Source organism: Streptomyces orinoci (assembly GCF_003121295.1).
In the GTDB taxonomy this organism is placed as follows: domain Bacteria; phylum Actinomycetota; class Actinomycetes; order Streptomycetales; family Streptomycetaceae; genus Streptomyces; species Streptomyces orinoci.
Map to the genome: position 1 here is coordinate 173,015 of NZ_PHNC01000008.1, position 115,343 is coordinate 288,357.

Below are 115,343 nucleotides of genomic sequence, written 5' to 3' on the forward strand. Positions count from 1 at the left end.
AGGCCGGTGTTGTGCCGCATCACATCCACCATGCGCCCCAGCGTGGCCTCGTCGATGCCTGCCAGCGCGCTTCCGCTGCCGCGCAGCGCCGCCACGGCGGCGGCCCGGTCCACGGGGCCTTCCGCCGGTGCCACCCCGGCCCCGTCCAGCAGCAGACCGAGCAGAATGCCCTCCAGCTCGCCGGGGTCGGGCAGGGCCGCCAGGTCGTCCGTACGGAGCGGGAACGCGTCCAGTACGGCCAGCAGCCGGACCTCCTCGCCCGCCCTCTGCAGGCGCCCGGCCACCGCATGGGCGACAAAGCCGCCCAGCGACCAGCCCAGCAGGGCGTAGGGCCCGCCCGGGTGCAGGGTGCGCAGCCGGCGGGCGTAGTCGTCGGCCATCTCCTCGATGGTGGCGGGCATCCGCGCCGGGTCGGTGAGCCCGCGGGCCTGGATGCCATGGACCGGGATCCGCGGGTCCAGGTGGGCGAGCAGCGGGGCGAACGGCCAGGAGATGCCGCCGCCGGGGTGGAAGCAGAACAGTGGCGGGGCTTCGCCGCCGGTGCGCAGCGGCAGATGGGGGGCGAAGGGGTCCGCGGCCGGGCCGGAGCCGTCCAGATGGGCGGCGAGGGCGGCGACGGTGGGGTGCTCGAAGAGCGCGGCCACGCCGACCTCCCGGCCCAGAGCGGTGCGCATCCGGCTGACCAGCCGGGTGGCCAGCAGCGAACGCCCGCCCAGGTCGAAGAAGTTGTCCTGCCGGCCCACCCGGTCCACGTCCAGTACCTCGCACCACAGCCCGGCCAGCGCCCGTTCGGTGCCGGGGCGCGGGGGCTCGTCCCGCCGCCCGTCGGGGGCCGGGGCCCCGGCACTGCGGCGGAGCCGGTCCCGGTCGGGGGTGCCCTCCGGGGTGAGCGGCAGCTCCGTCACGGGGATCCGGTCGCACGGGACGGGGGTGCCGAAGGCGTCCGCCGGGCCGTCGCCCGTACCGCGCCCCGGCCCGGCCGGCACCAGATGGGCCGTCAGGCGCCGCAACGGGTGGGCGGCGCCGATGAGTTGGGAGCCCACCCAGGGCATGGTGCCGTCCAGGCCCACCAGCACATACGGTGCGCCGTGCCGCAGGGCGACGTCCAGCGAGCGCACCGCCTCCCGGGGACCGAGCGAGAGATAACCACGGGCCCGGGTCAGCGGTTTGAGGGCGTAGCCACGGCTCATGCCCCGCTCGTCCCACATGCTCCAGGCGATGCTGACGGCAGGCAGTCCGGCCGCCCTGCGGCCCGCGGTAAGGGCGTCCAGACGGGCGTTGGCGGCCGAGTAGGCGGCGGCGCCCGCGCCACCGAAGTGGCCGTTGACCGAGGAGTAGGCGACAAACAGGGTGCCGGGCCGGTCCGCCAGCTCCGCCAGCAGGTGCGCGGCGCCGGTGGTCTTGGCGGCCAGCACCCGCCCCCAGTGCCCGGAATCCGCCTCGGCCAGCGGGAGTTCCTCCAGGACCCCGGCCAGGTGCAGTACCCCGTCGAGCGCTCCGCCGTGTTCCTCGCCCGCCTGCCGCAGCACCCGCCGGACGGCCGCCCGGTCGGTGACATCGGCGGCCAAGTACCGTACGTCGCCCAGGGCTTGCAGCTCCCGCAGCGATGCCGCACGCTCCGGGTCGTCCTCCGGGCGGGTACGGCCGACCAGGGTGACGGCCGCCCCGTACCCGGTGAGCAGATGCCGGGCGGTGTCCACCGCCAGCCCGCCCAGGCCGCCGGTGAGCAGATAGTGACCCCCGGTGCGCAGCACCGACTCCCCTTCCGGGGAGGCGAGTTGCTCCAGGCGCAGCACCTGGCGTACGCCGTCCCGGTAGGCGATGTCCTGGTCGGTGACCGGCGCGCTGCACTCCGCCCACAGCAGCCGGGCGGTCCGCTCCGGGGCCTGCTCCGGGACGGCGTCGATCCACCGGCCGGTCAGCCAGGGCAGTTCCTGTACGGCGCTCTTGAGCACCGGCACGGCGGCGGCCCGTGCCGGGTCCGGGGCCGTGCCCAGTCCGGCCCGTCCGCCGGTGGCCACCACATCGAGCACCAGCGGGCGGCCGCCGTCCGCGCGGGCCGCGGACTGCGCCCGCAGCAGCGAGGTCAGTTCGGTGAGCGGCTCCGGCGGCTGCCCGGGGCTGCCCAAAAGCCGCATATCCACGATGCGGTCGGCGTTCTCCAGGGCCTCGTCCTCCAGCGCCTCGCCCCCGGCCGGGTGCCGGTCCAGCACCGTGCACCGGCCGCCCGCGGCGCGGACCAGCGCGGCGAAGGCGCCCGCCACGGCGCCGCCCCGGTCCGCCAGCACCACGGTATGGGCGCGGTCCGTCACGGCGGCCGGGGTGCGCGGAAGCTCCGCGGGCCGCCACACCGGGCGGTGGAACCAGTTGCCGAGGGTGCGCTCATTGCCCAGCAGCAGGTCCGTACGGCGCACCGCCTCGTCGAACCGGCCCTCGGCCAGGGCCTGTTGGAGGGCGGTGCGCTGGATCTTGCCGATCTCCGTCTTGGGGATGTCGGCGGGGTCCACCAGCAGCACCAGCGAGGGCGCGGTGCCCGTTCCCCGGGTGACCTGGCCGATGATGTCCAGGGCGAGCCGCCGCCGGTCGGCGCCGGGCTGCGGGCAGCAGAAGACGGCCAGCCGGTCGGTGGTGTCGCCGGGGAAGCGGGCCGCGACGGCGGCGGTGAAGGACCGCTCCACCGCCGTGTTGTCCTCCACCAGCGCCTCCACCTCATGGGCGGGCAGATTGGCGCCGTTGACGATGATGACGTCCTTGCCGCGCCCGGCCAGATAGAGCTCGCCGTCGCGCAGGAAGGCCAGGTCGCCGGTGTCGAACCAGCCGTCCTCGGTGAAGGACTCGGCGTTCTTCTCCGGGTTGTCGTGGTAGCCGTCGGTGACCGCGGCGCCGCGCACCTGGAGCCGGCCGGTGCCGCCCTCCGGCAGCGGCCGGCCGTCCTCGCCGGTCACCCGGATCGCGAAGCCGGGCAGCGGGCGGCCGCAGCTGACGAAGGTGTCCTCGTCGCTGCTGTCGGCAAGGGTCAGCGCCTTGCTGGCCTCGCAGGAGCAGGTCTCCGACATGCCCCAGGCCGCGTGTACGGCGGTGCCGGGCAGGCCATGGGGGGCCAGCGCGCTCAGGAAGCGGCGCACCACCCGGGGCACCACGGCCTCCCCGCCGTTGAGGGCCAGCCGCAGACAGGACAGGTCCCAGCCGCGGGCCGGTTCCTCCGCCAGCCGCTCGCCCACCAGGCCATAGGCGAAGTTGGGGGCCCAGGTGGTGGTGGCCCGGTAGCGGTCGATGGCGTCCAGCCAGCGCAGCGGGTCCTCCAGAACCCAGCCGGGGGGCGCGATGACCTGTGAGGCCCCGGCGACCAGGTCCCGCATATGCGTCATGATCACGCCGCCGACGTGGTCCAGCGGCATCCAGTTGAAGGACCGGTCGGCCGGGGTGATCCCATGCTGCTGATGCACCGCGGCGACCTGGGTGAGGATATTGCGGTGCCGCTGCTCCACGGCCTTGGGGCGGCCGGTGCTGCCGGAGGTGAGCAGCAGCAGGACGAGGTCGTCGGGGGACGGCTGGTGCCAGTTCAAGTCCGGATCCCCGGACAGCAGTTCGTCGATCGCGGCCACCCGGGGGGCGGGCCCCCCGCCCCGGGAGAGCAGGCCGGTGATGCCCGCCCCGGCGGCCGCCGGGGCCAGGACCCAGGGCTCGCCCAGCGTCCGCCAGGCGTCGGCGAGGCGGGTGGCCTGGGCGCTGTCCACCGCATAGCCGCCGGGCGGGGCGGCGAGCGGGACGGCGGCGAAACCGCCGATCACACAGGCCCAGAAGCCGGACACATAGTCCCGGGTGCCGGGCAGTTGCAGGATCACCTTGTCGCCGGGCCGGGCGCCCAGCCGGCGCAGCCCGCCCAGCACCCGGGAGGCGTCCTCGGCGAGCCGGGCATAGCTCTGCCGGTCCTCCGAACCATCGGCCCCCAGGTGGAGCAGGTCCCCGTCACCGGCGGCGGTACGGCGCAGCGCGGCCGCGAGATCGGGCACCTCCAGCGCGCGCAGCGCGGGCCCGGTGCTCAGCGAAAGCGGACGCGCCGGGTCGCCGGCCGGTTCCCCGGCCACTGCCGGGGCGGCGTCCGGCGCGGCGGTCCCGCCCGCCGCCACCCCCGTGCCGAGGTGCAGCCGCTCCGGCGCGGGCGGCGCGGCGGGGGAGACCACCACCGCGACCCGCCCGGCCGCCGCCTCGCCGCTCTCCACCAGGTGCCGCTCCCAGGCGGCGGCCAGCTCCTCGTCCAGCACCGGCAGCCGGCGCAGGGCGGCGAGATCCACCGCCCCGTCGCCGGTGCGCGGCAGCACGGAGACGGGCACCATGCGCACCGGCGGCGCCCCCACGGGCAGCGCCTCGCCCGCGGCCACCGCCGGCCGGGCCGGGTCCAGCTCGCCGGACGGAACCACATAGGCCATTGCCGCCAGTTCACCGGCCAGGGTGCGGCGGAACTCGACATGGCACTCGCGCACCGCCTCCAGCCCCAGCAACGCCCGTTCCACACAGGCGGGTTCCACCCACTGCCCGCCCAGCACCGCACCCTCGCCGCCGTCCCCGACGGTGAACCCCCCACCGGGAACGGCGGCTCCGCCACGGCCCACCGGGTGCAGCAACACCCCCGCCTCGAACGGATCCTTGCACTCCGGCAACCCGGCGACCCGGCCATGCCCCGGCGCCGCCCACAACTCCCCGGACACGCCCCAGGGGGCGGCCCCGCGGCTCTCGTTCAGCACACACAGCGGCACCAGCGGCGCGAACTCCGCCCGCCCCGCGGCGGCCAGCGCGTACGGACCGAGCCCGGGCGCCAGCGCGACCCGCTGGTGCGCGGCCGTTGCCACGGGGGAGGGCGGGGCAAGCACAACGGTCCGGCCAATGGCCGTTCCCGCGACGCCGGCGGGCAACGGCGCCGCGCCGTCCGCCGGCGTGTCCGCCGTGAGAGTGACGGGCGCCTGTCCACCCCCCAGCAGCAGCCCGGCGCCCGCCGTCAAAGCCGCCAGGGCGCCCCGGACGAAGGCCGGGGAACCGGGCGGTGCCATAAGGGCCGTTGGGGTGCCGGGTGCGAGATCCGCCGCCTCGGCCAGCAGGGTGGTCTGGGCGGCCAGGGCGGTGGCGTCCACCGTCAGGGGGCCGTGGTCGGACCACTCGATCAGGGTGCCCGCCCGGGACGGCGGCTCCTCGGTGGCCGCCGGCTCCGGGCCGGTGAGGGGGATGCGGGGCGCGCCCCATGCCCCGTCCGCGTCCGTCAGTACCGCGTGGGCGCCGGAGCGGCGGATCAGGTCGCGATTGCGGGCCGGGGGATCGGCCGGGTCCAGGGGGACGACGGCAGCGCCGGTGCGCAGGGACGCCAGCAGGGCGGTCACACCGGCCGCGTCCGGTCCGGCGGCGAGGGCCAGCCGGCTGCCGGGGCCCACACCGGCGGCGGCCAGCCGCGCGGCCAGAGCGGCGGAATGGTCGCTCAACTGCCGCCACGAAAGGGAGGTTTGCGGGTCGGTGACGGCGGCATCGGAGGGGCGTTCGGCGGCGAGGGCCGCCAGGCGGTCCGCCAGTGGCCGGGGTTCGGGGCGGGCGGCCAGCCGGAGGCGCTCGGTCAGCGCCGTGCGCTCCTCGCCGGTGAGCATCTCCAGGGCGTTGACGGGCAGTTGGGGTGCGGCCATGGCCGACTCCAGGAGCCGGATCCAGCGGCCCGTCAGCCGGCGTACCGTCGGCGCGTCGAACAGGTCGGTGCTGTAGACGACCAGCACGCCCAGCGACTCCCCGCCGTCCTGGACATGGAACTCCAGGTCATGCCGGGTGGAATCCGCCTCGACCAGCAGCGGGCGGGCGGTCAGGCCCGGCAGTTCGGGGGCCGGCATCGCGAAGTCCTGGAGGGCGAACACCGCCTCGGTGAGCGTGCCGCGCCCGCCCTCGCGCTCGGGCGCGATCTCGGCGACGATCTGTTCCAGCCGCACCCGGTCATGCGCCCGCGCCCCCAGCACCGTGTCATGGGCGCGGCGGACCAGGGTGAGGAAGTCCGGCTCGCCGTCCAGCGGGACGCGCAGCGGCAGCACCCCGGCGAAGTAGCCGACCAGGTCCTGGGTCTGCGGGTCCTCCCGGTTGGCGAAGGGCGTGCCGACGATCACGTCCCGGCCGCCGGAGTGCCGGGAGAGGAAGGCCGCGTACCCGGCGAGCAGCGCCGTGTAGAGCGTCACCCCCTGCTCCCGGCAGAAGGCGCGCAGCGCCGAGGTCAGCGCGGCGGGCAGGGTGACGGACAACTGGGCGCCCGTATAGGAGCGCCGGCCGGTGCGCGGCCGGTCGGTGGGCAGGGCGAGCACCGGCAGGTCACCGCCGAGCCGGTCCCGCCAGTAGGCCAGGGCCCGCTCCACGGCCCCGTCGGTGGCGTCCTGTTCGCGGCGCCACTCGGACCAGTCGGCGTACTGGATGGAAAGCTCCGGCAGTCGGGGCGCCCGGCCCGCGCACCGGGCGGCGTAGGCGAGGCCCAGTTCGCGGGAGAGGATGCCCATCGACCAGCCGTCCACCACGATGTGATGGATGCACAGCACCAGCACATGGTCCCGCTCGGCCAGCCGCAACAGCTCGGCGCGGACCGGGACTTCGGCCGACAGATCGAAGGGGCGCCGGGCCGGGCGCAGGAGCGCGGCGCGCAATGCGGCCTCGTCCGCCGCACCGCCCGGCACCTCGGTCACGGTCAGCGGCACCTCCGCCCGCTCCAGGACGATCTGCTCCAGCCCGTCCCCGGAATCGGCGAAGACGGTCCGCAGCGGCTCATGCCGGTCCACCAGGTCCGCGACGGCCTGCGCCAGCGCGTCCCGGTCGAGGTCACCGGTGAGGCGGAAGGAGAGCGGGACGTTGTAGTACGGGTTGTCCGGGGCGAGTTGCTGAAGGAACCACATCTGTTCCTGGGCCAGGGACGCGGGAAACGCCAGACGGCCTACGGGGGTTGGCATGCGAGGGACTCCTGGACGGGGCGGAGGACGGTGCGGGGGTGCGCCGCGGCGGCCGGGCCGCCGCGGCGCACCCCGGGCGGGGGATCAGCCGCGCCGGGCGCTGCGCCGGATCACGGCCGGACCGTCGGCCGGGCGGTCGGCGCCGGCCTCGATGTCCTGGGCCACGGCGGCCACGGTCAGCCGCTCCAGCAGGCGCTTGACCGACAGCTCGGCCTTCAGCTCGTCGCGCAGCCGGGTGACCAGCTGGAGGGCGAGCAGTGAATCGCCGCCGAGGTCGAAGAAGTTGTCCTCGACGCCCACCGGCTCCACGCCCAGCACCTCCTGCCAGCGCGCGGCCACCTGGCGCTCCAGTTCGGTGCGCGGCTCCAGGTACTCCTGGGCCAGCGAGGGGCGCCGGTTGAAGGTCTTCGGCCGGGCGGCGGCCGGCGCGGCCTCCGGCTCCCGCGCGGGGGCGTCCGCCGGGCGCTGGCCGACGATCAGCGCATGACCGGTGAGGGACTTCTCCTGCGGCACCTTGGGATAGGAGGTGACATTGGCGAACCCGGTCTCGGTGAGCAGGCCGCGCCAGACCTCGGGGGCGACCAGCGGGGTGTGCTCGCGCAGCCCGTCCTCGAAGAACCACCAGCCCTCGAACAGCCCGGCCGTGGCCACCGCGAACCTGGGCTCCCGGGACGCCTCCAGCAGGAACAGCGCACCGCCGGGGGCGAGCAGCCGATGGACATGGCGCAGGGTGGGGCGCAGGTCCGGGGTGGCGTGCAGCACGTTGTAGGCGACCACCACATCCCAGGCGCCGGTCTCCACACCCTGCTCGCCGGGGTCCCGGGAGATGTCCAGGGTGGAGAAGGTCATCAGCCGGTCCAGGCCTTCGGCCTCGGCGCGGCGCTGGGCGCCCAGGACGAAGGCCCGGCCCAGGTCGGTGAAGCGGTACTCCACCTCCGGCAGTTCGGCCAGGGCCGCGGCCAGCGGCCAGGTCACCCCGCCCTGTCCGCCGCCGACCTCCAGGATGCGTACCGGGCGGCCCTGGACCCGGCGGGCGAGGCGGGTGACCTGCTCGGCGATCAGCGTCCGGTAGACGCCGATGTCGCTGGCCGCCACCCACTTCTCCCCGGCGGCCCGGGTGATATCGGTCTTCCCGTCCGGCAGCAGGACCTCGGTGCCCGCCAGTTCACCGCTGACCACCTGGCCGTAGCGGGTGCGGCAGTGCTCGATGACCTCCAACTCCTCCACATAGGAAGGGTGGTTCTCCCGGATCGCCCGCTCGGTCTTGGCGATCTCCTCGTCATCACCGGCGTCCCCGGTGAAGCGCAGCCGGTCGCCCTCGGCCTCGACGATGCCGTCCACTTCCAGGATGTGCAGCAGGGCCTCCACGAACTTGCGGTAGGCGGGCACGGTACGCAAGGTCCGGTGCAGCTCGTCCCGCTGGTGGACCGCGCCGACGGTGGTGTCCACGCCCTGGGCGCGCAGATAGGCGGCCACATGAAGGGCGCACAGCCGGTCCAGGAGCTCGCACACCTCCTCGGGCACCTCATCGACGGGCAGCTCCGCCCGCAGCCGCTCCTCGGCGGCGCGCAGTGCGGCGTCCTCGGCGGCGAGGTCCACCGGGAAGGCGCGGCCGGCCACGGTCCGGGACGGCGCGGCGGCCGTGGGGCGGGCGGCGCGGTCGATCCAGTGCCGGGTACGGGCGAAGGGGTAGCCGGGCAGCGGCACCCGGCGGCCCCGACCGGCGTCCGCCGCCCGGTCCCTCACGCCATGGGCCCACAGCCCGCCGACCGCCGCCAACAGCACCTGCTGGTCGGGGAGTTCGGACTTGGCGTGCCGCATCGAGGTCAGCGCGTCGGCGGGGGTGCCGGCGCGGCCGGCGGCGTACCCGGCCAGGGTGCGGCCGGGGCCGCACTCCAGCAGGACCGGGTCGCCGCCGTCGAAGGCGGCCAGGGTGGCCAGGCCGTCGGCGAACCGGACCGTGCCCCGCATATGCCGCACCCAGTAGTCCGGGTCGGTGGCCTGCTCGGCGGTGATCCAGGTGCCGGTGAGGTTGGAGACATAGGGAATGCGCGGCGCGTTGAGGGTGACCTTGGCGACGGCTGCGGCGAACTCCGGGAGCACCGGGTCCAGCAGCGGGGAGTGCGGGGCGGCGGCCAGCCGGACCCGCGAGCACTCCACACCGTCCCCGGTCAGCCGCCGCTCCAGCTCGGCGATGCCCTCCTCGCTGCCGGTGACGGTGCAGGAACCGGGCGAGTTGACGGTGGCCAGGCCCACGGTGCGGCTCTCGGCGAGGTAGGGGCGCAGCGCCGCCTCGCCCAGGTGGACGCTCAGCGTGGCGCCCCCGGCCCGGAGCATCAGCTCCTCGCGCAGGGTGACCAGCGACAGGGCGTCCTCCAGGGACATCACCCCGGCCAGCACGGCGGCGGTGTACTCGCCGAGCGAGTGGCCCAGCAGGGCGTCGGGGCGCACCCCGTGCCCGGCCAGCAGCTCGGCCAGGGCGTGCTCCACCGCCACCAGCGAGGCGAAGTCGCAGATCACCCCGGGCCGGGGGCCGTTGCCGTAGAGCAGGTCGGTCAGGTCATGGCCCAGGCGGCCGCGCAGGGCGGCCGAGGCGCGGTCCATCGCGGCCCGGAACACCGGCTCGCCGCGGTAGAGCCCGGCGCCCATGCCCGGGTACTGGGCCCCGCCGCCGGGCAGCAGGAAGGCCACCGGGCGGCCGGTGTCCGCGACCGGTCCGGTGATGCGGCCACCGGCCCGCAGCGCCTCGGCGGCCTCCGCGAGGTCCCGGGCAACGACCGTGCGGCGGAAGGGGAGTTGGACGCGTCCGGTGCGCAGGGTGTGGGCGGCGTCGGCCAGCGGCAGCCCCGGCTCGGCCGCCAGATGCCGGGCCAGCTTCTCCGACAGGGCGTCCAGGTCGCCGGGGGTACGGGCGGACAGCCGCAGCAGCTGCCATTCCGCGGCGTCCGGCTCCGGCTCCGGCTGCCGGGGCGGTTCCTCCACCACGACATGGGCGTTGGTGCCGCCGACGCCGAAGGAGCTGACCCCGGCCCGCAGCGGGATCCCCGGGCCGGGCTCCCAGGGCTCGGTCACCCCGCTGACCCGGAAGGGGGTGGCGGGGAAGTCGATGGCCGGGTTGGGGGTGCTGAAGCCCACGGTGCCGGGCAGCTGCCGGTGCCGCATGGCCAGCAGCACCTTGATCAGGCCGGTGACCCCGGCGGCGGTGTCGGTGTGGCCGACATTGGACTTCACCGAGCCCAGGGTGCAGAACCCGGTGCGGTCGGTGCCCTCCCGGAAGGCCGAGGTCAGCGCGGCGACCTCGATGGGGTCACCGACGGGGGTGGCGGTGCCGTGGGCCTCCACATAGGTGATGGTCTCCACCGGCACCCCGGCGGCGGCATGCGCCTCCCTGATCACCTCGGTCTGGCCCTGTGGGCTGGGCGCGCTGAACGCCGGTTTGCGCATGCCGTCGTTGTTGATGGCGGTGCCCCGGATGACGCCCCAGATCCGGTCGCCGTCGGCGAGGGCGTCCTCCAGGCGGCGCAGCACCACGGCGGCGACCGCGTCACCCCGGATGGTGCCCTGGGCCTTGGCGTCGAAGGCGCGGGTGTGCCCGTCGGTGGAGAAGATGCCGTGCTCCACATAGCGGAAGCCGCGGTCGGCGACCGGGTTGATGGCCGCGCCGCCCGCCAGGGCGGTGTCACAGCGGAAGTTCAGCAGCTCCTGGCAGGCCATATGGACGGCCACCAGCGAGGTGGAGCAGGTGGTCTGGACGCAGACGCTCGGCCCGGTCAGGCCGAGCTTGTAGGAGACCCGCATGGTCAGCGCGTCGGGTACGTTGCCGGCCTTGGCGGCCAGCACCTCCAGCGAGCCGGGCAGGTCCCCGTACCGGGGGTGCACATGGCTGAGGTAGTACTCGCTCTGGCTGACGCCGCCATAGACGCCGATCTGGCCGCCGCCCCGGGCCGGGTCGTAGCCGGCGTGCTCCAGGGCGTGGTGGCAGACCTCCAGGAACAGGCGCTGCTGGGGGTCGATCAGCTCGGCCTCGCCCGGAAGATAGCCGAAGAAGTCCGCGTCGAACAGCTCGATGCCGTCGATGACGGAGGCCAGCCGGATCCGGTCCGGGTCGCTCAGCCCGGCCTCGTCGCCGCCCGCCGCCCGGTAGCGGTCCTCGGGTATGGGCTTGGAACTGTGGTGCCCGGCGGCCAGATTGCGCCAGAAGGTGTCCAGATCGGGGGCGTCGGGCCAGCGGCCGGCCATGCCGACGATCGCTATGCTGCCGAACTCGTCCGCCGAGTCGCCGCTCGGCCGGGGGTTCGCCTGGGCGGTGGGCTCAGCCATGGTGAGAGGTGTCCTTCCGGGAGGAGGCGGCCCTGCGGCGGGCCAGGTGCTCGCGCCGCTGCCGGGCGCGCTGGTCGGCGTCCGAGGGGGCGGCGGGGCCGCCGGGCCGCTCGGAGTCCTGGTGGGCGGGTTCCCCGGCCGGCGGCCGGCCCGTCAGATGGGCGGCCAGCGCGGCGGGGGTCGGGTAGGTGAACAGGTCGGCGATCTCCGGCTGGTGGCCCAGCCGGTTCTCGATCAGGGTGCGCAGGGCGACCAGGAGGATGGAGTGCCCGCCGCGTGCGAAGAAGTCATCGTGCGGGCCCAGGCCATCGGTCTCCAGGACCTCGCCCCACAGCGCGGTCAGGGCGGTCACCAGCTCCGTGTCGGCCCCCTGCGCCGGCTGTCCCCCGGTGGTCTCGCGGGGCAGCGCGCCCACCGGCAGCACGGTGCAGGGTACGGGCGTGCCGAACCGGTCGGGCAGGGTGTCCGGCCGTTCCCCGGCCGGGTGCGCCGCCTCCCGGCCCGGGGTGACATGGCCGGTCAGCCGCAGCAGCGGCCGGGCCGGTGCGGACAGCCGGGCCCGGATGAACGGGGCCGCCGGGTCCAGCCCGATGAGCACCCGCGCCACGTCTTGTCCCAGCGCCGCCTGTCCCAGCGCCACCGCAAGGGAGTTGAGGGCCTCATGCCGGCCGAGTGCCCGGTAGCCCCGGGCCTCGGTGAGGGCCTTCATGGCGAAGTCACGGCTCATGCCCCGCTCGTCCCACATGCTCCAGGCCAGGCTGAACGCCCGCAGCCCCAGGGCGCGTTGATGAACGGCGAGCGCGTCCAGATGGGCGTTGGCCGCCGCGTAGGCGCCGGCCCGCGCCCCGCCGAAGAGGCCGTTGACGGAGGAGAAGGAGACAAACAAGGTGCCGGGCCGGTCGCGCAGCGCCTCGGTGAGCACGGCGGCGCCGGTCACCTTGGCGGCCAGCTCCGGCTCCCACCGCTCCACCGGGGTTCCGGCCACCGGCAGATCCGAGACCTGCCCGGCGAGATGCCAGACGCCGTCCACCGGGCCCGCCGTGTCCAGTGCGGCCCGTACCGCCGCCGGGTCGGTGACATCGACGAGGAGGTAGCGCACCTCGCCGCGCGCCGCCAACTCGGCCAGTACGGACGCCCGTTGCGGATCGTCCGCCGGTGTGCGGCCCAGCAGGGTCAGCCGGGCGCCATAGCGGGTCAGCAGATGCCGGGCCAGCTCGGTGCCGACCCCGCCGAGGCCGCCGGTGATCAGATGGTGGCCGCCCCGGGTGAGCACCGGCGGCGAGCCGGCCGGGGCCGCCTCGGTCTCCGCCAGGCGCAGCACATGCCGGCCGTCGGCCCGCAGCGCCACATCCGTCTCCACCGGCTCCCCGGCCACCTCCCCGAACAGCGCCCCGGCCGTATCGCCGCCGGGCTCCACCTCGGTCCAGCGGACCGAGAGCCAGGGCAGTTCCTGGGCCGCGCTGCGCAGCATGGCGGCCGCCGCCGCATGGGCGGGCATGGCGCCGCCGGGCGCGGCGATCTCCAGTGCCACCGGTTCGGCGCGGGCCGCGAGCACCGACACCAGCCGGGCAACCGCCTTGACCTCGCCGACCGTTGACGCCGGGTCGAAGGGGTCGCCGGGGGCGGTGCCCAGCCGGGTGAGGTCCACCACCCGCCGTACCGGGGCCGCCGCGCCGAACAGCGCCGGGTCGTCCAGCACCGTGCACCGGCCGCCCGCTCCGGCCACCAGCTCCGCGAAGCGGGCCGCCACCGTGCCGCCCGGGTCGGCGAGCACCAGGGTGTGCCCCTCCGCATACCGGCCGGGGTCCGGCTGCGGGGCCTCGGCCCGCTGCCAGACGGGGCGGGTGAACCAGTGCGGCACCGTCCGCTCATTGCCCAGCAGCAGATCCGCCTCCCGGATCACCGCCGCATACTCTCCGGCCGCGAACCGGGCCCGCAGCGCGGCCCGCTGGATCTTGCCGATCTCGGTCTTGGGGATCTCCGAGGCGGCCAGCGGCACCAGATAGCCGGGCCGTACGCCCGTCTGCCCGGTCACCTTCCCGGCGATCTCCGCCAGCGCCGCCGCCCGGTCCACGCCCGGCCGCAGGGTGAGGAAGACCGCCAGCCGGTCGGTGGTGTCGGCCGGGGTGCGCACCGCCACCGCGGCGGTGAACGACCGCTCCACGGCGGGGTGTTCCTCGGCCACCGCCTCGATGTCATGCGGGTGCAGATTGGCCCCGTTGACAATGATGGTGTCCTTGGCCCGCCCGGTCAGGGTGAGCCGGCCGCCGCGGAGGAAGCCCAGGTCGCCGCTGTCGTACCAGCCGTCGGCGGTGAACGCCTCCGCGTTGTGCTCCGGCGCCCGGTGATAGCCGTCGGTCACGGCCGGGCCGCGCAGCTGGAAGTGGCCGATGACGCCCTCCGGCACCACCGCGCCGCTGTCGTCGGTGATCCGGATCGAGCAGCCGGGGTAGGGGTGGCCGAGGTCCACCAGGGTGTCCTCGTCCCGGGTGTTGTCCAGGGTCAGCACCGCATGGGTCTGCCCGGAGCAGGTCTCGGCCGCGCCCCACACCGGCTGCACCGCGTCATGCGGGAGACCGTAGGGGGCCAGCGCGGTCAGGAAGCGGCGCACCACCCGGGGCACCACGGCCTCACCGGCGTTGAGGGACATCCGCAGCGTGGACAGATCCCAGGTGCGGGCCCGGTCCGCGGTCGCCAGGTGCTCGACCACCAGACCGTAGGCGAAGTTGGGCGCCCAGGTGGTGGCCGCCCGGTAGCGGTCGATGGCGTCCAGCCAGCGCAGCGGGTCCTCCAGTACCCAGGAGGTCGGGGCGTGCACCTGGCGGGCCCCGGTGATCAGGTCCCGGATATGGACATGGACGACTCCGCCCACATGGTCCAGCGGCATCCAGTTGAACGACGGGTCGCCGGCGGTCAGTTGGTTGAGCGCGATGACGCCCGCGGTCCTGGCCAGGATGTTGCGGTGCCGCAGCTCGACCGCCTTGGGGCGGCCGGTGCTGCCCGAGGTGAGCATCAGCAGCACCAGCTCATCCGGGTCCGCCGGATGCCAGTCCCGGTCCTCCGGGCCCTGAAGCAGCGTCTCCAGCGCGGCCACCCGGGCCCCGTCCAGCAGTTCCGCCACACCCCGGTCGGTGCCGGCCGAGCCGAGCACCGGCGGGCGGCCCAGCATCTCCCAGGCGTCGGCCAGCTTGGCGGTCTGCGCGCCGCCCCGCTGGTATCCGCCGGCCGGTACGGCCAGCGGCACCGCGACCAGTCCGCCCAGCGCGCACGCCCAGAAGCCGGTGACAAAGTCCCGGGTGGAGGCGAGCTGGAGCAGCACCGCGTCACCCGGGCGCAGGCCCAGGGCGCGCAGCCCGTGCAGGGCCCGGGAGGCGTCCTCGGCCAGCCGGGCATAGCTCTGGCGGTCCTCCGAGCCATCGGCCCGCAGATGCACCAGGTCGCCCGGCCCCGCCGCGGCCCGGCGCAGCGCCGCCACCAGGTCGGGGACGTCCAGCGGGACCAGCTCGGGGCCGTGCACCAGGGAGGGCGGGCCGTCCGGCGTCCGCTCCCCGTCCGTCTCCGGCGCCCGGCCGGCACCGGAACCCGGCAGGGCGTCGGTGGGCAGCGCACCGGGCACATCGGACAGATGGGTGCGGCGCGGGGCGGGCGCGGGCGCCTCCTCGATCCGTACCACGGCCTCGCCGACCCGGGGGTCGGCGGCCAGCCGCTCCCGCCAGGCGGCGGCCGTCGCCTCGTCCAGGACCGGCAGTGCCGTCAACGCGTCCTGGTCCAGGGCGCCTTGGGCGGTACGGGGCAGGGTGGAGACCAGTACGGCCTGGGCCCGCGGCGCGGCCGTCCGGGCGGCCTCGAGCACCCGCTCGGCCGTCAACGGCCCCTCGGGCACGGTGTAGACGACCGGTACGCCGTCCCGCTCCAGGGCGGCGCAGTCATGGACGCCCGGCAGGGCCCTTACCGCCGCCTCGGCCCGGGCCAGGGCATTGCGCCCGCCGGTGGCGCCACCGAGCGCGGACAGCCGGGCGCCGGGTCGGGCGGCCGCGTCCTCGGCGACCCGGCACAGCAGGTCGATGAGGCCCTCGGCGGTGGCGGCGTCGAACAGGTCGGTGCTGTACTCCAGGGCCACCTCCAGCCCGTCCGGCGCGCCCTCGGCGGTATGCCGCTCGGAGAAGTTGACGATCAGGTCGAACTTGGCCACATCCAGATGGATGCGCTCGGGCAGCACCTCCTGCCCGGCCAGCCGGATCCGTTCGCCGGCCGCGTCCTGGAGGGCCATGGACACCTGGAACAGCGGGTGCCGGGCCAGATGGCGGGGCGGGTTGAGGTGTTCGACGATCCGGTCGAAGGGCAGGTCCTGGTGGGCCTGGGCGGCGATGTCCGCCTCCCGCACCCGGTCCAGCAGCTCGGCGAAGGCCGGGTCGCCGGAGGTGTCGGTGCGCAGCACCAGGGTGTTGACGAAGAAGCCCACCAGCGGGGCCAGCGCCTCCTCCTCCCGGCCCGCCCAGGGCGTGCCCAGCGGGAGGTCGGTACCGGCGCCCGCCCGGGTCAGGGCGGTGGCCCAGGCGGCCTGGAGCACCATGAACAGCGTCGCCCGGTGCCGCTGGGCCAGCTCGGTGAACGCGCCGTGCACCGCGGCGTCCAGCCGCCGGTGCAGCAACTTGCCCTGATGGCTGGGCTGCTGGGGGCGCGGCCGGTCGTAGGGGAGCGGCAGCTCGTCCGGGATGCCGTCCAGGGTCCGCTGCCAGTAGGCGAGTTGGCGGGCGGCGGTGGAGCCGGGGTCGTTCTCGTCGCCGAGCAGCTCGCGCTGCCAGAGGGTGTAATCGGGGTACTGGACGGGCAGCGGCGCCCAGTCGGGCGCCCGCCCGGTGGCACGGGCTTCGTAGGCGGTGGCCAGATCGCGGCCCAGCGGGCCCAGCGACCAGCCGTCCGCGGCGATGTGATGGACCACCAGCACCAGCACCGAGCCACCGCCGGAGACCTTCAACAGATGGGCGCGCAGCGGGAGTTCGGTGCCCAGGTCGAAGCCCAGCCGGGCCGCCGAGCGGATCTGGTCGTCCAGCCAGCGTGCCGGTATCTCCGACACCAGCAGGTCCGGGCGGGCCTGTTCGCCCGTCACCACCTCCTGGCGCGGCCGGCCGTCCCGGTCCGGGAAGAGGGTGCGCAGCGCCTCATGGCGTCCGGCCACATCGGCCAGCGCCTCCCGCAGCGCCTCGCTGTCCACCGGGCCGTCGAAGCGCAGCACCAGGGGGATGTTGTAGGTGGCGCCGGGCCCCTCGAGGCGGTTGAGGAACCACAGCCGGGACTGGGCCAGCGACAGCGGTACCGTCTCCGGCCGGACGGCGGGCACCAGCGGCGGGCGCTGCGGCCCGTCCTGGGTGCCCGGCGCCGGGGCCAGGGCGGCCAGCCCGGCCACCGTCGGGGCGGCGAACAGGTCGGCGACGGTCAGCTCCAGGCCCAGGACGGTACGCAGCCGGCCCACCAGCCGGGTGGCCAGCAGTGAGTGGCCGCCCAGGGCGAAGAAGTCATCGGTGCGGCTGATCCGTTCGGCGCCCAGCACCTCCCGCCAGACCGCCGCGATCTCCTCCTCGGTTCCCGGCAGCGGCTCATCGCCGTCCCCGCCGGCCGCCGTCCGCCCGGCCAGCAGCTCCCGGTCGATCCGGCCGTCGGCGGTCAGCGGCAGCGCGTCCACCGTCCGCACCGTGCAGGGCACCGGAGTGCCGAAGCGGTCGGTGGGAGTGTGCGCCGGGTCCGTACCGGCGGTGGTGAAACCGGCCAGCTCCCGCAAGGGCACTGCCGGGGCGGCCAGATGGCTGCGCACCCAGGGCGCCGTGGGGTCCAGGCCCACCAGGATGTGCGGCAGCCCGTGCCGCAGTGCCACCGCCAGCGAACGCACCCCCTGGCGGCGGCCCAGCAGCCGGAAACCACGGGCCCGGGTCAGCGCCTTCAGGGCGTAGCCCCGGGAGATGCCGGTCTCCTCCCACATGCTCCAGGCCACGCTGTGCGCCCGCAGGCCCAGGGCCCGCTGGTGCTCGGCGAGCGCGTCCAGATAGGCGTTGGCGGCCGAGTAGGCACCGGCCATGGCGCCGCCGAAGTAGCCATTGACGGAGGAGAAGGAGACAAACAGGGTGCCGGGACGGTCGCGCAGCGCCTCGGTGAGCACCGCCGCGCCCACCACCTTGGCGCCCAGCACCTCGGCCCACTGCTCCTCGGTGGTGCCGGTGAGCGGCTGTTCGGCGAAGTGCCCGGCCAGGTGCAGCACACCGGCCGGTTCACCGAACCCGGCGCGGCAGTCGTCCAGCATCGAGGCCACGGCCTGGGGGTCGGTGATGTCCGCGACCCGGTAGCTCACCTCGCCCAGACCCTGCAACTCCCGCAGTACGGCGGCCCGTTCGGGGTGGTCGGTCAGCGGGGTACGGCCGATCAGGGTCAGCCGGGTGCCATGGTCGCCCAGCAGATGCCGGGCCAGCTCGGTGCCGATGCCGCCCAGGCCGCCGGTCAGCAGATAGTGGGCGCCCTCCTCGAACACCGGCCGGGCCATGGCCTGTTCGTCCGGCGCGGGCAGCGCCACCAGCCGGGCGGTCCAGCGTCCGTCGGCCCGCAGCGCCACCTCGGCGTCGGCGGCCACGGTGGCGGTCTCGGCGTGGATCCGCCGGGCGGCCGAGGCCGTGTCCGCCTCCTCGGGGCCCAGGTCGGTCCAGCGGCCCTGGAGCCAGGGCAGTTCCTGCGCCGCGCTCTTGAGCAGGGCGACGGCCGCCGCGCGCTCGGGCCGCACCGGCTCGCCGGGGCGCACCGCGCGGCTGTGCCGGGCGGCCACCTCCACGGTGATCCGGCGCTCCTCGCCGCCCTGCGGGGCGAGCGAGGCCAGCAGGGCGGCCAGCCGGGCGGTGGCCTCGGTGGCTTCCTCCGGGCGCGGCCGCCCCTCGTCCCCGGGGACGTCCAGCAGGCCCAGGTCGATGACCCGGTCGGCGTCCAGGCCGGTCACCCCGGGGGCCACGGTGACCCGGCAGCCGTCGGCGGTGAGCAGTGCCTGGAGCTCCTTGGCCACCGCGCCCCCGGCGTCCGGCAGGATCACGGTGTGCCCGGGGTGCGGCACCGGCGGGTGCACGGCGTCCTCGCGCCGCCAGACGGGGCGGTGGAACCAGTCGGGAATGGTGCGCTCATTGCCCAGCAGCAAGTCGGCCCGGCGGACGGCGTCGTTGAACCGGCCCTCCTCCAACTGCTTGCGCAGCAGCGTCCGTTGCACCTTGCCGATCTCGGTCTTGGGAATGTCGGCGGGGGTGACCGGCACCAGATAGGCGGGGGCGGTGCCGAACTCCCGGGTCACCCGGGCGGTGATCTCGGTCAGCAGCGCCCGCTCCTCGGCGCCCTCGGCCGGGCAGAAGATCAGCGCGATCCCGTCGGTGCCGGCCGAGGCCGAGGTGCGCACCGCCACGGCCGCGGTGCAGGACCGCACCACGCCCTCGACCTCCTCCACCACGGCCTCTATCTCATGGCTGGGGTGGTTGACGCCATTGACGATGATGACGTCCTTGGCGCGGCCGGTCAGATACAGCTCCCCGTCGCGCAGGAAGGCCAGGTCGCCGGTGCGGAACCAGCCGTCCTCGGTGAAGGACTCGGCGTTCTTCTCCGGGTTGTCGTGATAGCCCGGTGTCACCGAGGGGCCGCGGACCTGGAAGTGGCCCACCCGGCCCTCGGGGAGCACCCGGTCCCTGCCGTCGGTCACCCGCATCGCGAAGCCCGGATAGGGCTTGCCGCAGCTGACATAGGCGTCGTCACCCGAGGCCCCGGAGACCGACCAGTCGGCGTCGGTGGTGCCGGAGGAGGTCTCGGACATGCCCCACACCGGGTGCATCATCGAGGGCACCACGCCGAAGGGCTCCAGCTGGAGCAGCCACTGGCGCACCACCCTCGGCACCACGGCCTCACCGGCGTTCATCACCAGCTTCAGCGAGGACAGGTCCCAGCGGCGGCCGGGCTCGGCCGCCACCCGCTGACTGACCAGCCCGAAGGCGAAGTTGGGCGCCCAGGTGACGGTGGCCCGGTGCCGGTCCAGGACGTCCAGCCAGCGCAGCGGCTCCTCGGTGACCCAGCCGGGACGGGCGTGGATCTGCCGGCAGCCCAGGAACACATCGCGCAGATGGAACATCACCACGCCGCCGACATGGTCCAGCGGCATCCAGTTGAAGCTGACCTCGTCGGCGGTGAGCCCGTTGTGCTGGGCGGTGGCGGCCGAGCGGCTGAGCACCATGCGGTGGGTGACGGTGACGGCCTTGGGGGCGCCGGTGCTGCCGGAGGTGAGCATCATCAGCGCCGGTTCCGACGGGTCCGGCTGGTGCCAGTCGGTGGCCGGCTCCGCCGTGCGCAGCCGGTCCACGTCCAGGACGTCCAGGCCGTCCCAGCCTTCCGTCCCGCCCAGGGCGCGCAGCCCGGCGGCCGGGCCCGCCCCGGCGGCGATCCGGGGGCGGCCCAGGGAGCGCCAGGTGCCGGCCACCTTGTCCAGCAGCGGCGAGGTGTCCCGGTAGGAGGCGGGCACGCTCATCGGCACCACGGTCACCCCACCGGCCACACACGCCCAGAGCATGGGCAGGAAGTCCCGGTTGTCATCGCACTGGAAGATCATTTTCTCGCCGGGGCGGACACCGTGGGCCCGCAGCCCGCCGAGGATCCGGGACGCCTCCGCCACCAGCTCCGCATACGTCTGCCGGGTCTCGGTACCGTCCTGGAGCAGGTGGACGATGCCGCCCTCGCCCCGGGCGGCGGCATGCAGCGCCTGCCCGAGGTGGCGGTACGGCGGTGGGATGAGCTCGGGGCCGCGGCTGAGCGCCGGGACCAGACCGTCCAGGTCCGGCGCCCCGGTGTCCTCCACGCCGTCCGGGGCCTCGCCCCCGGCCCCGGCGGCGCCGTCCGGCAGCCCGCCCAGATGCAGCGGGGCCACCGCCGGGGGCACCGTGTCGCGGACGACCACCGCGGCGGAGCCCAGCGCCCGCTCCCAGCCGGCGGCCGACTCCTCGTCCAGCACCGGGATCCGGGTCAGCGCGGCGGTGTCCAGCGCGCCGTCCTCGGTACGCGGCAGCGCCGACACCAGGACCGGACGCAGCGGGGCGGCAGCGGGCGGCAGCGCCGGGCGGGCAGCGGCGGCCAGCCGGGCCGGGTCCACCGGGGCGCCGGGCACCACATGGGCCACCGCCTCCAGGGCGCCGGCCGTGGAACGGCGCACCGTCACCAGGCACTCGCGCACCCCGTCGGCCGCCAGCAGCAGCCGCTCGCACTCGGCGGCCCGGCCCTCCCACTCGGCCTCCTCGGCCGTGGTGAGCAGCGGCAGCCGCGACAGCGGCCGTCCCGGCTCCTCGGCGGCCCCGGCCAGCAGCCGCAGCAGCCGTGCCACCAGCCGCTCCACGGTGCTGCGGTCGAACAGCTCGGTGCTGAACTCCGCGGTACCGGCCAGCCCGTCGGGTGCCCCGCCCGCCGTCCACTGCTCGCTGAGCGAGATCATCAGGTCGAAGCGGGCGGTGCCGATGCCGCCCGGGTCCAGCACCACCCGGGTCCCGGCCAGCTCCAGTTCGGCCTCGTCGGCGTTCTGCAGCGCCAGCATCACCTGGAACAGCGGGTGCCGCCCCACCGCCCGTGCCGGGTTCAGGTGTTCCACGACCCGGTCGAAGGGCACCTGGCTGTGGGCGTGGGCTGCCAGATAGGTCTCCCGGACCCGGCCCAGCAGTTCGGTGAACTCCGGGTCGCCCGAGGTGTCGGCCCGCAGCACCAGGGTGTTGACGAAGTAGCCCACCAGATCGGTGAGCGCCTGGTCGTCCCGGCCCGCGGTGGGGGTGCCCAGCGGGATGTCCGTGCCCGCCCCGCAGCGGGTGAGGGTGGCGGCCCAGGCCGCCTGGAGCACCATGGACAGGGTGGCGCCATGCGCCCGCGCCAGCTCCGACAGCCGCCCGTGCAGCGCCGCGTCGATATGGAAGCCGATGGTGTCACCGGCGTGGCCCGGCTGCTGGGGGCGCGGCCGGTCGTAGGGGAGCGGCAGCTCGTCCGGGATGCCGTCGAGGGCCCGCTGCCAGTAGGCGAGTTGGCGGGCGGCGGTGGAGCCGGGGTCGTTCTCGTCGCCGAGCAGCTCGCGCTGCCAGAGGGTGTAGTCGGGGTACTGGACGGGCAGCGGCGTCCAGTCGGGTGCCCGCCCGGCGGCACGGGCATCGTAGGCGGTGGCCAGATCGCGGCCCAGCGGGCCCAGCGACCAGCCGTCCGCGGCAATGTGATGCACCGCCAGGACCAGGACGGAGCCGCCGTCGGGGAGGCGCAACAGGCGGGCCCGCAGCGGCAGTTCGGCGCCCAGGTCGAAGGCGTGCCGGACGGTCTCCCGGCGCAGCGCGGCCAGTTGGCTCTCGTCGGCGGCCTCGGTCACCTCCAGCACGGGGCGGGTCGCCGGGTCGTCCACCGCCAGCACCCGCTGGCAGGGCTCGCCGTCCCGGTGCGGAAAGAGGGTGCGCAGCGCCTCGTGCCGGGCCACCACATCGGCGAGCGCGTCCGCGAGTGCGGCGGCGTCCACCGGGCCGTCGAAGCGCAGCGCCAGCGGGATGTTGTAGGTGGCGCCGGGCCCCTCCATCCGGTTGAGGAACCACAGACCCGCCTGCGAGGGGCTGAGCGGCACCGTCTCCGGGCGGTCCGCGGGGACCAGCGGCGGCCGGGCCGGGGCGGTGTGCCCGTCGGCGGGCAGCCGGGCGGCGATCCCGGCGGGGGTGGGCGTGTCGAAGACCACCGCCATGGGGATCTCGGCGCCGGTCGCCGCCCGCAGGGCGGTCAGCAGCCGGGCGGCCAGCAGGGAATGCCCGCCCAGGTCGAAGAAGTTGTCACCGGCGCCCACGCTGCCCCCGGGCAGCCGCAGCACCTCCTCGTACAGCCGGCACACCAGCGCCTCCGCCTCGGTGGCCGGGGCCCGGCCGCCGGTGGCCGAGGCGAAGTCCGGGGCGGGCAGCGCCCTGGCGTCCAGCTTGCCGTTGGCGGTCAGCGGCAGGGCGTCCAGCAGCACACAGGTGCTGGGCACCATGTGCTCGGGCAGGGTGCCCGCCAAGTGGGCGCGCAGCGCGCCCGGTTGGGGCGCACACCCGGCCTCCGGCACGGCATACGCCACCAGGATCCGGCCGCCGTCCGCCTCCCGGGCCACCACGGCGGCCTGTGCCACCTCGGGGTGGGCGGCCAGCGCCGCCTCGATCTCGCCGGGCTCGATACGGAAGCCGCGGATCTTCACCTGCTGGTCGGCGCGGCCCGCGTACTCCAGGGTGCCGTCGGCGGCGCGCCGCGCCAGGTCGCCGGTGCGGTACATCCGCCCGCCCGGCTCCCCGAAGGGGTCGGCGACAAACCGCTCCGCGGTCAGCGCGGCCCGGTTCAGATAGCCCCGGGCCAGGCCGGGTCCGGCCACATACATCTCGCCCACCCGGCCGGGCGGCACCGGCTGGAGGCAGTGGTCCAGGACATACACCCGCAGATCGGGCAGCGGGGTGCCGATGACGCTGCGCGCCCCGGGGTCCGCTATGGACTCGCGGGTGACCCGGTGGTGGGTGACATGCACGGTGGTCTCGGTGATGCCGTACATATTGACCAGCGCGGGCGCCCGGTCCCCGTACCGCTCCAGCCAGGGCCGCAGCTGCGCGGGCTCCAGGGCCTCGCCGCCGAACACCACATAGCGCAGGGCGAGTTGGCCCGCCGGGCCCGCCTGGTCGGCCTGGACCAGCTGGAGGAAGGCGGAGGGCGTCTGGTTGAGGACGGTGACCCGCTCCTCGCGCAGCAGCTTCAGGAAGTCCCCGGGCGAGCGGCTGACCGTATGCGGGACGACCACCAGCCGGCCGCCGTACAGCAGCGGGCCCCACACCTCCCAGACGGAGAAGTCGAAGGCATAGGAGTGGAAGAGCGTCCACACATCCCCGGGGCCGAAGCCGAAGTGCCCGGCGGAGGTGGTGAACAGGCGCAGCACATTGGAGTGCGGGACCACCACACCCTTGGGGCGGCCGGTGGAGCCGGAGGTGTGGATGATGTACGCGGCATCGGCCGGGGTGAGCGGGGCGGTGCGCTCCGCGTCGGTGAGGTCGGCGGCGTCCTGGGCGGCGAGCAGCTCCTCGGTGGCCGCCTCGCCCAGCACCAGCGCCTCGGCGCCGGTCTCCGGCAGGGCGGCCGCGGTGGCCGCGTCGGTCACCAGCAGGGCGGGCGCGGCGTCCTCGGCCACGGCGCGGATCCGGGCCGCCGGATAGGCGGGGTCCAGCGGCAGATAGGCGGCGCCGGACTTCAGCACGGCCAGCAGGCCGGTCACCAGTTCCATGGAGCGCGGCAGGGCCAGCGCCACCACCCGGCCCGGACCGGCGCCGCGCGCCGCGAGCAGCCGGGCCAGCCGGTTGGCGCGGGCGTTGAGCTCGGCATAGCTCAGATGCCGTCCGGCCTCGGTGACCGCCGGCGCCTGGGGGGTGCGGGCGGCCTGGGCCTCGAAGCGGGCGGGCAGGGTGTCCCCGCCGTCGGACGGGGCCGGTTCGGCGGCGGGGTGCACCGGGTGCTCGCCGGGCAGCAGCAGCGACAGCCCGGCCACCGGCAGCCCGGGGCCCGCCTCGGCGAACTGCTCCAGTATCAGCAGCAACCGCCGTTCATGGTCGGCGAGTTGCTCCTCGGTGTAGAGCGCCGGGTTGGCGGCCAGGGCGATGTCCAGCCCGCTGCCGCCGGGGCCCGGACGCACGGTGACCGACAGATCCTCCACCGGGCCGCCGGACAGATGGTGGTAGGTGGTGCGGTGCCCGGCGTACTCCGGGTCATTGACGAACGGCACCAGGTTGACCACCGGCCCGTGCAGCCGCCGGTCGCCGCCCAGCAGCTTCAGGTCCCGGCGCAGGTCCTCGCCCCGGTAGCGCTGGTGCTCACGGACCTCGCGCACCTCGGCGGCCACCTGGCCGACCAGGCCGGCGAGGGTGGTGTCCGGGCGGACGGCCAGCCGCAGCGGCAGGACATTGGAGACCATGCCGGGGGTGCGCAGGGCGACCGAGCCCAGCCGGTTCATACAGGGCAGGCCCAGGGTCACCTCCTCGGCGCCGGTGACCCGGTACAGATAGGCGGCGACGGCCGCCACCAGCAGATCGGGGCGGCTGCCGCCCATCCGGGCGGCGGCCTCCGCCAGCCGGTCGGCGGTGGCGGCGGACAGCGCGGTGGAGCGGCGCAGCGTCCCGGCGGACGGGGCGGCGGTGCCCTCGGTCAGCGAGACGGCGGCCGGGGCCCCGGCGCAGCGCCCGGTCCAGAACTCCCGGTCGCGCTCGCGGCGTTCGGAGGCGCGGTAGCGGGCCTCCTCCGCCAGCAGCCGGTCCAGCGGGGCGAACGGGCTCTCGCCGGGCTCCGCACCGGTGGCCAGGGCGCTGTAGACGGCGGCCAGCCGCTGGGCGACCAGGGTGTAGCCATAGCCGTCCAGAAGGATGTGGTGCGCCCGCTGGTACCAGACCCAGTGATCCGGGGCCAGCCGGAACAGGGCCTGGGTGAACAGCGGGCCCTCGGTGAGGTCCACCGCCTCGGCCATATCGGCGTCCATCCACCGCCGCGCCATGGCCGGCGGGTCCGGCTCGTCGGCGAAGTCCCGCGAGTGCAGCGGCCATTGGCCGTCGGCGCGGAGGGTGGCGCGGGGGCCGTCGCCGGAGTCGGCCGGGCGCAGGGCGAAGGTCTGCGCCTCGGCGACCGTGCGGCGCAGCGCGGTCTCGAAGATTCCGGGGTCCACCGGGCCGTGGATCTCCACATACTCACCGGTGTTGTAGGCGGCGTTCGCGGGGTCGAGCCGCTGGGCGAACCAGACGCCCTCTTGCGCGCCCGACAGCGGGCGGCCGGCGGCCTCGTGAACAGACATGGCACCAACCCTCATGAGAAAGTACGGATTTTGCTGCCGGGCGTGGAAACACGAAAAGGCACGATCAGGTATGGACGAAGGGGCGGCGATTTCAAGTGCGCCCCGGATTTCCATACGTTGCCTTGTCGGAGAATCAACTCCTTTGTATTTTCACGTTGAACAAGTGGTCCCTGCCGATGGCGGCACAGGTCGCCGCGGGACCGCCGCGGTCCACAGAATAGGACGATTCGCGGCCTCCGCACGGGGCCGGACAAGGCACGCCGGAAGCACGCAGGACCCTCCTTGAAAGGCGGCCCGGTTCCGGCTTCACTGAAACCGGGATGCCGCACAAGCAGGGGTTTTGGCCGGTCGGGCCGTCTTCGCCCGCGCCCTCGGGCCCGCGGCCCCGTCCCCGTGATCCGCCGTCAGACAGCCGTGTTTCCAGGCCGAGTTCGGGAGCGCCTGAAGTGAGTACGTCGAAGGACCCGCACGCCTTTCCCATAGCCGCGGTACTGCCGCGTGCGCAGGCCGGGGACCGGCAGGCCATGAACGATCTGCTGGGGCACATCGCCCCCTTTGTCGGCCGGCTGTGCCTGCCCATTGCCCGCGGGCACAGCTCCGACGCCGCCCAGGAGGCGATGCTCGCCATCTACCGGGGCATCAGGGGCCTCAGGGAGCCCACCGCCTTCTACGGCTGGGTCAAGGCGGTCACCGTGCGGGAGGCTGTCCGTACCTCCCGGCGCATGGACCGGGCGCCGGCCGACGGCCTGCCCGAAGTCGCCCAGGACGCCGGGTCGCTGGACCGGGTGCATATCACCGATGTGCTGGACCGGCTCTCCGACCAGCACCGGGAGGTGCTGACCCTGCGCGCCGTCTACGGCATGAACGAGCAGGAGATGGCGGCGACCCTGGCGCTGCCGGTGGGCACCGTCCGCTCCCGGCTGCACCGCGCCCGCCGCCACTTCCAGGACGCCTGGCATCCCCGGTCCGCGTAGCGGAGCGTCACCGGCTGGAAGGCGTGCTGGACGGACCAGCCGATATGATCATAAGGTGGGGTATGTCCGGTCCAGTGCCCCGCGGCTGACGCCCCACCAGGGCAGGCCGTGGGTGCCCACGTTCACGGAAGGCGTCCCCCGATGTCACGGCCCCGACACCCCCTGGCGCAATTACGTGCCCTGACCGGCGACACCCAGCTCTCCTACGCGGAGCTCGTCGCCGACACCCATGAGGCACTCGGCTTCGGAAAGCTTCACCGACGTCGTGAGAAGGTCTCCCGCTGGGAGACCCAGGGCATACCCCCCGACCTCAATACCCAGCTCTCCATAGCCCATATCCACCAGGTGCCCGAGGAGGAGGTGCAGCGCCTGGGCTGGCCGCACTGGCTGCGGCTGGGCACCGCCGCCGCCTCCCGCGCCGCCCGCTCCCGCACCCATGAGGAAACCGTGGAGGCGGTACGGGACAAGGAACGCCCCATTGTCCGGCTGGCCCACTACCGGCTCGCGGTCACCGGCCCCGCCCTGGCCTCCTTCCTCCGGGAGACCATCGCCACCGTCACCGGCCCCGGCCCCTCGCCCGCCGAGGGCAAACTGCCGCTGACCCCCGAGGCCGTCGGCGTGGTCGAGGACCGCTCCCGCCAGCTGTACGCCCTGGTCCCGGCCGTCAACCCGGTCACCCTCTACCGGGTCGCCCGCGCCGAATACGCCCTCACCAGCGCCCTGCTGGCGGACAGCGGATACGACGCCGGGACCGGCACCCGGCTGCTCCTGGTCACCGCCCGCATCGCCCACCTCTGCGGGCTGATCAGCAAATGCCTGGGGGAGGAGGTCCGGGCCGAGCGCTACTATCTGGCCGCCGCCCGCGCCGCCGCCCGGGCCGGCTGTGCCCCCACCGTCTCCGCCTGCCTGGCCGACCTGGCCTGGAGCCATATCGACGCCGGGGAACCACAGGAGGCGCTCACCATCATCGACGCGGCCCGTATCGTCACCCCCCAGCCGCCCCCCGCGCTGGCCGCCGTCCTGCACAGCCACGCCGCCCGCGGGCACGCCCGGCGCGGCGAGATCATCGCCGCCGCCCGCGCCCTGGACCGCGCCGCCGCGGCCCTGGACGCCGCCCCCGCCGACGCGAGCCACGGCCCGTCCCCGGTCTGCGACCCGGTGGACGAGCGCTGGCTGGCCGTCGCCGCCGGCCGCGCCTGGCTGGACGCGGGCCAGCCCAAACGGGCCCTGGAACACTTCACCCCGCTGCTGGGCGACCCACCGCGCCCCGCCGCCGGACCGTCCCGCCCCACCCTGCTGGCCGCCCGCGACCTGCTGGCCGTGGTCGATGCCCAACTCGCCCTGAACGACACCGAGTCGGCGGTGCGCACCGCCCGGCGGGCAATGGCCCTGTTCGACCGGGTGCCGGCCTGCCTGGTCGCCCAGTACCGGCGGCGCTTCGCGCCCTTCACAGAGGCGCAGGAGGTACGTGACCTGATGGCCTTCCTGGCCGGGATCCCGGCGATCTGAGCGCGGCCGTGCCGCTGGGCAATGTCTGACGGCTCATGGGCCGTGCCGTCGCTGGGTCGCGTATCACGTGCGGGCCGTCGGCGGCTGGTCGCGCCCACGCGGCGGAGCCGCACGATGCAGCCGCCCCGCGCCCCTGACGGGGCGCCCCAAGAGCCATCAGGCAGGCCCCTGGCCCTAGCGCCCGCGCAGGGCGGGGTGATCCGCGACCACGGTCATCGAACCCGGGTCGATCTCGGTGAAGCCCGCGTCCCGGACGACCGGCAGCCCGCTGCCGGTCAGCTCCGCCCACCGCTCGCGGGGCGCGGTGCGCACCGCCAGCGCGTAGCCCGCCGCCCGCCAGGCGGCCCGCCCGGCCTGGTCCAGCGCCCACCAGGCCAGCTGGGCACCGTGCCCGGCCTGGGCCATGGCCTTGCCGGCCGACATCTCCAGCGCCGGGTTGAGCCACAGCACCGGCCGCCCCTGCTCCGGAGCGGCGGGCGGCCCGGGATCATCCAGCTCGGTGCCCGAGACCTGGAGCTTGACCAGCTCCCTGGGCCAGCCGTCCAGGGGCACCGGCGGGAAGACCCGCACCTCGGCGGCGGCGCCGGTCACGGTGATCCCCGGCAGCGCGGCCGCCTTGCGCCACTCGGCGCCGCGCGCCCGCCGCACCACCTTGCGGATCCGGGCGTCCTGCCAGTCGCGCACCGCCCGCGCCCACTCGCCGTCCACCCCGTCCCGGCTCAGCGACCGCTCGTCCGACAGCAGGGCGAGCACCGCCCGCGCCGCGGTCTCCAGGGCGTCGGTACGCGCCGGGGGTGCGCTCTTCTCGATGCGCACCACCAGGGGCAGCACAAACTGGGGAGCGGCGTCCCGGGGGTCGGCGGTGAGCTGGGCGGCGGTGTCCGGACTGGTCATCCGTCCAGTCTGCCAGCAGCCCCGCGACCGCCCCGCGGCCCGGTCAGCGGCCGCCGATCAGGTCCGAGACCCGCACCAGCCGGTAGCCGCGGGCGCGCAGCCGGGGCACCACGGTACGCACCGCGGCCTCGGTGGCGGGCGCCGCGCTGTGGGTACAGTGCATCACCACCACCGAGCCCGGACGCGCCTTGGCCAGCACCTCCTCGGCCACCGGGCCGGGGCGTCCGGCGAAGGCGTCGCCGCTGATCACATCCCACTGCACGGCGGTCACCTGGACCGGGCCCAGGGCCTTGAGCACCGCGTCGTCATAACAGCCGCCCGGAAAGCGGAAGTAGGGCACGGTGTGCCGCACTCCGGCCCGCCGGAAGGCATCGAAGGCACGCTCCACATCGTCCCGGACGGCGCCGGTGGAGACCTTGGGCAGGCCATAGCAGGGGGTGGCGAAGGCATGGTGGCTGTAGGAGTGGTTGGCCACCTCGAACAGCGGGTCCGCGCCTATGGACTTGGCCTCGTCCGGATACTGGTCGGCCCATCTGCCGGTCATAAAGATGGTGGCCGGAACCTTCAACTGCCTCAGCGTGGCGATGAGTTCGGGATTGTCGAACCGCTCACCGCGGGCGGCGCGCCCGCCCTCGTCCGCGGTCATATCGGCGTCGAAGGTGAGCGCGATGAGCTTGGCCCCGCGCTTGCCGTGCGCAAAGACCGGGGTGGTGCCGTCCGCTTTCGGCGGGAGGGTGGGTATGGGGGTGGCGCTCGGCGAGGCGGGGGGTGCGGCCGCGCTGTGGGTGGGGGCGGACTTGGACGCGGCCCCGCCGCCACCGCAGCCCGTCGCCGCGAGCACACAGCCCACGACAAGCGCTGCCGCGCGTTTCAGGGGTGCCCCGTAAGGGGCGCGGGGCTGATACATATGCGGCTCCGCCGCGTGGGCGCGACCAGCCACCGACGGCCCCCACCCGAACCGCACCGCTACCCCTCCACCAACCGCCGCGAATCCCGCGCCAGCGCCGTAAGCCGCGAAATAGCCCGGAAGTACTTCTTCCGGTAACCCCCCCGCAGCATCTCCTCGCTGAACAGCGCGTCAAACGGCCGCCCCGAGGCCACCACCGGCACCTCACGGTCGTAGAGCCGGTCCGCCAGCACCACCAGCCGCAGCGCCGTGGACTGGTCCGGCACCGGCTCCACTCCGGTCAGGCACACCGCCCGTACCCCGTCGCACATGGCCCCGTACCGGCTGGGGTGCACCTTGGACAGATGCCCCAGCAGCCCGGGGAAGTCGTCCAGCGAGGCGCCCGCGACCGAGTGCGCCACCCGCTTGACCGTCTCGTCCTCGTACGGATCCGGGGCCTGCGGCAGCCCCCGGTGCCGGTAGTCCTCGCCGTCGATCCGCAGCGGGCGGAAGTGCGCGGACAGGCCCTGGATCTCGCGCAGGAAGTCCGCTGCCGCGAACCGGCCCTCGCCCAGCTTGCCCGGCAGTGTGTTGGAGGTGGCGGCCAGCGCCACCCCCGCCTCCACCAGCCTGGCCAGCAGGCTGGAGACCAGCACCGTGTCGCCCGGGTCGTCCAGCTCGAACTCGTCGATGCACAGCAGCCGGTGGCCGCTGAGCGTCTGCACCGTCTGCTGGAAGCCCAGCGCCCCCACCAGATTGGTCAGCTCCACAAAGGTGCCGAAGGCCTTGCGCTCCGGCGGCGCCTGGGTGGCGTGCCACAGCGAGGCCAGCAGATGCGTCTTGCCCACGCCATAGCCGCCGTCCAGGTAGACGCCGCGCGGCCCGGCGGCCGCGGCCGCCTTGGGCTCGCGCCGGAACCAGCGCCTGCGCCCGGCCCCGTCCGCCGCCGCGCCGCCGCCCAGGCCGGCCGCGAAGGCGTCCAGCACCCGCACCGCCTCGGTCTGGCTGGGCTGGTTGGGGTCGGGCAGATAGGTGTCGAACCGGACCGAGTCGAAGCGCGGCGGCGGCACCAGCTCGGCGACCAGGCGGTCGGCCGGTACCTGGGGGGCGCGCGAGGTCAGCGCTATCGGTCCCTGGTCGGAGGGACCGGCTCCTGAGAGTGATGCGGTGGAGGACACAACGCTCCAGGGTAGTGCGTAAAAGCTGACCCGCCGCCCGGAGCGGGGCGAGGCATGTCACACTGCGGCCATGCGACGCCTGTTCCCGTCCCCGGCCCCTGCCACCGCCGCCGATTTCGAGGACCGTGAATGGGGGCTGGACGAACTGGCGGACGCCTACGCCTACCCCGACACCACCGAGGACGGTCATGGCTGGCTGCGCGCCAACATGGTCTCCTCGCTGGACGGCGCGGCCCACCACGAGGGCCGCTCCCAGCCGCTGTCCTGCCCCGCCGATATGCGGATCTTCGGCACCCTGCGCGGCCTGGCCGACGCGGTGGTGGTGGGCGCGGAGACGGCGCGGCAGGAGGGCTACCGGCCGGCCAGGGCCCGGGAGGCGTTCGCCGCCGCCCGGGCGGCGCGCGGCCAGGGGCCCGCGCCGGTGATCGCGGTGGTGAGCGCCGGGCTCGACCTGGACTTCGGTCTTCCGCTGTTCACCGAACCGCTGGTGCCCACCATCGTGCTGACCGGCTCCGCCGCCCCCGCGGACCGGCTGGACCGGGCCCGTAAAAGCGGCGCCGAGGTGATCGTCTGCGGTGAGGGGCGGATGGTGGACGTCCGGCGGATACCGGCCGTGCTGGCCGGGCGCGGCCTGACCAGGCTGCTCACCGAGGGCGGGCCCAAGCTGCTGGGCCAGTTCGCGGGCGCCGGGGTGCTGGACGAGCTGTGCCTGTCGCTGGCCCCGATGATCGCCGCGGGCACCGCGCCCAGGATCGCCGGCGGCCCACCGCTGCTGGTGCCCGAGCGCTTCGCACTGCGCTCGGTGCTGGAGGAGGAGGGCTTCCTCTTCACCACCTACCGAAGGATCTGACAATCGGCGGAATCGCCTGTTCCGCTTGCTGCCCGCTGGGCAGACTTGACTCTGACGCTCCCCCGAGGGCAGTGGGCGCAAACAAGTCCGGATACCCGAGCCGGTTCACGGGGAGCACACGCAGGATGGTTTCTGTTGGGCCGGTGGCCCACGGAGAAGAAGGGCTCCCACCGTGTTCACGAGCGTATTGATGATCGAGCAGCCGCTGTCGGCGACCGATGTCGAGTTCGTCACCGGCCTGCACGACGACGACCTGTCGTTCGTGGTGCTGATGCAGCCCAGAGGCAGGGAGGACCGGCTGCTGCGGGCCATCGACGATGTGGCGCTCGGCGAACTGGAACAGGCCGTGCACGAGGCGGACGAGCCGGAGGGCGAGGAGGCGCTGCGGCCCGCCGCGCTCGCCCTGGAGCACTCGCTGCGCGCCCTGCGGGAGGCGGGCTGTGAGGCGGTGGGCCAGATCATCGACGACCATCCGCTGGACCTGCTGCGCTCGGTGGTGGAACAGACCCATGCCGACGAGGTGATCGTGCTCACCGCCCCGCACCTGGTGGAGGAGTTCTTCCACCGCGACTGGGCGTCCAGGGCCCGGCACAAGGTGGGCGTCCCGGTGCTCAAGCTCTACGCCCACAACGACGAGGAGCCCGCGCAGGCCGGCTGAGCGCCCGCTGCCGTCAGCTCAGCCGGCCGTCGGTCATGGTCAGCACCCGGGCGGCCCGGCCGGCCGCCCGGCGGTCATGGGTGACCAGTACGGTCGCGGTGCCGTGCCGCCGGGTCACCTCGGTCAGCAACTCCACTACCTGCTCCCCGCGTTGACGGTCCAGCGCCGAGGTCGGCTCGTCCACCAGCAGCACGGACGGTCCGCCGGTCAACGCCCGGGCGATATTGACGCGTTGCCGCTCGCCCCCCGACAACTGGTGTGGGCGGCGGTGCCACTTGCCGCTCTCCAGCCCCACCGACTCCAGCAGTTGACGCGCCCGGGGCCGGGCGGCGGCCAGACGCTCGCCACGCAGCCGGGCCACCGCCAGCAGTTGCTCCTCGGCCGTCAACGAGGGGAGCAGATTGGCCTGTTGGAACACAATCCCGATCCGCTCCCGGCGCAGCCGGGTGCGCTGCCGGGCGCTGAGCGTGCTGACGTCCACCCCGGCAACGGCCACCCGCCCGGAGTCCGCGCGCAGCAGGGTGGCCGCCACCGCCAGCAGACTGGACTTCCCGGACCCCGAGGGACCGACCACGGCGACCATCTCGCCCGCCTCGACCTCCAGGGAGACCTGGTCCAGCGCGGTCAGCGGACGCTCACCATCGGGATAGCGGAGGGTGACACCCTCCAGACTCAGCGGGTTCCTCACGGGGTTCTCCGGTGCGGGTTCTTTCACGGCGGTATCCGGGCGGTGGGTCATGGCGTTCTCCTGGACGTTCGGCAAGGCGTGCTCCGCGGCGTTCACCGGGCCGCTCCCAGGGCGGTCAGCGGATCGACGGAAGTGATGCGGCGGACGGCCAGTGCCGAACCCGCCAGGCCGAGCAGCACCATGGCCACCACCGGGAGGGCCACCCCGCCCGCGTCCAGTTCGAAGGGCACCGCCCGGGCGGCCAGCCGGCCGCCCAGTGCCCCGGCCGCCCCGCCCAGCACCGTGCCCGCCAGCAGTACCGCCAGCGCCTGGGCGAGGGCGTCGCGTACCAGGTAACCCCCGCTCGCGCCAACCGCCTTGAGCACCGCGATGTCCGGGCGCCGCTGCACCGTCCACACGGTGAAGAAGGCGCCCACCACCAGGGCGCTGACCGCCAGCAGAAAGCCCTGGATCATCCGCAGGGTGCCATGCTCGGCGGCATAGCCGTCGATGCCGTCCAGCGCCTGCCCCAGGCCGACCGCCCGGGTGCCGCGGGCGGCGGGCCCGGACGGACGGCCGTCACCGGTCACCGCCAGCGCGGTGGGCTGTGGCTGGTGGGTGATCCGCTGCCAGGCGGCCAGGGTGGTCCAGGCGGCGGGCGCATGGCCGTAGCTGCGGTCGGCGGTCAGAGCGGTCACCGTCAGCCGCTCCGCCCCCACGGTGACCGCGTCGCCGACGCGCAGGCCCTGCTTGCGGGCCAGCCCCTCGCCGACCGCCAGCCCCCCGTCCCCGGGCGCGGTGCCCGAGCGCAGCGGGGGCAGCAGCCGCTCCCCGCTGCCGAAGAGGCTCACCGAGGCCGCCGTGCCCCGCGCCGTCAGCCGGTTCATGGCCACCCCGAAGGGCTCCGCCGCCGTCACCCCCGCCGCGGCGCGCCAGGCCGCGGCCTGGCGCCGGTCCACCGTGCTGTTGGTGAAGGACACCTCCGGCGTGGCCCCCTGCGGGGCGCCGAAGACGATCCGGCCGGCGGGCAGCTCGGCCACCGCCGAGGTGGCCTCCCGGGCCAGCCCGGCGGTCAGTCCATGCAGAAAGACCACCAGCAATGTGATCAGCAACACCACCGTGCCCATCAGGGCAAACCGCCCCCGGGCGAACCGGATGTCACGGAGCGCGACAAACAACGCAAACCCTCCAGGGGTCTCGAACGACAACGCCCCCAGCCTGTCCGCTTGAACGCCGGCCGCCATCGGGACAAGGAGCGGTCCCGGACCCGTCCGTACGGTGCACCCCGAAATCAATCGAACGGTTGACCAGAACGGAGGAAGGCACCCGCCGCCGTGCCCGTACGCTCGATGAGGTGAACCACCCCGCCCCGCTCACCGCGCACCCACCCGCCGCCGCGTCCCCGCTGCGGCTGGTGCGCTACGCGCTGCACGGCGCGTTCTTCGTCCTGCTGGGCGTGGGCCTGGCCACCGCCGGACTGCCCGCCCTCCCGCCCGGCCTGCTGCTGGCGGCGGTCTACGCCCTGGGCGTGGCCCGCGAGCGGCGCCGGCCGGCCGGGGCCTGGGCCGGGGCCTGGCTGGCGGCCGTCACCGGCCTGTGGCTGCTGCTCCTGCTGCTGGACCGCGGCTTCAGCTATCTGGCCTTCCCGCTGTTCTTCCTCTTTCTGCACCTGCTGCCGGTGCGCTGGGCGCACCCCGCCATCGCCGCCGCCACCGGCGCGGTGATCGCCGTCCAGGCCACCGGGCCCGGCGGCCTGACCACCGCCAAGGTGATCGGCCCGGCGGCCGGGGCCGGGGTGGCCATCCTCACCGCCTACGGCTACGCCGCCCTCTACCGGGAGAGCCGGCAGCGCCAGCGCCTGATCGACGACCTGGTACGCACCCGCGACGAGCTGGCCGCCGCCCAGCGGGAGGCCGGACGGCTGGCCGAGCGGCAGCGGCTGGCCCGCGAGATCCACGACACCCTCGCCCAGGGCCTGTCCAGCATCGTCCTGCTGGCCAGGGCGGGGGAGGGCGCCCCGCCCGGCCCGGCGGCCGACCGGCTCCGCGAGATAGGGCGCACCGCCGCCGACAACCTCGCCGAGGCCCGCCGCTTTGTGGCCGGGCTCACCCCGCCCGCGCTGGAGGAGGCGCCGCTGCCGGAGGCGCTGCGCCGGGTCACCGAGCGGACCGTGCCGGGCGCCGTCTTCCGCCTGGACGGCGAGCCCCGCAAACTGCCGGTCCAGGCCGAGGTGGCGCTGCTGCGGCTGACCCAGGAGGCGCTGGCCAATGTCGCCCGGCACGCCCGGGCCGAGCACACCGCGGTCACCCTGGCCTTCCACCGGGACCAGGTCACCCTGGACGTCTTCGACGACGGGGCCGGCTTCACCCCGGGCACCGCCACCGGCCGCTTCGGCCTGCACGGCATGCGGGAGCGGATCGCCGAGCTGGGCGGCACCCTCAGCGTGGAGTCCGCGCCCGGGGAGGGCACCGCCGTGGCGGCCGTACTGCCGGTGGCCGCGTCATGATCCGCGTACTGCTGGTGGACGACCACCCGGTGGTCCGGCGCGGCCTGCGCGCCCTGGTGGACGAGCTGCCCGAGGTCACCGCGGTCGGCGAGGCCGCCGACGGCGCCGAGGCGCTGCGCCTGCTGGAAACCGGCCCGCGCCCGGATGTGGTCCTCATGGATCTCCAGATGGGCACCGGAATGCACGGCGTGGAGGCCACCCGCCGCATCACCGCCCTGCCCCGGCCGCCCGCTGTGCTGATCCTCACCACCTACTCCACCGACGCCGACATCCTGGCCGCGGTCGAAGCGGGCGCCACCGGCTATCTGCTCAAGGACGCCCCGCCCGAGGAACTGGCCGCCGCCGTGCACGCCGCCGCCCGCGGCGAGACCGTCCTCGCCCCGCCGGTCGCCGCCCGCCTGCTGGGCCGGGTACGCACCGGCGGCCGTCCCGCCCTGACCCCGCGCGAGACCGAGATCCTGGGCCTGCTGGCCGAGGGCCTGGCCAACCGGCAGATCTCCCGCCGGCTGTTCATCAGCGAGGCCACCGTCAAGACCCACCTGGTGCACATCTACGGCAAGCTCGGCGTGGACAGCCGCACCGCGGCCATCGCGGCGGGCCTGGCGGCCGGGCTGATCCGCCCGGTCTGAGACAATCTCTCCAGCCACACCCAGGCAGCAGTCCCACCCACCGACCCAGGGAGCACCGCACATGGCACCGGCCGTCCCCGCCACGATGGACCGACCGCACTTCATCGGCATCGGCGGCGCCGGCATGTCGGGGATCGCCAAGATCCTCGCCCAGCGCGGGGCCCGGGTCGCGGGCAGCGACGCCAGGGACTCCGCCACCGCCGAGGCGCTGCGCACCCTCGGTGCCACCGTGCACATCGGCCACTCCGCCGCGCACCTGGCCGCCGACGCCACCTGTGTGGTGGTCTCCAGCGCCATCCGCCCGGACAACCCCGAGCTGGCCGCCGCCGCCGAGCGCGGCATCCCGGTGGTCCACCGCTCCGACGCGCTGGCCCGGCTGATGGACGGCCTCCGGCCGATCGCCGTGGCCGGCACCCATGGCAAGACCACCACCACCTCCATGCTGGCCGTCTCCCTGGACGCCCTGGGCCTGGCCCCCTCCTACGCCATCGGCGGCGACCTCGACGGCCCCGGCTCCAACGCCCGGCACGGCGACGGCGAGATCTTTGTCGCCGAGGCGGACGAGAGCGACCGCAGCTTCCACAAGTACGCGCCCGAGGTCGCGATCATCCTCAATGTGGAGCTGGACCACCACGCCAACTACGCCTCGATGGACGAGATCCATGAGTCCTTCGAGACCTTTGTCGGCCGGCTGCGCCCCGGCGGCACCCTGGTCATCGCCGCCGACCAGGCCGGCGCCCGCGAGCTGACCGCCCGGGTGGCCGGCCGCCCGGACATCGAGATCGTCACCTATGGCGAGGCCGAGAACGCGGATGTACGCGTCCTCAGGGTCACCCCCCGCGGCCTGACCAGCGAGGTCACCATCGACCTCAAGGGCCGCGAGCTCACCTTCGTGGTCTCCGTCCCCGGCCGCCACTACGCCCACAACGCCGTCGCCGCCCTGGCCGCCGGTATCGCCCTGGGCATCCCGGCGGACGAACTGGCCACCGCCCTCGGCAAGTTCACCGGCGTCGGCCGCCGCCTCCAGCTCAAGGGCGAGGCGGCCGGCGTCCAGGTCATCGACTCCTACGCCCACCACCCCACCGAGATGACCGCCGACCTTGAGGCCATCCGCGGCGCCGCCGGCCCCGGCTCCCGCATCCTGGTGGTCTTCCAGCCCCACCTCTTCTCCCGCACCCAGGAACTCGGCACCGAGATGGGCCAGGCCCTCGCCCTCGCCGACTCCTCCGTGGTCCTGGACATCTACCCGGCCCGCGAGGACCCGGTCCCCGGCATCACCAGCGCCCTGATCATCGACGCCGCCCGGGCGGCCGGCGCCGAGGTCCGCGCCGAGCACACCATGGCCGCCGTCCCCGAGGTCATCGCGGGAATGGCCCGCCCCGGCGATCTCGTTCTCACCATGGGCGCGGGCGATGTCACGGACCTCGGCCCGAGGATCCTCGCCCGCCTGGAGAGCTGAGAAGGGACCCGACCCGATGGCGTACGAGGTCGAGAAGACGGACGAGCAGTGGCGCGCCGAGCTGACCCCGGCGGAGTACCAGGTGCTCCGCCAGGCCGGCACCGAGCCCGCCTTCCGCGGCGAGTACACCGACACCAAGACGGCGGGCGTCTACTCCTGCCGCGCCTGCGGCGCCGAACTCTTCCGCTCCACCGAGAAGTTCGAAAGCCACTGCGGCTGGCCCAGCTTCTACGACCCCGCCGACTCCTCGGCCGTCGAACTCCTGGAAGACCGCTCCCACGGCATGGTGCGCACCGAGGTCCGCTGCGCCCGCTGCGGCTCCCACCTGGGCCATGTCTTCTCCGGCGAGGGCTACCCGACGCCGACCGACCAGCGGTACTGCATCAACTCGATCTCGCTGCGGCTGGTGCCGGAAGAGCACTGATCCGGGCTCGCTGGCAGCGCGTATGACGCTTCATACACTGGGCCGGTGGCCAAGACCAGGATCAGCATCAGCCTGGAACAGGAGCAGGCGGAGCGCATAAGGCGTCATGCGGAGCGGGCCGGTATGGACGTGTCCGCGTATCTCGTCCACGCGGCAACGCGGCAGATGGCCGAAACGGAAGCCGTTGAGAAGCAGTTCGCCGGTGTGGACTCCCTGATCGCCGAGGCCGTCGGCCTCTCCTCCCCGTCCACGCCCGGCGCGGATGAACTTACGGAGCAGGAGCGGGTGGAGGTCGAGGCGGCACTTGACCTCGTTTACGGCCGGGAGCGCCCCGGAGCGCGGCCGGGCCGCGCCGCGTGAGCGCACGGGTCCCGGTATACGACACCGGCATGCTCATCGCTCTCGCCGACCGCAAGGCCAAGACGCGGGGTCTGCCTCTTAACCCCGTCCACACCACCCACCGCGAGGTCATCCACCGCTGCCGGCGGGCCAGTCAGCCGGACACCCCGGTGAGCCGGTGCGTGCTGTCCGAGTCCGGATCCCCCACGAAGTAGTAGATACTCGGCTTCCCTTGCGTGCCGCCGATCTCCCACTGTCCTGGGGGATTCGGGTCACAGCCACGGATGTCCAGGGACAGCTTCTGGCCCCGGGCGCCGTGGCCGGCCTCATACGACCAACGGCCCGAACCGGTGCAGTGCGAAAGCCGGTCGTCGTAGTCGCGGGTGCCTTCCGAGTACACCCGCAGGTCACGCGCGTAGGCCGCCCCGTCGGACGCCAGCCGCAGCGTTCCGCCGTGACCGTCGCTCCAAGTCCGCGCCATCGCATCGGAGTCGAGCCGTGGCGGCTGGTAGGCGCGGACCGTGCCCGTGGCGAAGAGCACCGCCCCCACCACCACGACCGCCAGCACGCCCACTCCGCCGAAGGCCATCACCCTTGGTGCCGTGGCCACTTGGGCCGCCCGGGCGGTGAGCGTCGCCGGTGCCAGCAGCACCATCAGCGCCAGCCACCACACCAGGTAGGTCAGGGGCGCGGCCGGACCCATGGCCAGTGCCAGCAGCCCGCCGATCACCGCCACCGCCGTCGTGACCAGCGCCGCGACTACGCCCAGACACCAGGCCCAGCCGTCCGCCCGGCCGGCCCGGCGGGCCGTCCAGCGGGCCAGCAGCGCGGACGGCACCACCACGGCCGTTGTCAGCAGGGCGCAGACCGCGCCGAGCAGAGCCAGCAGAATACCCAGCATAAAAATCCCGAGCACACCGCCATAGCCGCCCTCGGTGTTCTCCTGCGTCAGCCCGGCGAAGATGCCCACCGTCCCGGCCAGGACGGCTTCCGCCGCCAACATGGCCATCGCCGCCGGCCACATCGTGCCGAAGCCCATCGCCTTCGCCGGTTTGGGGGGCTCATACCAGCCGGGCCATATCTGTGCCATTTCGCTCCACCTTTCCCCTCCGATGATCCCCCCTTGGGGGAAGGTGGCGGCGACCGGGGTCAGCCGACGTGCTGGAGTACCAGGCCCGGGTCGGCCCCGCCGTCTCCGCGATCCCTCACAGCGGGCGGTGCCAAAGTCCTGGCTGTGGCGAGCCCGGTGAAGCTTCTGGCTCGTCACAGCCGGCCCCCATGCCAATGCCTTTGCTAGATGCCCGAGCAGATCCCGAACCTGGACGGCTTCACGGAGTAGAAGTGCACGCCCTTTGACTCGTTGGACCGGAACTTGCTGTCATCGCCGCGGCCATTGGGCTGGCTGTAGGCACACCAGCTGGCCTGAGTCCGGTTCCAGCCCCAGACTGCTCCGTTGTGCAATCCCTGGGCCCGGACGTCGTCCGCACCCGCACGGTAGTGCGCGTAGTGGCCCTGATCGTCTCGGGCGCAGAAGGTGTCGGGCGGGCAGTCATCGTCGGACGGGTTCTGAACGGCCGTAGCACGCACGGGGCTGTGTTCCGTCGCGGAGGCATAGCCGCCGGCTGATGCCAGGGCCGCGGCGAGCGCCACCGCTGCGAGCGTCCGGCCAACGGTGCGGGTAAGCATCGGCTTCATGAGGGTCTCCTCTGACATCGTGGCCGACTCGGTGTCGGCCGGTGCGCCCTATTTCCCTGGGGCCGAGGGGTGTTCGGCAACGGGGTTGTGTTCGGCCGAACGGCATTGATGCAGGTTGCAGCGTCGCTAGGATCCGTTCGGAGACCGTCCGTGATCAGTTCGTCACGAACGGCATGGGTTCCTTGGGGCGTGAAAGTGAAGATCGCGGACAGCTTCGCCGCTGCGTTGAGGGAGCTGCGTCGTGCAGCGGGCAACCCTTCGTACCGCTCGTTATCAGGCTCGGCCAGGACGCAACGGCCTCCCGTATCACTGGGAGTTGCGACCCTGAGCGACTGGTTCAACGGCAGATGTGTGCCGAGCGATCCACAGGCTCTGCGGTTTCTGGTCGAAACGCTGGAGGCGCGGGCGGAGCGCAGGGCGCAGGGCGGTTCCTACCGGCCCCGCAACTGGCAGAGCTGGGAGCGCATGCGACAGGAGGCGCTGGCCGAGGCGCGTGCGAATGGCGCCCGGGGCAGGGTGGTGGCTCCAGCGGGGGAGGAGGTCAGGGAGCCGGACGGGCAGGGTCAGCCGGTTGGGCATGCGAGGCGATGGCGCTGCCCTCTCTGGCTGGTGCCCTGGCGCCGGTGCATCGTAGTGGTGCCCGTTGTGGTGGGCGTGCTGGCGGTTGCCGCCTGGCTGGCGGGATATTTGCACACACCGGTTCGTACTGCTGGTGTATCAGCACCCCCGGTTGCCACCTACTACCGACCTCCCGAAGTCATCGCAGCGGACGGCAAGTCCGAGTCCGCCGAGCGGCTGCCCGGCCCGAACCGGTGGTTCGTCGCTCACAACGTCAAGGGAGCCGATGCCTGCCCGCCGCACTGGGCCTGTTTCTTCAAAAACCCGGACTTCAATGCGGACCCCGGCTGGATGATTATGGTCCAGGACCTTGAGAAGACCTACGAGCTCACTGGTCAATACGAGAACGCTGTGAGTTCCTGGGTGAACAACATGCGTGTGCAAGTCGCCTGGCATCCTGTGCATGATGCCGGCGGCGACCTCTTCTACCACATGGAACCTGGTGCTCGGCGTGCGCGGCTGGGAGCGGCCGATAAGACGGCGCAATCCATTCACACGATGTCCAACGCCAATGCCTGGCCGCAGGGGACGCCGCCTTGATGCGATAACGGGCGAGCACGTAGGGGCTTTGAGCGCCTCGCCGCCTGATGGCGTCAGCGCAGAACCGCCGCCGTCTCGGCGGGCAGTTGCAGTGTGCCGTCCGGGTCGGGAGGGGCGACAGGACGCCAGGACGCGATCACCTCATGTGCTGTTACCGGGCGCAGCGCGGACGGCCGGTCCGTGAGGTTGGCCACGATGTGGTACGGGCCGCGTTGGAAGTGCACAAGGCCGTTGGTGACGGCGAGCGTGGTGTACTTCCAGTGGGGGTCGGTCAGTTCGGGCGCGGACAGCCGCAGGGCGATCAACCCGCGGTACCAGGAGAGCAGTTCGGCGTGGGGGGTCCGCTCCCGCTCGGTCCAGTTGAGGCAGGACCGCTCGCGGGTCGCCGGGTCCTGGGGATCGGGGATCTCCTCCTCCGGCCAGCCGTGGGCCGCGAACTCGCGGCGGCGGCCCTGGCGTACGGCGCGGGCCAGTTCGGGGTCCTGGTGGTCGGTGAAGTACTGCCAGGGGGTGGAGGCACCCCATTCCTCGCCCATGAAGAGCATGGGGGTGAAGGGCGCGCAGAGGACGAGCGCTGCGGCGCAGGCCAGTTGGCCGGGGGAGAGGTGGGCGGAGAGGCGGTCACCCAGGGCGCGGTTGCCGATTTGGTCGTGGGTCTGGGTGTAGGCGAGGAGACGGTGGGCGGGGGTGGTTGAGAGGTTCAAGGGGCGGCCGTGGGGGCGGCCCCGGAAGGTGGAGTACGAGCCGTCGTGGAAGTAGCCGCCGCGCAGGGTCTTGGCCAGGGCGTGAGCGGGGTCAGCGGCGAAGTCGGCGTAGTAGCCCTGGGATTCGCCGGTGAGCGCGGTATGCAGGGCGTGGTGGAAGTCGTCGTTCCATTGGGCGTGGAGGCCCAGGCCGCCCTCCGCGCGCGGGGTGATCAGGGCGGGGTCGTTGAGATCGGATTCGGCGATCAGGAAGATGGGGCGGCCGAGCGAATCAGCCAAGTCATCCACTGCGGCGGAGAGTTCGGCGAGGAAGTGGGTGGGGCCGTGGTCCACCAGGGCGTGCACCGCGTCCAGCCGGAGCCCGTCCAGCCGGTAGTCGCGCAGCCAGGCCAGCGCGCTGCCGATCAGATAGGCGCGCACCTCGGCGGATCCGGGGGCGTCCAGGTTGACGGCTGCGCCCCAGGGGGTGTGGTGGGTGTCGGTGAAGTAGGGGCCGAAGGAGGGGAGATGGTTGCCGGAGGGACCGAGGTGGTTGTGGACGACGTCCAGGACCACGCCCAGGCCGAGGCCGTGTGCGGCGTCCACGAAGCGGCGCAGGCCGTCCGGCCCGCCGTAGGGTTCATGGACGGCCCACGGCGCCACCCCGTCGTACCCCCAGCCATGCCGGCCGGGGAATGGGCAGACGGGCATCAGTTCCACATGTGTGATCCCCAACTCGGCCAGGTGACCGAGCCGTTCGGCGGCGGCGTCAAAGGTTCCCTCGCGGGTGAAGGTACCGATGTGCAGTTCGTAGAGCACCGCGCCCGGCAGCGGCCGCCCCGCCCAGTCATGCCGCCATGGGAAGGCGGGCGAGAGGGGTGCGCTCAGGCCGTCCGGCCCGTCCGGCTGGCGCCGCGACCGGGGGTCGGGGAGTACGGGGCCGTCGTCCAGGGCGAACCCGTAGCGGCCGGGGGGAGCGGAACCGCACCACCAGCCGGCGCGGGCCGGATCGCGCTCCATGCGGTACGTCCGGCCCTCCACATGCAAGGTCACTTGTGACGCGTTCGGCGCCCACACCTCGAACAGCACAGGGCAAGCCTTCCCTCACCGCCGCTGGTGCAGTCCCCGCCCGCCCAACGAGAGCATGACCTCGCCGACCGCCTCCGACAGCGTCGGGTGCGGATGGATGTGCCGGGCCATATCGGCGGCCTCGGCGTCCCAGCCGACGATCAGCTGGCTCTCCGCGATCATTTCCGAGACATGCGGGCCCACGAGGTGAACGCCCAGTACGCGGCCGTCCCGGTCGGCGACCGCCTTCACCCCGCCGGTCTGCCCATGCACCATGCCCTTGGCCACCGCCGCCAACGGCATGGTGTTGCACACCACTTCATGGCCCCGCGCCCGCGCCTCCGCCTCGGTGAGCCCCACCGATGCGGTCTGCGGGGCGGAATAGGTGACGCGCGGTACGGCCGCGTAGTCCACGGGCCATGACGCCCGGCCCGCGAGGGTCTCGGCCACCAGCAGCCCCTCGGCGAAGGAGGCGTGCGCCAGGCCCAGGGACGGCGGGGGCAGCAGATCGCCCACCACATGAATGCCGGATACGGAGGTCTCCAGGCGAGCCCAGTCGGCCGGGGCGACATAGCCGCGCCCGTCCGTGACGAGCCCCGCCGCGGCGAGGCCCAGACCGTCGGTGACGGGCACCCGGCCCACTGCCACCAGCAGTCGCTCCACATCGAGTTGGAGCGTCTCGCCCCGCGCGGTGCGGACCGTGGCCCGTACACCGTCGTGGTACGGGCGCGCATCCTCCAGCCGAGCGCCCGTATGCACCTCGATGCCCCGTTGCGTCAGCCCGCGCCGCAGCAGGCGGCTGACATGGTCGTCCTCCAGCGGCAGCAGCCGCTCGGCCGCCTCCACCAGAACCACCCGTGCCCCCATCGAACGGTGCAGCGAGGCGTACTCGACGCCGATCGCCCCGCCGCCCAGCACCAGCACCGACCCCGGCAAACCGGGCGCGAACAGCGCGTCGTCACTGGTGACAACACGCGAGCCGTCGGGCTCCAGCCCCGGCAGGGTGCGCGGGCGCGAACCGGTGGCGAGCACGATCCCGCGCCGGGCCCGCCAGCCGTCCCCGGCCTCCTCGCCGGAGTCCACCTGGACCGTCCGGGAGCCGGTGAGCGAGACCGAACCGCGCACCACACGTACACCCGCATGCGCCAAGTGGCCCTCCACACCACGGTGGTTGCGGGAGACGATGTCGTCACGGGTGGCGGTCAGCGCGGACCAGTCCACGGAATCGAGCGTCGCCCGCACCCCCACCGCTCACGGGCCTCCGCGATGCCGTCCACGAGCTCTGCCGCATGCAGCATCGCCTTGCTCGGGATGCAGCCCCGGTGCAGGCAGGTACCGCCCACGAGGTCACGTTCCGCGAGGACGACCTCCAGCCCGAGCCCTGCCGCGCGCAGCGCGGTGCCATACCCACCCGTGCCGCCGCCGATGACGATGACGTCCGTCTCATTCATGGTCCGACCCTCCGCCCACCAGGGAGGATGAGTCCAACGCAAATTCCCGATCGTGTTGATGAGTGATGTTCATGAGCTTGCGGCAGATGGAATACCTGGTCGCCGTGGTGGAGGAGCGGTCCTTTACACGCGCCGCCGAGGCGCTCAATGTCACCCAGTCCGCGCTCTCACATCAGATCAAGGCGCTGGAACGGGAGGTCGGCGGACGGCTGTTGGAGCGGCTGCCCCGGGGCGTCGGGCTCACGCCTATGGGGCGCGCGTTCCTGCCGCACGCCGAACGCGCCGTCCGCAGCGCGGCCCAGGCCCGCCGGGCCGCTCGGGCCGCGGCGGGGGCGGAGGGTGGCGAACTGCATATCGCGACCCTGCACGCGCTGGCCGTCGGCATGCTTCCGCCGGTGTTCGCCCGGTGGCGCAGGGAGTTCCCGGAGGTCCTGTTGCACCTCCATGAGTACACAACCACCGAGGAGTTGCGGGACGGCATGGAACGCGGCGTCGCGGATATCGGGGTCGGCCCCCGGCCCGAGGCGTGGTCCGGGCCGGTGGTGTCGCTCGGCGATGAGGAGATCGTGGTCGTCACCTGTGCCGGGGATCCACTGGCCGGGCGGACGGATCCCATCTGCTTGACCGATCTGGCGGACCGCGCCTGGGTGCGCTGTCAGCTGGAACCGAGAGTGCGGGGGCAGCGGTGGCTGGACTGGGCCTGCGCACAGCATGGATTCCGGCCCCTGACCGCCCTGGAGACCGAGCACTCCTCCACGGCGGTCCGCATGGCGGCGGCCGGCGTGGGCATCGTGGCCGCGCCGCTCCCGATCGCCGAGACGGTGGAGGGAGCGGTGGCGGTGCGGGTCTCCCCGGCGTGGCGGCGCGAGCAGACGGCGTTCTCACGTGACGAACTCATCGGGGCGGTACAGGAGTTCGTGCGGATGTGCGGTGGCACCTATACGGCAGCGGCGTAGGCGGGCCGCCCATCGTGCAACTCGGCGCAGCTGCCGATGCGGGAGGCGTAGAGGGCGGCGGTGATCCGGTGGGTCTGGTACGTGGAGCAGTGGCTGTGCAACTCATGCTGCGACAGCCACTTATAGGCGGCCAGTTCGGGGGTGTCGGGAAGACGGACGGCGGTGTCGTCCGGAACGGTCAGCGTCTGGTACACGAAATCGATCGTCGGCGGTGCGTAGGTGCGCGGGTCGCGCGGCGTGAAGTCGGTGAGCACAAGCCGGACGGGCGTCAGCGCCAGGCCCGTCGCCCGCCTGCCCTCGCGCACCATGGCCTGCCACGCCGGTTCGTCCTCCCAAGCGGTGCCGCCGGGTAGTTGAAAGTTCCGGCCGGCGTCCGGGGCGCCTTTGCTGTACGGCGATACCAGCAGCACTTTGCCATCACCGTTGAAGATGAGGGCCAGCGCACGGATGCGGGGTGAGGGCATGGGGGCGCCTTTCGGGTTGTGCGGGGTTTGGGCTCACTACCGAACGTCGAGATTCGGCCGCACAACCAGCGTGGTGCGTGCGAAAGTTGGCGTGCAAGCCGCAGCGACATCATCGCTGAAAGTGGCATATTCGACGTGCAGGGCACGGGTTTTTGCGCGGTGGGCAAGGGGTATCGGCCAGCAGGCACGGGTACGTGCGAGCGGGGTATTCGTGGCCCCCGAGCAGGGCACGAGCGCTGCCGAGCCCGGCACGGGAGGGTTCACGGATGGCAGTGAAGACAGGGCCAACGCTTCGGAGGGTGCAGCTCGGAAAGGAGTTGCGCAGGCTCCGGGACCGGGCCGGTATGACGCCCGCCCAGGCGGTCGAGGGGCTGGGCTTCAGCGAGACCAAGCTGTGGCGGGTGGAGCGGGGGCTGACGAGCCTGGACAAGGTCCAGGACCTCCGCAATCTGTGCGAGCGGTATGGGGTTGAGGACGAGGAGGACATCGACTTCCTGGTGCAGATTCAGCGGGATTCGCTGAGTCGGGATTGGTGGAGCCCGTACCGGAACGTGATGCCGTCGGGCATGGCCATGTTCGTTGGCCTGGAGCGGGATGCCCGGCGCCTGCGGGGCTGGCAACCGGAGGTCGTGTACGGGCTGTTGCAGACTGAGAGGTATGCGCGCGCCATGTTCGAGACCGCGAAACCGGTTGAGGAGACGACGACCGAGTTCGTGGAACAAAGCCTTGCGCTCCGTATGGAGCGGAGGCGCCTGATCACCAGGACCCAAAATCCTGTCGAACTAAGGGTCATCATGAGTGAAGCCGCCTTGCGGCTGGTCATCGGCAGCGACGAGGTGATGCGTGAACAGTACACAGAGATCGCCGAACTGGCCCAGCTGGACAATGTAACGGTGCAGATAATGCCTCTTGCGACGCCCACCTATCGAGCGTCCGGAAATTTCGTCCTCATGGACTTCGACCCTCCGATGCCAACAGTCGTGGAAATCGACGAAGCGAAGTCGGTGACTTTGGTCGACAAGCAGTCGGAAATCTGGAAGCACACTCGCAGGTTCGACGCCATGAGCGCAGGTGCGCTGGGCCCTAGTGAGACGCCCAAGTTCTTGGAAACGCTAGCAAGAGAGCGAGCACGGTGATGAACAAAACGTCCTGGTTCAAGTCCTCCTATAGCGGCCAAAACGGATCCAATTGTGTGGAGGTTGCCTGGTTCAAGTCCTCTTACAGCCGTGAGAACGGAGACGCATGCCTGGAGATCGCGCCGCTGCCCGAAAGGGTCGCCATACGCGACTCCAAGAACCCGGCCCTCCGGGCCATCACCGCCCCCGTCCCCGCCTGGAAGGCGTTCGTCGCGGATCTCCGCAATGAGTAGTGCGCTCACTCCCGCACAACAGCGCCATCAGGACTGCCCCCGGCGGCCGGCCGGCCCGGCCAGCGGGTCATGACGGACACCGTCTTCCCCCCAGCAGGCGAAGGCCACAGCAATGACCGGTCGTCCGGCCGAGCACGGGTCAGCCGCCCGGTGTCAACCCCGGCCGGCCTGGCAGCCAGTTCGGAACCGTCCGGGGCCTCGCCCGAGTCGCGCCCCGCGCGGCGCGCTCGCGTGTGAACCAAGGGGGCCTCACGGCTGAGGTTCGCAGAAGGCAACCGGGCTGCGCAGGCCGGAGCGGCTGAGCGCGCGGATGCCGAAGAAGACGTTGTCCTTGGACAAGTTGACGGTATGCCGGGTCACGTTCCCGGCCGGGACGACGTGGGTCCACTCCGGCTCCGTGGTCTCCCGCCACACCACCTCGTATCCGGCAAGGTCCGGCTCCGGGCCGCGTTCCCACACCAGCTCGGTGGAGTTGCCGAGGACGGCGGTGCGGATCTTCGCTCCGCGCGGGGTGCCGGGGGCCTGGGCGAGGGACCACAGGGCGGCCGCGTTCACCCGGGCCACCCGGGCGATGAAACCGAAGTCGCAGAACTCGGGCAGGTCCCCGTACTGCTTGCCCTCCACCACCCGCACGTCCTGGTGCTGGTGCGCGTAGTTCTCGGCGGGTTCGGTGAACCGCGCCGCCGGATAGGCTCGTTGGAGAAACGGGATGTGGTCGCCGCCGCGCAGATAGCGGTCCCGGCGGTACACCACCCGTACCCGCATCCCCGTCGCGTCGTTCTCGGCGGTGTCCCGGACGAACCGGGCCAGCTGGCGCGAGGGCGAGTCGTTCTCGCCGCCCACCGAGCGCCGCACCTCGGCCTGCTCCGGTGTCTCCGAGGTCGGTACCCCCTCGGCGAACAGCCGGATCGTGTACGGGTCGCGCGAGCCGTCCTCGGCGGTCGGGCTGCCCACGATGTCGTTGGTGAACATGCCCTGGACGTCGGCCTGCCGGTCCCGGTACGTCTGGGCCATGTGCCCGGCCCCGTACAGCCCCTGCTCCTCGCCCGCCACCGCCGCGAACACCACGGTCGCGGCCGGCCGCCGGGTCGCGAAGACCCGGGCCAGCTCCAGCGCGACGGCCACCCCGGAGGCGTCGTCGTCGGCGCCGGGCGCGTCGCCGGTCGCGTTCATCGGGTCGCTGTTCCGCGAGTCGTAGTGTCCCGAGACCACATAGATCCGGTCGGGCGTGACCGAACCCCGCAGTGTTGCAACGACGTTGGTGATCCTGGTCGCCACCGGGATACGGGACGCGGGCTGCTGTATGTACGACTGGAGCTCCACGGTCATCCGGCCACCGGAGGCCCGTGCGCAGCGGCGCAGCTCGGCGAGGAGCCAGTCGCGGGCCGCGCCGATGCCGCGTACGGGATCGTTCTGGGCGGACAGGGTGTGCCGGGTGCCGAAGGAGACCAGTTTGCGGACGGTCGCCTCGATACGGCGGGGGTCGATCTCCCGCAGCAGCGCGCGGAGTTCGTGCGAAGGGGGCTGTTCGGTGGGCCGGTGGCAGGCGGGCCCTTCGGGCCGCGCCGGCCCGGACCGTGCCGGTCCGGCCGCCGCCGATGACAGCGCCGCTTCCGACGACAGCCCGAGGGCGGCCGTACCGACCGTGGCCGCGCGGAGCAGCGTACGCCGGGCCGTACCCCGACCATCCCGCCCGCTGTTCCCGTCGTGACCGTTGTGTCTGCCGCTCGCGTCCTCGCCCGGCTGCGTCATGCCGCCATCGTCACGCCGGCCTCAACACCCCCGCAAGGTCCGGTTTCGGCCCGGTGAGAAGCAGAGACAGCTCACGACGACGCGCCATCGTCCCGTCCCCGCTCGGGGTCCGCCCCCACACTACGAGGGCACCCGCCCCCAGTGAACCGGCGCAGAACCAACCCGGGGATCACGTCCAACTCCCGGCGCAGCGTCTCGACCGGTGGCTCACCCGAAGGTGAGGAACCCCTCCCGTAGCAACGCGCGTACCAGGGTGAGGCGCCCCGGTCCGTCCAGATCGCCGGGGATCGCGTCGGCAGTGAAAGCCGCCGGCCCGCGCTCGGCGACATAGCACACCTCTTCGGCGACGGCGGCGGGCATCCGCACCGCCTTGTTGTGGAACTCCAGGGCGACCGTGTCCCCGGTGACGGTGAGGTTCCAGCGCAGGCCCGTGCGGACGCGCAGTGGAGTGGTGAGGCCGAGGCCGGCCAGGGAATCCAGGTCGGCCAGGTGCCCGTGGAGCACCGGCGTGGCGATCGAGACGGCTCGCGTGACCGACTCGTCGGCGATGTCCGCGGGGGAGAGGGCAGTCGGCAGCGTGGCGAGCAATTCGGCGACCGTCCGCTCGACCTCCCGCCGAGCCTCCGCATCGGAGGCGAACCCCATGGGCAGTCCCCGCCGGAATCGCACGTCCCGTGAGAACAGCCGGCGCAACGCATGCTCGATCACCTCGCCATAGAGCAGCGGATGGACCCCCAAGGTGACGTGTACCGACACCGTCTCGTTCGACGTCGCCGAATGCACGGCACCGCGCGGCAGATACAGCAGGTCCCCCGGTTCCAGGTCGAACTCCTGCTCAACGGCCGGTTCCGGCCGGGACTTGTCGTAAGGCTCGTTCTTCATCGGCAACTCATGCGGCTGCGAGGCGAGCTGCCAGCGTTTTGTGCCGTGGATCTGGGCCACGAAGACATCGTGTGTGTCGTAGTGGGGTACGAATCCGCGCGCGCCGGGCGGAGTGACATAGACATTGGCCTGGATACGGGCGCTCAGCTCCGTCCCCAGCGCATCGGCCAGCCGCTGTAGGCGCGGATTCCACTGCTCCAGCGCGTTCAGAACGACGGTGGAGCCGTTCCGATAGCAGGCGTATAGCTCCTCCAGCGCGTTGACGCTGCCGTTGGGCCCCCGGGAGGCGGCGAGCGAGGCGAGCCGCGTCTCCTTGCCGTCCAGTACGACGCGGAGGCCGTCCAGTCGTCCGCCGGAGAGCGAGAGCGCCGTGTCCACATCTTCCAAGGTCAGCAATTCCGCGAAATACAGGGGGTCATGGCGCCGGACGAGCAGCGGCCGGCGCTCCCAGTGCTCCCGCCGGAAGGTGTCGAGGGTGAAGGGACGAATAAGCCGTGAGAGATCAGCGCAAGGCTGCGCACGGGGCGCAGCCTCCCCCTGATCCGCGAGAAGGGTCATCAAAGGGCTCCTCACGGAAGGAAGTTGTCCTGCGGTGCGGGCGGCGGCAGCGGTGGGTCAGTCGTCCTCGTCGCCGAAGGACGGATCCCACCAGTCCCCGTCGTCCAACTGGGGGTAGGGACCGTCATAGTTGGTCCGTGGAGCCGCCGGTCCCGAAGGGCGTTCGACCGAAATCTGCGCCGGATCAAGTGACTTTGCCATGGCAAGTGCACCTCCTCAATGGTGGGGGCAAACCTAGCTCTCCGGTGTCGGCGGTCCCATACCATGGCCGATTGATTCACCGGCGAGCGTGCGACAACGGCGGTAGCCGACGGCCTCGCCTTGCCGGGGCCGGCTGGATGCGGGCGGGCGAGAACAACGCCGGACCGAGCACGAAGTACACACTGGATGCGCCTGGCGCAGCCGTAGCGTCGTGCGGCACAGGTGGAGCTTGCCGGCGGACAACCCGTCCGCTTTGTCCCGTCACTGGAGAAGCACGGCGGGCGGCCGCCGCCCCTGAGCGGCGACCTCAACCGTGATCTCATGCACCGAATTCCGCGCCCCCGGCCCCGGCTGCATTCTCCCCTCCCGGTCCGTGGCCCGGGAGCGGATCCGGTGTGTGCCAGGGGCCAGCGTCCGGGTGAGGGAGAAGGGCTGCCAGGCGAGGTCGGAGCCGCGGGGGTGCAGTGCGGCGGGCTCCCAGGGGCCGTCGTCCACCGCGACCTCCACCCCCGTCACCTCGGTCAGACTCCAGGCCCGGCCGCTGATCTCCACTCGCGGGCCGGGCAGTTGCTCCCCGTCGCGCGGGGACAGCAGCTTGCTGTTGACGTCGATCTCCCGTACCGGGATGGGAGTTGTGCTGCCCGGCAGCACCCGGTTGTACAGCCGGGTGGTGAACATATGCTCCGGCCTGTGGTCGGCGAGAACGATACGGCTGAGCCATTTCACCGAGTTGGTGCCGAACATGCCCGGGACCACGGCCCGCAGCGGGAAGCCATGGCGGGTGGGCAGGGGCTGCCCGTTCAGCAGATAGGCGAGCAGCGTGTGCTCGCGGGCGGCTTCCAGGGGGAGGTCCTTGAGGAAAGTCAGCCCGTCCTCGCCGAGGAAACTGCCCCGGTCCGCGCCCTCGAACCAGATGTGCCGCGCCGAGGCCTGCGGCGCTGCCCGGTCCAGCAGTGTGGCCAGCGGTACCCCCGTCCATTCCAGATTGGCCACCGCCCGGGTGGGCACATCGGGCGAGAAGGGGTTGCCGAAGCACTCATGGACCACGGTGCGGCGCTGGGCGGGCAGCGCCTCGATATCGGACAGGCTCAGCCGCAGTGGTTGGTCCACCAGGCCCTCCACACTGAGCGTCCAGCTCTTGGCGTCGATCTCCGGCACGCTGAGGTGCTTGCGGAAGAAGACCCGGTCAACAGGGGTTACAAAGGTGTCGGTAAGAACAGGATCCATTCCCTCATCCTGTGGACTCCCGCACCAGCAGTGCCACCGGATAACGGTGCAGCAACCGGGCCAGCAGCACTCGCTCGGGACAGGAGCGGCCGGTCAGCAGATCGCGCCAGGGTCCGCCGCCGGGCAGTTCAAGCGCCGTGTCCCGCCAACCGCCGCTGGCGAAAAGGGATTTGGAGAGACGGGTGGCCACGGCTGCCACCTGTCCGGAACGTACAAAGGCCACCGCGTGACCGGCCGACGGGCCGGTGGCCGCCAGTGGCTGGTAGGTGGCATCGGCGCCGAACCACTCGGGGTGCGCCCGCCGCAACCGCAGTGCAGTACGGGTGAGATGGAGCTTTTCCGTGGACAATCCGGCCTCCTGGCCGTCCGGCTCCTCGGGCGGCCGCCGGTTGTCCGGATCGACCAGCGCCCGGTATTCCCGTTCGCTGCCGGTATAGAGGTCCGGCACACCGGGCATGGTCAGGTGCAGCAGCGCCGCGCCCAGCACATTGGCGCGTATGGAGGGGGTCAATTCGACGGCAAAAGAATTGAGTTGAGAGAAGGACGGGCCGCAGGGGCCGGCCGTCACAAAGGACTCCACGGCCCGCTCATATGCCTCGTCCGGCTCCGTCCAGCTGGTGCGCAGCGCCGCCTCACGCACGCTTTTGACGATCGCCGGAACCAGCCGTAGTGCGTCAGGTCGGCCCAGGCCGAACGCGCTCTGCCAGGCAAGCCAGGCCAGCTGGGGGTCGGGGGCGGGCACGGACGAGGCCAGCTGTGCCAGCAAGCCGGTCCAGCGTTCCGGCACTTCGCTCAGCACGGCCAACCGGGCCCGGACATCCGCACTGCGCTTGGTGTCATGGGTGGACAGCAGGGTCCCGCCCAATGGCCGTTCGCGCTGTGCCCGGGCGCAGAAGGAGTGGAACTCCTCGGGCGAGACGGCGGGACGGTCCGGTGAGCCGCCCACCTCATTGGCGGACAGCAGCGGCACAAAACGGTAGAAGGCCGTGTCCTCCACCGACTTGGCCCGCAGCGCCGCCGCCGTCTGGGCGAACCGGGCGCAGAAGTCCCGGTGTTCCGGCCCGTCGCCGAGCCGCCCCAGCGCGGCGTCCCGCACCAGCTCCACCGCCGCCGCCTCCTCCGGCACCGCGAATGCCGAACGGGCGTCCTGCGCCGCCCGGTCCAGCATGGCGCTGTCCGCCGGGCGGACGCCCTGGCCGGGCGTGACATACGGCCGGTAGACCGGCAGCCGCACCAGGATCTCGCGGAGCGCGGTGCGCAGCGCCCAGGGGGCGTGGTCCCGCAAGCGGTGCGAGGTCTCGCAGAGCCGCAGCGCGCCGCGTACCAGACGTTCGGTCTCGGTGGCCAGATCATGGGTGATCACCCGGTAGGCGGCGCGCCGCACGGTGGCCGGCCAGTCGCCGCCCCGGTCGGGCGGTGCGCCGGTGAACTCTCGGTAGGACGAGGTGAGTTCCGAGTACCCCTCACCGTCCACAAACAGGCCGTCCAGCCGGTGCAGGGCGTCGTAGCCGGTGGTGCCGGCCACCGGCCAGTCGTCGGGCAGGGTTTCGTCCCGGGCGAGGATCTTCTCCACCACCGTCCACCGTCCCCCGGTGGCCTGGTGCAGCCGCCGTAGATAGCCCGCCGGGTCGGCCAGCCCGTCCGGGTGGTCCACCCGCAGCCCGTCCAGCACCCCGTCCGCCAGCAGCCGCAGCACCGTGGCATGGGTGGCGGCGAAGACCTCGGGGTCCTCCACCCGTACCGCGATGAGTTCCGGAACGGTGAAGAAGCGGCGGTAGTTGAGCTCGGTACGGGCCAGCCGCCACCAGGCGGGCCGGTACCACTGGGCGTCCAGCAGCTCGGGCAGTGGCAGCCGTTCGGTGCCGGGCCGCAGCGGCAGGACATGGTCGTAGTAGCGCAGTTCGGCCCCGTCCACGGTGAAGTGGTCCAGCTCCTCGCCCAGTCGTCCGGCCAGGATGGGCAGCAGCAGTTTGCCGCCGTGTTCGGCCCAGTCGATGTCGAACCAGCGGGCGCAGGGGGAGGCCGGGCCGTCCCGGAGCACCTGCCACAGCGGCCCGTTGAGGCGCTGGGGCACCGGGACGGCCATATGGTTGGGCACAATGTCCGCGATCAGGCCCAGGCCATGGGCGTGCGCGGTACGGGCCAGCGTGCGTAGCCCCTCCTCGCCGCCCAGTTCGGTGCGTACGGTCGTGTGGTCGGTGATGTCATAGCCGTGGGTGGAGCCGGGCACGGCCTCCAGGACGGGGGACAGGTGCAGGTGCGAGACGCCCAGCGAGGCGAGGCGGGGCACCGCCCGTTCCGCCGCCGCGAACGGGAAGCGGGGCTGCAGCTGGAGGCGGTAGGTGGCGGTGGGCGGGGCCGAGCTGTCACGCTTCATGCTGAACATACGTACCCAGCCGAATGCCCATCCACGGGGCCTACAGGGGACGTTGGAGCACCATAAGGCTGCGGTCGGTCACCGTGAGCCGGTCGCCCGCCGCGACCTTCGGTCCGTCCTCGGTCACGCCCTCGGCACGCGCCGTGTCCACCACCAGCTGCCACTGCCTGCCGTGGTCCACCGGCACGGTGAAGTCCAGTGGCTGGTCATGGGCGTTGAACAGCAGCAGGAAGGAGTCGCCGAGCACCGGCTCGCCGCGCGGGCCGGGTTCGGAGATGGCGCCGCCGTTGAGGAAGACGGTGAGCGACTTGGCGTGCGCCGCCTGCCAGTCGTGCTCCCGCATCTCCTCTCCCTCATGGGTGAACCAGGCGATGTCGGACAGTTCATCATGAGTGCCGCGTACGGGACGCCCATGGAAGAAACGGCGCCGCCGGAAGACCGGCTGGTCCCGGCGCAGCCAGACCAGGGAGCGGGTGAAGGCCAGCATCCGGCGGGCCGCCGCCGAGCCCTCCTCATAGGGGTGCGGCCAGTGCACCCAGGACAGCTCGTTGTCCTGACAGTAGGCGTTGTTGTTGCCGTGCTGGGTACGGGCGAACTCATCGCCATGGCTGAGCATGGGCACGCCCTGGGAGAGCAGCAGGGTGGCGATGAAGTTGCGCATCTGGCGCTCGCGCAGCGCCAGGATGCCGGGGTCGTCCGTCTCGCCCTCGGCGCCGCAGTTCCAGGACCGGTTGTGGCTCTCGCCGTCCTGGTTGTTCTCGCCATTGGCCTCGTTGTGCTTGTGGTTGTAGGAGACCAGGTCGTGCAGCGTGAAGCCGTCATGGCAGGTGACGAAGTTGATGGAGGCCAACGGCCGCCTGCCGTCGCCCTGGTAGAGGTCGGAGGAGCCGGTCAGCCGGGAGGCGAACTCGGCCAGGGTGGCCGGTTCGCCGCGCCAGAGGTCCCGGGCGGTGTCCCGGAACTTGCCGTTCCATTCGGTCCAGAGCGGGGGGAAATTGCCCACCTGGTAGCCGCCCTCGCCCACATCCCAGGGCTCGGCGATCAGCTTCACCTGGCTGACCACGGGGTCCTGCTGTACCAGGTCGAAGAACGAGGAGAGCCGGTCCACCTCATGGAACTGCCGGGCCAGGGTGGCCGCCAGGTCGAAGCGGAAGCCGTCCACATGCATCTCGGTCACCCAGTAGCGCAGCGAGTCCATGATCAGCTGGAGGACGTGCGGGCTGCGCATCAGCAGGGAGTTGCCGGTGCCGGTGGTGTCCATGTAGTAGCGCGGGTCATCGGCCAGGCGGTAGTACGAGGCATTGTCCAGCCCCCGGAAGGAGAGGGTGGGCCCCAGGTGGTTGCCCTCCGCCGTGTGGTTGTAGACCACATCCAGAATGACCTCGATGCCCGCTTCATGAAGGGCGCGTACCGCCGACTTGAACTCCAGCACCTGCTGGCCCCGGTCGCCCCAGGAGGCATAGGCGTTGTGCGGGGCGAAGAAGCCAATGGTGTTGTAGCCCCAGTAGTTGGCCAGGCCGGAGTCCACCAGCCGGTGGTCCTGGACGAACTGGTGCACCGGCATCAGCTCCAGTGCGGTGACCCCCAGTTCGGTGAGGTGTTCCAGCACGGCCGGGTGGGTCAGCCCCGCATAGGTCCCGCGTACCTCCTCCGGCAGCGCCGGATGCAGCATGGTCAGGCCTTTGACATGCGCCTCATAGATCACCGTGCGGTGGTAGTCGGTACGCGGCGGACGGTCATCACCCCAGTCGAAGTACGGATTGACCACGACCGAGGTCATCATGTGCGGGGCGGAGTCCATGTCATTGCGTTTCTCCGGCCGGCCGAAGTGATAGCCGTAGACCGCCTCATCCCAATTGACCGCCCCGCTCACCGCGCGAGCGTAGGGATCCAGCAGCAGTTTGGCGGAGTTGCAGCGGTGCCCCCGCTCCGGCTCATACGGCCCGTGTACCCGGAAGCCATACCGCTGGCCGGGCATCACCCCCGGCAGATAGGCATGCCGTACAAAGGCGTCACTCTCCTTGAGTTCGACCGCCGTCTCCGAGCCGTCGTCGTGCAGCAGACACAGCTCCACACGCTCGGCGGCCTCGGAGAACACCGCGAAGTTGGTGCCGGCGCCGTCGTAAGTGGCACCGAGGGGATACGCCTGTCCGGGCCAGACCTGCATAGGAGACTCTTTCGCTCGTCCCGGTCAGACCGGGTTCCTTGGGCCTCGTCTTCCCGTTCCGCCGGGGTTCAGATCTTCCCCAAAACCGGTCCGGACCACCGCCGCTTTGCCCTCCTCCACCCGGGTGACGACCCCCGTCCGCTCCCCGGGTCACTATGAGCCGGGTCACTCACGGCCCTGAGGGCTGGCACAACCGGCCATGAGCGGGGACCAGTTCGCCGGCCGCCCCACGGCCCCATGTGCGCCGCGTCCGGCGGGCACAGTAGTCTGCGGTGATCATTGGACGGGGGCGGAAGGCGGTGTACAGGTGAGCTCGGGCGGGCTGGAGCTGCCCCCTGCGGACGGTGGGGGCGAGCCGGGGGGAGAGGGCATGGTGGAGCCCACCCCCGGTGCGGTGTCCCTGGCACGCCCGGGTGAGATCGGGGCCGAACTGGACTGGGGCGCCGCCGCCTGGAACGAGGTGCGCACCCGCGCCCGCCGGGCCGGACGCGCCTATATCTGGCTCAACCTGGTGGAACAGCGGCTGCGCGCGGTGGTCTCCGCGGTGCTGCGGCCCATCTATGAACCGGTGCACGGCGAGGAATGGGTCATCGCCGCCGCCGGACCGGCCGGGCAGGAGTGGGTACAGCGGGCGGTGGCGGTGCACGAGGTCAGCCGCCGCAAGGGCTATCTGCTGGACCCCGCCGACGACAATGTGCTCAGCTTCCTCACCCTCCCCCAGCTGCGGGAGCTGCTGGTACAGCACTGGCCCTGCTTCGAGCCCTATCTGGACGACCGCCGGGAACTCGAACTCGTCCTGGACGAGCTGGAGGTGGCGCGCAATGTGGTCTCCCGCAACCGGGCCCTGTCCCAGACCGTACTGGCCCAGGCCGAACGGGCCGCGGCCCGGCTGCTGGGGATACTGGGCGGAGGCGGCGAGATGAGCGGACGGCTGCCGGTGGATGCGGTGGAGGACCTGGTCGGCGATCGCTACGCCGATGTGGTGGGCGTCCACCCCGACCGGGTGCGGCTCCAGCGGCAGTTGCCGGTGGAGGACCTCTTCGGCGGCGCCCGGCGGCTGGACGCGGTGGGCATCGGGCTCAATCTGCTGGTGCAGAACTACTCGGGACGGCGCCTGGTGCGGCTGGCCGAGTCAGGCTGCCGGGCCCGGCTGCTCTTCCTCAACCCGGCCAGCAGCGCGGTGCGCCGCCGGGAGCGGGAACTGGGGCTGAAGAAGGGTGAGATGAGCCGCTCGGTGGAGATGAACATCATCCATCTGCGGCGGGTACGGGACCGGCTGCGCGATCCGGCCGCCTTTGAGATCCGGGTCTTCGACGAGACCCCCCGCTTCACCGCCTATCTGGTCAACGGGGACGGGGCGGACGGGGTGGCCGTGGTGCAGCCCTATCTGCGCAAGGCCCGGGGCATGGAGTCCCCGGTGCTGGTGCTGCGCGGGCACAACGGGCTGCTGAGCGAGGGCTTTGAACAGGAGCACGGCCTGTTTGATACCTATCGCGAGGAGTTCGAGGGGGTTTGGGAGGATTCGCGGCCGGTCTCCTGAGGCCGGACCGCCACTGTCAGTGGGGCATGCGAGGGTGGAACCACCAACGGGGGAAGCACCACGAAGGGGGAAACCCGCCATGTCCTGGCACGGTGAGCCGCTGACCGGATTCGACCTGGAGACCACCGGCACCGATATCGAGACCGACCGCATTGTCAGCGCCGCCCTGGTGGGGCTGGCGCCGGACGGCTCGCCGGCCTCCCGGCGGGTATGGCTGATCGACCCGGGAGTGCCCATTCCGGCCGAGGCCACGGCGATTCACGGCATTTCCACCGAATACGCCCGTGCGCATGGGGTCTTGGCGGCCACTGCCATAGCGGAGATCACCGGGGCGCTGGCCGAGTCGCTGGCCGCGGGCGTCCCGCTGGTGGTGATGAACGCCCGCTATGACCTCTCCCTGCTGGACCGCGAGTGCCGGCGGCATGGCGTCACCCCGCTCTCCGAACGGCTGGGCGGGGAGCCCGCGCCGGTGCTGGACCCGCTGGTGCTGGACAAGCACGCGGACCGCTACCGCAAGGGCCGGCGCACTCTCCAGGCGCTGTGCGCCCACTACGGGGTGCCGCTGGAGGAGGCGCACGAGGCCGCGGCCGACGCGGTGGCCGCGGCCCGGGCGGCGCGGCGGCTGGGCCAGCGACACCACCTGCTGGGCGCGGCCACCCCGGCCGAACTGCACGCCCTCCAGATACGGGCGGCGGCCGAACAGGCCGAGTCCCTCCAGCGGCATCTGCGGCGCACGGACCCCGGCGCACGGATTCCGTCGGCTTGGCCGCTGGTGCCGCCGGGTGTGGTTCCTCAGTGAGCGGCCCCCTACCCCGGGGTCACCTGTTACGTGGGGGTTGTGTGTGGCTGGTCGCGCCCACGCGGCGGAGCCGCATATCGAATAGCCGCCCCGCGCCCCTGATGGGGCGCCCCTAGCGGTAGGTCAAGAGCCGTTCCCGGGCCGGGGTCAGAACGGATACCAGCGCACCGTGGAATCCCCGTCCCGCAACGACCCTACCCGGCGGCGGAATTCCGCTGCCGCGGCCGGGTTGCCCGGTGCGTGCTGGGCCACCCAGGCACAACTGGCCGTCTCCCGGGCGCCGCGCAGCACCGCACAACCCGCCCATTCCCGGACATCCCATCCATAGGTCCGGACAAAGGAGTGGTACGCCTCCTCGCCCAAGCCATATCGGTCCCGGCTGAGGGCCATCACCACCAGATCGTGCTCCCGCAGATCCCGGGCGAAGGTCTCCAGATCCACCAGCACCGGCCCGTCCGGGGTGATGTGCACATTGCGCGGCAGTGCGTCCCCGTGCACCGGGCCCGGCGGCAGGGCGGGCACCAGCTCGGCGGCCGCGGCCTGGAAGGCGTCCCGGCGCTCGCGCAGATACTCCGCGTCGGCCGGATCGATGGCGGCTCCGGCGAGCCTCAGCCAGCGCTCCACCCCGCCGAGCAGATCCCGGGCCGGCAGCGCGAAGTCCGGTTCGGGCAGGGCGTGCACCAGGCACAGCAGCCCGGCCAGATCGGCGGGTTCGGCGGGACGCACGGGATCGGGGAGCCGGTGCCAGAGGGTGACCGGGTGCCCGTCGGCCACCAGCACCTCGCGCTCCGCGGCCCGTACCGCCGGAACTCCGCTCTCCGCCAGCCAGGAGGAGACGTGGACCTCGCGGCGGGCCCGGTCCAGCAGGGAGGGGTCCCGGCCCACCTTGGCCACCAGGCCGCCGGCGGTGAACACCGCGTTCTCGCCCAGCGCCAGCAGTTCCGCGTGGTCCGCTGTGGGGCCGGTCACACCTGCCGCCGCCAGCAGTTCGCGTGCCCTCGCCTCGGTGAATGCCGTTTCCGCCACGTATTGCCTCCCTTTCCTGGGGCCGGTCCGGTCAAGTCTCTCTTACCGGCACGATGCGGATTCGGGGTGCCCCGGTAGGGGCGCGGGGAACTGCGCGACCAGCCACCTGCGGTCCGCAGACGGAAACGTATACAGGAGCGGTGTGCCGGGGCTTGAAGTTCGGCTGCGGGCCGACTCCGGTTGCTCGCGCCCACGCGGCGGAGCCGCAAATGCAACCGCCCCGCGCCCCTACCGGGGCACCCGGTGTCGCAGCGGCGGGGCCCGACACAATGACCGTCATGACGGTCAAAACCACACACCGCTTTCAGCCGGGCGCAACCGCCATCCGCCGGGACATTTTCCAGGGCCGGGTATGGACGGCCGCCCCCCGCCGGGTCCTGGCGGACACCGGCCGCACCCTCACCCTGGCCCACTGGCCCGGCGTGGAGGGGCTGGCCCCGACCACCTATATCGACTCCCTGAACATGGCCGACCGGGCGGCCCAGGAAGCCGCCCGCGACCGCGGCTTCGCCGATCTGGCCGCCGGCACCTGGGAGCTGGGCCGCTGGCAGTGGCGCAATACCACCGTGCTCAGCCGCTTCGAAGCCGGTGAGCACTTCAGCGTCCACCTCTTCTTCGACGCCGCCCACCGCCCCCTCCACTGGTACATCAACTTCGAACTTCCCTTTGTCCGTACCGCCTTTGGCATCGACACCCGGGATCTGCTGCTGGACCTGGTCGTGGAACCGGACCTGTCCGCGCACACCTGGAAGGACGAGGACGAGTACGCCCAGGGGCGGCGGCTCGGCATCATCGACGACGCCGAGCACACCCGTATCGAGTCGGCCCGTGAACGCGCCCTCGCGTTGCTGTCGGAGCGTCAAACTGCCTATTTCGAAGGTTGGTTGAACTGGAAACCGGAATCCGGATGGCCGTTGCCGGAATTGCCGTCGTTCAGCGAGATGTGAGGGAGTCCCGCCGCAAGGGGCCCAATTTGGCGTGGTTAAAAGGCGTTTAACGGATACGCAAGTGCGTTGCGTATGTCACACCTGGCCATGGGTGTTGAAGTGGGCGTGTCAATCCTGAAAGGGTTCTGAACCACCCGGAGGCGGATCTTCCGCTGTGCCGGGTGTTGTTGCGCACCGCGCACCCCCCCACACAACCGCACGAGGAGGCAACCTCGTTATGGCAACGCACAAGCGCGCCGGCAAGAACCGACGGCTGATGCTGGCGATATCCGCCGCCACGGCCGTCACCGCCGGAGCCACTCTGCTGGCTCTGCCCGCCGACGCCTCGCCGTCCAAGGAAGGCACCGTCTATGAGGCGGACACCAAGGGTGCCATCGACGGCAGTTACATAGTGATGCTGAAGGACGGCCCCGCCGCCCGCTCCGTCTCCGCCGAGAGCAAGAGCCTCGCCGAGCGCTATGGCGGCAAGCTCAACCGCACTTACAACTCGGCCGTGCACGGCTTCTCCGCCAGCGGCCTGGACCGGGCCGACGCCAAGCGGCTGGCCGCCGACCCGGCCGTGGCCAAGGTCGTCCAGAACCACCGCTTCAGCATCAACGCCACCCAGGAGGCCCCACCCTCCTGGGGGCTTGACCGCATCGACCAGGCCGAGACCAAGGGCGACGGCAAGTACAACTACCCGGACAGCGCGGGCGAGGGCGTGACCGCCTACGTCATCGACACCGGTATCCGCATCAGCCACAAGGACTTCGGCGGCCGCGCCTCCTATGGCTTCAACGCCGTGGACAACAACGACAACGCGGACGACGGCAATGGCCATGGCACCCATGTCGCGGGCACCATCGCCGGAAGCGCCCATGGTGTCGCCAAGAAGGCCAAGGTGGTGGCCGTCAGAGTGCTCAACGCCCAGGGCCAGGGCTCCACCGAGCAGGTGGTCGCCGGAATCGACTGGGTCATCAAGAACCACAAGGGCCCCTCGGTCGCCAATATGAGCCTTGGCGGCGGCAAGGACGAGGCCCTGGACGCGGCGGTGAGCAAGGCCATCGCCTCGGGTGTCACCTTCGCGGTGGCGGCGGGCAATGAGTCCACCGACGCGGGCGAGAGTTCCCCGGCCCGGGTGAAGGAGGCGATCACCGTCGCCGCCAGCACCAAGGACGACCAGCAGGCCGAGTACTCCAACTACGGCAGTGTGGTGGACCTTTACGCGCCCGGTACGGACATCACCTCCGACTGGAACGACAGCGACTCCGGTACCAAGACCATCTCCGGTACCTCGATGGCCACCCCGCATGTGACCGGCGCCGCCGCGATCTACCTCGCCGAGCACAAGGACGCCACCCCCGCCCAGGTGGAGTCGGCCCTGGTCGCCGCCGCCACCCCGGACAAGATCTCCAACCCGGGTGCGGGCACGCCCAACAGGCTGCTGAGGATCACCACCAAGTAACCGGGTCCGCCCGGTAGCCGGGAATTCCCTTGGCCGGCCGTCGTGTCCCACCCCCACGGGACACGACGGCCGGCCATCCGCCGTCTCAGCCGCCGAAGTCCGCCGCATGGTCCTGCGCCCACTGCGCGAACGAGCGTGCCGGATGCCCCGTCAACTCCCGCACCTCATCGGTGATTTCCTGCTCCCGCCCGTCACTGTCCCGCCACAGCCCCAGCAGGGCGTCGGCCAGCGGGCCGGGTATGTACTGGGCCATCTCCCGCTTCCACTCCTCCGGGGACACCCGCTGCACCGTGACCGGCCGTCCCGCCGCCCGCCCGACCCGCTCCACCTGCTCCCGGAAGGTCAGTGACTCGGGCCCGGTGAGGACATGCGCCCCGCCCGCCTTGTCCGGCTCGGTGAGCACGGCCAGCGCGGCCTCGGCGAGGTCCCGCTCATGAATGGGGTCGGCATGTGCCTCGGGGTAGGGCAGCCGGATCACTCCACCGGAGCGGACGGCATGCGCCCAGCCCAGTGCGTTGGTGGCGAAGTGCCCGGGACGCAGCACGGTCGAGGTGACCGAGGCGGCGGCCAGCGCCTGCTCCACCCGCCAGTGCGGCCCGGCGATGGGATGGTCGGCGGCATGGGGCGCCAGCACGGAGGACGAGGAGAGCAGCACGATATGCGCCACCCCCGCCTTGGCGGCCGCCGCCAGAAAGGCGTCGATATGCTCCGGCTCCGCATAGAGGAACACCGCCCGCACACCCTCCAGCGCGGCGGCGAAGGTACCGGGATCGGCCAGCGAACAGCTCACCGCCTCGAGGCCCGCGGGGAGTTGCAGTTCCTCCGGCGCCTTGGAGGCGGCCCTTACCGGCAGCCCCCGTGCGTGCAGCAGCTCGATGAGCGTACGTCCCACGCGTCCGCGTGCTCCGGTGACCAGGGTCGTCATGGTGATGTGCTCGCCTTCCGTAAAATTGCCCGATGACGCGGATGGTGCGTCGCGAAGAGATTGTGTCGCGCAAAGATCACGTCACGCAAGGGATATATCTCTGACGATGGTCGAGGGGCGCGAGAGCGTGGAGGGCGAACGGTGCCGGAACGGGCAGAGCTGCTGAAGCGAATCAATGACGAGAGCCGGCGGCACTATGCCGTGTACACCCTGTTCAACCAGGCCATGGCCTGTCATCTGGGGCTGCATCCCACGGATTTGCAGTGCCTGAGCCTGCTGGAGATGGAGGACGGCCCGCTGAGCACCGGCGAGATCGCCCGTCTCACCGGCCTCACGCCCGGCTCCGCCACCCGCCTGGTGGACCGCCTGGAGAAGGCAGGCTTCGCCGAGCGCCGCGCCGACCCGGAGGACCGCCGGCGCACCCTGGTCGTCCTGGCCGAAGGGGCGGTGGCTCGGGTCGGCGCGGCCTGGAACGGCCCGGGCTCGGCGTTCCGGGACGTCCTGACGGGCTATACGGACGAGCAGTTGGCGGTCATCGGGGACTATCTCGTCCGTACGTCGGCGGTCGGCCGCGAACAGGCCGACCGCCTGCGGGGTTCCGGCTCCGCTACTGCTGAGCTCTGAACAGGCCGCCCAGCAGCGGGAGTCCCTCCAGCACATTGGTGAGCGGGCTCAGCGCCCCGTTCCGCTGCTGCGGCTCCTCCTCCTCGCCCTCGGCGGGCTGCGGCACGGCCTGGCCCTCCGAGGCGTTCGCCTCCGGCCCGGACTTCTCCTGAACGGCCTTCTCCGGGGCCTTCACCCCCGGCGCGGGCGCCACCGGCCCCCGCGCCGCCGGAGCCTTGGCCTCCGGTGCTTTCGCCTCCGGCGCCTTCGCCTCCGGTGCCTTCAGCAGATCGGTCCGCGGCAGATCGGTGTGCGCCGAGAAGTCCAGGGCCTCCGGCACGATCGGCCGCTCGGCGGGCGCCTCGGCCGCCGCCGCGCAGGGGGCGACGGCGGCGATCGACAGAGCGGCGGCCAAGGGGGCGACCACGGTGCGCAGACGCATGGGTGTTCTCCTTCACGACAGATGGCAGGTTTCGCAAGGAGAACGAAACGGGATAGTCCGGGTCACCGGCCGCATAAGGGATCGATGGCTCGGCGTTCGATCCGGCGCCGGGCGTACCTCGGCCACGGTCCCTGTCGGACCGGCCACTTACTCTCTCCCCAGTGCCGATGTTCTGACGATCCTGACGATCGACGAGGAGTCACCACGGCCCCTGGACATGGCCGCGCTCTTTCCCGAATTCGCACCGGCACCGTCCGACCGGCCGTACGCCTATCGCCACGACTGCTCATAGCGGCATCCGCACCCGCACGCGCACACCACCTCACCACCCGGCCGCGGCCAACAACATCTCCGCCAATTCACCCGGTTGGGAGAACATCGGCCAGTGGCCGGTGTCCATCTCGACCAGCCGCCACTGCCTGCTGGTGAGCAACCTGGCCACGTCCTCACCCGGCTCCGCGCCGGCGAGCAGGCAGAGCACATACGTCCCCGGAAGCTCCCCGAGCGATCGCGCCAGCACCGCGGGCTCGGTCAGCGTGGCACCCGGATGCGGTGTCGATCCGGCCACGATCCGAGCGATCTGCTCATCCCCGAGCCCCTGCCCCGCGTAGTGAGCCGCGCCCACCACCGGCCAGAACCCTCCGTGCTCCGCGATCGAGCCCCTCACCACCGCCCCGCCGTCCGGCCAGGCCGAGAGGAACGACTGGCCGCAATCGTGGCACCACCTCGTCCCACGCCCACGCTCCCAGCCGGGCACCCGCGACAAGCACGTAATTGGCCATGCCCGCACTGTAATTGGGCGTCATTGGCCACCGCTCCCATTAAATCGCCGCCGCGTACTCGCGCTCGGAGTCGGGAATCCGTTGCCCAATGGCCTGGTGGAGCAAAGGTTTTCCGCCGCTGAGTGCGGCTTGGTCGTAGCGCTGCCAGGCCAGGGTGGCGAGTTCGGGGGCCGGGCCCAGGACGTTGGCCAGTACATCTGCCCCGGCGGCCATGGCACCCTCGGCGATGCGGTCGGGGAGGCGGCCGGGGGCCAGGACATAGGGGGCCACGGCGACTTGGCGGGCGCCCGTGGCGCGCAGGGTGCGTACCGCGTCCTCGGTGCGGGGGGTGGAGGCGGAGGCGAACGCGGGTCGCACGGCGCACCAGCCGGTGTGCCGCCACTCCCGCGCGATTGCTGCGATCACCGCGATCGCCTCCGGGTCGGAGGAGCCCGCCGAGGCCAGCACAATGCCGGTCGAGGGGCGGTCGCCGGGGTGCAGCCCGGCTTCGGTGAGCCGCCGTTCGAGGGCAGCGGTGAGGAGGGGGGAGGGGCCCAGGACGGGGGCCTGGTGGACGGTCAGGCGGGGGAGGTGGGCGGTGGCCGTGCGGAGGACGGCGGGGAGGTCGGCCTTGGCGTGGAAGGCGTGGGTGAGCAGGAGGGGGAGGGCGACCACTTCGCGGGTGCCGGTGGCGGCCAGGCGGCCCAGGGCGCGGGGGACGCTGGGCGGGCTGAAGTCCAGGAAGGCGAGGTCCACTTGGGTGTCGGGGCGGCGGGCCGCGATGGCTCTGCGCAGGGCGGTCATGGTGGCGGCGTGGCGGGGGTCGCGGCTGCCGTGGGCGATCAGCAGCAGGGGGGTCATGAGGCCAGGCCCCGGGTGCGCAGCACCCGGCGTTCCAGCGGGGTGAAGATCAGCAGGTCGATGGCGATGCCGATGAGCAGGATGAGGATGATGCCGAGGAGTACGCCCGGCATATCGGAGTCGGTGCGGGCGTTTTCCAGGTATTGGCCCAGCCCCAGGCCCAAGTCGGGGGAGGAGGCAATGAGTTCGGCGGCCATCAGGGAGCGCCAGGAGAAGGCCCAGCCCTGTTTGAGGCCGGCCAGATAGCCGGGCAGGGCGGCGGGGAGGAGGATATGCCGGGTGCCGCGCAGGCCGGTGGCGCCCAGGGTGTGGCCGGCCCGCAGATAGAGCGGGGGCACCTGGTCGATGCCGGAGACCAGGCCATTGGCGATGGAGGGCACCGCGCCCAGCAGGATCACCGCGTACATGGCGGAGTCGGTGATGCCCAGCCAGATGACGGCGGCGGGGACCCAGGCCACCGAGGGGAGGGATTGCAGGCCGGAGAGGATGGGGCCGAGGGCGGCGCGGATGACGGGGACGCGGGCCACCAGCAGGCCCAGCGGGGTGCCGATGGCCAGGGCGGCCAGAAAGCCCAGCAGGCCACGGGAGACGCTGGTCCAGATGATGTCGAACAGGGTCCCGTTGAGCCAGAGTTGGCGCAGGCTGTGCCAGACCGCGGTGGGGTCGGGGAGCTTGTAGTCGTCGGTGATCCGGGCCAGGACCAGGAGCTTCCAGACGGCCAGGATGAGGGCGACGGCGGTGATGGGGGGCAGCGCCTTGTGGAGGAGGAGGCGGCGGAGGGGGGTGCGTGGGGGCGGGGCGCTGTCGAGCGCGTCCAGCCCGGCCTCCAGGCCCGCGATGTCCCCGGCGGAGTCCGGTTCGGTCGGGTTTGACCCAGTCGGGTTTGGCCCGGTTGTGTTCGGGACGGTCGCGTTCGGGGCGGTGGTGTGCGGCGCGGGCGCGTCCGGGGCGGCCGCATCCGGCCCGGCGGTGCCCGGGGCTGGGATACCAGGGACAGCGGCGTCCGGGGCAGCCGCATCCCGCTCGGCCGCATCCTGCCCGGCGGCCTCAGTGCTTGCCATGGCGGCGGATCTCCCTCCGCAGTTCCTCGGTGATCTCCACGGACAGGTCGGCGACCGCCGGGTCCTCGATGCGGCGCGGCTGCGGGATGTCCACCGTCCACTCCCGGGCCACCCGGCCGGGCCGGGAGGAGAGCAGCACCACCCGCTGCCCCAGCCGTACCGCCTCGCGCACGTTATGGGTGACAAAGAGGACGGAGAGGGAGGTACGGGACCAGACGCGGGTCAGTTCCTCGTGCAGGACATCGCGGGTGATGGCATCCAGGGCGGCGAAGGGCTCGTCCATCAGCAGGAGTTGGCTGTCCTGGGCCAGGGCGCGGGCGAGGGCGACGCGCTGACGCATACCGCCGGAGAGCTCATGGACGCGCTTGCGGTACGCCCCGCCGAGCCGTACCAGCTCCAGCAGCCGCTCGGCCTCCGGCCGGCGGTCCGGCCTGGGCACGCCCCGCAGGCGCAGGGCGAGTTCGATGTTCTTGCCCGCGCTCAGCCAGGGGAACAGGGCGTGTTCCTGGAACATCAGCGCCGGGCGGGTGCCGCCCAGCTCGATCCGGCCGCTGGTGGGCCGGTCCAGCCCGGCCACCAGGCCGAGCAGGGTGGACTTGCCGCAGCCGGAGGCGCCGAGCAGGCAGACGAACTCTCCCGGCCGGATCCGGAGGTTGATGTCCTCCAGTACGGGGCGGGCGGGGCCGGAGCCCGCAGAGCCGAAGCTCTTGTGGATGTGCTCGATACGGACGGCGGCCGGGAGGCCGGACGCCACGGCCGTCCGCTCGTGCCGGTCAGTGGTGGTCGTCGGGGGCATCCGGAACCTCCTGAAGGGGAGCGCCAGCACTGCTGCCATCACTGCCTGCCGAGCTTCGCGGCGGAAACCGGCGTCCTGCCCTGGGACTTGAGCACCTTGTTGAGCAGGGTGAGGTCATAGATACCGGAGAGATCGGGCTTGTCCAGCAGCCCCGCGGCGACCGCGTGGGCCGCCTCGGTGTCCAGGGTGGCGGCCAGCGGGTCATCGGTGACCTGGATGCTCCGCCAGGCGGGATCGAGGACTTCGGGGGGCAGGGCCTTGCCGGTGAGCCGCTCGAGGGCGGTGTTGGCGGCGTTTTCGGCCGGGCCGGGGTTGGCCCTGATCCAGGCGTTGGTCTTCACCGAGCCACGCAGTACGGCCTCCACCACATCGGGGTGGGCGGCCAGGAACTTCCGGGACACCACCACATTGGTGATCACGAACTTGCCGTCCGGCCATAGCGCGGACTCGTCCAGCAGCACCTTGCCGCCCTCGGCCACCAGCTTGGCAGCGGTGGGTTCGGGCACCCAGGCGCCGTCCACCGAGTGGGACTTAAACGCGTCGGGGGTGATTTTGTTGTCGATGCGGAGGACGGAGACCTCACCCTTGCCGGACTGGGGATCGGTCCGCCAGCCGCGCTGGGCCAGCCAGTTGAGGAAGGCCACGTCCTGGGTGTTGCCCTTCTGCGGGGTGGCGATCCGTTTGCCCTTCACCTCGTCCAGGGAGTGGATCCTCTTGGGGTCCACCACCAGCTTGACGCCGCCGGAGGCCGAGCCGGAGACGATCCGCAGGCTCTCGCCCTTGGACTTGGTGTAGCCATTGATGGCGGGGGAGGGGCCGATCCAGCCGATGTCGATGGATCCGGCGTTGAGCGCCTCGATCTCGGCGGGCCCGGCGTTGAAGGTGCTGGACTTCAGGACGGTGCCGCCCAGTTCCCGCTGGATGATGCCCTGTTGGTCGCCGACCAGCGCGGTGGCGTGGGTGAGGTTGGGGAAGTAGCCGATGCGCACCGTGGCGGCGGAGAGCTTGGTGCCATGGGCCACCACGGCGGCCTTGCCGGTGTCCTTCTGGGAGCCGTAGCCGCAGGCCGTTGGCCCCGTCAGCAGCAGGGCGGTGAGGGCGGCGGCGCGCAGGGAGGTCCGGCGCATATCAGAAGTCCCAGCCGTGGTCCGTGTCCGGCCGCCCGGCCGCGCCGGAGCCGAAGGCCGTGCCCGCCATGCCCGCGGTGAGGGTGGTGCCATCGGCGGGGTCGATCAGCAGAAAGGAGCCGGTGCGGCGGTTGTCGCGGTAGTCGTCCAGGGCCAGCGGTTCGGCGGTGCGCAGCAGCACTTGGCCGATGTCATTGGCCTGGAGCCCGTCGCCGACCGGGAGTTGGGCGAGGCCGGCGAGGTCGAGCCGGGAGGGCAGGGCCTTGACGATGGCCTTGACGGTGCGGGTGGTGTGCTTGAGCAGCACCCGGTCGCCGGCCCGCAGCGGCCGGTCGGCCAGATGGCAGACGGTGGCCCGGACGTCCTGGGTGGGGGTGGGCGCGTCCTCGGCGGGGGCGATCAGGTCACCGCGTGAGATGTCCAGGTCGTCGGTGAGGCGGAGGGTGACCGACTGGGGCGCCCAGGCGGTCCGTACCGGCTCGCCCAGGGCGTCGATGGCGGCGATGGTGCTGGTACGGCCGGAGGGCAGCACCCGCACCCGGTCTCCGGTACGCAGCACTCCGGAGGCCAACTGGCCCGCGTAGCCACGGTAGTCGGGGTGGTCGGCGGTACGGGGCCGGATGACGTACTGGACGGGGAAGCGGGCCGGGTCGCCGGTGGGGTCCACGGCCACGGGTACGTTCTCCAGGTGCTCCAGCACCGTGGGGCCGCCGTACCAGTCCATATGCGCGGACGGGGTGACCACATTGTCCCCGGCGAGCGCGGAGACCGGGATGGCGGTGACCTCGGGGACGCCCAGCGAGGTGGCATAGCGGGTGAACTCCTCGGCGAGCGGGGCGAACACCTCCTCCGCATAGCCGACGAGGTCCATCTTGTTGACGGCCAGGACGAGATGGGGGACGCGCAGCAGGGCGGCGACCGCGGCATGCCGGCGGGTCTGTTCCACGATGCCGTTGCGGGCGTCGAGGAGGACCACGGCCAGTTCGGCGGTGGAGGCGCCGGTGACCATATTGCGGGTGTACTGCACATGCCCGGGGGTGTCGGCCAGGATGAAGCGGCGGTGTGCGGTGGCGAAGTAGCGGTAGGCCACGTCGATGGTGATGCCCTGTTCGCGTTCGGCGCGCAGCCCGTCGGTGAGCAGGGCCAGGTCGGGGGCGTCATGGCCACGGTCGCGGGAGGCGTGCTCCACGGCCTCCAGCTGGTCGGCGAGCAGCGACTTGGAGTCATGGAGCAGCCGGCCGACCAGGGTGGACTTGCCGTCGTCCACGGAACCGGCGGTGGCGAAGCGCAGCAGCGAGGTGGCGGTCGTGGTGGTGCTCATGGTGTTCGCGGAGCTGATGGTGCTCATGGTCAGAAGTACCCTTCGCGCTTGCGGTCCTCCATGGCGGCCTCGGACAGCTTGTCGTCGGCCCTGGTCGCGCCCCGTTCGGTGAGCCGGGAGGCGGCGATCTCGGCGATCACCTGCTCCACGGTGGCCGCCTCGGAGTCCACCGCTCCGGTGCAGGACATATCGCCGACGGTGCGGTAGCGCACCATCCGCCGTTGCAGCGGCTCGTGTTCGCGGGGGCCGCCCCAGGCGCCGGGGGCCAGCCACATGCCGTCGCGGGCGAAGACCTCGCGCTCATGGGCGAAGTAGATCGCGGGCAGTTCGATCTTCTCCCGGGCGATGTACTGCCAGACATCCAGCTCGGTCCAGTTGGACAGGGGGAAGACCCGGACATGTTCGCCGGGCGCATGGCGGCCGTTGTACAGCTGCCACAGCTCCGGGCGCTGGCGGCGGGGGTCCCAGGCGCCGAACTCATCGCGCAGCGAGAACACCCGCTCCTTGGCGCGGGCCTTCTCCTCGTCCCGGCGGCCGCCGCCGAAGACCGCGTCGAAGCGGTGGCGTTCGATGGCGTCCAGCAGCGGCAGGGTCTGCAAGGGGTTGCGGGTGCCGTCGGGCCGTTCGCGCAGCCGGCCGTCGTCGATGAACTCCTGGACGGAGGCGATATGCAGGCGCAGCCCGTACTCCAGCACGGTGCGGTCCCGGTAGCCCAGCACCTCGGGGAAGTTGTGCCCGGTGTCCACATGCAGCAGCGGGAAGGGCAGGGCGGCCGGGGCGAATGCCTTACGGGCCAGGTGGAGCATGACGATGGAGTCCTTGCCGCCGGAGAACAGCAGCACCGGGCGCTCCAGTTCCCCCGCCACCTCGCGGAAGACATGCACCGCCTCGGATTCCAGGGCGTCCAGGTGGGAGAGGGTGTACGGGGCCTCGTTCACCGGTCCAGCACCCCCCGGCCGGCCAGGAGCCGGTAGACGGCCTCGGCCGACTGCGCCACGGACTGCTGATGGGCGGCGATCCGCAGATCGGGTGCGGCCGGTTCCTCATAGGGGTCGTCCACTCCGGTCAGGCCGGATATCTCGCCCGCGGCCTGGCGGGCGTAGAGGCCCTTGACGTCGCGTACCGAGCAGACTTCCACGGGGGTGGCCACATGCACCTCCAGAAATCCGGTGTCGCGCTGCTGATGGCGCTTGCGGACGGCCTCCCGGGAGTCGGCGTAGGGGGCGATCACCGGCACCAGGACGGTCACGCCATGCGCGGCGAGCAACTGGGCGACAAATCCGATGCGTTGCACATTGGTGTCGCGGTCGGCGCGGGTGAAGCCCAGGCCGGCGGAGAGGAATTCGCGGATCTCGTCGCCGTCCAGCACCTCCACCGGGCGCCCCTCGGCGCGCAGCCGGTCCGCCAGGGCGCGGGCGATTGTTGTCTTGCCCGCGCTCGGCAGGCCGGTGAGCCACACCGTGGCACCAGTCATCGGGCTACTCCCAGGGTTCGGGCGGTCAACCGGGGTTGGGTGGTCATACGGGTTCGGGCGGTCATCCGTGCAGGCCGCATTCGGTCTTGCCCCGGCCCGCCCAGCGGCCGGCCCGGGGGTCCTCGCCGGCCGTGGTACGGCGGGTGCAGGGGGCGCAGCCGATGGACGAATAGCCGTCCATCAGCAGCGGGTTGACGAGCACCTGGTGCTCGGCGATATAGGCGTCCACCTGGTCCTGGGTCCAGCGGGCGATCGGCGCGACCTTGACCTTGCCGCGCCGGGCGTCCCAGCCGACCACGGGGGTGTGGGCGCGGGTGGGGGACTCATCGCGGCGCAGCCCGGTGGCCCAGGCGTCGTAACCGGCCAGCCCCTCCTGGAGCGGACGGACCTTGCGCAGGGCGCAGCACAGGTCGGGGTCGCGGTCGTGCAGCCGGGGGCCATGGGCGGCGTCCTGTTCGGCGACGGTCTGGCGCGGGGTGAGGGTGATCACCCGTACGTCCAGCACGGCCGCCACGGCGTCGCGGGTGCCGATGGTCTCGGGGAAGTGGTAGCCGGTGTCCAGGAACACCACGTCCACGCCGGGGCGGACCCGGGAGGCGAGATGGGCGACCACGGCGTCCTCCATGGAGGAGGTGACACAGAAGCGGGAGCCGAAGGTGTCGGCGGCCCAGCGCAGGATGTCCGGCGCGGGGGCGTCCTCCAGTTCGCGGCCCGCCCGGACGGCCAGTTGCTCAAGTGCGTTCATCGCGGCGGCTCCTGGGGTGTGGTGCGGGCGAGCAGGCCGAGGAAGGAGAGCCGGAAGGCCCGGTTGCAGGCGGCGCATTCCCAGGCGCCATGGCCCTGTTCGCCGGGGCGCAGGTCCTCGTCCCCGCAGTAGGGGCAGTAGAAGGGGGCGGCGCGCTCGCTCACTGGAGATCCCCCTCGTCCGCGCGGGCCGCCCAGGCGGCGAACCGCTCGCCGTCCAGGCGCTGTTGGAGGTAGCGCCGCAGCAGGCGTTCCAGATAGTCCGGCAGCCCGGCCGAAGTGACCTTCAGGCCACGGACCTTGCGGCCGAAGCCGGGGGTCAGGCCCAGCGCACCGCCCAGGTGCACCTGGTAGCCCTCGACCTGGTTGCCGTGCTTGTCCAGGACCAGCTGGCCCTTGAGACCGATGTCCGCCACCTGGATACGGGCGCAGGCGTTGGGGCAGCCGTTGACATTGATGGTGAGGGGCTCGTCGAACTCCGGCAGGCGGCGCTCCAGTTCGTCGATGAGCGAGGCGCCGCGCGCCTTGGTCTCCACAATGGCCAGCTTGCAGAACTCGATGCCGGTGCAGGCCATGGTGCCGCGCCGGAAGGGGGAGGGGCTGACCCGCAGGTCCAGTGCCTCCAGCCCGGCCACCAGGGAGTCCACCTGCTCCTCGGCCACATCGAGCACGATCATCTTCTGCTCGGCGGTGGTGCGCAGGCGGCCGGAGCCATGGGCGGCGGCCAGTTCGGCGACCTTGGTCAGGGTGGCGCCGTCCACCCGGCCCACCCGGGGCGCGAAGCCGATGTAGTAGCGGCCGTCGCGCTGGCGGTGGACGCCCACATGGTCCCGCCAGCGCTCCACCGGCTGTCCGGGCGGCGGCCCGTCCGCCAGGGCGCGGCCCAGGTACTCCTGCTCGAGCACCCGGCGGAACTTCTCCGCGCCCCAGTCGGCGACCAGGAACTTCAGCCGGGCGCGGTTGCGCAGCCGCCGGTAGCCGTAGTCGCGGAAGATCCCGATGACCCCGGCGAACACATCCGGCACCTCGGACAGCGGGACCCAGGCGCCCAGCCGCACCCCGAGCCTGGGGTTGGTGGACAGCCCGCCGCCGGCCCAGAGGTCGAAGCCGGGGCCGAGCTCGGGGTGGCGTACGCCGACAAAGGCCACGTCATTGATCTCATGGGCCACGTCCAGCAGCGGTGAGCCCGAGATGGCGGTCTTGAACTTGCGGGGCAGGTTGGAGAATTGGGGGTTGCCGATAAAGCGGCGGTGGATCTCCTCGATGGCGGGGGTGCCGTCGATGATCTCGTCCTCGGCTATCCCGGCCACCGGGGACCCCAGGATCACCCGGGGAGTGTCACCGCAGGCTTCCGTGGTGGACAGGCCCACCGCCTCCAGCCGCCGCCAGATCTCCGGCACATCCTCGATCCGGATCCAGTGGTACTGGATGTTCTGCCGGTCGGTGATGTCCGCGGTGCCGCGGGCGAACTCCTGGGAGACCTCGCCGATCACCCTCAGCTGCTCGGTGGTCAGCCGGCCGCCGTCGATGCGCACCCGGAGCATAAAGAACTCGTCGTCCAGCTCCTCGGGGGCCAGCACCGCGGTCTTGCCGCCGTCGATGCCCGGCTTGCGCTGGGTGTACAGCCCCCACCAGCGCATCCGGCCGCGCAGATCGCTGGGGTCGATGGAGTGGAAGCCCGCCTTGGCATAGACCGTCTCAATGCGTGTCCGCACATTGAGACCGTCATCGTCCTTCTTGATCTGCTCATTGGAGTTCAGCGGGGTGAAGTGGCCAACGGCCCACTGGCCTTCGCCACGATGGCGGCCGGTCTTGCGCCCGGGCCGGGCGGTGGGGGAATCGGCGGTGGCAGCCATGGCGATCTGGTCCTTCTTCGGGTCCGGTCAAGGGCCTTGGGGCAGCGCGCGGCCATGCAAGGTCACCCCATGGATGACCTGCGGATATGCCAAATGCGCTGCCGGGCGCGGAAGGCCGGGGCGAGGCGAGGCGCGGGGAAGGGCCGCCGGTCCACGGCGATGGGGACGGCGGGCGGGAACGGCGGGGCTGAGGCTGTCAGCGCGCCGGACAGATGGCGCTGGACACGCGGACGAGATCGACGTGACGCCGACTCACCAAGGCAACTCCAGCTCGGGACATGACCGAAGCGTGGCATGGGGTGCTCCGGCCAGTCCACAGTTGTCCGTATGGTGAACGACTAAGTTTTGCAATATGAGACGGCTTACCGGTCCCGCTACCCGGCGGAGCCCTGGAAGGCGCCCGGCCATGGGCCGGGGGTGGGCGCCTGGGGCTCGTCCTCGGTCCTGATGTCGAAGACCTTGAAGCCGCGCCGCTCATAGTTGGCCAGGGCGTGCGGGCCGTCCTTGCTGCAGGTGTGCACCCAGACCCGGCGGGTGGGTGCCAACTCCGGCCAGCGCTCGGCCAGATCCCAGGCCCGGGCGGTGCCGAAGGACAGCAGCAGGCCCCCGAGACGGCGGCCGCGGAAGGCGGGCAGCAGCCCGAAGTAGGTGATTTCCACCGTCGCTTCGGGCTGGGCCTCCAACTCGATATAGCCGGCCGGGGTGCCGTGCTCATGGAGCACCCAGGTCTCCACCCCCGGCCGCCGCAGGAACTCCTGCCAGCGCGTGTATGTCCACGGCAGCCGGTCCGTCCAGTGCAGATCGCCGCCCACGGCGGTGTAGAGAAACCGGCTGAACTCCGGTGCGGGCACCTCGGCCCGGGCGATGGTGACCCCGTCCGGGGCACCGGGCCCGGCGGCCGGGGTGAACTCTTCCGGCGAGGTCATCTGCAACGACCATGTGGTCACGGCAATGGTCCTGTTACTCATGATCCTCACCCAATCACGCGGTTTCCCGGCGCCGCCCGGAACCTCCCCCACCGGCCCCGGCCGGCCGCCTGGCCTGCGGGCCGCCGGATGAACCGACCCCTTGGCGGCGGATACGGTTAGGCCGTGCAGGCAGCAAACGAACCACCCGGTCAAGGCACCGGCAGGCTCCACAGGGCACGCGCCCTGTACCGAAATGTCTCCAAACGCAGGCTGGCTTGGCTCCTGCTCAAGGACACGGTCAACTCATGCATGGAGTACCGGGTCACCGGACTCGCCGCCGAGGCCGCCTTCTTCACCCTGCTGTCACTGCCGCCACTGCTGCTGGCCCTGGTCGGCCTGCTCGGCTACCTCGACGACTGGTTCGGCACCCACACCATCACCGGCCTCCAGCAGAACATCATCAAGGCGTCCACGGCGGTGCTCTCCCAGAAGGGCGTCACCGAGATCACCCAGCCGCTGCTCAACGATGTGGAGAAGGGCAGCCGGCGGCTGGACATCGTCTCGCTGGGCTTTGTGATCGCCCTGTGGTCCGGCTCCCGGGCGGTCAATGTCTTTGTGGAGACCATCACCATCATGTACGGGCTGGAGGGCAAGCGCGGCATCGTACGCACCCGGCTGCTGGCCTTCCTGCTCTACATGGTGGCCCTGCTCATCGGCTCCCTGGTGCTGCCACTGCTGGTGGCCGGGCCCGAGACGGCGGTGACCATGGTGCCCTGGAGCGCCAATGTGATGTGGGTGCTGTACTGGCCGGTGGTCATCGGGCTGTCCATCGCCTTTCTGACCACCCTCTACCACGTCTCGGTGCCGGTCCGTTCGCCCTGGCAGGAGGACATTCCCGGGGCCTGGGTGGCGCTGGGGATGTGGGTGCTGGGCTCCTTCCTGCTGCGCGTCTACCTCACTCACACCATCGAGGGACCCACCATCTACGGCTCGCTGGCCGCGCCCATCGCGGTGCTGCTGTGGATCGGGGTCTCCGCCTTCGCGGTGCTGGTGGGGGCGGCGGTCAATGCCGCGATCGACCGGGTGTGGCCCTCGGTGGCCACCGCCGCCGCCCGCGCCGAGGTGGACCGGCGCAAGGAGGCGGTCGCCGCCCAGGCCGCGGCGGAACGGGCCGCGCTGGCCCTGGTCCATGAGCTGGAGGACGACCCCGCGGACCGCGAGCCGCCCTCCGAATTCCCCGAGCGCTGGGCCCAGTTCCTGCCCCCCGAGGACGTACGCTCGCGCATCCAGCCCGAGCGGCCACAGCCGCCGAAACGGGCCAAACACCGCAAGCGGTGAGCAGGCTGGGCGGCGGTGGCCCGCGCCGGGAAAACCGGTCGCGGGCCGCCGCCGCCCGCGCCTAGAGTCGCGCTCGCACGCACACCACCACAGGAGGTGAGAACGGGATGACTGCCGTTACCACGGGCGCCGCCCGCATTCACAAGCAGCAACTCTCACCCTCCCTCCTGAAGGATCACAGTGATCACCGAGCCGCATCCGCTCACCCCCTACGGCTGGGACGCATACTTCGCTGACCGCTTCGCGACCCACGCCGCGCCCTCCGTGTCCCCCGGCCGCATCGTCCGGGTGGACCGCGGCCGCTGCGATGTGGTCGTCGCCGACGGCCCGCGGCCACGCACCCTCCAGGCCGGCACCGCCCATGTCACCACCGGCGACCCGCTGAACATCATGTGCACCGGCGACTGGGCGGCCGTGGACCTGGCCGAGCTCCAGATCCGGGCCCTGCTGCCACGGCGGACCGCCTTCGTCCGCTCCACCTCCTCCAAGCGCTCCGAGGGCCAGGTGCTGGCCGCCAATGTGGACCGGGCGCTGATCGCGGTACCGCTCAGCGCCGACCTCGACCTTGGCCGCACCGAGCGCTTTCTCGCCCTGGCCTGGGAGTCCGGCGCGGAACCGGTCCTGGTGCTGACCAAGGCGGACCTGGTGGGGCCCCAGGTGCTGGAGCATCTGCTGGCCGACACCCGGGCCGTGGCGCCGGGCGCCCGGGTCCTCGCGGTCAGCGCCGAGACCGGCAGTGGCATCGGAGAGCTCGCCGCCGTGCTCGCCGGCGGCACCTGCGCCCTGCTGGGCGTCTCCGGCGCCGGCAAGTCCACCCTGGCCAATGCGCTGGCCGGTGCCGAGGCCCAGCAGGTACAGGCGATCCGGGACCGGGACGGCAAGGGCCGCCACACCACGACCACCCGCAACCTGCTGCTGATGCCGGGCGGGGGAGTGCTTATCGACACTCCCGGCCTGCGCGGCGTGGGGCTGTGGGACGCCCACTCCGGCGTCACCCGCACCTTTGCCGAGATCGAGGAACTCGCCGCCGGCTGCCGCTTCCACGACTGCGCGCACGAGAGCGAGCCCGGGTGCGCGGTACGGGCGGCGGTGTCCGACGGCGCCCTCGCCGAACGCCGCCTGGACAGCTACCGCAAGCTGCTCCGTGAGAACCGCCGCCTGGCCGCCCGCGCGGACGCGCGCTTGCGAGCGGAACTCCGCCGCGCCCGCAAACGCCACCAGTAACCCCCGAATTCCCCGAGCGCTGGGCCCGGTTCCTGTCGCCCGAAGACGCACGCTCGCGCATCCAGCCCGGGCGGCCACAGCCCCCGAAACGGGCCGAACACCGCAAGCAGTGAGCGCGCCGGGGGTGAGCGCGCCGGGCCGGTGGCCGTTCCCCGGTCCGGCGGCCGCCGCCCGGCACCGGGCCGGTGGCGGGTGAGCACGGTGCCGAGTGAGGGTCAGGATCGGGGCCAGCGGAAAGATCGCAACCGGTAGCGACCTGGTCAAACGCCTGGTGCGGGGCGCCGACTACGGCAACTCCGCGCGGGCGATGATGTTCGCGGTGGGCTGCATCCAGGCCCAGCGATGCCCTACCAATACCTGTCCCACCGGTGCCGCCACCCAGGACCCCTGGCGCGCCCGCGCGCTGGACGTCCGGGACAAGACGCCGCGCGTGCGGCGCTTCCAGGAAGCCACCGTGGCCGGTGCGTTGCAGATCATGGCCTCCATGGGGGTCACCGATCCCGCGCAGTTGCGCCCGCATATGCTCCGCCGGCGGGTCGGTCCCACCACCGACCGGTCCTACGCGGAGCGGTACGAGTGGCTGGAGCCCGGGCAGTTGCTCGCCGAGCCGCCCGCGGCCCGGGCGGCGGACTGGAAGGCCGCCGACCCGGATCGCTTCCAGGTGTGACGCGACCCGTGGGCCGGGCCGCGCAACCGGGAATGCGTGCGGGCGGACGGGGTAGGCAGACGCCTGCGCCGGTGAAACCGGCGCCCGGGCAAGGCTGACTGATTTGAGGGGCGCATGATGGCGACGATGACCGCGCGGGCCGCTGAGCGGATGGCGGACGTTCCGGAGATCGCGGATCCGTCCCGGATCGCGCCGAAGGACGCCCGGGAGCTGTCCAAGGTCTTCTTCGGTCAGTTGGCGGTGCTGGAGGAAGGGACGCCGGAGTACCAGTATGTGCGGAACACACTGATCGAGATGAATATGTCCCTGGTCCGGTTCGCCGCCGGCCGGTTCCGCAGCCGGGGCCCCGAGGAGATGGAGGACATCGTCCAGGTCGGCATGATCGGCATGATCAAGGCCATCGACCGGTTCGAGCTGTCCCGCGAGGTCGAGTTCACCACCCTGGCCGTGCCGTACATCGTGGGAGAGATCAAGCGGTTCTTCCGGGACACCTCGTGGGCGGTCCATGTGCCCCGGCGGCTGCAGGAGGCGCGGGTGCAACTGGCCCGTGCCAAGGAGGAGTTGAGCAGCCGGCTGGGCCGTATGCCGACGACCGCGGAGCTGGCCGAGTTGATGAGCCTGCCCGAGGAGGAGGTGGTGGAGGCCCAGTTGGCCTCCAACGGCTACCAGTCGGCTTCCCTGGACGCGGAGCTCAGCAGCAGTAAGGACGGAGAGGCCGCGCTGGCGGATTTCATCGGGGACGAGGATGCCGCCCTCGGCCTGGTGGAGGACTTCCACGCGCTGGCCCCGCTGATCGCCCAACTCGGCGAACGGGACCGCCGGATCATTCACTGGCGATTTGTCGAGGAACTCTCCCAGGCCCAGATCGCCGAGCGCCTGGGCGTCTCCCAGATGCATGTCTCCCGGCTGATCAGCCGGCTGCTGGCCGGCCTGCGCGAGGCCATGCTCAGCACCAACTGAGCGGGGGAGCCCGCCCCGCCGCAACGGGCGCCCGCCGCGGGAGCGGCGGAAGCGGGGCGCACGCCTGGGTGTCACCGGTGGGATGTCACCGTCGCGGTGTTCCGGCGAGTTCCAACGGTATTGGCACCCAGCGGTAGTTCATCCCGGTTCATGAACGGCTCGACTATCGTGTGGGACGGCGATTGCCGGTACGGCGGAACGCAGGGCTTCGGCGGTTCGAGGGTCAGGCCAGTGGGTACGCCGGGCATCGCGGGCTGGGAGATCCGGGGCCCGGGGCGGTGGGCAGGCACCAATCGGGGAGGTGGCGCATGTCGTGTGCGAACGAGGCCGGGCGCGGGGCGCCATCGGCCTCCCCGGGCGGGCTGTTCACCGGCGATCCCGAGGTCGGCGCGGATCTCCTCGCCGTGGACTGGCCGGCCACCCCGCTCGGCCCGCCGGAGGGCTGGCCGCAGAGCCTGCACACCGCCGTCAGCATTCTGCTCTCCTCCAGATTCCCCATGTGGATGGCCTGGGGCGAGGAGCTGACCTTCTTCTGCAACGCCGCCTACCGGCGGGACACACTGGGCCGGAAGTACCCCTGGGCACTGGGCCGTCCGGCGCGCGAGGTGTGGTCGGAGATCTGGGACGACATCGGCCCGCGCATCCGGACCGTCCTCAGCACCGGCCGGGCCACCTGGGACGAGGGCCTGCTGCTGTTCCTGGAGCGTTCCGGCTACACCGAGGAGACGTACCACACGTTCTCCTACAGCCCGCTCCGGGACGATGCCGGTGACATCGTGGGCATGCTGTGCGTGGTCAGCGAGGAGACCGAACGGGTCATCGGCGAGCGGCGGATGGCCACGCTCCGCGATCTCGGTTCCGACCCGAGCGTGATCCGTACCGAACAGGAGGTTCTGGCCTTCGCCGACCGGCAGCTGGACCGGAACCGGAAGGATCTGCCCTTCACCCTTACCTATCTGTTCGACGGGAGAACCGCTCGGCTCACCGGCGCGACCGGCATCGAACCGGGACACCGGGCCGCCCCGGCCGTCCTGTCGGCGGACGACCCCGGCGCGTTGTGGCCCGCCGCGGTCCCGGCCGGCGGGGAGGCGGTCGTCGTCCCGCTCGACGGGGCGGACTTCGCCGGGCTGCCCTGCGGCGACTGGTCCGAACCACCCGTGCGGGCACTCGTGGTCCCGCTGCTGCAGCAGGGCAGTGTGCCCTACGGTTTCCTCGTGGCGGCCCTCAACCGCTACCGGCTGCTGGACGACGGTTACCGCGGATTCGTCGAGCTGACGGCGGGACACATCGCCTCGGGGATCGGCAGTGCACGCAGCTATGAGGCGCAGCAGCGGAGGGCCGAGGAACTGGCCGAGCTGGACCGCGCCAAGACCGCCTTCTTCTCCAACATCAGCCATGAGTTCCGTACCCCGCTCACCCTGATCACCGGACCTCTGGAGGAGCTGCGCAACCGGTTCGCCGACCCGGACGACGAGGTGCGGCAGCAACTGGACGTCATCCACCGCAATGGGCTGCGGCTGGGCAAGCTGGTCAACACGCTGCTGGACTTCTCCCGCATCGAGGCCGGCCGCATGCAGGCCCGCTATGAACCGGTCGATCTGGCCGCGGTCACCGCCGAGTTGGCGAGCGTCTTCCGCTCGGCCGTGGAGAAGGCCGGACTCGTCTTCGACGTGGACTGCCCGCCGCTGGCCGAGCCGGTGTACATCGACCGCGGCATGTGGGAGAAGTCGGTTCTCAACCTGCTGAGCAACGCCCTGAAATTCACCTTCGACGGTTCGATCCGGGTGAGCGTGGGGGCGGCGGACGGGCACGCGGTGGTCTGTGTGGCCGACACCGGGACCGGGGTGCCGGAGGCGGAGGTGCCCCGGCTGTTCGAGCGTTTCCACCGCATCGAGAACGCCCGCTCCCGCTCGAACGAGGGCAGCGGCATCGGGCTGGCCCTGGTGCAGGAGCTGGTGGGTCTGCACGGCGGCTCGATCACGGCCGAGAGCAGCGAGGGCGTGGGGACGGCCTTCACCATCCGCCTGCCCTTCGGCAGCGCCCATCTGCCCGCCGAGTCCGTGGTGACGGAAGCGGGGAGCACCGCGGCTTCCGTCACGGCCGACCCGTATGTGGTGGAGGCCATGCGCTGGCTGCCCGGCGACGGCGGGCCGGGCGACGCCGTGGTGCGCGCCGAGACCGAGGTGACGGCGCGGGGCGCGAGTGACGCCCGGGCCCGGGTGCTGGTGGCCGACGACAATGCCGATATGCGGGAGTACCTCACCCGCATCCTCGCCGGGGCGGGCTACGAAGTCACCGCGGTCACCGACGGGGCGGAAGCCCTGCGGGCCGTTCGCCGGGAAGCCCCGGATCTCGTGGTCAGCGATGTGATGATGCCCCGGCTGAACGGGCTGGAACTGGTGTCGAGGCTGCGTGGTGACCGGCGCACGGCGTCGGTGCCCGTGCTGCTGCTGTCCGCCAGGGCCGGGCAGGAGGCGTCCATCGAGGGACTGGAGGCCGGTGCCGACGACTACCTGGTCAAGCCCTTCGCCGCGGCCGAGTTCCTGGCCCGGGTCCGCGCCAATGTCGAACTCGCCCGCCTGCGTACCCATCACGCCCGCTGGCGCAGCGCGCTCATCGACTCCCTCCAGGAGGCGTTCTTCGTCTGTGACGAGTCCGGGGCCGTGGTCGAGATCAACACGGCCTTCGCCGACATCCTCGGCTATGGCCCCGAGGGTCTGCCGTACCGGCCGACGCACCCCTGGTGGCCGGACGCCGCGACGGACCTGGAGGCGCACCGTCAGGTCAGCGATGCCTTCACCGGGTTCCTCGGCAGCGCACACGGCTCGTACACCGTCCCCGTGACCCACCGGGACGGCCACCGGGTATGGATCACCGCCACCTTCAACAAGGCCCGGGACCCCGATACCGGGCGTGAGGTGACGGTCGGCACCTTCCGCGACGTCACCGCCGAGCACTACGCCATCCAGCGCGAGTCGGCGCTGGCCGCACTGAGCACTTCCCTCTCCCGGGCCACCAGTCTGCCCGAGGCGCTGTCCGGCGCTCTCGGCCGGCTCAAGGGCCTGTGGCGGGCGCGAAGCGTGGTGGCCGCCGTATTCGGCCGGGGCGAGGTGCCCGCGGTGACGGCCACCGAGGCGGACCTGCGCTGGGAAGAGCTGCCCGCCGAGCGCCGGGAGACGCTCGCCGCCCTGCGCCATAAGGTTCCGCTCACCCCGGTCGCCCACCGCAGCGGTGCGGGAGTGCTCCTGGAGCACCCGGAGGGCCCGCTGGCCCTCTGGATCGACCTGGGAGAGAACCGGCCCTTCACCTCCGAGGACCAGCTGCTGTTGTCCCTGCTGGCCGGTCATCTCGCACAGGGACTGGTGCGGGCCCACCAGATCGACCAGCAGCGTGAGACGGCCATCGCCCTGCAGCGGGCCATCCTGGGTCCGGACCGACTCCCCGAGGGTTTCGCCGTCCGTTACGAGCCCGCCACCCCTCCGCTGGAGGTGGGCGGCGACTGGTACGACACGGTGGCGCTGCCCGACGGGCGGATCGGCATCGTCGTCGGTGACTGCGTCGGGCGGGGACTGGAGGCGGCGAGCGTAATGGGGCAGCTGCGCAGCGCGTGCCGCGCGCTGCTGTTGCAGGAGCCGGGCCCCGCACAGACGCTGATGGCCCTCGACCGGTTCGCCGCGGGCGTTCCCGGCGCCCTGTGCACCACCGTCTTCTGCGCCGTCCTGGACCCCGGCACGGGCCGGCTGACCTATGCCAGCGCGGGTCACCCGCCGGGGATCGTCGCGCAGTCCGACGGCACCACGCGGCTGCTGGACCAGGGGCGCTCGCTGCCGCTTGCGGTACGTCCGGGCAGGCAGCGTCCGGAAGGCCGGTGCACCCTGCCGCCGCGGTCCACGCTCCTGCTGTACAGCGACGGCCTCGTCGAACGCCGCCGACGCCCGCTCACGGCCGGGATCGACCAGGCCGCGGAGGCCCTGCAGGAGGGCCGCGGTGTGCCCCTCGACAACCTCGCCACCCAGGTGATGGCCCGGCTCGCGCCGCCGGAAGGGTACGACGACGATGTCGCTCTCCTGCTGTACCGCCACCCGGCGCCGCTGGAGGTGGCCTTCCCGGCCGAGTCGTCCCAGCTCGCACCGGTCCGCAAGGCACTGCGCGACTGGCTCGGCCAGTGCGCCCTCCCCCCGGACGCCCTGCAGAACGTTCTCGTCGCCGTCGGGGAGGCGTGCGCCAATGCCATCGAGCACGGACACCGGCACGCCCAGGGGGAACTTGTGCGGCTACGCGCCGAGGCGCTCGTTGACGACCTGCGCCTGACCGTCGCCGACAGTGGCCGCTGGAAGCCCCCGCAGCCCGAGCCCGGCGCCCACCGGGGGCGGGGAGTCGCGCTGATGACGGCGCTGATGGAGCACGTCACCATCAATCCCGGCCCGGGCGGCACCACCGTCCATATGCAGATGAGGATCGCCTGATGTCCACCTCTCTCACCCTTGCGCCCGGCCGGCACCCGGACGGAACACCACAGCTCACGGTCAGCGGCGAGATCGACATGAGCAATGCCGGCTCACTGGCCGAAGCCCTGCGGGCCGGTTCGGGTCCGCTGGTGCTGGACATGACGGCGGTGGAGTACCTGGACAGCGCCGGGCTGAGCGTGCTCTTCGCCCACGCGGACCGGCTCCGGCTGGTCACCACGCCGCTGCTGGAGCCCGTCCTGACCGTTTCGGGCCTCGCTGACCTGGTAACCGTCGAGTATCCGGAACCCGACCACGCGTCCGGGCCATGACCGGCCGTCCGGTGTTCTACGTTTCGGCCGGTCACCGCCGTCCGGACGGACAGAAACGCTCCGCCCTCGGCCCAGGCGTCCGACGCGCCCCGGACCGGACCGCCGGAGCCGCCACCCCCACCACCGCAGCATCAGAGCACCTCGGCCAGGAGTGATGACCGCGTGACCGACGACACCCTTGATATGACCGTGCGGTACCCCAGGGAACGCATCGCCATCGTCAGCGTCGCAGGAGATGTGGATCTGCACACGGGGTCCACGCTGCGCGGACGCGTCCTGTCCGTCGTTGACCGAGGTATTCCGCATATCGTGCTGGACCTGGCAGGAGTCGATTATGTGGACTCCACCGGGCTGAGCACCTTCATCGGACTCCTTCACTCGGCCTGCGAGGCGGACGGCTCGCTCAGCCTGGCGGCCGTTCCCGGCCGGCTGATGCGAATGTTGACCATGACCGGCATCTCCGAGCTGCTGCCCATCCACGACACGGTGGACGCGGCGTTGGCCGGCCGGACCGCCGACGGTTCTCCGGGCAGCCGCGGTGCCGGCCTGGGAACGTCCGCCTGACGCGCCGGCGGGGCCCGCCTGCGGCCTGACGCCCCGGCGGGGCCTGCCTGCGGCCGGGGGCCGCCGGAAACGGGCGTAAAACGGGCCTTCCCGAGGGGGAAGGCCCGTTTTACGCCGCTGAGGATGAGGTGACGTCAGGGCTTGAGTGCGTCCCTGACCTTCTCCTTGGCCTCCCGGAGGTCACCGGTGCTCTTCTCCGCCCGTCCCTCGGCGGCCATGCGGTCATTGCCCACAGCGTTTCCCAGGACCTTTTTGACCTTGCCCTTCGCCTGCTCGGTCTTCGCCCTTGCCTTCTCATTGGCAGTCATGGAACCCGCCTCCTCCTGCGCCCGTGTGCCGCTGTCGCGGTAACCCGCGCGTGCCCCGACTTCCCCTGCGCAAACAAGGCGATGACCCGGCATGGGAAGGAGTTCGCAGGGCACATGGGCGGTCAGGAGGTTGACAACCATGGTTCCCTTGCTGCTTGTTCTGCTTCTCGCCCTGATTCTCTTCGGTGCCGGATTCGCCATCAAGATCCTCTGGTGGGTGGCCCTGGCCGTCCTGGTGGTGTGGCTTCTGGGCTTTGTCATGCGTTCCACCGGCGCGGGCGGCGGTCGCGGCCGTTGGTACCGATGGTGACCCGGCCGAGGTCCCGTCACCCGTCCCCGGCGGCAGGCCGCCGCCGGTGACGGCCCCGGGGTCCGGGGCAGCTGCGCGGCCCGCTGCCGAACACCACGACGAGCCCCCGCTCGTCGTGGTGTTCGCATATCCGGGCGCCCGCACCGCGCCGGGCCGGGGTACGGGCCGCCCGCGCGCGGCGGCCCGTACCGTGCAGCGGACGTCACCCGGTCACCGCGCGCACAGGGCGTACCCGGGCGCGCATCCCGCACTGTGGGGGTGGAGGGGAGCGCGACGCGGCGCACCGGCGCACGAGTGAGGACGGGAAGGTACCCGTGGCGGACAAGGCGGCCGGAACGACGGCCGGGACCGGGACGAGGACCCCGGGGGCGACCTGTCTGGTCACCGGGGCCAGCGGCTATATCGGCGGCCGGCTCGTGCCCGACCTGCTGGACGCCGGATACCGGGTGCGGTGCCTGGCGCGCACGCCACGCAAGCTGCGCGACCACCCATGGGCCGGCCGGGTGGAGGTCGTCCAGGGAGACGTCCTCGACGCCGCGTCGGTGGCGCGGGCGATGGACGGCGTGGACGTGGCCTACTACCTGGTGCACGCGCTCGGCACCGGCCGCGACTTCGAACGGACCGACCGCGAGGCGGCCCGGGTCTTCGGTGAGCAGGCCCGCCGGGCCGGCGTCCGCCGCCTGGTGTATCTCGGCGGACTGACCCCGCAAGGGGTCCCGGAGCCGGATCTCTCCCCCCACCTGCGCTCCCGTGCCGAGGTGGGCCGCATCCTGCTCGACTCGGGTGTGCCGACCGCCGTTCTGCGGGCCGCCGTCATCATCGGTTCCGGCTCGGCCAGTTTCGAGATGCTGCGCTACCTCACCGAGCGGCTGCCGGTGATGGTCACGCCGCGCTGGGTGCACACCCGTCTGCAGCCCATCGCGGTGCGGGACGTCCTGCGTCTGCTGGTGGGCTGCTCCCGGCTGCCCCCCGACGTCAGCCGTGCCTTCGACATCGGCGGCCCGGAGGTGCTCACCTACCTGGAGATGATGCGGCGGTACGCGGCCGCCGCCGGACTGCCCCGGCGGCTCGTGCTGCCCGTGCCGGTGCTCACACCCGCTCTGTCAAGCCACTGGGTCGGCCTGGTCACTCCGGTGCCGGCGGCGATCGCCCGCCCGCTCACCGAGTCACTGCGCCACGAGGTGGTCTGCCGGGAACGGGACATCGAACGGTACCTGCCCAGCCCGCCCGGTCACCCGCTCGGCTTCGACCAAGCCGTCGCCCTCGCGCTGCAGCGCGTCCGGGAGGCCCGGGTCACCACCCGCTGGTCCTCGGCCTCCTGGCCGGGCGCCCCCAGCGACCCCTTGCCGACCGACCCGCACTGGGCGGGCGGCAGTCTGTACACCGACGTACGGGAACGTGAGGCGGAGGTGACGCCGGAGGCACTGTGGCAGGTCATCGAGGGCATCGGCGGGGAGAACGGCTGGTACTCCTTCCCCCTGGCCTGGGCGGTGCGCGGCTGGCTCGACCGCCTTGTCGGCGGCGTCGGCCTGCGCCGGGGCCGGCGGCACGCCCGGCGGCTGCGGATCGGTGACTCCCTCGACTTCTGGCGGGTCGAGGAGATCGAGTACGGCCGGCTGCTGCGGCTGCGCGCCGAAATGCGGCTGCCCGGCGTGGCCTGGCTGGAGATGCGGGTGGACGGCAACGCCGACGGGCCCGTGCGGTACCGGCAGCGGGCGCTGTTCCACCCGCGCGGACTCCTGGGTCACCTGTACTGGTGGAGCGTCTCGCCCTTTCACGCGGTCGTCTTCGCGGGCATGGCCCGCAATGTCGTCCGCGCCGCCGCCCGGGACCGGCCCGGCCACCCCGTACCCCGCCGGGCCGGCCGTGGCCGCCGGCCGCACCGCATCCACAAGCGCCGCGCCGACGGAGGACCGTAACGAGACGCCGCGCCCCTGCCGCGTCCCGGTAGTCCCGGTAGTCCCGGTAGTCCCGGTAGTCCCGGTCGTCCCGGTCCGTACGACCGGTCAGGAGGACCGGCCAGGTCGCGCGGCCACCCGCTTTGAGGCGATCCCCACAGTCGGGCCCCCGGCATCCCGGGGTATCAGAAGCCAAGAAGGGCCCCGACCATCCATGACCATCCATCGCCGTTGGGACAACGATGACATCAGACCGAGGAAGTACCCCTCGTACCGCATACGGAGCGATGCGGAACGTCCCGGTGGCGCAAGCCGGCGTTCAGGCCGTGCGGTCGCCGGGGTGCGTACTTTTGTCGCGCATCCGCAGCGCCGCCGCGTCGCTGAACGCCTCCAGACCCTCCAGCAGGGCCGCTCGCTTGCCGGCCGGCATAAGCCTCAGCACCGTCTGCAACTCCTGCTCCCGGCGGGCGCGCAGGTCGTCGAGGAAGGCACGGCCCCGGCTGCTGAGGTGCAGCCGGACCTCGCGCCGGTCCGTCTTGCCGATCACACGCTCGACAAAGCCGGCCGCCACCAGCCGGTCGCAGAGCCGGCTGGTGGCCGGCGGGGCGGAGGAGAGGGCGTCACACAGCGTGCGCAGGTTGATACCGTCCTGGTGCTCCAGGGTCAACAGCACCCGCATCTGCGACGCCGAGGCCGGTGCGGTGGAGGCGCGGCCCCAGAGGACTTCCAGCAACTCTCCAGCCGTCGCGGTCACTCGGGCGACCTCGACGGGTTCCGGGCGGGGACGGAAGGCGGCCACTGTCACACTCTCGCAGGCACTGGGACGGTTGCCAGCGTACTAGGCGCCCGCATCAGCTACAGATGGTTTGGTTTGGACGGCTTGGCGCGGCTCCGGCCTCGTCGCGAGCGAGGCCGGTGTGAGTGTCCGCCAAAGGATTGGTGTGTTTGCCATCATGAACAGATCCATGACCGCCGCCACGAGATATGTGGCCGCTGAGCGGGCTTTGCGCACCGCGGCCCCCCATGAGCTGCTCGACGTCGTCCGCCGGGTGCTGGCCGAGCTGTACGGGGCGCAGTCCGTCGAGCTGTTGATGGCCGATTACGGCCTGACGGTGCTCCAGCCGGTGGCGGTGCCGCCGCACACCGTGGAGCCGGTGTCCGTGCACACCACTGTGGCGGGACGTGCTTTCGGGGCGCAGGAGCCGGTCGTCGAATCCGCCCCCGGCGGCCGCCGGCGAGTGCATCTGCCGGTCAGCGTGCGCGGGGACCGGCTGGGGGTGCTGTCCGTGACCCTCCCGGAAGGCGGGGCCGAGGACCTGCTCGGCGAACTCCGCGACATCGCGCAGGTGCTGGGCCACGAAGTGATCGTCGCCGAGCGGGACACCGATGTCTATCTGCAGGCACGGCGCAAGGACCGGCTCACGCTGGCCGCCGAGATGCAGTGGCAGCTGCTGCCGGGGCGCTCCTGCTCCGGCCCCGAGTACGACCTGGGTGCGCAGCTGGAGCCGGCGTACGCGATCTTCGGCGACAACTTCGACTGGTCCGCCACGGCCGACCGCCTGACGCTGTATGTCACCAATGGCATGGGTGAGGGTATAGAGGCCTCCCTGCTGACGAACCTGGCCATCAACGCTCTGCGCAACGCCCGTCGCGCCGGGCTCGCCATTGATGACCAGGCCGCCCTTGCCGACCAGGCGGTGTACGGCCACTACCGGGGCCGCTGCCACTTGTCGGTGCTGATGATCGACTTCGATCTGGCGACGGGCCGGGCCAAGGTGGTGGACGCCGGCTCGCCGCGGCTGCTGCGGCTGCGCGGTGGCACGGTGGAACGCGTCGCCTTCGAAGCGCAGCTTCCGCTGGGCATGTTCGAGGAGACCGACTACAAGGCCCAGGATTTCCGGGCCGAGCCCGGTGACCGGCTCGTCTTCGTCAGCGACGGGGTGTACGCGGTCGCCGGCCCCAAGGGCGAGGCCTACGGCGACATGGCGCTCACCCGGGCGATCCAGGCCACTCGGCTGCTGCCGGCCGCCGAGGTCCCGCGCGCCATCCTGCGGGAATTGACCGGCTACCGCGGGGGTTCCGTGGCCGGCGATGACGCGCTCGTTGTCTGCCTCGACTGGCACGGACGCTGACCGGGGCCGGACCGCCGGTTCCCGTCGAACGATATGTGGCGATGTCGTGTGGTTTGTGCACCCTCTCGACCTTGAACGTTTGCCAATAGACAATAATTGCCGTTGGAATGTGGCCGTCCGCGGCCTGGTGCAGAGGAGGCAACGAAGGTGTCGGAGCAAGAGACGGTCGAGTCGACGGCGCGTCGGCTGGGAGCTTTTCTGGAGCTCCGCCGGGAGCAGATCGCTCAGCGTTGGGCCGATGCGCCGCTCTTCCGGACGGTCTTCACGGTCTCCCGCGAAGAAGCGGTCGAGGCGTGCAAGGCCGTTGTGGACGCGCTGGCCGGCGTCGCCTCGTCCGGACGGCTGGAGGACATCACCTCGTCGGGCTTCGACAGTGTGCGTGACCAGCTGGGACGCATGACCGACGCATGGACCCGGATGGGGGCGAGCCCGGCCCGGATCGCGGACGAGGTAGCCGCCCTGCGGTCGCCGGTCGCCGAGTTGCTGCGGGCGGAGTCCCCCGACCCCGCTGCCCCGGAGGCGGCCGAGGGCCTGCTGGCGTTCACCGCCCTGATGGGCACCTTGCGTCTGGTGGTGATGCAGACGGCCCTGACCTCGGGCGAGGAGCTGATCGAGCGGCAGCGCCAGCAGCTGCTCGAAGTCGCCACCCCGGTCATCAGCCTCTGGGAGGGCGTCGTCGCCGTACCGCTGATCGGAACCCTGGACAGCGCCCGCAGCCAGGTCGTCATGGAGTCCCTGCTGGAAGGCATCGTCGCCCGGCGTGCCCAGTACGCCATCCTGGACATCACCGGGGTGCCCACCGTCGACTCGCTGGTCGCGCAGCACCTGATGAAGACGGTGGCCGCCGCGCGGCTGATGGGCGCCGAGTGCATTGTCTCCGGCATCCGCCCGGCGATCGCGCAGACCATTGTGCAGCTCGGCATCGATCTCAGTCCGGTCCTCACCCGCGCCTCACTGGCCGACGCCCTGGCCTACGCGCTCAGCCGGCTGGGCATCGAGGTTTCTCCCCGGGCGAGCACGCGGTGACCGCACTTTTCCCGGGCCGTCCGACCGCGGTGCCGATCCTGGCACTGGGGGACACCCTGCTGGTCAGTCTGCAGGGGGAGTTGCATGACGGGATGGCCGAGCAACTCCAGCAGGACATAAGCCGCCGCATCGCCGACAGCGGGGCGGTCGGCGTGATCATCGATATCTCGGGTGTGGAGATCGTCGACTCGTTCCTCGGGCGGGTCCTTGCCGAGATCGCGGCGAGCGCCGGTCTGCTGGCGGCCGGTACGGTCGTCGCCGGTATGCGGCCGGCTGTCGCCATCACCCTGGTCGAGCTGGGGCTCACCCTGCCCGGGCTGACCACCGCGCTGGACGTCGAACGTGCCCGGGAACTCCTTGCGCAGGCGGCGGAGCCGGGCACCTGGGACCGATGCCAGAGGGGGACATGATGGCTGTCCCCGGCCCCGTGACAGCGGCGCGGCTGCCGATCCGCTCGGACGCCGACCTCGCATGGGTACGCCAGCAGGTCCGCCAGTGCGCAGCCGACCTCGGCTTCGGACTGGTGCAGCAGACGAAGCTGGTCACCGCCGCCAGTGAACTGGCCCGCAACACCCTGGTCCACGGCGGCGGCGGGCACGTGGATGTCACACCGGTGACCCGGGGCGTGACCCGGGGGCTGCGGCTGTCCTTCGCCGACAGCGGTCCCGGCATCCGGGATGTCGAGCTGGCCATGACCGACGGATACACCAGCGGAGGCGGCCTGGGGCTCGGCCTCAGCGGAGCCAGACGCCTTGTCGACGAGTTCGGGATCGACACCGTACCCGGCCGGGGCACCACCGTCACCGTCACCGCCTGGGCCCCGGGCGTACCCACCGCGCGCCCGGGGTTGTGATGGCCCGCGTCTGGGACATTCCGGTATACGACTCCACCCGCGTACGGGACGTCCGGGTGGCGGCCGAGGCGGCCGGCGCCCACCTCCGTCTCGGCCCGCACCGCACCGCGGTCGCCGCCCTGGTGGCCACCGAACTGGCCACCAACCTGGTCAAGCACGCGAGCGGCGGCCGCATCGTGATCGGCCTGCTCGACCGGCCCGGGGCCATCACGCGCACCCCCGGACTCCAGCTGACCGCCATCGACTACGGCCCCGGCATCCGCGACATCGGCGCGGCCGTCCAGGACGGCTACACCACCAGCGAGGCGTCGCTCGGCGCCGGCCTGGGTACCTGCCGGCGCATCTCCAGCGCGTTCGACCTTTACAGCACTCCCCGGGGCACGATCGCGGTCGCCCGCGTCGATCAGGAACCCGCTCCCCGCCGCGAGCGGGGACGGCCGGCGCCGAGGGCGGGAGGGATCAACGTACCGCTCGGCCGGGCGGAGCACTCGGGGGACGCCTGGAGCTGCGCCCGGACGGACACCCGCCTGACCTTGATGCTCGCCGACGGCCTCGGCCACGGTGCCCGGGCAGCGCACGCGTCCGGCGCGGCCGTCGAAGACCTGCACCGCTCGGCACACCTGCCACCGGAGGAGATCCTGCGTCATATGCACCCGGCCCTCAGGCCCACCCGTGGCGCGGCGGTGGCCGTGGCCCAGGTGGACACCGAGGCCGGCGAACTGGCATTCGCCGGCGTCGGCAATATCAGGGCCCGCCTGTACACCGGTGACTCATGGGAGTCCCTCATCTCCCACCCGGGCATCGTCGGCGCCCAGTTCCCGGCGACCGTGCCCGTGCGCCGCCTGCCCTGGCGGCCGGGCAGCCTGCTGGTCCTGCACAGTGACGGGCTGCCCAGCCGATGGGCACCGCCCGAGGACCCCGGTCTCCTCACCCGTGACCCGGCGGTGATCGCGGCCACCATCCTCCGTGATGCCAGCAGCTCCGCAAGGCCCGTGCGCGACGACACCAGCGTGGCCGTCCTGGCCTCCGACTCCGTGGACCGACCCAATGATCCCGTCTGACGCCCGGAAGATCACCACAGCCGCCGAGGCCGCCCGGGCCCGGGTCCTCGTGGGGCACCTCGCGGCCTCCCTCGGGGCGCCCGAGATCGAACGGGCCCGGTTCCTCACCGCCCTCACCGCACAGCTGCGGGAGTCTCTCGGACAAGGCGGTGCGGAGCTCGGCCTCACCGTCCGCGAACCGGGTCCCGACACGCCCGCGCGCCTAGCGGTCGTCGTACGGCCGGCCAGGCCGGCCGCGGGACGGACAGCGCCATGGCACCTCACTCTCTCCTGGCCCGGCGCGACGACCCGTCCGTCTCTCCCGGAACATCCCGACGACTCCCTGTCGGCCGAGGTCTTACTGACCGCGGACGAGGAGACGGCGGCCGTTCTGCGGAGGCTGGACGAGACGGAGGAGCTGCTCCGTCTCCACCGCGAGGAACTGCACCAGACCAACCAGGGCGTGCTTGCCATGCACGCGGAACTGGACGCCGCCGCGGTCACTCAGCGAGAGCTGCTCCACGCCGAACGGGTCGCGCGCGGCGAGGCGGAGAAGGCACGACGCCTGCTGACCTTTCTCGCCGACGCCAGCGCGGTGGTCACCGCGTCGCTCGACCACGAGGACATTCTGCGCCGTCTGCCCGGACTGCTCGTTCCGGAGTATGCGAGCCGGGTCGAGGTATGGCTCTTCGACGAGGACGAGCAGGAGTCCGGCAACGGCCGCCACTCCGCCGCTACGGTGGCCGCCGCCCGCACCGACCGCCCCCAGCACGCCGGACCGCACCCCGGCGGCCTGCCCGGCACCGACGACCTCCCACCCTCCGCCCTGTCACCGGACCGGCCCCTGCTGTGCATCCCCCTCGCCGTGCGCCGGACCCTGGGCGTGCTGACCCTTACGGCACCCGGAGACCGCTTCGACGCCGACACCAGCATCATGCTGCTGGAACTGGCCCGTCGTATCGCCATCGCCCTGGACAACGCACTGCGCTTCGAGCAACACCGGGACACCGCCGAGCAACTGCAGCGTGCCCAGCTCACCGACCTGCCCACAGCCGACGGCCTGCACCTGGCCGCCCGGTACCTGCCCGCGACCCGCGGCCTCAACATCGGCGGTGACTGGTACGACGCCTTCTTCCAGCCCGACGGCAGTCTCCTGACCGTCATAGGGGACGTCACCGGACACGGACTGCGCGCGGCAGTCATCATGGGCCAGCTGCGTACGGCCCTGCGCGCGTACGCCGTCGAGGAGACCAGCCCGGCCCGGATCCTCACCCGGCTGCACCGCATGCTCTGCCATCAACAGCCCAACCTCTACGCCACCGCCATGATCGCGCGCTTCAGGCCCGGCGACCCTCGGGTGACCTGGGCCGCCGCCGGCCACCCGCCGGCCGTGGTCCGCGCTCCCGACGGCGCCGTGCGTGTGGTGGAGGACAAGCCCGGGGTCATGCTGGGCGTGCCGGTCCCCTTCGAGTACCAGGACCGCACCACCGAGATCGCACCGGGTTCGACTCTGGTGCTCTACACCGACGGCCTGGTCGAGCGGCGTAGCGACGGCATTGACGCCGGCATCGAGTTGCTCGTCCAGACCCTGGCCGCACTGCCCGACACCGGCCTGGAAGACCTGGACGCGTGCGCCGAGTCCCTGCTCAAACCCCTTGTGCACGAGTCCGAGCGGGACGACGACGTCTGCCTCCTGCTGTGCCGCACCATGCCGCCCCCGGGCTGCTGACGGGGTACGGACACGTACGGCCGATGCCGGTCGCGGCCGCGGTGGCCCTCCGGCCGGCCGAGCGCCCGTTATCCGTCCTGGCCGGGAGGGCGTTGCGGCCACACGTGGCCGGGCGGACGCGGTGCGCGCCGGCCTTCTCCGCCGACCGACGGCTGCCCCGGTGTGGGCAGCGCCCTGCTCCGGGCGAGGAACAGGGCCTTCAGCCCGCGGATCAGCGCGGACCGCTCCGCCGGTTCCAAGGCCGCCAGCACGAATGTGAGCGCCTGTGCCCGGCGCGCCGCCACTTCATCCAGCACGCGGCGGCCTTGTGCGGTCAGGCTCAGCCGGACCTCGCGGCGCCTGACCGGGTGCGGAGTGCGTTCCAGCATCCCCGCCGCCGCCAGCCGGTCGCACAGCCGGCTGGCCGTGGGCGGGCCCATGTCCAGCCGGGCGGCCAAAGCGGTGAGGTTGCAGCCGGACGCCGCCTCCAGGGCCCGCAACGCCCGCAGCTGCTGCGAGGACAGGCCCGGGGCCGCGTCCCGGGCGGCCAGCGACCAAAGGTCGCTGAGATACTCCACGGCCTGGGCGATCTCCGGCGCGACGGTGTCCGGGGCACTGCCCGGGCCGGCTACGCGGCCGTCGCCCGGGCCGTCGAGTCGGGTCACAAAGACTTCGCTTTCACTGGTTCCGGACGCTGGGAAATGGTCCCCGCCCAACGCTGGAGATGGTCCCCATCCCAACGGCTGTATCGCAGGCGGGGACGCAAGCCCGTCCCGGGGCGGCCGGACGCCGCTTCCCGGCGGGCGGGAAGCGTGCGAGCACTCCCCGGCAGCCCGGCGGACCAGGCCCGCCGGACTGCCGGAACCATGGCATCGCAAAACAAGCCGGCCATGACATCACCGGGGGAATCGGCCATGGCGTCACCGGGAGAAGGCGAGCACGGGGAGTGCCGGCCGCCGGTCGTCCCAGGGCCGCTCAGGCCGACGCGGCTCCCTTGGCCGCGGCCTCCTTCTCCGTCCGGGCCTGTGCGGTGACGAGCGTGCCGCCCGCGCTTTCCAGGTGCGCCCGCACAAACCACTGGAACTGCTCCAGGTCGCGCAACTGCCCGACGAGCAGGTCCTCGGTGGCCGTGTCGATCTCACCCGCCTCCTCGACGGCGGCCCGGACGCCTTGGATCACTCCCGTGTAAACCACGTCCAGCGCACCGAGGTGGGCGATCGCGTCGGCCCTGCCGATGGAGTAGTCGTCCCAGGTCCGCTCGGCGACGAGCGCTCCCGGCGTGCCGGGCGCGACCCCGCCGAGCGCCGCGATGCGTTCCGCCAGGTCGTCGGCCATCTGCCGGACCCGGTCCACCTGCGGGTCGATCATTTCGTGGACGGCGATGAAGTGCGGCCCGACCACATTCCAGTGCACATGCTTGAGCGTCAGGTGCAGATCGTTCAGCGCGTGCAGCCGCAGCCGCAGCGCACCGATCAGCCGGCCGGCGGCCTCGCGCTCAAGGCCGGGGACCGTGTACCTCGGGGTCGGATCCTCTGTCATGGCTCACCTCGTTTCGATGGGGAATACCTGGCTGCACCAGCGCGACTGCCCCGGTTTCCCCGGCCCAGACCCGCCCGCCGAGCCGCGGGCTCCGGCGCGGGCGAGGGGCCCATGGCCGGGGCCGCTTGCGAAGAGGCGCGGGGACCGCGTGACCGGCAGCACCCGGGCCCCCACGGCCGCGTCCGATTCCCGCCAGTACCGGGCCCGGTGCCGGCGCAGACTGGAACGCGTGAGTGACCACGCATCCTTCTGGGACGAACGCCGCTACCAAGCGGTCCGCAGCAAAGACGCCCGCTTCGACGGCGAATTCTTCTTCGCCGTCTCCAGCACCGGCATCTACTGCCGCCCCAGCTGCCCCGCCGTCACCCCCAAGCGCTCCAACGTCCGCTTCTACCCCTCCGCCGCGGCTGCCCAGGGCGCCGGATACCGGGCCTGCCGGCGCTGCCGGCCGGACGCCGTGCCCGGCTCCGCCGAGTGGAACGTCCGCGCCGACCTCGTAGGCCGCGCGATGCGGCTGATCGCGGACGGCGTGGTGGACCGCGAGGGCGTCACCGGGCTCGCGGCCCGCCTGGGATACAGCACCCGGCAGGTGCACCGGCAGCTCACCGAGGAGCTGGGCGCCGGACCGGTCGCCCTGGCCCGGGCCCAGCGCGCGCACACCGCCCGCATCCTGCTGCAGACCACCGACCTGCCGGTGACCGAAACCGCCTTTGCGGCCGGCTTCGCCAGCGTCCGGCGGTTCAACGAGACCATCCGCGAGGTCTACGCCTGCACCCCCAGCGCCCTGCGCGACCGCCCCCGCGCCAACCGTGGCGGCGGCGAGGCCACGGGAGTCCCGCTCCGGCTGGCCCACCGCGCCCCCTATGACGCCCGGCAGATCTTCGACTTCCTGCAGCGCCGGGCCATCCCCGGCATCGAGGAGGTCACCGGCCCGCCCGGCCACCGCCGCTACCGCCGCACCCTGCGCCTGCCCCATGGCACCGGCGTGGCCGAGGTCCGGGAACCGGACCCGGCGGCCCGCCGCCATGGCGCCTGGCTGGAGAGCCGGCTGCATCTGACCGATCCACGCGACCTGTCCACCGCCGTACAGCGCCTGCGCCGGCTGTTCGACCTGGACGCCGACCCGCACGCCGTCGCCGGACACCTGGCCGCCGACCCCCGCCTCGGCCCGGCGGTCACCGCCCGCCCCGGCATCCGCTCGCCCGGCGCCGCGGACGGCGAGGAACTGGCCGTACGCGCCGTGCTCGGCCAGCAGATCAGCGTGCCCGCCGCCGCCCGGCTGGCCGCCGTACTGGTGGCCGCGTACGGCAAACCGCTGCCCGCCCCGGACGGCACCCTCACCCACCTCTTCCCCGACGCCGCCACCCTGGCCGGCGCCCCGCTGGACGAGCTGGGCATGCCCGACTCCCGCCGCCGTACCCTGCGCACCCTGGCCGCCGCCCTGGCCGATGGCACCGTCCGCCTCGATCCCGGGGCGGACCGGGACGACACCGAACGCGCCCTGCTCGCCCTGCCCGGCCTCGGCCCCTGGACCGCCGGCTACATCAGGATGCGAGCCCTGGGCGACCCCGATGTCTTTCTGCCCTCGGACGCCGGAGTGCGGCACGGCCTGGCTGCCCTGGGCGCCGGCCCGGACGCCGCCGAGGGCTGGCGCCCCTGGCGCTCGTACGCCCTGCACCACCTGTGGAACCACACGATCTGAGGAAATCCCGATGCTCTACACCGAACTCGACAGCCCGCTGGGCCAATTGCTGCTCACCGGAGTGCCCTCGGGCACTGCCCCCGGCGGCACCGCGCTGGCCTCGCTGTCCGTGCCCGGCCAGCGGGGCGCCGTGACGCCGCGCCCCGAGTGGCGGCGGGAGCCGGCCGCCTTCACCGAGGCCGCCCGGCAGCTGGCTGCCTACTTCGCCGGTGAGTCCAAGGACTTCACCCTGGAACTCACCGTGCAGGGCACCGAGTTCCGCCGCCGGGTGTGGCAGGCCCTGGACACCGTCCCCTACGGCGCCACCACCAGCTATGGCGAACTCGCCCGCCGCCTGGGCGTCTCCCGGGCCGCGGTACGCGCCGTAGGCGGCGCCATCGGGGCCAATCCGCTGCTGGTGGTGCGGCCCTGCCACCGGGTGATCGGCGCGGACGGCTCGCTCACCGGCTATGCGGGCGGGCTGGAGCGCAAGCGGTTTCTGCTGGCGCTGGAGTCCGCCGCCTGACCCATGGCGGTGGTCCAGCCGCGTTCGGCGGCGGTCCAGCCCAGTTGCAGCCGGGTGGTCACCCCGGCCAGTTCCATCAGCCGCTTCACCCGCCGCTGCACCGTCCGCAGCCCCAGGCCCAGTTGCTTGGCAGCGCTGGCGTCGGTCAGTCCGGCCAGCAGCAGTGACAGCACCTGGAGATCCAGCGCGTCCGGCCCGTCCGCCGGTCTCTCCGCCGCCCCGTTCAGCAGTCCGTTCACGGCTCCGTCCGTGGGCCCGGCCGCCCGCCCGGACGGGCCGTTCGCCCGCGCCGGGCGCAGTGCCCGCCCGGCCCGCCAGACCTGTTCGAACAGTTCCAGCAGCAGTTCCAGCAGGGCGCCGTCCCGCACCATCAGCGCGGCCGGCTGATCAGGGCCCGGGGTCAGGGCCAGCAGAGCCACCCGGCGGTCGGCCACCAGCAGCCCGGTGGGCACCCGGTCCACGATCCGGGCCCGGCAGCCGGAGAGTTCACCGAGTGCGGCATCAACCGCCGCCCGCTCCAGGACGATTCGGTGCGGTGCCCCGCCCTGCGCGTCCAGCACCGCCGTCCAGGGGCCGTTCGTCAACAGCGTGCATACCTCTTGAGTGGCCGACCCGCGCAGTCCGGTCAACCGCCGGATGACGGCCTCGGGATCGGTCAGCAGCTCCACCGGAGCCCGGCCGTCCGCCCCCGCCTCACCCCCCGGCCCCGGTCCTGCCTGCACCGACTCCCCGAGGACGACCGGACCTATGGCACCGGGCACTGACATCACTCCCCACAACCGTGCTGCGTTGACGGTCATCATCTCCGGGCGGCGCCCGCCGTGCACTCTTCCCGTATGCCCCGGAGTATGGACAATAAGGGCATGAGTCAGCTGGGGGATCAGCAACAAGAGGACGCCTGGTGGGCCGAGTTGTACGGCTGGAGCGCATCCGACCTGGGCGCCGTCACCCAAGACGACACTCTCGACGACAGATTCGCCTCCGCCGCCTCGGTGGTCGGCGTCGAGCCGCCGCCCGGGGCGGAGGAGCCGCCCGCCCCGCCGCGCCCGCCGCGCGGCAAACCCCTGGGCTGGGACATCCCGCGGATCACCACCGGACTGCCGGATCCGGCCCGGTTCCCCCCGCTGCCCGATCTGGCGGGCCCGCTGGCCGGTGTCCGCCCCGTCGAACCGCCCTGGGAGCTGGGCGAACCGCCGGTGCCGCCGCCGTCGGCCCGGGCGCTGATTCCCCGGCCCCAGGCCCCCGCGCCGGTGGAGACCACCAGCGGGCCCGAGCCCCCCGCCCCGCTGGAGCCCGCCGAAGGCCCGCCGCCCCCGGCCGCCCTGGCCGCGGCTCCCGTTCCCCCGGCTCCCGTGCCCCCGGCGGCCGATGAACCCTCCCGCGCGCCCGGCTACGTCGGCCAGGGGCCGCCCACCTATGAGGCCGAGCCCACCGCCTGGCCCGCCGCCGACCCCGGCGAACTGGCCGACCTGGTACCGGACACGGTCCTGGACGGCGCCCGCTACGGTGCGATGACCCTGCGCGCCCTGTCGGTGCGCGGTGACTCGGCCCGCTACCGGGGCGAGCCCCGGCGCGACGCCCTGCTGACCGCCCGGTTCGGCGCCGGGGACGCCGCCTTGCTGCTGATCGCCGTGGCCAGTGGGGCACGAGCGGCGGAGGGGGCGCACCGGGCGGCACGGGACATCTGCTCCTGGATGGGCGCGGCGGTGGGACGCAGCCACACCCGGCTGTCCGAGGACATCCGGGCCGGCCGCCGGGGCGAGCTGAAGACCGGACTGCACCGGCTGGCCGACCGCTCCTACGGCCGGCTGCGCGCCCGCGCCGCCGAACTCGGCCTGGACCCGGCCGAGTACACCGCCGCGCTGCGCTGTCTGCTGCTGCCCGCCGATCCGGCCTGCCGCACCAGGGTGTTCTTCGGGGTGGGCGGCGGCGGACTGTTCCGGCTGCGCGAGGGCGCCTGGCAGGACCTGGAGCCCGCACCGCCCCCGGCTGAGCCGGACGGCGGTCCGGAGGGCGGGGCGGAGGACGGTGCGGCCCCCGCCGGTGACCGGATCACCGTGGACCTGGGCATCCCCACCCCCGGCACCACTCCGGTGACCGACCCGGCCGAAGTGCCCAGCGAGCCCTTCCGGTTCCGTGCCTCGGTTGCCCGCCCCGGCGATGTCCTGCTGCTGTGCAGCGCGGGGCTGGCCGACCCGCTGCGCGGTGAGCCCAGGCTGGGCGAACTGCTGGCCCGGCGGTGGAGTGCCCGCCACCAGCCGCCCGGGCTGGCCGAATTCCTCCTGGACGCCCAGACCCGGGTCAAGGGCTACGCCGACGACCGTACGGCCTGTGCGGTATGGGAGGCATAGCGCGGGCATTGACCGTGGTGCGCATTCACGGTGCCGGACGCCATTCGGCCAACCGCCTTCGGCGTACCAGGATTCCGGTCATGTTGGCCCGTTGACGCCGCGACAGGAGTCGTCCGCCCGTGCGCTGGGCATGCATGGTCGTGAGCCTGTTCGAGGTTCGAGACGGGTGCGCACGAGGGGGCGATGCGTACGGAAATGAAACGGCGGGCCGCACACCGGCCGGGCACTCAGGGCCGCGAGGCGGCGGACGGCGGCGTTCGGGGCGGAGCGGAAGAGGGGGAGTCCGAACCCGGCTGGGAAAGACCGTTACGGCCCGGCGAGTTGACCGCCGTGGCCGAAGTACGGGCCGCACTGCGGCGGTTGCTGGCCGGATGGGGCGGGCCGGGCCGGGCCGCCACCGCCGAACTGCTGGTGAGCGAACTCGTCACCAATGCCCTGGTGCACACCGACGGAGGTGCGCTGGTCTCCGCCCGGCTGACCGGCGGTCACGGAGCGTCGGTCAAGGGCCGACTGCGGGTGGAGGTAAGGGACTTCGCCGACCGGCATCCGGTGCTGAGGGCGCCCTCCGGAGCGCGGACCGCGACCTCCGGGCGCGGACTGCTGCTGGTCCACTCGCTGGCGGACGGGTGGGGGGTGCGGACTCATGGGGTGGGCAAGGCGGTCTGGTTCGAACTGGACGCCGACGGGCCGTAAGCCGACGGGCCATACGCGACGGGCCGTGCGCGACGGGCCATACGCGACAGGCCGTGCGCGACGGGCCGTGAACGGTTGCGCCCTGAGCCGCGGTGCGCCGACTCAGGGCGGTGGCATCAGCCGAACTGCCGCTCGATACGGGCGAGTTTCTCCTCCAGCGAGTCCAGCCGGCGAATCGGCTGGGTGTCGTCCTCCGCCGTGAGGTCGATGGCCTCGGCCCGCCCTATCGCCCGCGGCGGCCGGCCGCGCAGCGGGAGTGCCTCCGCCTCGGTTATGGAAGGCTCTGCCGCTGTGGACTGGGCGCCGATCTGGGGCGGTTGCGGGGCCGCGGACACGGCCGCCGCCTCCACCTGGCGCCCGCCGCGGGCGCGCCCCCACAGGAACCGGTTCTGCCGGTTGTAGGCCTTCAGCCGGGCCCGTTCCAGCTTGCCCGCCTCCCGCCTGCGCAGCCGGTTCTGCTGCCGCTGGCGCTTGTCCTCGCGTACCTCGTCCACTGCCTCGTCCAGCGTTCGTACACCCTCCAACAGCATCAGTGACCAGGCGCCGAAGGTCTCGCGCGGGGCGCGCAGCCAGCGGACCATACGGATCTGCGGCAAGGGGCGGGGCACCAGCCCCTGTTCGCGCAGTGCCGCCCGGCGGGTCTGTTTGAGCGCCCGGTCGAAGAGCACCGCCGCCGACAGCGACATCCCGGCGAAGAACTGTGGGGCGCCCGCATGGGACATCCCCCTTGGCGCGTGCACCCAGTTGAACCAGGCGGCGGCCCCGGCGAAGGTCCACACCAGCATCCGGGAACCCAGTGCCGCGTCCCCATGGCTGGCCTCGCGCACCGCCAGCACCGAACAGAACATGGCCGCCCCGTCCAGGCCGAAGGGCACCAGGTACTCCCAGCCGTCGTCCAGGCCCAGGTTCTGCCGGCCGAAGCCGACCAGGCCATGGAAGGAGAGCGCGGCGGCCACCGCGGCGCAGCAGAACAGCAGGACATAGGAGGCGCTGCCATAGACCGCTTCCTTGCGGCGCCGGCGTTCCTCGTTGCGTTCCCAGGAGTCCGTGCCGTCCGACCCGTCCGTGCCGCCGTGCCGGCCGCGTGCGTACACGGTCACCGCCACCACGGCCCCGATGAGGGCAACGGCACTGGGGAATGCCCAATTCAGTGGTATGTCGGTCACTCTCATCTTGCGTCCCTCGTATCGCGGTACGGACTATCGCGCGCCATCCTGACGGAATCCGCCGGGGCGTCACGGGGTTTCCCGGTAACTCACCGCCAATGGACGCCAACGACATACGGATAGGTGTGTGTCATTTCGAACAGCCCCTAGCGGCAAGGGAATTGGGTTCTATTCACTCCACACGATCGAGTGGATTGACGTCGATTGCCGGACGTGCTCACCGACCGGCGTGCGGCAGGCGGCGAGCGCCGTCGTACCCAGGCACACCACCCAATCAATCGAAGGCAAGCCTTGCCTTACCCGTCCTTATCCGGCTTTGCACTGTCCGAGCCGCCGCCTATGGTTCCGATGGACAAACCAGGAGGACCTCATGGAGCAGGGCAGACCCCCCGCCGGGCGGCAGCATCCCCGCCCCCCGGACGAACACGGCTACGCCCCGGCGTGCACCCAGCCCGCCCGCCGCAGGCCCCAGCGGTACTCGGTACGCGGCCAGGTGCTGGACGCCCTGCGCAAGGCCCTGGTCAGCGGGGAGCTGATACCGGGTGAGGTGTACTCGGGCCCCGCCCTGGGCGAGCGCTTCGGGGTCTCGGCCACCCCGGTGCGCGAGGCCATGCAGCAGCTGGTGCTGGAGGGCGCCGTGGAGGCGGTGCCCAACCGGGGCTTCCGGGTCACCGGCCGTACCGCCCGCGACCTCGCCGAACTGGCCGAGGTACGGGCGCTGCTGGAGGTGCCCGCCATGCTGCGGCTGGCCCGTACGGTGCCCGCCCCGCACTGGGCCGAACTGCGCCCGCTGGCCGAGGCGGCCTGCGAGGTGGCCCGGCGCGGCGACCGGGCCGGATACGCCGAGGCCGACCGGGCCTTCCACCGGGCGCTGCTCCAGCTGGGCGGAAACCGGCAACTGGTGCTGATCACCGAGGAGTTGCACCGCCGCGCCCAATGGCCCACGGTCAACGGCCCGCTTACCTCACGCACCGCCGACCTGACCGCCGACGCCGCTCAGCATCTGGCCCTGCTGGACGCACTGGCCGCCCGCGACCTGGCCGCCGTGGAAGACCTGGTGACCGGCCACCTCACCGGCGCCTGTTAACAGTTGCCCCTTCTGCCGCGCCCAGCTGCTCCTCCAGCCAGGACGGCACCCCGCCCAGCAGCCGCATCAGCCGCCGGGCCTCCCGGCGCAGCCGGTCCGCCTCGGCGGGTTCGGCCAGCACTCCGGCCAGCGAGACCAGCGCCGGGGCGATGCCCACCAGATAGCCCAGCTCCTCGCGGAGGCCCAGCGACTGGGCGTAGCCGTGCCGGGCCTCGGCCAGCCGTCCGTCGTGCTCGGCCAGCGCCGCCAGATGGCGCCAGGTGAAAGAGAGCAGCAGCCGGTGCCCATGGGCGCTCGCCCCGTCATGGGCGCGCTGGAAGGCCGCCGTGGCGTCCGAGGGGTTGTCCGACAGATGCTGGGCGATCAGCCCGCGCCGGAAGTTCAGCAGTGGACGTCTGGGTGAGCCCGGGGCCAGCAGCGCCGCCGCCCGGCCCAGCGCCGAGCGGGCCTCGTCGGCCCGGTCGTGCACCCCCAGCAGGGTGGCCGCATAGGCGAGGTACCCGCGCTCACAGGCGGCGGCCCCGCGGTCCTCGTCCCCGGCCGCCAGCGCCTCCGCGGAGCGCAGCGCGTCCTCCGCCGCCGCCCAGCCCTCCCCGGTGAACAGGCACCGTTCGATCAGCACCGCCGTCCGCTTGCGTGCCGCCCGCGGGTCCCGGGCCGCCCGCGGCGCCAGCAGCGCCGCCGCGTCCTCCCAGCAGGCCCGTGAACGCAGCCGCCATACGGCGTGCTCCAGCGGATCGTCCTGCGACTGCGGACCCTTCGGTCCTGGTGGCTCCGGCAACCTCGAATTCCGCATGGCGGTGTCCGCCACAGTGCCCTCCCCAAGCGCGCCGTCGAGCTGGAAGCCTGCTCGCATCTCAACACGAGGACCCGGGCGCGGCCAAGGGTCCGGTGTGAAGCAATTCACAAACCCCCGGCCCCTTGAAGTGCCCCTGCCACGGCGGGAGTTGCCGACCGTCCGTCACCCGATGAAGTCCCGTGATGGCGGAAGGTTACCGAAGCGCGCTCGGAAAACGACTCGAATCCGGCCCGCGTCGCTGGCAGGATGGCCGCGCCCACCGTCACTGCACAGGGAGCCGCTACGGACATGCGCCAGGCCTTCGAAAACACCCAGCACCCCTGCCGGAACCACGTTTTCGAGGACCCCACTTCGCATGTCCGCCGTACCCACCCTGAACCTCGGCATCCTGGCGCATGTAGACGCCGGTAAGACCAGCCTCACCGAGCGACTGCTCTTCGACACCGGCGCCACCGACCGCCTCGGCAGCGTCGATGAGGGCACCACCCGTACCGACACCGGCGAGCTGGAACGCCGCCGCGGCATCACCATCCGCACCGCCGTCGCCCCCTTCACCCTGGACGGTCTGCGGGTCAACCTGATCGACACCCCCGGCCACAGCGACTTCATCGCCGAGGTGGAGCGCGCCCTGGGAGTGCTGGACGGCGCCGTCCTGGTGCTCTCCGCCGTGGAGGGTGTCCAGGCCCAGACCCGGGTGCTGCTGAGGACCCTGCGCCGGCTGCGCCTGCCCACCCTGCTGTTCGTCAACAAGACCGACCGCGCCGGGGCGAGCGAGAGCGGCACCCTGGCCGCCGTGCGCGCCCGGCTCACCCCGCATTTCGCCCCCATGGCCACGGTGCGCGGCATCGGCACGCCTGACGCCCGTACCAGGCCGTTCTCCTTCGAGGACCCCGGATTCCGGGAGCGGCTGGCCGAGGTGCTGGCCGAGCATGACGAGCCGCTGCTCGCCGATCTGGTGGAGGACCGCCTCCCGGATGCCGCGCGGCTGCGGCGGCTGCTGGCCCGTAGCACCGGCCGGGGCCTGGTGCACCCGCTCTACCTGGGCTCGGCCCGCTCCGGAGAGGGCGTGCCCGCCCTGCTGGACGGCATCCGGCAATGGCTTCCGGCGCACCGGCCCGCCGGTGGCCGGGCCACCGCCCGGGGCACCGTCTTCGCCGTGGAACGTTCCCCGGGCGGCGAGAAGACCGCCTATCTGCGGCTGTTCGAGGGCGAGTTGAGCCCCCGGCAGCGGATCACCCTGCACCGCAGGGAGGAGGACGGCAGCCGCGTCGAGCACTCCGCCCGGATCACCGGGCTGACGGTGATCGGTGCCCCGCCGGGTGCCGCCGCCGCCCAGCGGCTCACCGCCGGGGGCATCGCCCGGCTGCGCGGCCTGCCCAAGGTCCGGGTGGGTGACCGGCTGGGCCCGGCCGCCCCTGAGGGCGAGCCGCACTTCGCCCCGCCCGGACTGGAGACGGTGGTACGGCCGGTGCACCCGGGCGACGCGTCCCGGCTGCACGCCGCCCTGACCGCGCTCGCCGACCAGGACCCGCTGATCGGCACCCGCGCCCTGCCGGACGGGGGCGGCACCGCCCTGCTGCTCTACGGAGAGGTGCAGAAGGAGATCATCGCCGGCACGCTGGAGGAGGAGTTCGGGCTGCGAGCCGTCTTCGAGGCCAGCAGCATCCTGCACCGGGAGCGGCCCGCCGGTACGGGGGAGGCCCATGAGGAGATCGACTACCGCCAGGACAGTCATGTCTTCTGGGCCACGGTCGGGCTGCGGGTGACACCCGGCGCGGAGGGCTCGGGCATCGTCTTCGGCCGGGACACCGAACTCGGCGCGCTGCCGCACGCTTTCGACCGCGCCATCGAGGACACGGTGCGGCGCACTCTGCGCCAGGGGCTTTATGGGTGGCCGGTTACGGACTGCGTGGTCACCCTGACGCGGTCCGGATACTGCAGTCCGGTGACCACCGCGGCGGATTTCCGTTCGCTGACGCCGCTGGTGGTGATGGCCGCCCTGGAGCGGGCCGGGACGGTGGTGTACGAGCCGTACCACGGCTTTGAACTCGAGGTGCCGGGCTGGGCGTTGGGGGCGGTGAGCGGGGCCTTGGGGGCGTCCGGTGCGCAGGTGCGGGATGCGGTGCCCGGCTCCGGCACCTGGACCTTGCGGGGTGTCGTCCCCGCCCGTCAAGTGCCCGTCCTGGAACGCGGGTTGCCCGGGCTCACCCGGGGTGAGGCGCTGTGGTGGTCGGCGCCGGCCATGGACCGGCCGGTGGGCGGCGTACCGCCGAGGCGTGTCCGGACGGATGGCAATCCGCTCAACCGGGCGGAGTATCTGCGGTACTTGGGGAGTGGGTGAGGGTCAGGGTGCGGGCGGTTGGTGGCTGGTCGCGCCCAGGCGGCGGAGCCGCATGATGCATACGCCCCGCGCCCCCTACGGTTCGGGGACCGCCAGGTCGGCGACTACCGCCGCGTGGTCGGAGGGCCAGGTGCCGTCCTCCGGGGCGTCCCCGGCCCGCCAGGCCGAGCGTACGTGTCCGAGGCCGCCCTCGCCGGGCGGCCCCACATGGATGTAGTCGATCCGCCCGGGCGGGGCGAAGGTGCGGGCCACATGGGGGTTGGCCGGATCCCAGGTGGTCCAGGGCGCGCCGGGCTCGGCGTACTCCCAGGCGTCCAGGAGCACTTGGCCGGGTACGGGGGGAGCGGTCCGGTGGCCGCCCAGCAGCCGTAGTTCGTCGGAGTCCGGCAGCGCGTTGTAGTCGCCGGTGAGCACCGGCGGGAAGGGCGTCCCTTCCCGGTGCCCGGCCACAAACCGCGCCAGCGCGCTGACCTGGGCACAGCGCACCGCCGACTCATGGGCGGCCGCGTTGAGATGGGTGGTGAAGAACGGCACGGGGTACGGGCCGCCGCCGGCGCGTACATACAGCGAGCACCGGCCGTCGTCCCGGCCGCCCTCGGCGGGCAGCCGGAGCACCTGCCGCTCGGTGAGCGGCCGGCGGCTGAGCACGGCCACGCCCACCCCGAAGGAGGAGTCGCCCAGCTTCTTGTGCCAGTGGCCGGGCCGGTCGTAGGGGGCCCAGTCCCAGTGCATTCCGAGCTCACCGGCCAGCCACCCGGCCAGATTGTGCTCCCCGGCCGCCCATACCTCCTGGAGTCCCACCAGATCGGGCCGCAGCCGGTGCAGCACCCGCAGAATGGCGGTACGCCGCCGCTCCCAGGGGCCGAACCGCCACCAGACGTTCCAGCTCACCACGCGCATCAGGGCTTCCTCACTCCCGGGGGCATATGGGGCACCCCAGGAGGATTCCATGGGCCGCCACCGGAATGCCGGATGCCGGATACTGGTATGCCGGAATGCCCGGTCCGGCCATGCTCTCAGCGCCGGGGCGCCGGCACCGGCCAGGGTCCGATGGCCGGGAGCCCTCCGTGGACGGTGGCCGCGATATCGGCCTCGCGGTAGCGGACCGGGCGCGTCCATTCGTGGTCGGCCAGCCGGGCCCGGAATGCCTCCAGCCGCTCCGGCTCCCTTGCCAGGGCGGCCCGGTGCTCCTCAGCCGTGCGCCCGGCTCCGGCGGCGAGGATGGCGTCGCTCCCCCAGCTACCGCTGGGAGGTGCCCCCATGCCGTTCCCCCCGGGTACGGCGGCACCAGCTCGCCGCGCAGCGCGTGTTCGGCGACCCGGAGATACATCCGGGCCGCGTCGGCCAGATGGGCCGGCACATGCCCGCGGGACCAGCCGGGCAGCGCGGAGGGACGGGCGATGTGGTCGTCGTCCAGGGCGGTGAGGGTGTGCCGGAGCACACGGTGGGCCTCGGCGACGGCCCCGGTCGGCGGACGCTGCGCGGGCCGCATGACCGCGATGCTGCGCAGCGGCCGCGTCGGAAGCTCAGGACAGCCGGCCGTTGTAGTCCGGCAGCTTGAAGCCCTTCTCGTAGTAGCCGCCCGCGAAGTCGGTGGCCCGGTTGCCGATGTTGGCGGTGATGGTGTAGCCGTCCTCGGTGAGCTCTTCCCGGCAGCGCTCCTTGCCCTCGTCCTTGCTCTCGCCGTGGTCGCGGGTGCAGATGGCGTCCACCGGGTAGCCCGCGTCGGTCAGTTGCTGCCGGGCGGACGAGGAGGAGGTGCGGGCGGTGACGAACAGCACCGCCATCCCATGCCGGTGTGCCCACTGGGCCACCGAGAGCACCGGCTTGTTGGCCTGCCCCGGGTGGTAGTAGGTCTCCAGCGAGGTGTTGTCGATGTCCAGCACAATGGCCGGCTTTCCGGCGTCCTCGCCCTGCTCGGCCCCCGCGCCGATCCGCTTGCTCAGCCAGGGGATCGCCGGGGCGATGGCCTTGCGCACATCGCTCTGCCAGGTCTGATAGCTCGGAGCTCCCTGTTCCGGAGCGGCCTGGGCGGTGGCGGCGGTGCTCAGCGAGGCGGCCGCCAGGGCGGCCAGTACGGCCAGGCGGCGGTACTTCACGGTCTTTGCTGCGGACATCAACTCTGATTCCTCCGATGCGCGTTGTGCCGGTGAGCAAGATGAGCACCGTGGGGGGAAGGGGAGGCAACGGGAAGGTGGGGGAGTTGTGAAGAGAGCATGGCCGCACGGCCCTTGCCTCTGCTACGGTTCCCGCATGATCAAGCGTGCCGCCATGACGACGACGCCGGAGAGTGTCCCGGCGCGCTGATCGATGCCTTTGAGTCGAAGCCCCGGGTCGAGTGCCCCGGGGCTTCGCCATGTGGTCACTCGCTCCCTTTCCACAGAGGAGACCACCATGGCCGACCACCGCAAACTGGGCCGCGAACTGGGCCTGTTCGACACCGACCCGCTGATGGGGGCGGGCCTGCCGTACTGGCTGCCGGAGGGGGCCGTGCTGCGCCACACCCTGGAGGAGTACATCCGCGAGGCCGAGCGGCAGGCCGGATACCGGCATGTGTACTCACCGGTGCTGGGCAAACGGGAGCTCTATGAGATCTCCGGGCACTGGGCGCACTACAGCGAGGACATGTTCCCGCCCATGGAACTGGGGGGAGAAGAGGTCGTCCTGCGCCCCAGCATGTGCCCGCACCATGCACTGATCTACCGTTCCCGCGCGCACAGTTACCGGGAACTGCCGCTGCGCATGGCGGAGCTGGGCGGGATGTACCGCTCGGAGCTGTCGGGGGTGCTGGGCGGGCTGACCCGGGTACGGGCCATCCAGCTCAATGACGCGCATATCTTCTGCACCGAGGAGCAGGCCGCCGAGGAGGCCCTGGCCGCCCTGGAGTTGATCCGCCGGGCCTATCGCGCGCTGGGCATCGCCCCCTCCCGCTACCGGCTGTCGCTGCCCGGCGAGGGCGGGAAGTACGCCGCCCGGCCCGGGATGTGGCGGCGTGCCGCCGCGATGCTGGCCGAGGTGCTGGACGGGGCCGGGGTGCCCTATGAGAAGGGCGAGGGGGAGGCGGCCTTCTATGGCCCCAAGATCGATGTACAGGTGGCGGACAGCGCGGGGCGGGAGGCCACCCTCTCCACCGTGCAGATCGACTTCCACCAGCCGGAGCGCTTCGGTCTGCACTACATCGGGCCGGACGGCGCCAAGCGCCGCCCGGTGATGGTGCACCGGAGTGTGATCGGCAGCGTGGAGCGGGCGGTGGCGCAGCTGATCGAGGTGCATGGCGGGGCGTTCCCGGCCTGGCTGGCCCCGGTCCAGGTGGTGGCACTCCCGGTGTCGGACGCCGAACTGCCCTGCGCCGAGCGGTTTGTCCGGCGCTGTCTGGACCAGGGCCTGCGGGCCGAGCCGGCCGGCCCGGAACGCGGCAGCCTGGGGGCCCGGATCCGCGCCGCCCGGCTGGTCCCGTACCAGGTGGTGATCGGCGCCCGGGAGGCGGCCGGCGACCTGGTCGCCCTCCGTCTCCGCGACGGCCGCCGCCCGGCCGCCCTGCCCGCCGCGGAGGCGGTCCGGCGGATCGCGGGCGTGGTGGCGGAGCGCGGTGCGCGGCTGTGGGACGGCGAGGCGGGCTGAACCAGACGCATTCCGAGCGCCCTCAGGGGCGCGGGGAACTGCGCGACAAGCCACGTACGGCCCGCACCCGAAACTCAGCCAGCGGGCCGCCTTGGGCTGGTCGCGCCCACGCGGCGGAGCCGCGCATGTTACCGCCCCGCGCCCCTGGAGGGGCCCTCAGCTCGACAGGAAGCGGGCCACCCGGTCGCCCCAAGTGCGCACATCCGCCGAGTCATTGGAGATGTGCAGCCGGGCGTTGGGCAGCAGCTCGGCCAGCTGCTCGGCCGTGGAGCGCGGGTGACTCGGGTCATCCGCGAGGGCGAGGATCAGGGTGGGCTGGGTGAGGGCGGGGAGGAGGGCGCGGTCGGGCAGGTCGGAGTCGGCCAGGCCATGGAAGAGGGCGGGCAGCAACTCGGCCGGGACGCCGACTTCGCGCGGCGGATAGCCGGGGAGACCGGAGAGCGAGGGCGGAACGGGAGCCGTGGCCAGGGCCGTTGTAAAGGCTTCCGGGCCACTGGCCGTCACAAGGTCCGCCAGCTTGCGGTAGTTGGCGGCCTGGGCAGGCCGTGTCTCCCAGGCGGTCGGCGGAATCAGCAGCACCAGCCGGTCGAACAGCCCGGGCTGGGCCACGGCCGCGTGCAGCATCGTGGCGCAGCCCAGCGAGGAGCCCATGCCGGTGACCGGCCGCTCGCCGCCGAGGTGGCCGAGGAGTTCGACCAGGTCGGCGGCGAACTGCTGGAAGCGGTAGGAGTCCGGCTCGGGCCGGCCGGTTGAGGCGCCGTGTCCACGTGCGTCATAGCGGACGAACCGCCCCCGTGGCAGCCGCTCCACCGCCTCCCAGCCGACCAGGCCCATCTTGTCCTCGACCTGGCGGCTGAGCAGCGCGCCATGGGTGTAGACCGCCAGCGGTCCGCTTCCGAGGTCGTCGTAGTCAAGGCGTACACCGTCGCCGAGTGTGAAGTCCATGGCGAGGGGAACGGGCGCCGACAGCCCGCCCATTCCGCCCGGTTGCGTTCTTGATCAAGCCTTTGCCGGGGAATTTCCCGGTACTCAGCCGAAGATGACGCTGTGCCCCAAGGTCCCGCCGAACACCACGGATTCGGTCGGCCGGACATCCGCCAGGAAATCCGTGCAGAAGAACCCCGAGTACACATGGGCCGTGGTGTCCGTCTGATTGGTGACGCTGGTGGCCGCGTCGTCGAAGACATAGCAGTTGCCATTGACCGGATTGACCACCGAGCCGTCCGAACCGTCGCGCATCCGGTAGGTCAGAAAGCCGTTGGCGGCCCGGGCTTCGGTGCTGAAGCCGGTGGTCAGGGCAAGGAGCAGGGCCGCGATCAGAGCCGGCCGGGCGGTACGCCGAAGGGCAGTACGTCGAAGGGCGGTACGTCGGAGCGAAAACATCGTGATCCCCTCTCCCGGGCGCAAAGCCCGTTCCCTGGGCGAGAGGTTCCGCTTGTGTCGAGATCCTTTGAAGACTCTTCACCCGATTGCACCCGAATGGAGCACACTTGGCGCATGGTCACCCGTATGGGTAATACACCTGGTCCGCCATCCGGGGGTATCCAAGTAGTGGCATTGCGATGGGGGCGCCATGACTGATCCCGCACCAAGTCCCGCACCAATCCGCGTTCTGCGCGGCACCGATCTCCTGGATCTCACCTTCTCCTTTCCCGGGCTGCGGATCGACGACCGATTTCCCGGGCCACGTCTTCTGGTCCCCGCCGGCCCCGGCCAGGACGCTCTGCTGGTGGTCACCTTTGGGCCGCAGCATGTGGTGGAGCACGCCTTCGCCGAGGAGCAAATCCCGCCCGAGGCAAGGGATTTGCCGGTTTCCTCGCTCATCGGCGGAAAGAGTGTGCTGGTCTTCGAGGTGGGGCCATCGGAATCGGTGGACTACTCCGAGGCGGGGCTGCTGGACGCCATGCGGCGCCTGCCGCTGCGGGTGGTGGACGCGGCCCGCGAGGCGGCGGCTCCCCGCACCCTTCGGCCGGTCCGGGTCCCGGAGCTCACTTGGGATGACCCCGCCCGTGCCCTGGCGCTGGTGCGGCTGCTGCGTATCACCGCCGAACTCACCGCCCGCGCCGGTCCGGAGGCCACCCTCGCCGCCGCCACCGCCGCCGGAGCGGTGATCGGGACGGTGGCGGACGGGCCGGGTGAGGCAGTGCAACTCCGTACCCCGGAGAACCCCTTCGCCGACCCCGCGCACCCCGCGACCGGGGTGGAACTGCCCTACCGGCTGGTGCTCTCCCCACCGGCGAGCGCCGCGTGGAGCCACACCACCGCCCTCGGCGAGCCCGCCCCGGGCGAACGCGTGGAGCTCTGGCACACCCGGCTCTCCGGCACCACCGCCCGTGTGGTGTGGAACCGCGACCGGGACCAGGACCCCGGCGCCCCCGAGGACTTCCGGATGCCACTGGACCCCGTCCACCGCGGACACCTCACCGACCTCACCGCCAATGACACCCTCACCACCCCCGAGGGGCAGCCGTATCACTCCAGCCCCGTGGGTGTGGAGAATCTGATGCTCTCGGCCGTCGGCGGCTGGCTGGACAGCCTGGGCGAGTGGCCGGTGCGCCCGGCGGGGATCGATCTCTCCCAGTGGCGGCACCGGGCCACCATGGGGCGGGACCACAGCGTACGGGTGGTGGACGAGGGATTCCTGTGCCCCTTTGGACACCGGGCGGCCCTGGTCACCGTCACCGAGCGCAAATTCACCGATGCCCGCGCCGCCTATCTCTTCCAACGGCAGTACATCCTGGTCCGCCAGCCCCTGCGCACCTATGACCCCAAGTCCCCGCTGCCCGCGGACGATTCGCCCACCGCCGACCTCACCAATCTGCTGTTCCCCTTCACCAGCGTGCGCATCGAGACCCTGGTGACACCCAATCTGCGCGATGTCCCCGCACAACCGGCCGCGTTCTTTCCCGAGACCGCCGCCGACCAGCCGTTTCCCTTCAAAGTCACGGCGGTTGACCATGCCGGGAAGCTGGTGGAGTTCCGCACCCCGCTGATGTTCGTCCCCGAGTCGCTCGGCACCGGCGATGAACTGGCCGACGTGGTCGCCGGCTACAACAACAGCTCACCCCCGCCCCTGGCAGCCGCCACCGCACCACCCCAGCTGACCAGCGCCGCCCTGGACGGCCAGACCGTGGCCCTGGCCCCGGCCGGCGCCCCCGATGACACCAGCGTCGATGTGGCCCATCTGGTGTGGCGCGTGGCCACGCCCCCGGGACTGTCCCAACCACCGCCCGGCGAGGCACGGTTCATCCCACAGCTGCACTGGGCCGAGGTCAGCCTGCCCTCCGCCGGCGCGCTCAGCGGCAGCACCACCACCGTCCCGGTGGCCTATGCCCGCCGCTACGCCCTCTCCGGCTTCGCCCAGAGCACGGTTCTCGCCCGTACCGCCAACACCGGTGAGGTCTTCCTGCAACTGCTGGCCACACAAAGCCTGGACTTCGCCGGACAGGGCGACCGCTGTGGCGCCCTGCTCAGCCCCGGCTTCGCCATCGCCGGAGTGTCCCGGCGGCTTGGACCGGTGGCCGGTACGGCCGCCGGCACCGACCCGCTGACGACCATCGCCAATGGCGCCTTCAGCCCGGCGGAGTTCTTCCGCGCGCTGGACGCCAATCTGCTGGGCGTGCTGTCGCTGGCCGATATCGTCCAGGCGGCCGGACTCGACCGGCCGCTGAGCGCCCCGCGCTTCTTCACCCAGAACGTCAGCGCCGTCACCTGCTTCCTCACCGACCTCGGACGGCTCGCCGACCAGCTCGACCGCGCGGCCGCCAACCTGCCCACCGCCGCCCGGCAGGTACGCGACACCGGACGCCAACTGGCCAGGACCATCGGCGACTATCTGGCCCAGCGACTGGCCGGCGCCACCGGCCCGGTCACCCTGGACCAGGTGGACTCCGCCTTCACCGCCTTCGCCGGCGCACTGGACACCCTGCTCAACGCCTCGCCGCCCGGGGCCGATCCGGGCCTGAGCACCCTGCTGGAGCGGGTAAGGGAACAGGTGGCCACCTGGAACGGCACGGCCGGACAGCTGATGTCCCTGCGGCAGGCGGTGCAGTCGGCGGCCTCCGGCGCCCAACTGCCGCAGACGGTCAACGCCCGGCTGGAGTGGACCCCGGACATCGGACCCTGGCCGGCCAGCGATCCGGTCTTCGCGCCCCGGCCCGACGGACGGCTGACCCTGATCGTGGACGTCCGCGGATCCCTGCGCCCCGATCTCACCGCCGGTGCCGACATCAGCTGCGCCCTGGAGAACTTCGATCTGGTACTGGTGCCGGAATTCCACGCCATGCGGCTGCACTTCCGGCATATCCGCTTCACCATGCGGGCCGGGCGCAAGCCCGATGTCGATGTGGCCTTCCAGGGCGTGGAATTCATCGGCCCGCTGGCCTTTGTGCAGACCCTGCGACAGCTGATCCCGGTGGACGGATTCAGCGATCCGCCCTCGCTCCAGGTCACCGCCGCCGGAATCACCGCCCGCTACGGTCTGCCGCTGCCCAGCCTGGCCATCGGGGTGTTCAGCCTGGAGAACCTGCGGCTGGACGCCTCCCTTGAACTCCCCTTCATCGGCGGACCGTTGAAAGTCGGCTTCGCCTTCTGCAGCCGGGAGGCGCCCTTCCGGCTGACCGTCTCCATGCTGGGCGGCGGTGGATTCTTCGGCATCGTGCTCACCGCGAAACGGGTCGCGGTCCTGGAAGCGGCCCTGGAATTCGGCGCCGAGGCCGCCATCGACTTCGGTGTGGCCAGCGGGAGTCTGTCGGTGATGGCCGGAATCTACTTCCGGCTGGAGACGGACACCGGACAGGCCCGGCTCACCGGCTACTTCCGGGCCCGGGGCGAGGTCGATGTGCTGGGCATCGTCTCCGCCTCCATCGAACTCTGCCTCGATCTCAGCTATGAACTCTCCAGCGGCACCGTCTTCGGCCGGGCCCGGATCACCATCGATGTGCATATCGGCTTCTGGTCGCAGTCCGTCACCCTGGAATGCGAAAGGCGCTTCACCGGCTCCGGCCCCGCGCCCGCCGCGCTGACCGCCGACCCCGTACGGCCGCCCGCCTACGCCGAGATGATGACCCCCTACCCCGACCCGGTCACCGGGGAACACCGGGACCCGGTCAGGGAATACTGCACCGCCTTCGCGGAAGTGAGCTGACCGCCATGCCCGAAACAATCCGCTGGACAGTGCTCCCCGACGGCATGGCGGCCGACGGCAGCCTCCGGCTGACCGTACTGGTCACCCCCCGCCTCACCGGCGCCACCACCCTGGCCGCCTTCCCCGGCTTCCTGGACTGGCCGGCCACCCTGGGCCGCTGTCTGGCCGCACTACGCCTGGAACTGCGGCCGCCGGACGCCACCGGCCCCGGCATCCAACTGCCCCTGACACCCCGGACGGACCGCTTCCCGCCCGCCGACAGCGCCCTCTGGAAGGCACTCTTCCGCGCCACCAGCACGGTGAGCCCACCGCCCCAAGCACCCGCCGCCCCGCCCGTACTGCGCTCCTTCCCGGGCCGGGCCGTACACCAGCGGACCCTCTCCCTGTACCAGGACGTGGCCACCGCCACCGCCTTCCGCCGGGCCTTCCCCGGCAGCGGCGGCGGAGGCGGCCAGGGCCTCTCCGACCCACAACCGCCGCCCAGTTGGGACCATCCCGACCCCCGTGACCTGCTGCACACCCTCACCCGGCCGCTGACCACCTTCGCCCGCCGGGTGGACGCCGCCTACCCCCGGCTGGACCCGCTGCTCACCGCCCCGCCCGGCAACCCCTTCCGCCCCAGGGTGATGCAGCGCTCCGACGCCGACTACCAGGCCAACCAGGCGGTGTTCAACCTCGCCGAGCTCTACCGCTTCTACGACCGTCCGCCCGCCCCGTCCACCGCCACCGCCGAACCGGCCCCCGCCGAACTGGCTCCCGCTGAACTGGCCCCCGCCGAATTGGACGTCCACACCGCCTGCGGACTGCTCGCCGACTACCCCGAACTGCTGCGCCGCTTCGGCCT

Annotated in this window: 86 protein-coding genes and 3 pseudogenes (2 of these 89 running past the window's edge); 42 read left to right on the forward strand and 47 right to left on the reverse strand. The window is 72.4% G+C overall.

What is annotated here, in order from left to right:
* The 3 genes from CV755_RS06210 to CV755_RS06220 form a co-directional block, all read right to left on the reverse strand.
* Window positions 1–6,956, reverse strand: the 5' portion of a protein-coding gene (locus CV755_RS06210) for an SDR family NAD(P)-dependent oxidoreductase (protein ID WP_109279147.1). The gene continues 256 nt to the left of window position 1, outside the view; only the first 6,956 of its 7,212 coding nucleotides appear in the window; it begins with the start codon at window positions 6,954–6,956; its stop codon lies off the left edge, out of view.
* Window positions 6,957–7,040: 84 nt separating this feature from the next.
* Window positions 7,041–11,276, reverse strand: coding sequence for a type I polyketide synthase (locus CV755_RS06215; protein WP_109279148.1), 4,236 nt, complete (start codon window positions 11,274–11,276; stop codon window positions 7,041–7,043).
* Window positions 11,269–25,128 carry a non-ribosomal peptide synthetase gene (locus tag CV755_RS06220; protein WP_161968603.1) on the reverse strand — a complete coding sequence of 4,620 codons (13,860 nt, stop codon included), beginning with the start codon at window positions 25,126–25,128 and terminating at the stop codon, window positions 11,269–11,271. Before CV755_RS06220 ends, CV755_RS06215 begins: the two co-directional genes overlap by 8 nt.
* Window positions 25,129–25,652: 524 nt before the next feature.
* Between CV755_RS06220 and CV755_RS06225 the strand changes: the two genes are divergently transcribed.
* Together CV755_RS06225 and CV755_RS06230 are read left to right on the forward strand one after the other, a co-directional pair.
* Entirely contained in the window at window positions 25,653–26,102 is a 450-nt protein-coding gene (locus CV755_RS06225) for an RNA polymerase sigma factor (protein WP_422070511.1), read from the forward strand.
* 141 nt (window positions 26,103–26,243) lie between these two features.
* The gene (locus tag CV755_RS06230; protein WP_109279151.1) at window positions 26,244–27,611 is read left to right on the forward strand and encodes an NsdA family TPR-like regulatory protein; all 1,368 of its coding nucleotides are present in this window, start codon (window positions 26,244–26,246) and stop codon (window positions 27,609–27,611) included.
* A gap of 174 nt (window positions 27,612–27,785) precedes the next feature.
* Here CV755_RS06230 and CV755_RS06235 read toward each other — a convergent pair whose 3' ends face one another.
* From CV755_RS06235 to zapE, 3 genes are read right to left on the reverse strand one after another with little or no spacing between them, the layout of a single operon-like run.
* A complete protein-coding gene (locus CV755_RS06235; RefSeq protein WP_109279152.1) occupies window positions 27,786–28,505 on the reverse strand; it encodes a peptidyl-tRNA hydrolase in 720 nt (239 codons plus the stop codon).
* A 43-nt stretch (window positions 28,506–28,548) separates the two neighbouring features.
* Complete coding sequence (locus CV755_RS06240) at window positions 28,549–29,412, reverse strand: polysaccharide deacetylase family protein (protein ID WP_109279153.1); 864 nt, start codon at window positions 29,410–29,412, stop codon at window positions 28,549–28,551.
* 59 nt (window positions 29,413–29,471) lie between these two features.
* Window positions 29,472–30,518 carry a cell division protein ZapE gene (gene zapE, locus CV755_RS06245; protein ID WP_422070512.1) on the reverse strand — a complete coding sequence of 349 codons (1,047 nt, stop codon included), beginning with the start codon at window positions 30,516–30,518 and terminating at the stop codon, window positions 29,472–29,474.
* Between the two features lie 121 nt (window positions 30,519–30,639).
* On the opposite strand from zapE, the gene CV755_RS06250 reads away from it, so the two are divergent.
* Both CV755_RS06250 and CV755_RS06255 read left to right on the forward strand, forming a co-directional pair.
* A complete protein-coding gene (locus CV755_RS06250; RefSeq protein ID WP_109279155.1) occupies window positions 30,640–31,419 on the forward strand; it encodes a pyrimidine reductase family protein in 780 nt (259 codons plus the stop codon).
* A gap of 172 nt (window positions 31,420–31,591) precedes the next feature.
* Complete coding sequence (locus CV755_RS06255) at window positions 31,592–32,077, forward strand: indole-3-glycerol phosphate synthase (RefSeq protein ID WP_109279156.1); 486 nt, start codon at window positions 31,592–31,594, stop codon at window positions 32,075–32,077.
* A 13-nt stretch (window positions 32,078–32,090) separates the two neighbouring features.
* Here the strand turns inward: CV755_RS06255 and CV755_RS06260 are convergent, their stop codons facing one another.
* Both CV755_RS06260 and CV755_RS06265 read right to left on the reverse strand, forming a co-directional pair.
* On the reverse strand, window positions 32,091–32,816 hold the full coding sequence (locus CV755_RS06260; protein ID WP_109279257.1) for an ABC transporter ATP-binding protein: 726 nt from the start codon (window positions 32,814–32,816) through the stop codon (window positions 32,091–32,093).
* A gap of 41 nt (window positions 32,817–32,857) precedes the next feature.
* Entirely contained in the window at window positions 32,858–33,922 is a 1,065-nt protein-coding gene (locus CV755_RS06265; protein ID WP_109279157.1) for an ABC transporter permease, read from the reverse strand.
* Window positions 33,923–34,098: 176 nt separating this feature from the next.
* On the opposite strand from CV755_RS06265, the gene CV755_RS06270 reads away from it, so the two are divergent.
* From CV755_RS06270 to CV755_RS06290, 5 genes are all read left to right on the forward strand, one after another.
* Window positions 34,099–35,250, forward strand: a complete 1,152-nt coding sequence (locus CV755_RS06270) for a sensor histidine kinase (protein ID WP_109279158.1) — start codon at window positions 34,099–34,101, stop codon at window positions 35,248–35,250.
* Window positions 35,247–35,879: a response regulator gene (locus CV755_RS06275; RefSeq protein WP_109279159.1), complete on the forward strand. Its 633-nt coding sequence runs from the start codon at window positions 35,247–35,249 to the stop codon at window positions 35,877–35,879. Before CV755_RS06270 ends, CV755_RS06275 begins: the two co-directional genes overlap by 4 nt.
* Before the next feature lie 61 nt (window positions 35,880–35,940).
* Window positions 35,941–37,338 (forward strand): UDP-N-acetylmuramate--L-alanine ligase, encoded by a 1,398-nt coding sequence (gene murC / locus CV755_RS06280; protein WP_109279160.1) that lies wholly within the window; start codon window positions 35,941–35,943, stop codon window positions 37,336–37,338.
* Between the two features lie 16 nt (window positions 37,339–37,354).
* Window positions 37,355–37,762: a peptide-methionine (R)-S-oxide reductase MsrB gene (gene msrB / locus CV755_RS06285; RefSeq protein WP_109279161.1), complete on the forward strand. Its 408-nt coding sequence runs from the start codon at window positions 37,355–37,357 to the stop codon at window positions 37,760–37,762.
* A 45-nt stretch (window positions 37,763–37,807) separates the two neighbouring features.
* Entirely contained in the window at window positions 37,808–38,122 is a 315-nt protein-coding gene (locus tag CV755_RS06290; RefSeq protein ID WP_109279162.1) for a plasmid mobilization protein, read from the forward strand.
* A 133-nt stretch (window positions 38,123–38,255) separates the two neighbouring features.
* On the opposite strand, the gene CV755_RS06300 is transcribed toward CV755_RS06290, so the two are convergent.
* The gene (locus tag CV755_RS06300) at window positions 38,256–39,191 is read right to left on the reverse strand and encodes a hypothetical protein (protein WP_109279164.1); all 936 of its coding nucleotides are present in this window, start codon (window positions 39,189–39,191) and stop codon (window positions 38,256–38,258) included.
* A 203-nt stretch (window positions 39,192–39,394) separates the two neighbouring features.
* Complete coding sequence (locus CV755_RS06305; protein ID WP_153068591.1) at window positions 39,395–39,796, reverse strand: hypothetical protein; 402 nt, start codon at window positions 39,794–39,796, stop codon at window positions 39,395–39,397.
* Window positions 39,797–39,985: 189 nt separating this feature from the next.
* Between CV755_RS06305 and CV755_RS06310 the strand changes: the two genes are divergently transcribed.
* Entirely contained in the window at window positions 39,986–40,954 is a 969-nt protein-coding gene (locus CV755_RS06310; RefSeq protein ID WP_153068592.1) for a peptidase inhibitor family I36 protein, read from the forward strand.
* 53 nt (window positions 40,955–41,007) lie between these two features.
* On the opposite strand, the gene treZ is transcribed toward CV755_RS06310, so the two are convergent.
* Entirely contained in the window at window positions 41,008–42,726 is a 1,719-nt protein-coding gene (gene treZ, locus CV755_RS06315) for a malto-oligosyltrehalose trehalohydrolase (protein ID WP_109279167.1), read from the reverse strand.
* A gap of 15 nt (window positions 42,727–42,741) precedes the next feature.
* Window positions 42,742–44,156, reverse strand: a pseudogene (gene lpdA, locus CV755_RS06320) (dihydrolipoyl dehydrogenase).
* Between the two features lie 71 nt (window positions 44,157–44,227).
* Here lpdA and CV755_RS06325 point away from each other — a divergent pair.
* Entirely contained in the window at window positions 44,228–45,112 is an 885-nt protein-coding gene (locus tag CV755_RS06325; protein ID WP_109279258.1) for a LysR family transcriptional regulator, read from the forward strand.
* Here the strand turns inward: CV755_RS06325 and CV755_RS06330 are convergent.
* Window positions 45,094–45,576, reverse strand: a complete 483-nt coding sequence (locus CV755_RS06330; RefSeq protein WP_109279168.1) for an NUDIX domain-containing protein — start codon at window positions 45,574–45,576, stop codon at window positions 45,094–45,096. The genes CV755_RS06325 and CV755_RS06330 overlap by 19 nt on opposite strands.
* Before the next feature lie 299 nt (window positions 45,577–45,875).
* Here CV755_RS06330 and CV755_RS06335 point away from each other — a divergent pair, with 299 nt between their 5' ends.
* Together CV755_RS06335 and CV755_RS06340 are read left to right on the forward strand one after the other, a co-directional pair.
* On the forward strand, window positions 45,876–46,712 hold the full coding sequence (locus tag CV755_RS06335; RefSeq protein ID WP_338323619.1) for a helix-turn-helix domain-containing protein: 837 nt from the start codon (window positions 45,876–45,878) through the stop codon (window positions 46,710–46,712).
* On the forward strand, window positions 46,712–46,945 hold the full coding sequence (locus CV755_RS06340) for a DUF397 domain-containing protein (protein WP_109279170.1): 234 nt from the start codon (window positions 46,712–46,714) through the stop codon (window positions 46,943–46,945). The genes CV755_RS06335 and CV755_RS06340 overlap by 1 nt, the downstream gene beginning before the upstream one ends.
* A gap of 249 nt (window positions 46,946–47,194) precedes the next feature.
* Here CV755_RS06340 and CV755_RS06345 read toward each other — a convergent pair whose 3' ends face one another.
* The 6 genes from CV755_RS06345 to glgX form a co-directional block, all read right to left on the reverse strand.
* Window positions 47,195–48,697, reverse strand: coding sequence for a M28 family metallopeptidase (locus tag CV755_RS06345; RefSeq protein ID WP_109279171.1), 1,503 nt, complete (start codon window positions 48,695–48,697; stop codon window positions 47,195–47,197).
* Window positions 48,698–48,904: 207 nt separating this feature from the next.
* Window positions 48,905–50,137 carry a cupin domain-containing protein gene (locus CV755_RS06350; protein ID WP_109279172.1) on the reverse strand — a complete coding sequence of 411 codons (1,233 nt, stop codon included), beginning with the start codon at window positions 50,135–50,137 and terminating at the stop codon, window positions 48,905–48,907.
* Between the two features lie 57 nt (window positions 50,138–50,194).
* On the reverse strand, window positions 50,195–50,338 hold the full coding sequence (locus CV755_RS34525) for a hypothetical protein (protein ID WP_161968604.1): 144 nt from the start codon (window positions 50,336–50,338) through the stop codon (window positions 50,195–50,197).
* Between the two features lie 261 nt (window positions 50,339–50,599).
* Window positions 50,600–51,565, reverse strand: a complete 966-nt coding sequence (locus tag CV755_RS06355; protein ID WP_109279173.1) for a molybdopterin-dependent oxidoreductase — start codon at window positions 51,563–51,565, stop codon at window positions 50,600–50,602.
* A 4-nt stretch (window positions 51,566–51,569) separates the two neighbouring features.
* Window positions 51,570–53,942, reverse strand: coding sequence for a malto-oligosyltrehalose synthase (gene treY / locus CV755_RS06360; protein ID WP_109279259.1), 2,373 nt, complete (start codon window positions 53,940–53,942; stop codon window positions 51,570–51,572).
* A gap of 40 nt (window positions 53,943–53,982) precedes the next feature.
* Window positions 53,983–56,109 carry a glycogen debranching protein GlgX gene (gene glgX / locus CV755_RS06365; protein WP_109279174.1) on the reverse strand — a complete coding sequence of 709 codons (2,127 nt, stop codon included), beginning with the start codon at window positions 56,107–56,109 and terminating at the stop codon, window positions 53,983–53,985.
* Window positions 56,110–56,416: 307 nt separating this feature from the next.
* On the opposite strand from glgX, the gene CV755_RS06370 reads away from it, so the two are divergent.
* Together CV755_RS06370 and CV755_RS06375 are read left to right on the forward strand one after the other, a co-directional pair.
* Window positions 56,417–57,649, forward strand: a complete 1,233-nt coding sequence (locus CV755_RS06370) for an SAV2148 family HEPN domain-containing protein (protein WP_109279175.1) — start codon at window positions 56,417–56,419, stop codon at window positions 57,647–57,649.
* 79 nt (window positions 57,650–57,728) lie between these two features.
* A complete protein-coding gene (locus CV755_RS06375; protein WP_109279176.1) occupies window positions 57,729–58,448 on the forward strand; it encodes an exonuclease domain-containing protein in 720 nt (239 codons plus the stop codon).
* A gap of 147 nt (window positions 58,449–58,595) precedes the next feature.
* Here the strand turns inward: CV755_RS06375 and CV755_RS06380 are convergent, their stop codons facing one another.
* A complete protein-coding gene (locus CV755_RS06380) occupies window positions 58,596–59,474 on the reverse strand; it encodes a phosphotransferase enzyme family protein (RefSeq protein ID WP_109279177.1) in 879 nt (292 codons plus the stop codon).
* Between the two features lie 278 nt (window positions 59,475–59,752).
* Between CV755_RS06380 and CV755_RS06385 the strand changes: the two genes are divergently transcribed.
* Both CV755_RS06385 and CV755_RS06390 read left to right on the forward strand, forming a co-directional pair.
* Entirely contained in the window at window positions 59,753–60,421 is a 669-nt protein-coding gene (locus CV755_RS06385; protein ID WP_109279178.1) for a ribonuclease FAU-1 family protein, read from the forward strand.
* A gap of 217 nt (window positions 60,422–60,638) precedes the next feature.
* Complete coding sequence (locus CV755_RS06390; protein ID WP_109279179.1) at window positions 60,639–61,865, forward strand: S8 family peptidase; 1,227 nt, start codon at window positions 60,639–60,641, stop codon at window positions 61,863–61,865.
* Between the two features lie 85 nt (window positions 61,866–61,950).
* Here the strand turns inward: CV755_RS06390 and CV755_RS06395 are convergent, their stop codons facing one another.
* A complete protein-coding gene (locus CV755_RS06395) occupies window positions 61,951–62,790 on the reverse strand; it encodes an NmrA family NAD(P)-binding protein (RefSeq protein ID WP_109279180.1) in 840 nt (279 codons plus the stop codon).
* Between the two features lie 141 nt (window positions 62,791–62,931).
* On the opposite strand from CV755_RS06395, the gene CV755_RS06400 reads away from it, so the two are divergent.
* Window positions 62,932–63,414, forward strand: coding sequence for a MarR family winged helix-turn-helix transcriptional regulator (locus tag CV755_RS06400; protein WP_241561007.1), 483 nt, complete (start codon window positions 62,932–62,934; stop codon window positions 63,412–63,414).
* On the opposite strand, the gene CV755_RS06405 is transcribed toward CV755_RS06400, so the two are convergent.
* The 14 genes and pseudogenes from CV755_RS06405 to CV755_RS06465 all read right to left on the reverse strand — a co-directional run bounded on the left by CV755_RS06405 (window position 63,398) and on the right by CV755_RS06465 (window position 74,804).
* Entirely contained in the window at window positions 63,398–63,835 is a 438-nt protein-coding gene (locus CV755_RS06405) for a hypothetical protein (RefSeq protein ID WP_109279181.1), read from the reverse strand. The genes CV755_RS06400 and CV755_RS06405 overlap by 17 nt on opposite strands.
* A gap of 322 nt (window positions 63,836–64,157) precedes the next feature.
* A pseudogene (locus tag CV755_RS06410) lies at window positions 64,158–64,544 on the reverse strand (alpha/beta hydrolase); the annotation flags it as partial.
* Window positions 64,545–64,656: 112 nt separating this feature from the next.
* The gene (locus CV755_RS06415; protein ID WP_109279182.1) at window positions 64,657–65,457 is read right to left on the reverse strand and encodes a sirohydrochlorin chelatase; all 801 of its coding nucleotides are present in this window, start codon (window positions 65,455–65,457) and stop codon (window positions 64,657–64,659) included.
* Window positions 65,454–66,518, reverse strand: a complete 1,065-nt coding sequence (locus CV755_RS06420) for an ABC transporter permease (protein ID WP_241561008.1) — start codon at window positions 66,516–66,518, stop codon at window positions 65,454–65,456. The genes CV755_RS06415 and CV755_RS06420 overlap by 4 nt, the downstream gene beginning before the upstream one ends.
* Window positions 66,505–67,314, reverse strand: coding sequence for an ABC transporter ATP-binding protein (locus CV755_RS06425; protein ID WP_109279183.1), 810 nt, complete (start codon window positions 67,312–67,314; stop codon window positions 66,505–66,507). Before CV755_RS06425 ends, CV755_RS06420 begins: the two co-directional genes overlap by 14 nt.
* Window positions 67,315–67,352: 38 nt before the next feature.
* Window positions 67,353–68,441 (reverse strand): aliphatic sulfonate ABC transporter substrate-binding protein, encoded by a 1,089-nt coding sequence (locus CV755_RS06430; protein WP_109279184.1) that lies wholly within the window; start codon window positions 68,439–68,441, stop codon window positions 67,353–67,355.
* Window position 68,442: 1 nt separating this feature from the next.
* Entirely contained in the window at window positions 68,443–69,789 is a 1,347-nt protein-coding gene (locus CV755_RS06435; RefSeq protein ID WP_422070506.1) for a sulfate adenylyltransferase subunit 1, read from the reverse strand.
* Between the two features lie 2 nt (window positions 69,790–69,791).
* Window positions 69,792–70,700, reverse strand: coding sequence for a sulfate adenylyltransferase subunit CysD (gene cysD, locus CV755_RS06440; RefSeq protein WP_109279185.1), 909 nt, complete (start codon window positions 70,698–70,700; stop codon window positions 69,792–69,794).
* Window positions 70,697–71,236 (reverse strand): adenylyl-sulfate kinase, encoded by a 540-nt coding sequence (gene cysC / locus CV755_RS06445; protein WP_109279186.1) that lies wholly within the window; start codon window positions 71,234–71,236, stop codon window positions 70,697–70,699. The genes cysD and cysC overlap by 4 nt, the downstream gene beginning before the upstream one ends.
* A gap of 61 nt (window positions 71,237–71,297) precedes the next feature.
* A complete protein-coding gene (locus CV755_RS06450) occupies window positions 71,298–71,981 on the reverse strand; it encodes a phosphoadenylyl-sulfate reductase (RefSeq protein WP_109279187.1) in 684 nt (227 codons plus the stop codon).
* Window positions 71,978–72,145: a hypothetical protein gene (locus CV755_RS35065; protein WP_109279188.1), complete on the reverse strand. Its 168-nt coding sequence runs from the start codon at window positions 72,143–72,145 to the stop codon at window positions 71,978–71,980. The genes CV755_RS06450 and CV755_RS35065 overlap by 4 nt, the downstream gene beginning before the upstream one ends.
* Complete coding sequence (locus CV755_RS06460) at window positions 72,142–73,836, reverse strand: nitrite/sulfite reductase (protein WP_109279189.1); 1,695 nt, start codon at window positions 73,834–73,836, stop codon at window positions 72,142–72,144. Before CV755_RS06460 ends, CV755_RS35065 begins: the two co-directional genes overlap by 4 nt.
* 196 nt (window positions 73,837–74,032) lie before the next feature.
* On the reverse strand, window positions 74,033–74,314 hold the full coding sequence (locus tag CV755_RS37080; protein ID WP_422070507.1) for a putative leader peptide: 282 nt from the start codon (window positions 74,312–74,314) through the stop codon (window positions 74,033–74,035).
* Window positions 74,211–74,804, reverse strand: coding sequence for a GNAT family N-acetyltransferase (locus tag CV755_RS06465; protein ID WP_109279190.1), 594 nt, complete (start codon window positions 74,802–74,804; stop codon window positions 74,211–74,213). Before CV755_RS06465 ends, CV755_RS37080 begins: the two co-directional genes overlap by 104 nt.
* Window positions 74,805–74,927: 123 nt before the next feature.
* On the opposite strand from CV755_RS06465, the gene CV755_RS06470 reads away from it, so the two are divergent.
* From CV755_RS06470 to CV755_RS06500, 7 genes and pseudogenes are all read left to right on the forward strand, one after another.
* Window positions 74,928–76,082, forward strand: coding sequence for a YihY/virulence factor BrkB family protein (locus CV755_RS06470; RefSeq protein ID WP_109279191.1), 1,155 nt, complete (start codon window positions 74,928–74,930; stop codon window positions 76,080–76,082).
* 180 nt (window positions 76,083–76,262) lie between these two features.
* Window positions 76,263–77,306: a ribosome small subunit-dependent GTPase A gene (rsgA, locus tag CV755_RS06475; RefSeq protein WP_241561009.1), complete on the forward strand. Its 1,044-nt coding sequence runs from the start codon at window positions 76,263–76,265 to the stop codon at window positions 77,304–77,306.
* Window positions 77,307–77,502: 196 nt separating this feature from the next.
* Window positions 77,503–77,973: pseudogene (locus tag CV755_RS06480) on the forward strand (glutamate synthase-related protein); the annotation flags it as partial.
* A gap of 117 nt (window positions 77,974–78,090) precedes the next feature.
* Entirely contained in the window at window positions 78,091–78,933 is an 843-nt protein-coding gene (locus tag CV755_RS06485) for an RNA polymerase sigma factor SigF (RefSeq protein WP_422070508.1), read from the forward strand.
* Between the two features lie 308 nt (window positions 78,934–79,241).
* On the forward strand, window positions 79,242–83,399 hold the full coding sequence (locus CV755_RS06490) for a SpoIIE family protein phosphatase (RefSeq protein ID WP_109279194.1): 4,158 nt from the start codon (window positions 79,242–79,244) through the stop codon (window positions 83,397–83,399).
* A complete protein-coding gene (locus tag CV755_RS06495) occupies window positions 83,399–83,710 on the forward strand; it encodes an STAS domain-containing protein (protein ID WP_109279195.1) in 312 nt (103 codons plus the stop codon). The genes CV755_RS06490 and CV755_RS06495 overlap by 1 nt, the downstream gene beginning before the upstream one ends.
* A gap of 162 nt (window positions 83,711–83,872) precedes the next feature.
* On the forward strand, window positions 83,873–84,274 hold the full coding sequence (locus tag CV755_RS06500) for an STAS domain-containing protein (protein WP_241561011.1): 402 nt from the start codon (window positions 83,873–83,875) through the stop codon (window positions 84,272–84,274).
* Between the two features lie 134 nt (window positions 84,275–84,408).
* Here CV755_RS06500 and CV755_RS06505 read toward each other — a convergent pair whose 3' ends face one another.
* Window positions 84,409–84,582: a CsbD family protein gene (locus tag CV755_RS06505; RefSeq protein ID WP_109279196.1), complete on the reverse strand. Its 174-nt coding sequence runs from the start codon at window positions 84,580–84,582 to the stop codon at window positions 84,409–84,411.
* Between the two features lie 139 nt (window positions 84,583–84,721).
* Here CV755_RS06505 and CV755_RS06510 point away from each other — a divergent pair, with 139 nt between their 5' ends.
* A complete protein-coding gene (locus tag CV755_RS06510) occupies window positions 84,722–84,892 on the forward strand; it encodes a hydrophobic protein (RefSeq protein WP_109279197.1) in 171 nt (56 codons plus the stop codon).
* 314 nt (window positions 84,893–85,206) lie between these two features.
* On the forward strand, window positions 85,207–86,811 hold the full coding sequence (locus CV755_RS06515; protein ID WP_109279198.1) for an SDR family oxidoreductase: 1,605 nt from the start codon (window positions 85,207–85,209) through the stop codon (window positions 86,809–86,811).
* Window positions 86,812–87,109: 298 nt separating this feature from the next.
* Here CV755_RS06515 and CV755_RS06520 read toward each other — a convergent pair whose 3' ends face one another.
* Window positions 87,110–87,544, reverse strand: coding sequence for a MarR family winged helix-turn-helix transcriptional regulator (locus CV755_RS06520; protein WP_109279264.1), 435 nt, complete (start codon window positions 87,542–87,544; stop codon window positions 87,110–87,112).
* A gap of 211 nt (window positions 87,545–87,755) precedes the next feature.
* Here CV755_RS06520 and CV755_RS06525 point away from each other — a divergent pair, with 211 nt between their 5' ends.
* The 6 genes from CV755_RS06525 to CV755_RS06550 all read left to right on the forward strand — a co-directional run bounded on the left by CV755_RS06525 (window position 87,756) and on the right by CV755_RS06550 (window position 93,570).
* Window positions 87,756–88,922, forward strand: a complete 1,167-nt coding sequence (locus CV755_RS06525) for a PP2C family protein-serine/threonine phosphatase (protein ID WP_109279199.1) — start codon at window positions 87,756–87,758, stop codon at window positions 88,920–88,922.
* A gap of 147 nt (window positions 88,923–89,069) precedes the next feature.
* Window positions 89,070–89,948 carry an STAS domain-containing protein gene (locus CV755_RS06530; RefSeq protein ID WP_109279200.1) on the forward strand — a complete coding sequence of 293 codons (879 nt, stop codon included), beginning with the start codon at window positions 89,070–89,072 and terminating at the stop codon, window positions 89,946–89,948.
* Window positions 89,945–90,358, forward strand: a complete 414-nt coding sequence (locus CV755_RS06535; protein ID WP_109279201.1) for an STAS domain-containing protein — start codon at window positions 89,945–89,947, stop codon at window positions 90,356–90,358. The genes CV755_RS06530 and CV755_RS06535 overlap by 4 nt, the downstream gene beginning before the upstream one ends.
* Entirely contained in the window at window positions 90,358–90,801 is a 444-nt protein-coding gene (locus tag CV755_RS06540) for an anti-sigma regulatory factor (protein WP_109279265.1), read from the forward strand. The genes CV755_RS06535 and CV755_RS06540 overlap by 1 nt, the downstream gene beginning before the upstream one ends.
* On the forward strand, window positions 90,801–91,862 hold the full coding sequence (locus tag CV755_RS06545) for a SpoIIE family protein phosphatase (RefSeq protein ID WP_109279202.1): 1,062 nt from the start codon (window positions 90,801–90,803) through the stop codon (window positions 91,860–91,862). Before CV755_RS06540 ends, CV755_RS06545 begins: the two co-directional genes overlap by 1 nt.
* Window positions 91,849–93,570, forward strand: coding sequence for a PP2C family protein-serine/threonine phosphatase (locus tag CV755_RS06550; RefSeq protein WP_109279203.1), 1,722 nt, complete (start codon window positions 91,849–91,851; stop codon window positions 93,568–93,570). The genes CV755_RS06545 and CV755_RS06550 overlap by 14 nt, the downstream gene beginning before the upstream one ends.
* 68 nt (window positions 93,571–93,638) lie before the next feature.
* On the opposite strand, the gene CV755_RS06555 is transcribed toward CV755_RS06550, so the two are convergent.
* Both CV755_RS06555 and CV755_RS06560 read right to left on the reverse strand, forming a co-directional pair.
* Window positions 93,639–94,214: a MarR family winged helix-turn-helix transcriptional regulator gene (locus CV755_RS06555; protein ID WP_109279204.1), complete on the reverse strand. Its 576-nt coding sequence runs from the start codon at window positions 94,212–94,214 to the stop codon at window positions 93,639–93,641.
* 310 nt (window positions 94,215–94,524) lie between these two features.
* Complete coding sequence (locus CV755_RS06560) at window positions 94,525–95,088, reverse strand: Dps family protein (RefSeq protein WP_109279205.1); 564 nt, start codon at window positions 95,086–95,088, stop codon at window positions 94,525–94,527.
* A gap of 229 nt (window positions 95,089–95,317) precedes the next feature.
* On the opposite strand from CV755_RS06560, the gene CV755_RS06565 reads away from it, so the two are divergent.
* Window positions 95,318–96,790 carry a DNA-3-methyladenine glycosylase 2 family protein gene (locus CV755_RS06565; protein ID WP_241561012.1) on the forward strand — a complete coding sequence of 491 codons (1,473 nt, stop codon included), beginning with the start codon at window positions 95,318–95,320 and terminating at the stop codon, window positions 96,788–96,790.
* A 10-nt stretch (window positions 96,791–96,800) separates the two neighbouring features.
* Window positions 96,801–97,295: a methylated-DNA--[protein]-cysteine S-methyltransferase gene (locus tag CV755_RS06570; RefSeq protein ID WP_109279207.1), complete on the forward strand. Its 495-nt coding sequence runs from the start codon at window positions 96,801–96,803 to the stop codon at window positions 97,293–97,295.
* Here CV755_RS06570 and CV755_RS06575 read toward each other — a convergent pair.
* Window positions 97,238–98,056, reverse strand: a complete 819-nt coding sequence (locus tag CV755_RS06575) for a helix-turn-helix domain-containing protein (protein ID WP_153068593.1) — start codon at window positions 98,054–98,056, stop codon at window positions 97,238–97,240. The genes CV755_RS06570 and CV755_RS06575 overlap by 58 nt on opposite strands.
* Before the next feature lie 102 nt (window positions 98,057–98,158).
* On the opposite strand from CV755_RS06575, the gene CV755_RS06580 reads away from it, so the two are divergent.
* The gene (locus tag CV755_RS06580; protein WP_109279209.1) at window positions 98,159–99,646 is read left to right on the forward strand and encodes a protein phosphatase 2C domain-containing protein; all 1,488 of its coding nucleotides are present in this window, start codon (window positions 98,159–98,161) and stop codon (window positions 99,644–99,646) included.
* 183 nt (window positions 99,647–99,829) lie between these two features.
* The gene (locus tag CV755_RS06585) at window positions 99,830–100,339 is read left to right on the forward strand and encodes an ATP-binding protein (RefSeq protein ID WP_241561013.1); all 510 of its coding nucleotides are present in this window, start codon (window positions 99,830–99,832) and stop codon (window positions 100,337–100,339) included.
* 116 nt (window positions 100,340–100,455) lie between these two features.
* On the opposite strand, the gene CV755_RS06590 is transcribed toward CV755_RS06585, so the two are convergent.
* Complete coding sequence (locus tag CV755_RS06590; protein ID WP_109279211.1) at window positions 100,456–101,511, reverse strand: DUF2637 domain-containing protein; 1,056 nt, start codon at window positions 101,509–101,511, stop codon at window positions 100,456–100,458.
* A 364-nt stretch (window positions 101,512–101,875) separates the two neighbouring features.
* On the opposite strand from CV755_RS06590, the gene CV755_RS06595 reads away from it, so the two are divergent.
* Window positions 101,876–102,592 (forward strand): GntR family transcriptional regulator, encoded by a 717-nt coding sequence (locus tag CV755_RS06595; protein ID WP_109279212.1) that lies wholly within the window; start codon window positions 101,876–101,878, stop codon window positions 102,590–102,592.
* On the opposite strand, the gene CV755_RS06600 is transcribed toward CV755_RS06595, so the two are convergent.
* Window positions 102,576–103,388 (reverse strand): hypothetical protein, encoded by an 813-nt coding sequence (locus CV755_RS06600; protein ID WP_109279266.1) that lies wholly within the window; start codon window positions 103,386–103,388, stop codon window positions 102,576–102,578. The genes CV755_RS06595 and CV755_RS06600 overlap by 17 nt on opposite strands.
* 358 nt (window positions 103,389–103,746) lie before the next feature.
* Here CV755_RS06600 and CV755_RS06605 point away from each other — a divergent pair, with 358 nt between their 5' ends.
* Window positions 103,747–105,732, forward strand: coding sequence for an elongation factor G (locus CV755_RS06605; RefSeq protein ID WP_109279213.1), 1,986 nt, complete (start codon window positions 103,747–103,749; stop codon window positions 105,730–105,732).
* A gap of 75 nt (window positions 105,733–105,807) precedes the next feature.
* Here CV755_RS06605 and CV755_RS06610 read toward each other — a convergent pair whose 3' ends face one another.
* From CV755_RS06610 to CV755_RS06620, 3 genes are read right to left on the reverse strand one after another with little or no spacing between them, the layout of a single operon-like run.
* A complete protein-coding gene (locus CV755_RS06610; RefSeq protein WP_109279214.1) occupies window positions 105,808–106,632 on the reverse strand; it encodes an endonuclease/exonuclease/phosphatase family protein in 825 nt (274 codons plus the stop codon).
* Window positions 106,633–106,642: 10 nt separating this feature from the next.
* Window positions 106,643–107,224 carry a maleylpyruvate isomerase N-terminal domain-containing protein gene (locus CV755_RS06615; RefSeq protein ID WP_193553362.1) on the reverse strand — a complete coding sequence of 194 codons (582 nt, stop codon included), beginning with the start codon at window positions 107,222–107,224 and terminating at the stop codon, window positions 106,643–106,645.
* A 34-nt stretch (window positions 107,225–107,258) separates the two neighbouring features.
* The gene (locus CV755_RS06620) at window positions 107,259–107,849 is read right to left on the reverse strand and encodes an HAD family acid phosphatase (protein ID WP_109279215.1); all 591 of its coding nucleotides are present in this window, start codon (window positions 107,847–107,849) and stop codon (window positions 107,259–107,261) included.
* 193 nt (window positions 107,850–108,042) lie between these two features.
* On the opposite strand from CV755_RS06620, the gene thrS reads away from it, so the two are divergent.
* Window positions 108,043–109,353 (forward strand): threonine--tRNA ligase, encoded by a 1,311-nt coding sequence (gene thrS, locus CV755_RS06625; RefSeq protein WP_109279216.1) that lies wholly within the window; start codon window positions 108,043–108,045, stop codon window positions 109,351–109,353.
* A gap of 156 nt (window positions 109,354–109,509) precedes the next feature.
* Here thrS and CV755_RS06630 read toward each other — a convergent pair whose 3' ends face one another.
* Window positions 109,510–110,298, reverse strand: a complete 789-nt coding sequence (locus CV755_RS06630) for an alpha/beta fold hydrolase (RefSeq protein WP_161968605.1) — start codon at window positions 110,296–110,298, stop codon at window positions 109,510–109,512.
* Between the two features lie 84 nt (window positions 110,299–110,382).
* Window positions 110,383–110,736, reverse strand: a complete 354-nt coding sequence (locus CV755_RS06635; protein ID WP_109279218.1) for a hypothetical protein — start codon at window positions 110,734–110,736, stop codon at window positions 110,383–110,385.
* Between the two features lie 190 nt (window positions 110,737–110,926).
* On the opposite strand from CV755_RS06635, the gene CV755_RS06640 reads away from it, so the two are divergent.
* Together CV755_RS06640 and CV755_RS06645 are read left to right on the forward strand one after the other, a co-directional pair.
* The gene (locus tag CV755_RS06640) at window positions 110,927–114,499 is read left to right on the forward strand and encodes a hypothetical protein (RefSeq protein ID WP_109279219.1); all 3,573 of its coding nucleotides are present in this window, start codon (window positions 110,927–110,929) and stop codon (window positions 114,497–114,499) included.
* Window positions 114,500–114,504: 5 nt separating this feature from the next.
* Window positions 114,505–115,343, forward strand: partial view of a hypothetical protein gene (locus tag CV755_RS06645; protein ID WP_153068594.1) — the 5' portion only. 3,304 nt of this gene lie beyond the right edge of the window; only the first 839 of its 4,143 coding nucleotides appear in the window; the start codon lies at window positions 114,505–114,507; its stop codon lies beyond the right edge, outside the window.

What these genes read in the sequence shown, in the direction of transcription:
- CV755_RS06580 (WP_109279209.1), top strand. Translation starts at nt 98,159, where the DNA reads ATGAGTCAGCTGGGGGATCAGCAACAAGAGGACGCCTGGTGGGCCGAG.
- CV755_RS06425 (WP_109279183.1), bottom strand. Translation starts at nt 67,314, where the DNA reads ATGCCCCCGACGACCACCACTGACCGGCACGAGCGGACGGCCGTGGCG.
- CV755_RS06640 (WP_109279219.1), top strand. Translation starts at nt 110,927, where the DNA reads ATGACTGATCCCGCACCAAGTCCCGCACCAATCCGCGTTCTGCGCGGC.
- CV755_RS06300 (WP_109279164.1), bottom strand. Translation starts at nt 39,191, where the DNA reads ATGGCACAGATATGGCCCGGCTGGTATGAGCCCCCCAAACCGGCGAAG.
- CV755_RS06435 (WP_422070506.1), bottom strand. Translation starts at nt 69,789, where the DNA reads ATGAGCACCATCAGCTCCGCGAACACCATGAGCACCACCACGACCGCC.
- CV755_RS06250 (WP_109279155.1), top strand. Translation starts at nt 30,640, where the DNA reads ATGCGACGCCTGTTCCCGTCCCCGGCCCCTGCCACCGCCGCCGATTTC.
- CV755_RS06550 (WP_109279203.1), top strand. Translation starts at nt 91,849, where the DNA reads ATGATCCCGTCTGACGCCCGGAAGATCACCACAGCCGCCGAGGCCGCC.
- CV755_RS06570 (WP_109279207.1), top strand. Translation starts at nt 96,801, where the DNA reads ATGCTCTACACCGAACTCGACAGCCCGCTGGGCCAATTGCTGCTCACC.
- CV755_RS06225 (WP_422070511.1), top strand. Translation starts at nt 25,653, where the DNA reads ATGAACGATCTGCTGGGGCACATCGCCCCCTTTGTCGGCCGGCTGTGC.
- CV755_RS06590 (WP_109279211.1), bottom strand. Translation starts at nt 101,511, where the DNA reads ATGAGAGTGACCGACATACCACTGAATTGGGCATTCCCCAGTGCCGTT.
- CV755_RS06305 (WP_153068591.1), bottom strand. Translation starts at nt 39,796, where the DNA reads ATGAAGCCGATGCTTACCCGCACCGTTGGCCGGACGCTCGCAGCGGTG.
- CV755_RS06610 (WP_109279214.1), bottom strand. Translation starts at nt 106,632, where the DNA reads ATGCGCGTGGTGAGCTGGAACGTCTGGTGGCGGTTCGGCCCCTGGGAG.
- CV755_RS06350 (WP_109279172.1), bottom strand. Translation starts at nt 50,137, where the DNA reads ATGACCCTTCTCGCGGATCAGGGGGAGGCTGCGCCCCGTGCGCAGCCT.
- CV755_RS06240 (WP_109279153.1), bottom strand. Translation starts at nt 29,412, where the DNA reads ATGTATCAGCCCCGCGCCCCTTACGGGGCACCCCTGAAACGCGCGGCA.
- CV755_RS06510 (WP_109279197.1), top strand. Translation starts at nt 84,722, where the DNA reads ATGGTTCCCTTGCTGCTTGTTCTGCTTCTCGCCCTGATTCTCTTCGGT.
- CV755_RS06540 (WP_109279265.1), top strand. Translation starts at nt 90,358, where the DNA reads ATGGCTGTCCCCGGCCCCGTGACAGCGGCGCGGCTGCCGATCCGCTCG.
- CV755_RS06600 (WP_109279266.1), bottom strand. Translation starts at nt 103,388, where the DNA reads ATGCGGAATTCGAGGTTGCCGGAGCCACCAGGACCGAAGGGTCCGCAG.
- CV755_RS06615 (WP_193553362.1), bottom strand. Translation starts at nt 107,224, where the DNA reads ATGCGGCCCGCGCAGCGTCCGCCGACCGGGGCCGTCGCCGAGGCCCAC.
- CV755_RS06430 (WP_109279184.1), bottom strand. Translation starts at nt 68,441, where the DNA reads ATGCGCCGGACCTCCCTGCGCGCCGCCGCCCTCACCGCCCTGCTGCTG.
- CV755_RS06385 (WP_109279178.1), top strand. Translation starts at nt 59,753, where the DNA reads ATGACGGTCAAAACCACACACCGCTTTCAGCCGGGCGCAACCGCCATC.
- CV755_RS06630 (WP_161968605.1), bottom strand. Translation starts at nt 110,298, where the DNA reads ATGGACTTCACACTCGGCGACGGTGTACGCCTTGACTACGACGACCTC.
- CV755_RS06505 (WP_109279196.1), bottom strand. Translation starts at nt 84,582, where the DNA reads ATGACTGCCAATGAGAAGGCAAGGGCGAAGACCGAGCAGGCGAAGGGC.
- treY (WP_109279259.1), bottom strand. Translation starts at nt 53,942, where the DNA reads ATGAAGCGTGACAGCTCGGCCCCGCCCACCGCCACCTACCGCCTCCAG.
- CV755_RS06235 (WP_109279152.1), bottom strand. Translation starts at nt 28,505, where the DNA reads ATGACCAGTCCGGACACCGCCGCCCAGCTCACCGCCGACCCCCGGGAC.
- CV755_RS06345 (WP_109279171.1), bottom strand. Translation starts at nt 48,697, where the DNA reads ATGACGCAGCCGGGCGAGGACGCGAGCGGCAGACACAACGGTCACGAC.
- cysC (WP_109279186.1), bottom strand. Translation starts at nt 71,236, where the DNA reads ATGACTGGTGCCACGGTGTGGCTCACCGGCCTGCCGAGCGCGGGCAAG.
- CV755_RS06275 (WP_109279159.1), top strand. Translation starts at nt 35,247, where the DNA reads ATGATCCGCGTACTGCTGGTGGACGACCACCCGGTGGTCCGGCGCGGC.
- glgX (WP_109279174.1), bottom strand. Translation starts at nt 56,109, where the DNA reads ATGCAGGTCTGGCCCGGACAGGCGTATCCCCTCGGTGCCACTTACGAC.
- CV755_RS06420 (WP_241561008.1), bottom strand. Translation starts at nt 66,518, where the DNA reads ATGGCAAGCACTGAGGCCGCCGGGCAGGATGCGGCCGAGCGGGATGCG.
- CV755_RS06585 (WP_241561013.1), top strand. Translation starts at nt 99,830, where the DNA reads ATGCGTACGGAAATGAAACGGCGGGCCGCACACCGGCCGGGCACTCAG.
- CV755_RS06465 (WP_109279190.1), bottom strand. Translation starts at nt 74,804, where the DNA reads ATGAGTAACAGGACCATTGCCGTGACCACATGGTCGTTGCAGATGACC.
- msrB (WP_109279161.1), top strand. Translation starts at nt 37,355, where the DNA reads ATGGCGTACGAGGTCGAGAAGACGGACGAGCAGTGGCGCGCCGAGCTG.
- CV755_RS06340 (WP_109279170.1), top strand. Translation starts at nt 46,712, where the DNA reads ATGAACAAAACGTCCTGGTTCAAGTCCTCCTATAGCGGCCAAAACGGA.
- thrS (WP_109279216.1), top strand. Translation starts at nt 108,043, where the DNA reads ATGCCTTTGAGTCGAAGCCCCGGGTCGAGTGCCCCGGGGCTTCGCCAT.
- CV755_RS06560 (WP_109279205.1), bottom strand. Translation starts at nt 95,088, where the DNA reads ATGACAGAGGATCCGACCCCGAGGTACACGGTCCCCGGCCTTGAGCGC.
- CV755_RS06330 (WP_109279168.1), bottom strand. Translation starts at nt 45,576, where the DNA reads ATGCCCTCACCCCGCATCCGTGCGCTGGCCCTCATCTTCAACGGTGAT.
- CV755_RS06415 (WP_109279182.1), bottom strand. Translation starts at nt 65,457, where the DNA reads ATGACCCCCCTGCTGCTGATCGCCCACGGCAGCCGCGACCCCCGCCAC.
- CV755_RS06375 (WP_109279176.1), top strand. Translation starts at nt 57,729, where the DNA reads ATGTCCTGGCACGGTGAGCCGCTGACCGGATTCGACCTGGAGACCACC.
- CV755_RS06495 (WP_109279195.1), top strand. Translation starts at nt 83,399, where the DNA reads ATGTCCACCTCTCTCACCCTTGCGCCCGGCCGGCACCCGGACGGAACA.
- CV755_RS06595 (WP_109279212.1), top strand. Translation starts at nt 101,876, where the DNA reads ATGGAGCAGGGCAGACCCCCCGCCGGGCGGCAGCATCCCCGCCCCCCG.
- CV755_RS06325 (WP_109279258.1), top strand. Translation starts at nt 44,228, where the DNA reads ATGAGCTTGCGGCAGATGGAATACCTGGTCGCCGTGGTGGAGGAGCGG.
- CV755_RS06405 (WP_109279181.1), bottom strand. Translation starts at nt 63,835, where the DNA reads ATGCGTCTGCGCACCGTGGTCGCCCCCTTGGCCGCCGCTCTGTCGATC.
- CV755_RS06215 (WP_109279148.1), bottom strand. Translation starts at nt 11,276, where the DNA reads ATGGCTGAGCCCACCGCCCAGGCGAACCCCCGGCCGAGCGGCGACTCG.
- CV755_RS06395 (WP_109279180.1), bottom strand. Translation starts at nt 62,790, where the DNA reads ATGACGACCCTGGTCACCGGAGCACGCGGACGCGTGGGACGTACGCTC.
- CV755_RS06525 (WP_109279199.1), top strand. Translation starts at nt 87,756, where the DNA reads ATGACCGCCGCCACGAGATATGTGGCCGCTGAGCGGGCTTTGCGCACC.
- CV755_RS34525 (WP_161968604.1), bottom strand. Translation starts at nt 50,338, where the DNA reads ATGGCAAAGTCACTTGATCCGGCGCAGATTTCGGTCGAACGCCCTTCG.
- CV755_RS06605 (WP_109279213.1), top strand. Translation starts at nt 103,747, where the DNA reads ATGTCCGCCGTACCCACCCTGAACCTCGGCATCCTGGCGCATGTAGAC.
- CV755_RS06545 (WP_109279202.1), top strand. Translation starts at nt 90,801, where the DNA reads ATGGCCCGCGTCTGGGACATTCCGGTATACGACTCCACCCGCGTACGG.
- CV755_RS06490 (WP_109279194.1), top strand. Translation starts at nt 79,242, where the DNA reads ATGTCGTGTGCGAACGAGGCCGGGCGCGGGGCGCCATCGGCCTCCCCG.
- CV755_RS06635 (WP_109279218.1), bottom strand. Translation starts at nt 110,736, where the DNA reads ATGTTTTCGCTCCGACGTACCGCCCTTCGACGTACTGCCCTTCGGCGT.
- CV755_RS37080 (WP_422070507.1), bottom strand. Translation starts at nt 74,314, where the DNA reads ATGAGCGGCGCGGCTTCAAGGTCTTCGACATCAGGACCGAGGACGAGC.
- CV755_RS06460 (WP_109279189.1), bottom strand. Translation starts at nt 73,836, where the DNA reads ATGGCTGCCACCGCCGATTCCCCCACCGCCCGGCCCGGGCGCAAGACC.
- CV755_RS06260 (WP_109279257.1), bottom strand. Translation starts at nt 32,816, where the DNA reads ATGACCCACCGCCCGGATACCGCCGTGAAAGAACCCGCACCGGAGAAC.
- CV755_RS06485 (WP_422070508.1), top strand. Translation starts at nt 78,091, where the DNA reads ATGGCGACGATGACCGCGCGGGCCGCTGAGCGGATGGCGGACGTTCCG.
- CV755_RS06390 (WP_109279179.1), top strand. Translation starts at nt 60,639, where the DNA reads ATGGCAACGCACAAGCGCGCCGGCAAGAACCGACGGCTGATGCTGGCG.
- murC (WP_109279160.1), top strand. Translation starts at nt 35,941, where the DNA reads ATGGCACCGGCCGTCCCCGCCACGATGGACCGACCGCACTTCATCGGC.
- CV755_RS06220 (WP_161968603.1), bottom strand. Translation starts at nt 25,128, where the DNA reads ATGTCTGTTCACGAGGCCGCCGGCCGCCCGCTGTCGGGCGCGCAAGAG.
- CV755_RS06355 (WP_109279173.1), bottom strand. Translation starts at nt 51,565, where the DNA reads ATGGATCCTGTTCTTACCGACACCTTTGTAACCCCTGTTGACCGGGTC.
- CV755_RS06620 (WP_109279215.1), bottom strand. Translation starts at nt 107,849, where the DNA reads ATGTCCGCAGCAAAGACCGTGAAGTACCGCCGCCTGGCCGTACTGGCC.
- CV755_RS06230 (WP_109279151.1), top strand. Translation starts at nt 26,244, where the DNA reads ATGTCACGGCCCCGACACCCCCTGGCGCAATTACGTGCCCTGACCGGC.
- CV755_RS06450 (WP_109279187.1), bottom strand. Translation starts at nt 71,981, where the DNA reads ATGAACGCACTTGAGCAACTGGCCGTCCGGGCGGGCCGCGAACTGGAG.